Source organism: Neomegalonema perideroedes DSM 15528 (assembly GCF_000374145.1).
In the GTDB taxonomy this organism is placed as follows: domain Bacteria; phylum Pseudomonadota; class Alphaproteobacteria; order Rhodobacterales; family Rhodobacteraceae; genus Neomegalonema; species Neomegalonema perideroedes.
In genome coordinates, this window is record NZ_KB893662.1 from 1 (window position 1) to 113074 (window position 113074).

Annotated in this window: 101 protein-coding genes (1 of these 101 cut by a window edge); 62 read left to right on the plus strand and 39 right to left on the minus strand. The window is 67.4% G+C overall.

What is annotated here, in order from left to right:
• Positions 1-326 precede the first annotated feature (326 nt).
• From B161_RS18040 to cysN, 3 genes are read left to right on the plus strand one after another with little or no spacing between them, the layout of a single operon-like run.
• Positions 327-1148, plus strand: coding sequence for a 3'(2'),5'-bisphosphate nucleotidase CysQ family protein (locus B161_RS18040; RefSeq protein ID WP_018633883.1), 822 nt, complete (start codon positions 327-329; stop codon positions 1146-1148).
• Positions 1141-2043 carry a sulfate adenylyltransferase subunit CysD gene (gene cysD, locus B161_RS0113075; RefSeq protein WP_018633884.1) on the plus strand — a complete coding sequence of 301 codons (903 nt, stop codon included), beginning with the start codon at positions 1141-1143 and terminating at the stop codon, positions 2041-2043. The genes B161_RS18040 and cysD overlap by 8 nt, the downstream gene beginning before the upstream one ends.
• Positions 2043-3830, plus strand: a complete 1788-nt coding sequence (gene cysN, locus B161_RS0113080; RefSeq protein ID WP_018633885.1) for a sulfate adenylyltransferase subunit CysN — start codon at positions 2043-2045, stop codon at positions 3828-3830. The genes cysD and cysN overlap by 1 nt, the downstream gene beginning before the upstream one ends.
• A gap of 80 nt (positions 3831-3910) precedes the next feature.
• On the opposite strand, the gene B161_RS0113085 is transcribed toward cysN, so the two are convergent.
• From B161_RS0113085 to B161_RS18045, 6 genes are all read right to left on the minus strand, one after another.
• Positions 3911-4621: a c-type cytochrome gene (locus B161_RS0113085; RefSeq protein WP_018633886.1), complete on the minus strand. Its 711-nt coding sequence runs from the start codon at positions 4619-4621 to the stop codon at positions 3911-3913.
• Entirely contained in the window at positions 4611-5885 is a 1275-nt protein-coding gene (gene soxC / locus B161_RS0113090) for a sulfite dehydrogenase (protein ID WP_018633887.1), read from the minus strand. The genes B161_RS0113085 and soxC overlap by 11 nt, the downstream gene beginning before the upstream one ends.
• A 47-nt stretch (positions 5886-5932) precedes the next feature.
• The gene (locus B161_RS0113095; protein ID WP_157755648.1) at positions 5933-6334 is read right to left on the minus strand and encodes a phage holin family protein; all 402 of its coding nucleotides are present in this window, start codon (positions 6332-6334) and stop codon (positions 5933-5935) included.
• 11 nt (positions 6335-6345) lie between these two features.
• Complete coding sequence (locus tag B161_RS0113100) at positions 6346-6654, minus strand: DUF883 family protein (RefSeq protein ID WP_040790074.1); 309 nt, start codon at positions 6652-6654, stop codon at positions 6346-6348.
• A gap of 156 nt (positions 6655-6810) precedes the next feature.
• Positions 6811-7131 (minus strand): ArsR/SmtB family transcription factor, encoded by a 321-nt coding sequence (locus tag B161_RS0113105; protein WP_018633890.1) that lies wholly within the window; start codon positions 7129-7131, stop codon positions 6811-6813.
• Entirely contained in the window at positions 7128-8102 is a 975-nt protein-coding gene (locus B161_RS18045) for a cation diffusion facilitator family transporter (RefSeq protein ID WP_018633891.1), read from the minus strand. The genes B161_RS0113105 and B161_RS18045 overlap by 4 nt, the downstream gene beginning before the upstream one ends.
• 144 nt (positions 8103-8246) lie before the next feature.
• Between B161_RS18045 and B161_RS20215 the strand changes: the two genes are divergently transcribed.
• Positions 8247-8816 carry a methylated-DNA--[protein]-cysteine S-methyltransferase gene (locus tag B161_RS20215; RefSeq protein ID WP_018633892.1) on the plus strand — a complete coding sequence of 190 codons (570 nt, stop codon included), beginning with the start codon at positions 8247-8249 and terminating at the stop codon, positions 8814-8816.
• Here B161_RS20215 and B161_RS0113120 read toward each other — a convergent pair.
• The gene (locus B161_RS0113120) at positions 8795-9424 is read right to left on the minus strand and encodes a TetR/AcrR family transcriptional regulator (RefSeq protein ID WP_018633893.1); all 630 of its coding nucleotides are present in this window, start codon (positions 9422-9424) and stop codon (positions 8795-8797) included. The genes B161_RS20215 and B161_RS0113120 overlap by 22 nt on opposite strands.
• A 147-nt stretch (positions 9425-9571) precedes the next feature.
• On the opposite strand from B161_RS0113120, the gene B161_RS0113125 reads away from it, so the two are divergent.
• The 15 genes from B161_RS0113125 to B161_RS0113195 all read left to right on the plus strand — a co-directional run bounded on the left by B161_RS0113125 (position 9572) and on the right by B161_RS0113195 (position 28064).
• Positions 9572-10660, plus strand: coding sequence for an efflux RND transporter periplasmic adaptor subunit (locus B161_RS0113125; protein ID WP_018633894.1), 1089 nt, complete (start codon positions 9572-9574; stop codon positions 10658-10660).
• On the plus strand, positions 10657-11748 hold the full coding sequence (locus B161_RS0113130; protein ID WP_018633896.1) for an efflux RND transporter periplasmic adaptor subunit: 1092 nt from the start codon (positions 10657-10659) through the stop codon (positions 11746-11748). The genes B161_RS0113125 and B161_RS0113130 overlap by 4 nt, the downstream gene beginning before the upstream one ends.
• Positions 11745-14885, plus strand: coding sequence for an efflux RND transporter permease subunit (locus tag B161_RS0113135; RefSeq protein ID WP_018633897.1), 3141 nt, complete (start codon positions 11745-11747; stop codon positions 14883-14885). The genes B161_RS0113130 and B161_RS0113135 overlap by 4 nt, the downstream gene beginning before the upstream one ends.
• 204 nt (positions 14886-15089) lie before the next feature.
• On the plus strand, positions 15090-16388 hold the full coding sequence (locus B161_RS0113140) for an AAA family ATPase (protein WP_018633898.1): 1299 nt from the start codon (positions 15090-15092) through the stop codon (positions 16386-16388).
• Positions 16385-17560, plus strand: a complete 1176-nt coding sequence (locus tag B161_RS0113145; RefSeq protein WP_018633900.1) for a ParB/RepB/Spo0J family partition protein — start codon at positions 16385-16387, stop codon at positions 17558-17560. The genes B161_RS0113140 and B161_RS0113145 overlap by 4 nt, the downstream gene beginning before the upstream one ends.
• Before the next feature lie 241 nt (positions 17561-17801).
• Positions 17802-19394 (plus strand): ABC transporter substrate-binding protein, encoded by a 1593-nt coding sequence (locus tag B161_RS0113150; protein WP_018633901.1) that lies wholly within the window; start codon positions 17802-17804, stop codon positions 19392-19394.
• Positions 19391-20383 carry an ABC transporter permease gene (locus tag B161_RS0113155; RefSeq protein ID WP_018633902.1) on the plus strand — a complete coding sequence of 331 codons (993 nt, stop codon included), beginning with the start codon at positions 19391-19393 and terminating at the stop codon, positions 20381-20383. The genes B161_RS0113150 and B161_RS0113155 overlap by 4 nt, the downstream gene beginning before the upstream one ends.
• On the plus strand, positions 20373-21194 hold the full coding sequence (locus tag B161_RS0113160) for an ABC transporter permease (protein WP_051085770.1): 822 nt from the start codon (positions 20373-20375) through the stop codon (positions 21192-21194). The genes B161_RS0113155 and B161_RS0113160 overlap by 11 nt, the downstream gene beginning before the upstream one ends.
• Positions 21191-21970, plus strand: a complete 780-nt coding sequence (locus B161_RS0113165) for an ABC transporter ATP-binding protein (RefSeq protein ID WP_018633904.1) — start codon at positions 21191-21193, stop codon at positions 21968-21970. The genes B161_RS0113160 and B161_RS0113165 overlap by 4 nt, the downstream gene beginning before the upstream one ends.
• A complete protein-coding gene (locus tag B161_RS0113170; RefSeq protein WP_018633905.1) occupies positions 21967-22755 on the plus strand; it encodes an ABC transporter ATP-binding protein in 789 nt (262 codons plus the stop codon). Before B161_RS0113165 ends, B161_RS0113170 begins: the two co-directional genes overlap by 4 nt.
• Positions 22752-23834, plus strand: a complete 1083-nt coding sequence (locus B161_RS0113175; protein ID WP_018633906.1) for an aminotransferase class V-fold PLP-dependent enzyme — start codon at positions 22752-22754, stop codon at positions 23832-23834. Before B161_RS0113170 ends, B161_RS0113175 begins: the two co-directional genes overlap by 4 nt.
• Entirely contained in the window at positions 23831-24586 is a 756-nt protein-coding gene (locus B161_RS0113180; protein WP_018633907.1) for an HAD family hydrolase, read from the plus strand. Before B161_RS0113175 ends, B161_RS0113180 begins: the two co-directional genes overlap by 4 nt.
• A 62-nt stretch (positions 24587-24648) precedes the next feature.
• A complete protein-coding gene (gene solA, locus B161_RS18055) occupies positions 24649-25845 on the plus strand; it encodes an N-methyl-L-tryptophan oxidase (RefSeq protein WP_018633908.1) in 1197 nt (398 codons plus the stop codon).
• Positions 25846-25886: 41 nt separating this feature from the next.
• Positions 25887-27341, plus strand: a complete 1455-nt coding sequence (gene xylB / locus B161_RS0113190) for a xylulokinase (RefSeq protein WP_018633909.1) — start codon at positions 25887-25889, stop codon at positions 27339-27341.
• Between the two features lie 30 nt (positions 27342-27371).
• The gene (locus B161_RS0113195; protein WP_018633910.1) at positions 27372-28064 is read left to right on the plus strand and encodes a fumarylacetoacetate hydrolase family protein; all 693 of its coding nucleotides are present in this window, start codon (positions 27372-27374) and stop codon (positions 28062-28064) included.
• Here the strand turns inward: B161_RS0113195 and B161_RS0113200 are convergent.
• Positions 28054-28518, minus strand: coding sequence for an Lrp/AsnC family transcriptional regulator (locus tag B161_RS0113200; RefSeq protein WP_018633911.1), 465 nt, complete (start codon positions 28516-28518; stop codon positions 28054-28056). The genes B161_RS0113195 and B161_RS0113200 overlap by 11 nt on opposite strands.
• A 128-nt stretch (positions 28519-28646) precedes the next feature.
• Here B161_RS0113200 and putA point away from each other — a divergent pair, with 128 nt between their 5' ends.
• Positions 28647-32084 (plus strand): bifunctional proline dehydrogenase/L-glutamate gamma-semialdehyde dehydrogenase PutA, encoded by a 3438-nt coding sequence (gene putA, locus B161_RS0113205; protein WP_026310422.1) that lies wholly within the window; start codon positions 28647-28649, stop codon positions 32082-32084.
• Here the strand turns inward: putA and B161_RS18060 are convergent.
• Positions 32081-33055, minus strand: a complete 975-nt coding sequence (locus tag B161_RS18060) for a LysR family transcriptional regulator (RefSeq protein WP_018633913.1) — start codon at positions 33053-33055, stop codon at positions 32081-32083. The two genes, putA and B161_RS18060, sit on opposite strands and share 4 nt — an antisense overlap.
• 145 nt (positions 33056-33200) lie before the next feature.
• Between B161_RS18060 and chvE the strand changes: the two genes are divergently transcribed.
• The 11 genes from chvE (at position 33201) to B161_RS0113265 (ending at position 45444) form a co-directional block, all read left to right on the plus strand.
• The gene (chvE, locus tag B161_RS0113215) at positions 33201-34265 is read left to right on the plus strand and encodes a multiple monosaccharide ABC transporter substrate-binding protein (protein WP_018633914.1); all 1065 of its coding nucleotides are present in this window, start codon (positions 33201-33203) and stop codon (positions 34263-34265) included.
• A 201-nt stretch (positions 34266-34466) separates the two neighbouring features.
• Positions 34467-36008 (plus strand): multiple monosaccharide ABC transporter ATP-binding protein, encoded by a 1542-nt coding sequence (mmsA, locus tag B161_RS0113220; RefSeq protein ID WP_018633915.1) that lies wholly within the window; start codon positions 34467-34469, stop codon positions 36006-36008.
• Entirely contained in the window at positions 36005-37231 is a 1227-nt protein-coding gene (mmsB, locus tag B161_RS0113225; protein WP_018633916.1) for a multiple monosaccharide ABC transporter permease, read from the plus strand. The genes mmsA and mmsB overlap by 4 nt, the downstream gene beginning before the upstream one ends.
• A 4-nt stretch (positions 37232-37235) precedes the next feature.
• Entirely contained in the window at positions 37236-38201 is a 966-nt protein-coding gene (araD1, locus tag B161_RS0113230; RefSeq protein ID WP_018633917.1) for an AraD1 family protein, read from the plus strand.
• A 19-nt stretch (positions 38202-38220) separates the two neighbouring features.
• Positions 38221-40020 (plus strand): L-arabinonate dehydratase, encoded by a 1800-nt coding sequence (gene araD, locus B161_RS0113235; protein WP_018633918.1) that lies wholly within the window; start codon positions 38221-38223, stop codon positions 40018-40020.
• Positions 40021-40093: 73 nt separating this feature from the next.
• A complete protein-coding gene (locus B161_RS0113240) occupies positions 40094-40984 on the plus strand; it encodes a 2-dehydro-3-deoxygalactonokinase (protein ID WP_018633919.1) in 891 nt (296 codons plus the stop codon).
• Entirely contained in the window at positions 40981-41601 is a 621-nt protein-coding gene (locus tag B161_RS0113245; RefSeq protein WP_018633920.1) for a 2-dehydro-3-deoxy-6-phosphogalactonate aldolase, read from the plus strand. Before B161_RS0113240 ends, B161_RS0113245 begins: the two co-directional genes overlap by 4 nt.
• Positions 41598-42482 (plus strand): SMP-30/gluconolactonase/LRE family protein, encoded by an 885-nt coding sequence (locus B161_RS18065; RefSeq protein ID WP_018633921.1) that lies wholly within the window; start codon positions 41598-41600, stop codon positions 42480-42482. Before B161_RS0113245 ends, B161_RS18065 begins: the two co-directional genes overlap by 4 nt.
• Complete coding sequence (locus B161_RS0113255; RefSeq protein ID WP_018633922.1) at positions 42479-43408, plus strand: Gfo/Idh/MocA family protein; 930 nt, start codon at positions 42479-42481, stop codon at positions 43406-43408. Before B161_RS18065 ends, B161_RS0113255 begins: the two co-directional genes overlap by 4 nt.
• Entirely contained in the window at positions 43405-44439 is a 1035-nt protein-coding gene (locus tag B161_RS18070) for an aldose epimerase family protein (protein ID WP_018633923.1), read from the plus strand. The genes B161_RS0113255 and B161_RS18070 overlap by 4 nt, the downstream gene beginning before the upstream one ends.
• Before the next feature lie 102 nt (positions 44440-44541).
• Positions 44542-45444, plus strand: a complete 903-nt coding sequence (locus B161_RS0113265) for a bestrophin family protein (RefSeq protein ID WP_018633924.1) — start codon at positions 44542-44544, stop codon at positions 45442-45444.
• Positions 45445-45487: 43 nt separating this feature from the next.
• On the opposite strand, the gene B161_RS0113270 is transcribed toward B161_RS0113265, so the two are convergent.
• Both B161_RS0113270 and B161_RS0113275 read right to left on the minus strand, forming a co-directional pair.
• Complete coding sequence (locus B161_RS0113270; protein WP_018633925.1) at positions 45488-46450, minus strand: dihydrodipicolinate synthase family protein; 963 nt, start codon at positions 46448-46450, stop codon at positions 45488-45490.
• 120 nt (positions 46451-46570) lie between these two features.
• The gene (locus B161_RS0113275) at positions 46571-47275 is read right to left on the minus strand and encodes a GntR family transcriptional regulator (protein ID WP_018633926.1); all 705 of its coding nucleotides are present in this window, start codon (positions 47273-47275) and stop codon (positions 46571-46573) included.
• 230 nt (positions 47276-47505) lie between these two features.
• Here B161_RS0113275 and B161_RS0113280 point away from each other — a divergent pair, with 230 nt between their 5' ends.
• From B161_RS0113280 to B161_RS0113305, 6 genes are all read left to right on the plus strand, one after another.
• Positions 47506-48321, plus strand: a complete 816-nt coding sequence (locus tag B161_RS0113280) for an ABC transporter substrate-binding protein (RefSeq protein ID WP_018633927.1) — start codon at positions 47506-47508, stop codon at positions 48319-48321.
• A 66-nt stretch (positions 48322-48387) separates the two neighbouring features.
• Entirely contained in the window at positions 48388-49053 is a 666-nt protein-coding gene (locus tag B161_RS0113285) for an amino acid ABC transporter permease (RefSeq protein ID WP_018633928.1), read from the plus strand.
• Between the two features lie 10 nt (positions 49054-49063).
• Positions 49064-49738: an amino acid ABC transporter permease gene (locus B161_RS0113290; protein ID WP_018633929.1), complete on the plus strand. Its 675-nt coding sequence runs from the start codon at positions 49064-49066 to the stop codon at positions 49736-49738.
• Positions 49731-50453, plus strand: coding sequence for an amino acid ABC transporter ATP-binding protein (locus tag B161_RS0113295; RefSeq protein ID WP_018633930.1), 723 nt, complete (start codon positions 49731-49733; stop codon positions 50451-50453). Before B161_RS0113290 ends, B161_RS0113295 begins: the two co-directional genes overlap by 8 nt.
• A 10-nt stretch (positions 50454-50463) precedes the next feature.
• Positions 50464-51723 carry an NAD(P)/FAD-dependent oxidoreductase gene (locus tag B161_RS0113300; protein WP_018633931.1) on the plus strand — a complete coding sequence of 420 codons (1260 nt, stop codon included), beginning with the start codon at positions 50464-50466 and terminating at the stop codon, positions 51721-51723.
• A 4-nt stretch (positions 51724-51727) separates the two neighbouring features.
• Entirely contained in the window at positions 51728-52729 is a 1002-nt protein-coding gene (locus B161_RS0113305) for a 4-hydroxyproline epimerase (RefSeq protein WP_018633932.1), read from the plus strand.
• Positions 52730-52831: 102 nt separating this feature from the next.
• Here the strand turns inward: B161_RS0113305 and B161_RS0113310 are convergent, their stop codons facing one another.
• Positions 52832-53941, minus strand: coding sequence for a M24 family metallopeptidase (locus B161_RS0113310; protein ID WP_018633933.1), 1110 nt, complete (start codon positions 53939-53941; stop codon positions 52832-52834).
• A gap of 352 nt (positions 53942-54293) precedes the next feature.
• On the opposite strand from B161_RS0113310, the gene B161_RS0113315 reads away from it, so the two are divergent.
• The 5 genes from B161_RS0113315 to B161_RS0113335 all read left to right on the plus strand — a co-directional run bounded on the left by B161_RS0113315 (position 54294) and on the right by B161_RS0113335 (position 59553).
• Positions 54294-55889: an ABC transporter substrate-binding protein gene (locus B161_RS0113315; RefSeq protein WP_018633934.1), complete on the plus strand. Its 1596-nt coding sequence runs from the start codon at positions 54294-54296 to the stop codon at positions 55887-55889.
• A 69-nt stretch (positions 55890-55958) separates the two neighbouring features.
• Positions 55959-56966: an ABC transporter permease subunit gene (locus B161_RS0113320; protein ID WP_018633935.1), complete on the plus strand. Its 1008-nt coding sequence runs from the start codon at positions 55959-55961 to the stop codon at positions 56964-56966.
• A 10-nt stretch (positions 56967-56976) separates the two neighbouring features.
• Positions 56977-57867, plus strand: a complete 891-nt coding sequence (locus tag B161_RS0113325; RefSeq protein ID WP_018633936.1) for an ABC transporter permease subunit — start codon at positions 56977-56979, stop codon at positions 57865-57867.
• A gap of 4 nt (positions 57868-57871) precedes the next feature.
• Positions 57872-58708 carry an ABC transporter ATP-binding protein gene (locus tag B161_RS18075; protein ID WP_018633937.1) on the plus strand — a complete coding sequence of 279 codons (837 nt, stop codon included), beginning with the start codon at positions 57872-57874 and terminating at the stop codon, positions 58706-58708.
• Positions 58705-59553: an ABC transporter ATP-binding protein gene (locus B161_RS0113335; RefSeq protein ID WP_018633938.1), complete on the plus strand. Its 849-nt coding sequence runs from the start codon at positions 58705-58707 to the stop codon at positions 59551-59553. The genes B161_RS18075 and B161_RS0113335 overlap by 4 nt, the downstream gene beginning before the upstream one ends.
• Here the strand turns inward: B161_RS0113335 and B161_RS0113340 are convergent.
• The 7 genes from B161_RS0113340 to B161_RS0113375 form a co-directional block, all read right to left on the minus strand.
• Positions 59550-60125: an SCO family protein gene (locus tag B161_RS0113340; RefSeq protein WP_157755650.1), complete on the minus strand. Its 576-nt coding sequence runs from the start codon at positions 60123-60125 to the stop codon at positions 59550-59552. The two genes, B161_RS0113335 and B161_RS0113340, sit on opposite strands and share 4 nt — an antisense overlap.
• Before the next feature lie 2 nt (positions 60126-60127).
• Complete coding sequence (locus B161_RS0113345) at positions 60128-60733, minus strand: SCO family protein (RefSeq protein WP_240471624.1); 606 nt, start codon at positions 60731-60733, stop codon at positions 60128-60130.
• Positions 60726-61232: a copper chaperone PCu(A)C gene (locus tag B161_RS0113350; RefSeq protein ID WP_018633941.1), complete on the minus strand. Its 507-nt coding sequence runs from the start codon at positions 61230-61232 to the stop codon at positions 60726-60728. The genes B161_RS0113345 and B161_RS0113350 overlap by 8 nt, the downstream gene beginning before the upstream one ends.
• A 12-nt stretch (positions 61233-61244) precedes the next feature.
• Positions 61245-62837: a copper resistance CopC/CopD family protein gene (locus tag B161_RS18080; RefSeq protein WP_018633942.1), complete on the minus strand. Its 1593-nt coding sequence runs from the start codon at positions 62835-62837 to the stop codon at positions 61245-61247.
• Between the two features lie 61 nt (positions 62838-62898).
• Positions 62899-63420, minus strand: a complete 522-nt coding sequence (locus B161_RS0113360) for a YcnI family copper-binding membrane protein (protein WP_018633943.1) — start codon at positions 63418-63420, stop codon at positions 62899-62901.
• Positions 63421-64168: 748 nt separating this feature from the next.
• Positions 64169-64558 carry a hypothetical protein gene (locus tag B161_RS0113370; RefSeq protein ID WP_018633945.1) on the minus strand — a complete coding sequence of 130 codons (390 nt, stop codon included), beginning with the start codon at positions 64556-64558 and terminating at the stop codon, positions 64169-64171.
• A gap of 82 nt (positions 64559-64640) precedes the next feature.
• A complete protein-coding gene (locus tag B161_RS0113375; protein WP_018633946.1) occupies positions 64641-65678 on the minus strand; it encodes an Ldh family oxidoreductase in 1038 nt (345 codons plus the stop codon).
• A 158-nt stretch (positions 65679-65836) separates the two neighbouring features.
• Here B161_RS0113375 and B161_RS19460 point away from each other — a divergent pair, with 158 nt between their 5' ends.
• Complete coding sequence (locus B161_RS19460) at positions 65837-66856, plus strand: hypothetical protein (RefSeq protein ID WP_018633947.1); 1020 nt, start codon at positions 65837-65839, stop codon at positions 66854-66856.
• 8 nt (positions 66857-66864) lie between these two features.
• Here B161_RS19460 and B161_RS0113385 read toward each other — a convergent pair whose 3' ends face one another.
• The 10 genes from B161_RS0113385 to B161_RS0113430 form a co-directional block, all read right to left on the minus strand.
• A complete protein-coding gene (locus B161_RS0113385; protein WP_018633948.1) occupies positions 66865-68100 on the minus strand; it encodes a nucleotide sugar dehydrogenase in 1236 nt (411 codons plus the stop codon).
• 183 nt (positions 68101-68283) lie between these two features.
• Positions 68284-69030: a glucose 1-dehydrogenase gene (locus B161_RS0113390; protein ID WP_018633949.1), complete on the minus strand. Its 747-nt coding sequence runs from the start codon at positions 69028-69030 to the stop codon at positions 68284-68286.
• A 21-nt stretch (positions 69031-69051) separates the two neighbouring features.
• Positions 69052-70533, minus strand: coding sequence for an aldehyde dehydrogenase family protein (locus B161_RS0113395; RefSeq protein WP_018633950.1), 1482 nt, complete (start codon positions 70531-70533; stop codon positions 69052-69054).
• Positions 70534-70548: 15 nt separating this feature from the next.
• On the minus strand, positions 70549-71370 hold the full coding sequence (locus tag B161_RS0113400) for a creatininase family protein (RefSeq protein WP_018633951.1): 822 nt from the start codon (positions 71368-71370) through the stop codon (positions 70549-70551).
• A 10-nt stretch (positions 71371-71380) separates the two neighbouring features.
• On the minus strand, positions 71381-72772 hold the full coding sequence (locus B161_RS0113405) for an amidase (protein ID WP_018633952.1): 1392 nt from the start codon (positions 72770-72772) through the stop codon (positions 71381-71383).
• Positions 72769-73614: an ATP-binding cassette domain-containing protein gene (locus B161_RS0113410; RefSeq protein ID WP_018633953.1), complete on the minus strand. Its 846-nt coding sequence runs from the start codon at positions 73612-73614 to the stop codon at positions 72769-72771. The genes B161_RS0113405 and B161_RS0113410 overlap by 4 nt, the downstream gene beginning before the upstream one ends.
• A complete protein-coding gene (locus B161_RS0113415) occupies positions 73611-74621 on the minus strand; it encodes an ABC transporter ATP-binding protein (protein WP_018633954.1) in 1011 nt (336 codons plus the stop codon). Before B161_RS0113415 ends, B161_RS0113410 begins: the two co-directional genes overlap by 4 nt.
• Entirely contained in the window at positions 74618-75490 is an 873-nt protein-coding gene (locus B161_RS0113420) for an ABC transporter permease (protein ID WP_018633955.1), read from the minus strand. Before B161_RS0113420 ends, B161_RS0113415 begins: the two co-directional genes overlap by 4 nt.
• Positions 75487-76440, minus strand: a complete 954-nt coding sequence (locus B161_RS0113425) for an ABC transporter permease (RefSeq protein ID WP_018633956.1) — start codon at positions 76438-76440, stop codon at positions 75487-75489. Before B161_RS0113425 ends, B161_RS0113420 begins: the two co-directional genes overlap by 4 nt.
• Before the next feature lie 76 nt (positions 76441-76516).
• Complete coding sequence (locus tag B161_RS0113430; protein ID WP_018633957.1) at positions 76517-77995, minus strand: ABC transporter substrate-binding protein; 1479 nt, start codon at positions 77993-77995, stop codon at positions 76517-76519.
• Between the two features lie 471 nt (positions 77996-78466).
• Here B161_RS0113430 and B161_RS18085 point away from each other — a divergent pair, with 471 nt between their 5' ends.
• Together B161_RS18085 and B161_RS19005 are read left to right on the plus strand one after the other, a co-directional pair.
• On the plus strand, positions 78467-79645 hold the full coding sequence (locus tag B161_RS18085) for a CDP-glycerol glycerophosphotransferase family protein (protein WP_018633959.1): 1179 nt from the start codon (positions 78467-78469) through the stop codon (positions 79643-79645).
• Positions 79642-81414: a capsular polysaccharide export protein, LipB/KpsS family gene (locus B161_RS19005; protein ID WP_018633960.1), complete on the plus strand. Its 1773-nt coding sequence runs from the start codon at positions 79642-79644 to the stop codon at positions 81412-81414. The genes B161_RS18085 and B161_RS19005 overlap by 4 nt, the downstream gene beginning before the upstream one ends.
• Here the strand turns inward: B161_RS19005 and chrA are convergent.
• The 6 genes from chrA to B161_RS0113475 all read right to left on the minus strand — a co-directional run bounded on the left by chrA (position 81388) and on the right by B161_RS0113475 (position 88392).
• Positions 81388-82593 (minus strand): chromate efflux transporter, encoded by a 1206-nt coding sequence (gene chrA, locus B161_RS0113450; RefSeq protein ID WP_018633961.1) that lies wholly within the window; start codon positions 82591-82593, stop codon positions 81388-81390. The two genes, B161_RS19005 and chrA, sit on opposite strands and share 27 nt — an antisense overlap.
• A gap of 163 nt (positions 82594-82756) precedes the next feature.
• On the minus strand, positions 82757-83824 hold the full coding sequence (locus tag B161_RS0113455) for a DUF1513 domain-containing protein (RefSeq protein WP_018633962.1): 1068 nt from the start codon (positions 83822-83824) through the stop codon (positions 82757-82759).
• A 1-nt stretch (position 83825) separates the two neighbouring features.
• Positions 83826-84809: an imelysin family protein gene (locus B161_RS0113460; RefSeq protein ID WP_018633963.1), complete on the minus strand. Its 984-nt coding sequence runs from the start codon at positions 84807-84809 to the stop codon at positions 83826-83828.
• Between the two features lie 2 nt (positions 84810-84811).
• A complete protein-coding gene (locus B161_RS0113465) occupies positions 84812-86344 on the minus strand; it encodes a di-heme oxidoreductase family protein (protein ID WP_018633964.1) in 1533 nt (510 codons plus the stop codon).
• A gap of 106 nt (positions 86345-86450) precedes the next feature.
• Positions 86451-87722 carry an imelysin family protein gene (locus B161_RS0113470; protein ID WP_018633965.1) on the minus strand — a complete coding sequence of 424 codons (1272 nt, stop codon included), beginning with the start codon at positions 87720-87722 and terminating at the stop codon, positions 86451-86453.
• A gap of 202 nt (positions 87723-87924) precedes the next feature.
• A complete protein-coding gene (locus tag B161_RS0113475; RefSeq protein WP_018633966.1) occupies positions 87925-88392 on the minus strand; it encodes an Lrp/AsnC family transcriptional regulator in 468 nt (155 codons plus the stop codon).
• A gap of 146 nt (positions 88393-88538) precedes the next feature.
• Between B161_RS0113475 and alr the strand changes: the two genes are divergently transcribed.
• The gene (gene alr, locus B161_RS0113480) at positions 88539-89666 is read left to right on the plus strand and encodes an alanine racemase (protein ID WP_040790095.1); all 1128 of its coding nucleotides are present in this window, start codon (positions 88539-88541) and stop codon (positions 89664-89666) included.
• Positions 89667-89692: 26 nt separating this feature from the next.
• Positions 89693-90946 (plus strand): D-amino acid dehydrogenase, encoded by a 1254-nt coding sequence (locus B161_RS0113485; RefSeq protein WP_018633968.1) that lies wholly within the window; start codon positions 89693-89695, stop codon positions 90944-90946.
• Here the strand turns inward: B161_RS0113485 and B161_RS0113490 are convergent.
• The 4 genes from B161_RS0113490 to B161_RS18100 all read right to left on the minus strand — a co-directional run bounded on the left by B161_RS0113490 (position 90937) and on the right by B161_RS18100 (position 99985).
• Positions 90937-93537: a hypothetical protein gene (locus B161_RS0113490; RefSeq protein WP_018633969.1), complete on the minus strand. Its 2601-nt coding sequence runs from the start codon at positions 93535-93537 to the stop codon at positions 90937-90939. The two genes, B161_RS0113485 and B161_RS0113490, sit on opposite strands and share 10 nt — an antisense overlap.
• 162 nt (positions 93538-93699) lie before the next feature.
• Positions 93700-95040: a hypothetical protein gene (locus B161_RS0113495; RefSeq protein ID WP_018633970.1), complete on the minus strand. Its 1341-nt coding sequence runs from the start codon at positions 95038-95040 to the stop codon at positions 93700-93702.
• A gap of 485 nt (positions 95041-95525) precedes the next feature.
• Positions 95526-98792 (minus strand): efflux RND transporter permease subunit, encoded by a 3267-nt coding sequence (locus tag B161_RS18095; RefSeq protein WP_018633972.1) that lies wholly within the window; start codon positions 98790-98792, stop codon positions 95526-95528.
• Positions 98789-99985: an efflux RND transporter periplasmic adaptor subunit gene (locus tag B161_RS18100; RefSeq protein WP_018633973.1), complete on the minus strand. Its 1197-nt coding sequence runs from the start codon at positions 99983-99985 to the stop codon at positions 98789-98791. The genes B161_RS18095 and B161_RS18100 overlap by 4 nt, the downstream gene beginning before the upstream one ends.
• Positions 99986-100368: 383 nt before the next feature.
• Here B161_RS18100 and B161_RS0113515 point away from each other — a divergent pair, with 383 nt between their 5' ends.
• The 15 genes from B161_RS0113515 to gmd all read left to right on the plus strand — a co-directional run.
• The gene (locus tag B161_RS0113515; protein WP_018633974.1) at positions 100369-101121 is read left to right on the plus strand and encodes an ABC transporter permease; all 753 of its coding nucleotides are present in this window, start codon (positions 100369-100371) and stop codon (positions 101119-101121) included.
• 31 nt (positions 101122-101152) lie between these two features.
• Positions 101153-102169: an ABC transporter substrate-binding protein gene (locus B161_RS0113520; RefSeq protein WP_018633975.1), complete on the plus strand. Its 1017-nt coding sequence runs from the start codon at positions 101153-101155 to the stop codon at positions 102167-102169.
• A complete protein-coding gene (locus B161_RS0113525) occupies positions 102166-102975 on the plus strand; it encodes an ABC transporter ATP-binding protein (RefSeq protein WP_018633976.1) in 810 nt (269 codons plus the stop codon). The genes B161_RS0113520 and B161_RS0113525 overlap by 4 nt, the downstream gene beginning before the upstream one ends.
• A 244-nt stretch (positions 102976-103219) precedes the next feature.
• Positions 103220-104056 carry an urease accessory protein UreD gene (locus tag B161_RS0113530; RefSeq protein WP_018633977.1) on the plus strand — a complete coding sequence of 279 codons (837 nt, stop codon included), beginning with the start codon at positions 103220-103222 and terminating at the stop codon, positions 104054-104056.
• A gap of 3 nt (positions 104057-104059) precedes the next feature.
• On the plus strand, positions 104060-104362 hold the full coding sequence (locus tag B161_RS0113535; RefSeq protein ID WP_018633978.1) for an urease subunit gamma: 303 nt from the start codon (positions 104060-104062) through the stop codon (positions 104360-104362).
• Positions 104363-104376: 14 nt separating this feature from the next.
• On the plus strand, positions 104377-104967 hold the full coding sequence (locus B161_RS0113540) for a HupE/UreJ family protein (RefSeq protein WP_018633979.1): 591 nt from the start codon (positions 104377-104379) through the stop codon (positions 104965-104967).
• A gap of 1 nt (position 104968) precedes the next feature.
• Positions 104969-105274 carry an urease subunit beta gene (locus B161_RS0113545; protein ID WP_018633980.1) on the plus strand — a complete coding sequence of 102 codons (306 nt, stop codon included), beginning with the start codon at positions 104969-104971 and terminating at the stop codon, positions 105272-105274.
• Positions 105274-106986, plus strand: a complete 1713-nt coding sequence (gene ureC, locus B161_RS0113550; RefSeq protein WP_018633981.1) for an urease subunit alpha — start codon at positions 105274-105276, stop codon at positions 106984-106986. The genes B161_RS0113545 and ureC overlap by 1 nt, the downstream gene beginning before the upstream one ends.
• A 13-nt stretch (positions 106987-106999) precedes the next feature.
• Positions 107000-107485, plus strand: a complete 486-nt coding sequence (locus tag B161_RS0113555; protein WP_018633982.1) for an urease accessory protein UreE — start codon at positions 107000-107002, stop codon at positions 107483-107485.
• Positions 107466-108182 carry an urease accessory protein UreF gene (locus B161_RS0113560; protein ID WP_018633983.1) on the plus strand — a complete coding sequence of 239 codons (717 nt, stop codon included), beginning with the start codon at positions 107466-107468 and terminating at the stop codon, positions 108180-108182. Before B161_RS0113555 ends, B161_RS0113560 begins: the two co-directional genes overlap by 20 nt.
• Positions 108179-108817, plus strand: a complete 639-nt coding sequence (ureG, locus tag B161_RS0113565; RefSeq protein ID WP_018633984.1) for an urease accessory protein UreG — start codon at positions 108179-108181, stop codon at positions 108815-108817. The genes B161_RS0113560 and ureG overlap by 4 nt, the downstream gene beginning before the upstream one ends.
• A 93-nt stretch (positions 108818-108910) precedes the next feature.
• Positions 108911-110320 carry a nucleobase:cation symporter-2 family protein gene (locus B161_RS0113570; RefSeq protein WP_018633985.1) on the plus strand — a complete coding sequence of 470 codons (1410 nt, stop codon included), beginning with the start codon at positions 108911-108913 and terminating at the stop codon, positions 110318-110320.
• 23 nt (positions 110321-110343) lie between these two features.
• Positions 110344-111183 (plus strand): factor-independent urate hydroxylase, encoded by an 840-nt coding sequence (gene pucL, locus B161_RS0113575; protein ID WP_018633986.1) that lies wholly within the window; start codon positions 110344-110346, stop codon positions 111181-111183.
• 13 nt (positions 111184-111196) lie between these two features.
• Positions 111197-112087: a 2-oxo-4-hydroxy-4-carboxy-5-ureidoimidazoline decarboxylase gene (gene uraD / locus B161_RS20375; protein ID WP_018633987.1), complete on the plus strand. Its 891-nt coding sequence runs from the start codon at positions 111197-111199 to the stop codon at positions 112085-112087.
• 189 nt (positions 112088-112276) lie between these two features.
• Positions 112277-113074, plus strand: the 5' portion of a protein-coding gene (gene gmd / locus B161_RS0113585) for a GDP-mannose 4,6-dehydratase (protein ID WP_018633988.1). It continues 327 nt past the right edge of the window; the window shows 798 of its 1125 coding nt (coding positions 1-798); the start codon lies at positions 112277-112279; its stop codon lies beyond the right edge, outside the window.

The window sequence follows — 113074 nt, forward strand, 5'->3', positions numbered from 1 at the left end:
CTTCGGCACATTAGGAACGAACCCTCGGCACATTAGGAACGCGCGCTTTTCATAACGCCTTGGAATCTCGGAGCGAATCCGGGCTCAAAAATCCCTTAACTCTTTAACAGATTCATTAAATCTCTAACCCGGCCGCCGCCGAGTTATCCACAGCCCTGATTTCAGGCGATTCCAGAGCCGGTGAAGAAGGGACTCGAAGCGAAAGAGGATCAGGTCCAATCTCGCTCTTCGAATAACCATATGAGATTTCCATATACGGATTCCCTAGGAAAACCGCCGTCTTCATTCTATAGCCGAATATCGACGGCCCAGCTGAAAGCCAAGACATGTCCGCCACCCCGTCCGCCCTGACGCCGCCCGATCCCTTCGCCCTCGCGGCGCTGTCTCGGACTCTGGCTTTGGAGGCGGGCGAAGCGATCCTGAGGCTCCGGGGCTGCGCGACGAAAGCCAAAGCGGACGGCTCGCCCGTCACGGAGGCGGACCTCGCGGCCAACGCCATTTTGGAGGAAGGATTGAGGTCGGCCTATCCGAAGATCCCCATCGTCACCGAGGAGCGCGAGGCCGATCACGCCTCCGGCGCGCCCGCCGAGATCTTCTTTTTGCTCGATCCTCTGGACGGCACCAAGGATTACGCGCGCGGCGGCGAGGACTTCACCGTCAATCTCGCGCTGATCGTCCGGGGCGCGCCTTGGGCGGGCGTGGTCTACGCGCCCGCGCATGACCGGCTCTACCGCAGCCTGCCGGAGGGCGGCGCCGAGGAGGAGACGCCTTCCACGGGCCTCCGCCGCGCTCTGCGGGTCCGTCGCGGGCCGCAGGAGCCTCTGACGGCGGTCTTCAGCAAATCCCATGAGGAGGCGCGCACCCGCGCCTGGCTCGCCGAGCGTCCGGGGCTGAGGGTGGTTCAGATCGGCTCCTCGCTGAAATTCTGCCTCGTGGCTTCGGGCGAGGCTGACGTCTATCCGCGGCTCAGCCGCATCCGCGAATGGGACATCGCGGCGGGCGACGCCGTGCTGCGCGCCGCCGGCGGCGTCGCGCAGGATCTCGCGGGCGCGCCCCTGCTCTACGGCGCGCCGGGATTCGTCGCGCCGGAGTTCCTCGCCTTCGCGCCCTCTTATTCAGATTCAAGCCCTCAAGGTCGACATGCGTAAGCTCACCCATCTTCAGCGGCTGGAGGCCGAGAGCATCCACATCTTCCGCGAGGTGGTCGCGGAATGCGAAAACCCGGTGATGCTCTATTCCATCGGCAAGGACAGCTCGGTGCTTCTGCATCTGGCGCTCAAGGCTTTTTGGCCGGGTCCGCCGCCCTTCCCGCTGCTGCATGTGGACACGGGCTGGAAGTTCAGGGAGATGATCGCCTTCCGCGACCGCATGGCGCGCGAGCTGAATCTGAATCTCCTCGTGCATATGAATCCCGAGGGGCTGGCTCAGGGCGTGGGGCCTTTCACCCACGGCTCTTCGGTCCACACCGACGTCATGAAGACCCAAGGGCTCAAGCAGGCGCTCGACGCCTATGGCTTCGACGCGGCCTTCGGCGGCGCCCGCCGCGACGAGGAGAAGTCCCGCGCCAAGGAGCGCGTCTTCTCCTTCCGCAGCGCGCGGCATCAATGGGATCCCAAGAACCAGCGCCCCGAGCTCTGGAGCCTCTATAACGCGCGCAAGGCCAAGGGCGAGTCGATCCGGGTCTTTCCGCTCTCCAACTGGACCGAGCTGGACATCTGGCAATACATCCACCTTGAGGAGATCCCCATCGTGCCGCTCTATTACGCGGCCAAGCGCCCCGTGGTGGAGCGCGACGGGGCGCTGATCATGGTGGACGACGAGCGCATGCCTCTGCGGCCCGGCGAGGAGCCGGAGCTGCGTTCGGTGCGCTTTCGGACTCTCGGCTGCTATCCGCTGACCGGAGCGATCGAGTCCACGGCCTCCAGCCTGCCCGAAATTCTTCAGGAGATGCTGCTCTCGACCTCCTCCGAGCGTCAGGGCCGCGTGATCGACCGCGACTCCATCGGCTCCATGGAGCGTAAGAAGCAGGAGGGATATTTCTGATGGCCCCCAATGCGGATCTCATCTCGGCCGATCTCGGCGCCTATCTGAAGCTCCATGAGGAGAAGGATCTCCTGCGCTTCATCGCCTGCGGCTCGGTGGACGACGGCAAATCCACGCTGATCGGGCGGCTGCTCTATGAGAGCAAGGCGCTCTTCGAGGACCAGCTCAGCGCGCTGGAGACGGAATCGAAGAAATTCGGCACCCAAGGCGAGAATCTCGATTTCGCCCTTCTGGTGGACGGCCTCTCCGCCGAGCGCGAGCAGGGCATCACCATCGACGTGGCTTACCGCTTCTTCTCGACGGACCGGCGCAAATTCATCGTCGCCGACACCCCCGGCCATGAGCAATACACCCGCAACATGGCCACCGGCGCCTCGACGGCGGATCTGGCGATCCTGCTCATCGACGCCCGGCGCGGCGTGCTGCCTCAGACCCGCCGCCATAGCCTCATCGTCTCGATGCTCGGCGTGAAGCGGGTGGCTCTGGCGGTGAATAAGATGGACCTCGTGGACTGGTCCGAGGCCCGCTTCGAGGAGATCCGCAAGGAATACGCGGCCTTCGCCGCGGATTTGGGCTTCACGGAGATTCAGGCCATTCCGGTTTCGGCTCTGCGCGGCGATAACGTGATGATCCCGAGCTTGGCGGCGCCTTGGTACGACGGCCCGACGCTTTTGGGCTATCTGGAGGCGGTTCCGGTGGATTCCGACCTTCAGGCTCAACCCTTCCGCATGGCGGTTCAGCGCGTGGCGCGGCCCAATCTCGATTTCCGCGGCTTCTGCGGCCGCATCGCGGCGGGCGTGGCGCGTCCGGGCGACCGCGTGCGGGCCATGCCCTCGGGCGTGGAGAGCCGCATCAAGGAGATCGTGGTCTATCGCGATTCCCGCCCCGACGCGGTGGCCGGCGAATCCGTCACGCTGACGCTTGAGGATGAGATCGACGTCTCGCGCGGCGACGTGCTCTGCGCCGTCGGAGAGCCCGCCGAGGCCGCAGACCGCTTCTCCACGCGGCTGCTCTGGATGGCGCAGGAGCCGCTGCAGCCGGGCCGCGATTATCTGCTGAAGATCGGAACGCGCCTCGTCACGGCGAGCGTGGCCGCGCCGCGCTTCAAGATCGACGTCAACACGCAGGAGCGCCTTTCCGCCGAGCGGCTGGAGCTCAATGAGATCGGCCTTTGCGAGATCGCGCTGGATCGCCCCATCGCCTTCGAGCGCTATGGCGCGAGCCGCGAATTGGGCGGCTTCATCCTCATCGACCGCCTCACCAACGCCACCATCGCCATGGGGCTGATCGAAGAGCCTCTCAACCGGCTGTCGGCTCAGGCGGCGCGGCGCGTGGACCGCGCCGCGCGGGCCGAGATGAAGGGGCAGCGTCCGGCGGCGCTCTGGATCACCGGGCCTTCGGCGGAGCGCGGTTCGGAGCTGGCGCTGGCGCTGGAGCGCGGTCTGCTCGCCCGCGGACGCCACAGCATGGCTCTGGCGGAGGAGGATCTGCGCGGATCGGGCGAAGAAGGCTTCCGCGCCGCCGTGGAGGCGCTGAGGCTGATGGCCGACGCGGGGCTGATCGTGGTGGCGGCTCTGCCTGCGCCGCGCAAGGCGGAAAGGCTGCTGGCCCGCGACCGCATGGCGGAGGGCGAATTCGTCGAGATCTTCCTCGAAGGCCAGGAGACCGGCGCGGCCTATGAAGCCCCCGAAGCGCCGGAGATCCGGCTGAATCCCGCCGAAGTCTCGGCGGATCAGGCCGCCGCGCGGGTGCTCGCCTTTCTGGAGGCCCGGCGCATCATTCCTTGACGCCGGAAAAGACGTCGGGCGCCGCGTTCCTGAAATGCCGAAGGATTACGCGCCGGAATCCCGCGCAGGGGCTTCGAAGCTTATTCGAAGCCCCCTCCGCCATCCGGAGTCACGCCCACGGCGCGGGCGCGGCCGATGATTTTCGCCGCTCCGGGCAGACAATCGCTCATGCAGGGCTCAAGGCCCGGCGCATATTGCGGCTCGGACCAGCGATCGTCCTCGATGAAGCCCTCCGCGTTGGGCAAAGCGAAATCCGTGAAATTCTCGCGGCTGAGTTCGAAGCTTTCCTCCTCCACGAGATCGTTCAGATAGAGGATATAGGCCGTGATCGCGTAAGCCTCGTCGTCGGTCAGGCTGCGCGGCGCGTGAAAGGGCATGGCCCGGCGCGTGTAATCGAAGACCGTCGAGAGATGCGGCCAATAGGAGCCGATGGTCTTGAGCGGGTCGCGATGGGTCAAAGTCCCGCGTCCGCCCGCCAGAGCCGCCCAGCGGCCCGCGCCCTCGCCGAAATCGCCATGACAGGCCGCGCAGAGCCCGTCATAGAGCAGGCCGCCCTCCTCCGCCGTTCCGCGGCCCTCAGGGAGGCCTTGTCCGTCGGGGCGCACGTCGATGTCCCAGGCGGCGATCTCGGCCTCCGTGGCCGCCCGCCCGAGGCCGAGCGGCGCTTCTTCGGCCCAAGCCCCGCCCGCCGCGAGCCAGAGCGCCAGAGCGAAGCCGCCCGCCCTTTGTCTGGTCGCATTTTCGCGACGCGAATCCCTTCCGGCTTCGCTGGAAAATGCTCTACTCCACATCGACGTTCTCCAGCGCGCCGTCCGGGGCGAGCCGCCAGGTCTGGATCGCGTTGTTATGATAAATGGAGTTCACGCCCCGCGCCGCCTGAAGCTGTTGGCGCGTGGGCTGAATGCGGCCCGCCTCGTCCATGGCCCGCGACTGGATGAGCCATTCCGAGCCGTCCCAATCGACGTCGAGATAAAAGCGCCGCAGAGCGAAAGGCAGATCCGGCCCCGAGAACCGCGCCGGACGCCAGTTCCGCCCTCCGTCCAGCGAGACGTCGACGCGCGTCACCCGCCCCGCTCCCGACCAGGCGAGGCCGGAGACCACCAGCGGCCCCGTCCCATGACGCAGAGGCGCCTGAGGGCTCGGGTTCGTGACGACGGACTTCACCTCCATCTCGAAGGTCTGGCGGCGCGCCTCGCCGCTGGGCAGAAGCTCGGTGTAGCGCGAGGTTTCTTCGCGCTGGCCCCAAGGGGCGTCTCCGACTTCGATCCGCCTCAGCCATTTGATCCAGAGATTGCCCTCCCAGCCGGGAACCACCAGCCGCAGCGGATAGCCTTGTTCCGGCCGCAGAGCCTCGCCGTTCATCTTGAAGGCGACGAGGCAATCCTCCAGCGCCTTGATCAGAGGCAAAGAGCGCGACATGCCCGCTCCATCCGCCCCCTCGACCAGCAGCCATGAGGCGCCTTCGCGCAGGCCCGCCTCCATCAGCAGTCGCCGCAGCGGCACGCCGACATATTCCACGCAATGGAGCATCCCATGGGTGAACTGCACGCCGTCGAGCTGGGCGCCGCGCCATTCCATGCCGGTGTTGGCGGCGCATTCGAGGAAATAGACATGGCTTTCGCGCGGAAAGCGCAAAAGATCCCGCATCGTGAAGATCAAAGGCCGCTCGACCATGCCATGGAGCATCAGGCGATGGTCTTCAGGCTCGACCTCCGCGATTCCGGAATGATGGCGCTCGAAGCAAAGGCCGTTCGGCGTGACGATTCCGTCCAGCTCATGCAGCGGCGTGAAGCTCACCGAGGCGGCGGGATCGGCGGTGAGCCAAGGCACCGTGCGCCGGACCACATGCGCCTCCTGCGGCGCCGGGAGGCCGTAGGATCCGTCCTCCACGCCGGGGCCGAGGCTCGTGGACCAAGGCTGCGGCTCCAGAACGGCGGGATCGCCTTGGGAGGCTTCCTGAGCCCGCGCGGAGGAGGCGCCCCAAACGCCGCCCACCGCGAGGCCCTTCAAAAGCCTGCGGCGGGAGAGACGAAAGGATTTTCGCGGAAGGATCATCGCAGAATCATCGACGGCGCGGCCCGGAGCTGGCGGCTCTGAACGCCTCAGCGCCGCCGGGTCAGGATGTAGCCCGCCAAAGCCGCGAGGCCAAGCCCCTTCAGATTCGTCGCGCCGCGCCCGACGCTCGCCCCGATGAGGCTGACCTGAGTCAGAGCGTCGCGCTCCGCCTCGCGCATCCGCAAAAAATGCTCCCGGCGGGCGCGCTTCTTCGCCGAAGAGGCGAGCAGCATCAGGACGCCGCCCAAAACGGCCGAAATCCCGGCCACGGCCAAAGCCGCGAGCCAAGGCTCCCAGATCGTCAGCAGCGCGAAGAACAGCGACAGCAAAAGGAAGATCCCCGCGACGGCGAAGAAGACGCCCGCGAAGACCTTCAACCCGATATCCTGCGCGCGCCCCTTGAGCGAGGCGCCCGCCGCCGCGCCCAGAGAGCCGGCGGCGGAACGCATCAAGCCCAGCATCAGCGGCGCGACAACAGGCCGATGAACAGACCCACGCCGAGCGCGATGGCCACGGCCTGAAGCGGACGCTCCTCGACGCGGCGCTCAAGCTCGCTGCTGGCGTCGTCGAAGGCGTGGGCGCCGCGGTCGCGGATGTCATGGGCGCCGGCGCGGGCGCGGCGGTAAAGCTGGCGCGCGCGGTCGGAGCCTTCCTCCAGATATTCCTCGGCCTGCTCTTTCAGCTTGGCCTTGGCCGTCTTGAGTTCGGCCTTCAGGTCGGCGAGCTGCTTTTCGAGGTCTTCCTGAACGGTTTTCGGATCCGTCGCCATGATGAGTCCTCTCTGATTTTGACGAAGAAGGGCCGCCGCGAAGGGGGCCCGCGAATCTCTGAGCCTGCGCGCCTCCAAAGCGGGGGAAGGCGGCGCTCTCCGTTTCAGAGATAATCCTTTCGCGTGCGGCGCCAAGGCCGCCAAGATGAAAAAATCCTAAATTTCAGTCTGAGAACCCTCCTCATGGGGATGGGCGGCGTGGGCCAGCAATTCGTCGAGCATGCGCCGCACATGGGCGTCGGCGGCTTCGTACAGCACCTGCCGCGAGCGCCGGCGCCCCCGCGCCAGACCCGCCGCCCGCAAAAGCCGCAGGTGATGGCTGGTCAGCGAAGGCGAGGCTCCCGCCGCCTCCGCGATGGCGCCGACGGGCGCGGGGCCTTCGAGGCAAGCGAGCATCACCCGCAGCCGCGTCGGGTCGCCGAGCAGGCGGAACATCTCCGCCGCCCGCGCGAGCGCCTCCTCCTGCGGGGCGCTCATGATTTGGCGGCGAGGGCTTCGGCCTCCGCGACCTCGGCCTCAAGGGCGCAGACCTCCCCCGCCTCGCCCCAAAGGATCTCGACGGTGGCGTGGCCGACGGCGAAGCGTTGCGCGAGTTCGCGCTTGATCGCGCGGACCAGCTCCTGAGGATCGGTCCCGGCGGCGGGCTGAGCCTCCAGCGTGGCGGCGGTCTTGCCGGAGCTGAGGGACCAGACGTGCAGATGCTCCACCGCGGCCAGCCCCTCGACGTGGCTCAGGAGATAGGCGCGCACGGCGGCGGGCTGAGCCTCTTTGGGCGCGGCCTCCAGCAGGATCTCCAGCGTGTCGCGCAGCAGCCGCCAGGCCGCCACGAGGATCAGCGCCGAAAGCAGAGCCGAGAGGATCGGATCTATGGGCGTCCAGCCCGTGGCCCAGATCACGACCGCCGCGAGGATGGCCGCGACCGAGCCGAGCAGATCGCCCATCACATGCAGCGTCGCGCCCCGGATGTTGACGTGGGTGCGGTCGGCGCCCCGCAGAATGCGCAGCACGATCAGATTCACCGCCAGCCCGATCAGCGCCACGATCAGCATCGGCCCGGCGAGGATCTCGCCCGGCTGGCGCAGACGCTGCGCCGCCTCCCAGAGGATCCAGCCCGTCAGCCCGAAAAGCGCCAGAGCGTTGACGAAGCCGGTCAGCACCTCGAAGCGGGCGAAGCCGTAGGTGCGCAGAGCGTCGGGCGGGCGGCGCGCCAGACGAAAGGCGCCCCAGGCCAAAGCCAGAGCGCTGGCGTCGGTGAGCATATGTCCGGCGTCGGCGATGAGCGCCAGAGAGCCCGAAAGCCAGCCGCCGACCGCCTCGACCAGCATATAGCCGAAGGTCAGAGCGAAGGCGAAGAGCACGCGCCTTTCATTGCGGGCGGAGACGGCGGGCGCATGGCCGTGGCCGCCATGGTCATGGTCGTGGTCCTCCGTGTGGGCGTGGGGCGGCATTGGGGGCTCCTGAATCTATGAATATATGCACATGTGTTCATATGTTTTTAGGACCGTCAACCCGAATTCCTAAAGCGACCAGAACAAGGCTTGAACGACACCCGCTTTTCGCGTCATCTAACGGCCCCGAGCCGGAGCCGCCCCATGCCCTCGCCCATCGTCTCCTTCCCGACCCTGATCCTCTCGCGCCTCTCCGCGCCCGCCCCGCTCGATTCCTTCGAGATCGCGACGGTGGAGGGTCGTCTCGTGCGGCTGGATTTCGGCGCCCTGAACGCGCCCGCCCTCGCGGCGCGCTTCGGCTCCAAGCCGGATGTCCGCCATGAGCCGCCCCCCGCCCCTGTCGCCGAGGCCCTCGCGGCTTGGCTGGAGGGGGATTTCGCCCCGGCTCAGGCTCTGGAGGCCGATATGCGCGGCACGCCCTTTCAGCTGCGCGTCTGGGCGGCTCTGCGCGAGATCCCGCCCGGCGAGACCCGCAGCTATCTTCAGATCGCCGAGCGGATCGGCGCGCCCAAAAGCGTGAGGGCCGTCGGCGCGGCCAATGGGCGCAATCCGGTCAGCCTCGTGGTCCCCTGTCATCGGGTGATCGGGGCGGACGGCTCCATGACGGGCTATGGCGGCGGCCTGCCGCGCAAGATCTGGATGCTGGAGCATGAAGGCGCGCTGAAGCCCGCGCCGCAATCAGCGCCGGGAAGTCAGGGATCGCTGTTCGGCTGACCGCTCCGCGGCCTCGGGCGGATTCCGTCGAGGATCAGCTTTTTCGCCGCTTCGAGATGCGGTTGGGGCTCCGTCTCGCGGCGCCCGCCGAAGGCCCGCCGCCAGACCAGCAGCAACAAAGCCGGAGCGCAGAGCAATTCCGGAAAGGCGCGCAGAGGCGCGGCGGATTCGCTCGCGCCGGAGGCTTCTTGCAGCCGCGTCAGCAAAGGCCCGAGGCAGCGTTGGAAATTGGCGTCGGCGGCTTCGGGGAAGCGCCCGCCCTCGGCGATGAGCAGCAGCAGCATCCGCCCGACGCGCGAGTCGGCGGTGAGGTCGTAGAAATAATCCAGAGCCGCCTCCGCCAGAGCCGCTTCTTCTTTCGGCGCCTCCGCCAGAAAGACCGCGAGCCGCGCGCCCATCTCCTTGGAGAAGGCTTCGCTCATGGCGAGGAAGACCGCCTCTTTGGTGGGGAAATAGACGTAGATCGTGCCTTTGGTCACGCCTGCGCGGCGCGCCACGTCCTCCAGCCGCGCGGCGACGAAGCCCTTTTCAGAGAATTCTTCGAAGGCCGCCTCCAGAATCTCGCCGGGACGTTCGGCTTTGCGGCGGGCGCGCGGACGGGCCGTCATGGCGTCTCCCTGACTTTGGGTTTGAGATGCGGCGGGCAGCGGAATGCTGCGCATGCGAAGGAGTCGCGCCGACTTGGACGAAAATACTATTGACTGACTGGTGAGTCAATAATAACCTCCGCGCGCCCCTCTCCGAAAGGTTCCTCCGTGACGCAGCGTCCGCCTTCGCTTTCGCGCATCGCGTTTTGCGCGATTCTCGCGACGACCCTGAGCGGCTGTTTCGAGCAGCCCCCTCCTCCGCCCAAAATCCACGTCGCGGTCTCGGTGCAGACCGCGCGCTCAGACGACGTGGCCCAGACCGTGCGCATCGCCGGCGCCATGGAGGCGCGCAGCACCACCTCGCTCGGCTTCCGGGTGGGCGGACGGGTGGTCTCGCGCGCCGCCGACGTCGGCGACCGGGTGCGCGCCGGTCAGGAGCTGGCGCGGCTCGATCCGCAGATCCTCGACGCGGACGCGGCGTCGGCTCAGGCGGGATTGGCCGCCGCCGAAGCGCAGATCCGTCAGGCGACCGCCGATTTCGAGCGGCAGGACGCCCTGCTCGCCCGCGGCTTCACCACGCGGCGCGACCATGAGGCCGCTTTGGAGGCTCTGCGCCGCGCGCAGGCCTCGCGCGAGGCCCTGAGGGCGCAGCTCTCCATAGCCCGCGATCAGGCGGCCCAAACCATCCTCGTCGCGCCGGTCTCCGGTGTGATCTCGGATCGTCAGATCGAGGTGGGGCAAGTGCTCGCGGCGGCTCAGACGGCCTTCACCCTCGTCTCGGACGGCCCCATGGACGCCGTCTTCGACGCGCCGGAGGCGGCTTTGCGCATGGCGCTCATGGGGGCGCCGGTGAAGATCTCGCTTCTGGACGATCCGACCGTGACGGCGGAGGGCCGCATTCGTCAGGTCGCCCCCGGCGTGGACGCCAAAGGCGCCGTGCAGGTGAAGGTCGGCGTGGAGAAGCCGGCCGCCGCCATGAAGCCCGGCGCGCCGGTGGTGGGCGAAATGAATCTCGAGCCGCATCCTTTCGTGATCCTGCCTTCCTCGGCGCTCTATTCGGACGGCGGGCTTCCGGCGGTCTGGATCGCGGCGGGCGACTCCACCGTGACTTTGCGGCGCGTGGAGGTCGAGCGCTATGAAACCGGCCGCGTCGCCGTCCGGAGCGGAATCGCGCCGGGCGAGCGGGTGGTGACGGCGGGCGGGCAATTCCTGCGGTCCGGGCAGCAAGTCGAGATCATGTCTGGGGGCGGATCATGAAGCGGATTCTTCTGGCGCTCTGCGCGCTGGCTTTTCTCGCGGCCTGCGGCGAGAGCGAAAGCAAGGCTCCGCCGCCGGAGCCGCCGCCGCGTCCGGCGCTGACGCTGGTCGTTCAGCCCGAGGGGGCTTCTCTGGAGAAGTTCCCCGGCTCGATCGAGGCGCGTTCGCAGGCGGCCCTCGCCTTTCCGCTCATCGGGCGGATGACCGAGCGCCGCGTCGAGGTCGGGGATTCCGTGCGGCGCGGCCAGAGGCTCGCGGCGCTGGACCCCCTGCCCTATCGGCTGGCGGTGGAGGCGGCGCGCTCTTCTCTGGAGGGCGCGCGGGCGCATCTCGATCAGGCGCGGGGCGCGGAATCCCGCGCGGCGGCTCTGGTGCGGGGGCGCGTGGCGGCGCAGGCTTCGCTCGACGCCGCCCGCCTTGGGCGCGAGGCCGCCGAATCCTCGGTCTCGCAAGCCGCCGCGACCTTGGCCAAGGCTCAGGAGCAGCTGGATCAGAGCGTGCTCTTCGCGCAATCCGACGGAGTCGTCACCGCCGTGCAGGCCGATCCCGGCCAGACGGTGCAGGCCGGACAGGCGATCGTGACCGTCTCCGACCTGCGCCGCCTTGAGGCGGTGGTGGATCTGCCCGAGGAGGCGGCGCGGCGTCTGGCGGTCGGGGCGGCTTTCGAGATCCGGCTGCGCGCCGATCCCTCGGCGACGGCGCAGGCGAAGATCCGCGAGATCGCGCCTCAGGCCGATTCCGCCAGCCGGACCCGCCGCGCGCGTCTGGCTCTGGAGAACGCGCCGCCGGGCGCTTTCTGGTCGGGGGTGCTGATCGACGCTCTGCCGCAGGGAGCGGCGCATGCGGAGGCTCCGGGCTTCGCGCTGCCCCTCTCCGCGATTCAGGGACAGGGCGCGGGGACTCGGGTCTGGGTGGTGAATCCGGCGGATTCCACCGTCTCGCCGCGCGCGGTGCGGGTCGCGCCGCTGGACGACAAGCGCGCGCGCGTTCTGGAGGGGCTGACGGCGGGAGAGCGCGTTGTGGTCTCCGGCGTCCATAGTCTGGAGCCGGGCCGCAAGGTCCGCGTCGAAGAGGGAGCGCCGCGATGAGCGCGCAGCAGAAATTCAATCTGTCGGACTGGGCGCTGCATCATCGCGCTTTGGTCTGGTATTTCATGATCGTGGCGAGCCTCGCGGGGATTCTGGCCTATATGAATCTCGGCCGCGAGGAGGATCCGAGCTTCACCATCAAGACCATGCTGATTCAGGCCAACTGGCCCGGCGCCACGGTGGAGCAGACCCTCGAACAGGTGACGGAGCGCATCGAGCGCCGCCTTGAGGCCCTGCCCGAGCTGGATTTCAGCCGCAGCATGACCACCCCCGGCCAGACGGTGATCTTCGTCAATCTGAACGATTCCGTCAAAGGCCCACAGGTGCCGCAGGCCTTCGCGAAGCTCCGCAACTCCATCGGCGACATTCGCGGCCAATTGCCCGACGGCGTGGTCGGCCCCTTCTTCAACGACGATTTCGGCGACGTCTACGGCAATATCTACGCCTTCACCGCCGACGGGCTCGACTGGCGCCAGCTCCGCGACCATGTGGACGACGTGCGCGTGCAGCTGCTCGGGGTGCCCAACGTCGGCAAGATCGAGCTGATCGGCGCGCAGGACGAAGCGATCTATCTCGAATTCTCCACCCGGCGCATGGCGGCCTTAGGGCTGGATCAGAACCAGATCATCCAGAGCCTGCAGGCGCAGAACGCCGTGACTCCCTCCGGCGTGGTGGAGGCCGGTCCTCAGCGGGTGAGCATCCGCGTGTCGGGCGGCTTCGTCTCCGAGGATTCCCTGCGCGAGGTGAATCTGCGCGTCGGCGGGCGCTTCCTGCGGCTCGGCGACGTGGCGACCGTGACGCGGGGGCCCGTCGATCCCCCCTCCTCCGTCTTCCGCTTCGACGGCGAACCGGCCATCGGGCTCGGGGTGGGCATGAAGGCGGGCGCCAATCTTCTGGAGTTCGGCGAGGCCCTGCACGCCGAGATGGCGCGCATCGTCCAGAATCTGCCGCTCGGCGTGGAGGCCCATCTGGTGGCCGATCAGCCGGTGGTGGTCGAGGAGGCGGTGGGCGGCTTCCTGAAGGCGCTCTTCGAGGCGGTGGCCTTCGTGCTGCTGGTCAGTCTGGTCAGCCTCGGGCTGAGGGCGGGTCTGGTGGTGGCGATCTCGATTCCGCTGGTGCTGGGCGTCACCTTCCTGTCGATGCAATATCTCGACATCTCGCTTCAGCGCATTTCGCTGGGCGCGCTGATCATCGCGCTCGGCCTGCTGGTCGACGACGCCATGATCGCCGTGGAGATGATGGTGGCCCGGCTGGAGGCGGGCGACCCCCTGCCCGTCGCCGCGACCCATGTCTACGCCCATACCGCTTTCCCGATGCTCACCGGCACCTTGGCGACGGTGGCGGGCTTCATGCCCATCGGCCTCAACGACAGCATGTCGGGGGAATACACCCATTCGCTTTTCGTGGTGATCGCGGTGGCGCTGATCGTCTCCTGGGTGGTGGCGGTGCTCTTCGTGCCGCTGCTCGGCGTGACCATCCTGCCGAATAAGCTCAAGAAGCACGCCGAGCATAAAGGCTTCCTCGCCCGGATCTTCGGCGGCCTGCTGCGTCTGGCGATGCGCTTTCGCTGGCTGACCATCCTCACGACGATTCTGGCTTTCTGCGGCGCGGTCTTTCTGATGCGCTTCGTGGAGCAGGCCTTCTTCCCGGCCTCCGACCGGCCGGAGCTGATCGTGGACATGTCTTTGCCGCATGGCTCCTCCTTCGCGGCGACTCAGGCGCGGATGGATCAGCTGGAGAGCCATTTGAAGGGCGATCCCGACGTGGCCTCATGGAGCAGCTACGTCGGCCAGACGGCCATGCGCTTCGTGCTCTCCTTCGACGTTCTGCCCGCCACGCCCGCCTTCGGGCAATCGGTGATCATCGCCAAGGACGTGGAGGCGCGGGACCGGCTGCGCGCGCGGCTGCAGGCTCTGGCGCGCAAGGACTTCGTGGGCGTGGACATGCAGATCAAGCTGCTGCCCCTCGGCCCCCCCGCCGGACGCCCGGTGCAATATCGCCTGAGCGGCCCCGACATTCAGATTCTGCGCGGTCTGGCGCGGGATCTCGCCAACGTCGTCGAGAGCCATCCGCGCGTCTACGACGTCGGATTCGACTGGATGGAGGCCGCCCTCCGCCTGACCGTTCAGGTGGATCAGGAGAAGGCGCGCCAGCTGGGGATCTCCTCTCAGACGGTGGCGGGGATTCTGCAAGGCGTGGTCGGGGGCGTTCCCGTCACCCAGCTGCGCGACGACGTGTATGCGATCGACGTGATCTCCCGGGCGGAGGACGACGAACGCGGCTCTCTGGAGACCCTCCAGAACCTGCAGATCGCCACGGGAGACGGCGGCTCCATTCCGCTCTCCGCGGTGGCGAGCTTCTCCTACGGCCTTGAGCAGCCGGTGGTTTGGCGGCGCTCGCGCGTGCCGACCATCACGGTTCAGGGCGGCGTGCTCGATTCGACCCAGCCGACCACCATCGTGCAGGAGCTCACGCCGAAGATCGAAGCCTTCGCGGCCTCTCTGCCGACCGGCTACCGGATTTCGGTGGCGGGCCCCGTCGAGGAGAGCGCCAAGGCGCAAGGCCCCATCGCGGCGGTGGTGCCGCTGATGCTGCTGACCATGGCCACGGTGCTCATGATCCAGCTTCAGAGCTTCAGCCGCCTGTTCTTGGTCTTCTCCGTGGCGCCCTTGGCGGTGATCGGCGTGGCGCCTGCGCTGCTGATCACCAATTCGCCGATGGGCTTCGTGGCGATCCTCGGCATTCTGGCGCTGGCGGGCATCCTCATCCGCAATTCGGTGATCCTGATCATGCAGATCGAGGAGCTGCGCGCCCATGGAGACGATCCATGGACGGCGGTGATCGAAGCCACCGAGCACCGCATGCGCCCGATCATGCTGACCGCCGTGGCGGCGACTCTGGCGCTCTACCCCATCGCGCATCAGGGCTTCTGGGGTCCGATGGCCTATTCGATGATGGGCGGCATCATGGCGGGCACAATCCTGACGCTGCTGTTCCTGCCCGCGCTTTACGTGACCTGGTTCCGGATCCGGCCCCTCGCGCCGCCCCCTCCCCCGCCTCCGGCCGAGCCTCCGCCTGCGCCGCTTGCGGAGGAAGCCGCGTCCCCGGCGCCTCCGGCCCCGCTCGCGATCTCCTGAAGCCGCGCCGGAAAGCGAGGCGACGGCGGACCCCCCGGCCCATGGCCGGGGGGTCTTTGTCATCCCGGGGTCGGAGCGGCCTGAGGCGTCCCCGCGGGGACATGCCGGGCCCTGAGAAAAGAGCGTTGCCTTTTCACCCGAAACGCAAATAATCGCGAATCAGCGATTTGCGTTCCCCAGCCCTAGATTCCGAGGCCCGCCCCGATGTTCACCCATGAGGATTTGAGCCGTCTTCAGAGCCAATCGCTCAAGCTTCAGGGCTGGATTCGGCAGCAGACCTTCTCCCCGCAGATGGTCAAGACCCTGCGCCGCTTTTCGAGCTGGGAGCTTGGGGAGTTGATCCTCAAGGCGAATCCCTCGACCCTGCGGGGACGCATGATGGCCGATCCGAGCCTGCCCGCCGGGCTGGTGGAGGAGGAGGGCCGTCAGCGCTGGTACAGCCTCGAAGAGATCAACGAATTGCGCCGTCGGCTGAGGATCGGCAAGAAAACGCTGATGCCTCCCCGCCCCGCCGGAAAACGCGCTTTGCGGGCGGCGGTGGCGAATTTCAAAGGCGGCGCGGGGAAATCCACCGTGGCGCTGCATTTCGCCCACGCCGCCGCGCTCGACGGCTATCGGGTGCTGGCGGTGGATTTCGATCCTCAGGCGACGCTCTCCCACGCCATGGGCCTCACCGAGGTTTCGGAGGAGCATACGGTCTGGGGCGTCATGGCCCGCGACCTCATCCGCGAGACGGAGCGGCTCAACGCCGTGCCCACGGGCGCCGAGAGCGGCGCGGCTCTGCCGAAACGCCGCCTGCCCTCCTCTCTGATGGATCTTGGTCTCGGCGAATTGCGCACGCAAGACTTCATCCGGCCGACCTGCTGGCCGACCATCGACATGATCCCCTCCTGCGCCAATTCCGCCTTCGTGGAGTTCGCTTCGGCGCAATACCGGCATCTCAATCCGGAATGGTCCTTTTACGCCGCCGTCTCGCGCTATCTCGACAGCCTCGCGCCGGACGCCTACGACCTCGTGATCTTCGATTGTCCGCCCGCCATCGGCTATCAGTCGATGAACGCGGTCTTCGCCGCCGACATGCTCTATATCCCCTCGGGGCCGGGCTATTGGGAATATGATTCGACCACCTCCTTCATCGGGCAATTGGCGGAGGCGCTCGGCGATCTCGCCGCCGCGCCCGTCGTCCCCGCGGGGACGCCCCCGGTGAAGGAGTTCCTCGACGTCCGCTTTCTGCTCACCCGCTTTGAGGCGAACAACGATCTCCATCGCGCCATGGACGCCGCCTTCCGCAAAGTCTTCGGCGAGCGCGTGGCGGAGAACCAGATCGAGATGACCCGCGCCGTCGAGCAATCGGGGCGCTTCCTCTCGTCGATCTATGAAATCGACTATCGCAGCATGACGCGCGAGACATGGCGGCGCGCGCGCGCCTCCTTCGACCGGGCTTATGAGGAATTCCGCGGCTACGCGCTCGCCGCATGGGAGAAGCTGGAGGAATCGCCATGAGCCGCCGCCGCGTCTTCGACATAGATTTTCCCGAAGCTCCCCCGGAGCCCGCGCCGGAGCCCGCCGCCTCTGTCCCCGCGGGGACAAAGCCGCCGAAACCCTCCGCGAAGGCCCCCTCCCCGCCCGCCGCCAAACTCGGAGCGGGCGCGCGCGACGGGCGGCGCGGACCTATGGCCACCGCCATTCAGGAGAATTCCGAGGCTCTGCGCCAACGCCAAAGCACCGAGGCGCAGATCCGCGCCGAAAACGACCGTCTGGCGCATGAATTCGTCGGGCTGCGCCGGCTGGGGCTGGTGATCGAGCTTATCCCTCTGGAGCGGGTGAAGACGGCCAAGCTCACCCGCGACCGCGCGCCGAAGCGCGATTCTGAAATCGACGAATTGAAGGACAGCATCCGCGCGCTCGGGCTCTCCAATCCGATCCGGGTGGAGGCGGCGGGCGAGGATTACGAGCTGGTGCAGGGTCTGCGCCGCCTCACCGCCTTTCGCGAGCTTCTGGAGGAGACCGGCGACGCCGAAGCCTATGGCCGCATTCCCGCCGCTCTGACCCCGCAGGGCGAGACTCTGGAGGGGCTTTATCGGCGGATGGTCGATGAGAACCTCGTGCGGCGCGACATCTCCTTCGCCGAGATGGCGGCTCTGGCGCGGGCCTATCATGAGGATCCGCAGACCGGCGCCCGCAGCCTCGACGAAGCCATCGCCGCGCTCTTCGGCTCGGCGGGGCGCCAGAAGCGCGTCTACATCCGCAATTTCGCGCATTTGCTGGAGCGGGTGGGGGAGGGCCTTCGTCATCCCGAAGCCATGCCGCGCGCGCTCGGGCTCGCCACGCTCAAGCGGCTGGAGGCCGAGGAGGGCGGCGCCAAGGCGCTGCTCAGGACTCTGCGCGCCGCGCCGGATCGCGGCGAAGAGGAGGAGATGGGGCTGCTGCGGCTCTTCGCCGAAGGCGGGGCGGCGGCTCTGGGGCAGGCGCTTGAGGAGGAGGCCGGGCGGACTCCGGCGGCGCAGGTCGAAAAGCGCGAGGTGAATTTCATCTGGAAGGGCAGGGGGGTGCGGTGCGCCGCCGCGCGGGGTCGGCTGGAGCTGCGGATGGATCGCGATTTCGCCGCTCTCCCGCCGGAGAAGCTGGAGCGCGCGGCGCGGGCTTTCTTCAAGATCCTCGACGCCGAGGGGTGATCCGCCGCGGCGACGAATTCCCGGAGAGGCGTCCGGATCGGGCGTCAATCCGGAAAGCGGAAATCCTCATGCGGAAAAACTTGGGCTCAGGCGCTGAATCTCCGCAAGAAAGCCGTTCCCTCCGCCGAATCTTTGGCCGATAGTCGGCAGAAGCGGGCCCGTCGCTCTGCGGAGCGGATTCCGCCGCCTCGGGGCCGGAGAAGGCGGCATGCGAAGCCGTCGCCGAAGATGGAGGCCTTTCATGTCTTTCCTGATCTCCCGCCGCAGCCTGATCGGCGTCGCCGCGGGGCTGCTCGCCTCGACCGCTCTGCCGCGTTTGGCTCTGGCGGCGGGCGGACGGCTCGTCGTGGCCTCGGACAGCGAGCCGCGTCAGCTGAATCCGGCCATCGTGGCCTCGAACGGCGTCTTCTTCGTCGCCTCCAAGATCGTGGAGCCTCTGGCGGAGGCCTCTTATGAGGCGGGCGGGCTGCGGCCTTTGCTGGCGACCTCATGGGAGGGCTCGGAGGACGGCCTCAGCGTGACCTTCAAGCTCCGCGAGGGCGTGCTCTGGCATGACGGAAAGCCCTTCACCTCGGCGGACGTGGCCTTCTCGGCGCTGGAGGTCTGGAAGCCCTTGCAGAACATCGGGCGCAGCCTCTTCGCCAATCTCGAAGACGTCGAGACGCCGGACGACCACACGGCGGTCTTCCGCTTCTCCAAGCCGACGCCCTTGCAGCTCATCGCCAACGCCTTGCCGGTGGTCTCCTCGGTGCTGCCCAAGCATGTCTATGAGGGAACGGAGATCGCCGCCAATCCGGCCAACGCCGCCCTGATCGGCACGGGGCCTTTCCGCTGGGGCGAGCATAAGCCGGGCGAATATTACCTCCTCAGGCGCAATCCGGATTATTGGGCGCCGGAGCAGCCGAAGATTGAGGAACTGGTCTATCGCGTGCTGCCCGACCGGGCGGCGGCGGCCAATTCCCTCGAAGCCGGAGAGATCCAGCTCGCGGCCTTCTCGGCGGTGCCTCTGGCCGATCTGGAGCGCGTTTCGGAGGTTCCGGGGCTTCAGGTCGTGACCAAGGGCTATGAGGCGCTGACCTATCAGCTGACCGTCGAGATCAATCACCGCAATGCGCATCTGAAGAATCTGAAGGTGCGTCAGGCCGTCGCCCACGCCGTCGACAAGGCCTTCGTCCTCGACGCCATCTTCCTCGGCTACGCCGCCGAGGCCACCGGGCCGGTGCCCGCCAATGATCCGACCTTCTACACCCCGGAGGTCGAGCTTTATCCCTATGACGTCGAGAAGGCCAAGGCTCTGCTCGACGAAGCGGGCTATCCGGCGGGCGCCGACGGGACGCGCTTCAAGCTGCGGCTGCTGCCTGCGCCCTATTTCAACGAGACGCGGCAATTCGGCGATTATCTGCGTCAGGCTCTGGCGGCGGTGGGGATCGACGCGGCCATCGTCGCCAACGACAGCGCGGGGCATCAGAAGGCGGTTTATACGGATCACGAATTCGATCTCGCCATAGCTCCGACCGTCTTCCGGGCCGATCCGGCGATCTCCACCACCAATCTCGTGCGTTCGGGGATTCCCGCCGGAACGCCCTTCTCCAATCAGGGCGGCTATGAAAACCCGGAGCTGGACGCTCTGATCGACGAGGCGCTGATCACTCTCGACCCCGCGAAGCGCGTCGATCTTTATAAGCGTTTCCAGCATCTTGTGACGGAGGATCTGCCGCTGATCAATGTGGCGGACTGGTCCTTCACCTCGGTCGCCTCCGATCAATTGCGCGGTTTGGCGAATAATCCGCGCTGGGCGGTCTCCAATTGGGCCGATCTTGAGTTGGAGGCGTGAAGTCTCTGGCGGGCTTTCTGCTGCGGCGGCTGATCGGCGGCGTTCCGGCACTGCTGATCGTCGCCGTGGGCGTGTTTCTGCTGCTCGACCGCGCGGGCGGCGACGCGGTGGACGCCTATCTCGCCTCCGTCGGTGGGGGAGACGCGCAGATGGCCGCCGCTCTGCGGGCGGAATATGGGCTGGACCAATCCGCCTTTTCGCGCCTGACCTTCACGCTCGGGCGATTGGTTCAGGGAGATTTCGGCTGGTCCGTCGCGCTGAACCGGCCCATAGGTCCGGTGATCGCGGAGCGTCTGCCGAACACGCTTGGACTCATGGGCGCGGCGACGGGGATCTCTTTCCTGATCGGCTCGGCGCTGGGGCTGATCGCCGGGCGGAGGCCGGGCTCTTGGGCGGATCGGCTGTTGTCGGGCGGTTCGCTGCTGCTTTATTCCATTCCCAGTTTCTGGCTGGGTCTGGCGCTTTCGGTGGTCTTCGCGGTGCGGCTGCGCTGGTTTCCGGTTTCGGGGATCGAGACCATCGCCTCGGGCAAGACCGGCTTCGACCGCTTCGCCGACGTCGCCTGGCATTTGACCTTGCCCGTCGCGGCTTTGGGGATGATCTATCTGGCGCTCTTCCTGCGGGTCATGCGTTCGGGCATGGTCGAGGCTTGGGGACAGGATTACGCGCTCGCCGCCCGCGCCCGAGGCGTGTCGGAAAGGCGCGTCGCGCTGAACCACGCCGCCCGCAATGCGTTGGTTCCGCTGGTCACCATGCTCGGACTTCAGGCGGGGGCCATGCTCGGGGGATCGGTGGTGATCGAAAGCGTCTTCGGGATTCCGGGCTTCGGGCGCTTGGCGCAAGAGGCCGTCGCGGGGCGCGACGCGCCTTTGCTGCTGGCGGTGGTGCTGGTGTCGGCGCTTATGGTGACTCTCGCCAATCTGCTGACGGATCTCGCCTATGGGGCGCTCGATCCCCGCGTCAGGTCGGGGGGGCGCGATGCTGCGTGAGGTTTTGCGCCGCCCGGAGGCTTGGATCGGCGGCGGGCTTTTGCTGGCTTTGATCCTCGTGGCGGCCTGCGCGTCGCTGCTGGCGCCGGGCGATCCTCTGGCCATCGTCGGGCGGCCCTTGATCCGGCCTTTCGTCAGCGCCGAACTCCCTTTGGGCACGGATCGGCTCGGGCGCGATTTGCTGGCCGGGCTGATCCATGGCGCGCGGGCCTCGGTGGCGGTGGGGCTGGCGGCGGCGGGGGTGGCGATCCTGCTCGGGATGACGGTCGGTTCGGCGGCGGGATTCGCCGGAGGCCGGATCGACGAGGCGGTCATGCGCGTGGTGGAGGCTTTCCAGATCGTGCCGGGCTTCCTGCTGGCTCTGGCCTTCGTCTCGGCTTTGGGGCCTTCGCTCTGGACGGTGGTTCTGGCCATCGCCCTTGGGGCTTGGACGGGTCCGGCGCGCTTGGCCCGCTCGCGCGTGCTGAGTCTGCGCGAGGCGGATTTCGTCGCGGCGGCGCGGGTGATGGGCATGAGGTCGAGCGAGATCGCCTTGCGGCTGGTCATGCCCTTGGCTTTGCCGCCGGTGCTGGCCGTCTCGGCGACCATCGTCGCGGGGGCGGTGCTGACCGAGGCGGCCTTGTCCTTCCTCGGCCTCGGCGATCCCAACGCCGTCACTTGGGGCCGCATGATCGCCGAGGGCCGCAATCAATTGCGCTCGGCGGCTTATCTCTCGATGATTCCGGGGGCGGCTCTGGCTCTGACGGTGGTGGCGGTCTATCTGCTCGGCGAGGCCGTGACGGAGGTTCTCGCCAAAAGGAGGCGCGCATGACGGCGCCGCTTTTCCTCTGCCGGGGGCTGACCGCGACTTATCCAGAGGCGGGACGTCCGGCTCTGAAGGGCGTTTCGCTGGAGATGGCGCCGGGCGAGCGTCTGGCGCTGATCGGGGAATCGGGTTCGGGGAAATCCACGCTGGCGCGGATCCTGGCGGGGCTGCCGCCCGAGGGCGCGCGGGTCGAAGGCGAGATTCTGCGGCCGGGCGGAGAGCTGCGGCTTGGGCGCGACGTGGGTTATGTCTTTCAGGATCCGGGCGGGAGCCTCGATCCTCTGCTCTCCGTCGGCGGGCATTTCACCGAGACTCTGCGTAGCCATCTGCCTCTGAGCGGACAGGAGGCGCTCGACCGCGCCGCCGGGCTTTTGGCCAAGGTCCGGATTCCCGATCCTGAAGCGGCTTTGCGCTCTTATCCCCATCGCTTTTCGGGCGGACAGCGTCAGCGCATCGCCATAGCTCTGGCCATGGCGCCGGGGCCGCGTCTGCTCGTGGCCGATGAGGCGACTTCCGCGCTGGACGCTCTGGTTCAGGCGGAGATCGTCGCTTTGCTGCGGGGCCTCAGCGAGGGGGAGGGGCTGGCGCTGCTCTTCGTCACCCATGACATGGGCTTGGCCGCCGGGCTGGCCGACCGCATCGCGGTGCTGCATGAGGGGCGCCTCGTGGAGATCGGTCCGGCGCGGCGGGTGATCGAGACTCCGCAGGATCCCTATACGCGCCGTTTGCTGGCGGCTCATCTGGGTCTGGAAAGCCCGCGCCTCGTCGGAGAGGCTCCATGAGCCTGCTGGAGGTCGAGGGATTGAGCAAGCGTTACGCGCATTCTGACGCTCGGGGCGGCGCGAAGGCTCTGGACGGAGTTTCGCTCTCCATCGCGGCGGGGGAGACCCTCGGGCTGGTGGGGCCTTCGGGCTGCGGGAAATCCACTTTGGCGCGGGTTCTGCTGCGCCTGACCGAGCCGGAGGCGGGCGCGATCCGCTTCGAGGGCCGCGATTGGCTGGCGCTGAAGGGCGGCGCCCTGCGGCGGGCGCGCGGCGCGATGCAGATGGTGTTTCAGGATCCCTCGACGGCTTTTCACCCCCGCGCCACGGTCTTCGGCGCTTTGGCCGAGGCTCTGCGCCTGCATGAGATCGCCCCGCGCCGCGCATGGCCGGAGCAGGTCGCGGCGCGGCTGGAGCAGGTCGGGCTTGACGCGGATCTCGCGGCGCGGCCTCTGGCGGCGCTCTCCGGCGGGCAGCGTCAGCGCGTGGCCGTCGCCCGCGCCGTCGTCCCGAAGCCCCGGCTGATCGTGCTGGACGAAGCCGTCTCCGCCCTCGACGCCTCGGTGCGGGGGAGGGTGCTGGAGCTTCTGGCGCGGCTTCAGCGGGAGATGGGACTCGCTTATCTCTTCATCGGCCATGATCTGGCGGTGGTGCGGGCGATCTCGCACCGGATCGCGGTCATGGAGGCGGGGCGGATCGTCGAGACCGGCCCCGCCGAAGCCGTCATAAGGGCGCCGCAGAGCGATCTTCTGCGCCGCCTCATCGCCGCCTCGCCCCGGCTGCATCCTTGGGAGGACAAGCCATGAGTCCCTTCGTCTGGTCGCCTGCGCCGGATGCGCCGCCTTTCCCGGCCTCGGGATACGCCGCTCTCGCGGATTCTTTCGCCCGCATCCTGAATACGAAAAACGACGTCCTGCTGATTCAGGGCGAGGCCGTGGCGGCTCTGGAGGCCGCCGCCGTCTCTTTGGGCGCGCCGGGGCGGCGGGCGCTGAATCTCGTGACCTCGCTTTATGGGCGCTGGTTCGGCGCATGGCTGAGGCGGGCGGGCGTCGAGGCGGTCGACCTCGTCGCCGAGCCGGGAAAGCCCCTCGCGGCGGAGCAGGTCGAGGCGGCGCTGAAGCGCGGGCGCTTCGACATCCTCGCTGTGGTCCACGCCGAAAGCGCCTCCGGGATTCTGAACCCGCTGGAGGCGGTCGCGGCTCTGGCGAAAGCGCATGGGGCCTTGCTCGTCGTGGACGCCGTGGCCTCGGTCGGGGGGCATGAGCTGGATCTGACCGCCCTCGGCGCGGATCTCGTCGTGGTGGGGCCGCAAAAGGCGCTCGGCGGACAGGCGGGAGCCTCGGCGGTCGCGGTCTCGCCCGCCGCATGGACGAAGATCGCCCCTTCCGGCGAGGCGCCTTCGATCCTCTCGCTGGCCGATCAGCGCGCGCTTTGGCTGGAGCAGGGCAGGGGAGCCCTGCCCGGAACCCCCTCGGCGCTGGAGTTCCACGCCCTCGCCCAGAGCCTCGCGCGGGTCGAGGCGGAGGGGCTTGCGGCTCTTCAGGAGCGCCATCGCCGCGCGGCCGCCGCCGCCCGCGCCGGAGTTCTCGCGCTGACCGGGCGGGCGTGGGTTCCGCCTGCGCAAGCCTCCAACCTCGTGACGGCGGCGAGGCCGCCGGAAGGGATCTCCGCCGCCGCCTTGCTGGCCGCCGCGCCGCAGGGCCATGCTCTGACGGCGGGAGTCGGGCCGGGCGGCGAGCGTCTGATCCGGCTGAACCACACCGGGCCGCGCGCGCGGCTGGAGACGGTTCTCGGCGATCTCGCGGCCTTCGCCTCCGCCTTGCGGGCGCTCGGTCTTCCGGCGGATGCGGGCGCGGCTCTGGCGGCGGCTCTGGAGGCCCCATGAGCAAAGCCCCTCTTCCGCGTCCGGAGGCCGTCCTCTTCGACCTCGACGACACCCTGCTGACCGCCTATCGCCAGCCGGAGCGCACCTGGTCCGCGATCATCTCCGAACACGCCGAGGCCCTCGGCGAGCATGACGGGCGATGGGTCACGGCCGAGGTGTTGGCGCGCGTGCTGGATTTCCTCGCCCATGAGGAGGGCCGCAAGCTCTGGCGGTTGGAGGGCGACCTCACGCGGCGCAAGGTGGTGCGTTCGGCCTTCCACCGGTTGAATCTGGCGCGGCCTCAAGGCTCCGAGCCTCTGCATGGCGTGGACGCCGACCGCATCGCCGACCGTTTCGAAAGCTATCTTGAGGAGACCATCGCCCTCAAGCCGGAGGCTTTGGCCTTGCTCGACTGGCTGGCGGCTCAGGGGATCCGGCTCGGGCTGCTGACCAACGGCTCCGGCGCGCGGCAACGCGGCAAGCTCGCGCGCTTCGATCTGGCGCGGCGCTTCAAGGCGATCCGCATCGAGGAGGAGGCGGGATTCGGCAAGCCCGAACCCGCCGCCTATCTCTCGCTGCTGGCGCTGCTCGACGCGCCGCCGGAGGCCGCATGGATGATCGGCGACGATCCGGTCTGGGACGTGGCCGCCCCCGCGCGGCTCGGACTGACGGCGATCTTCTATTCCGAGGAGCCCAAGGCTCCGACTCCCTTCGGCGCGGCGGCGCGGGTCTCGGCGCTTGGAGAAATCCCGGCGTTGTTCTCCGCCGCCTGAAAGCCTGTGGACAGCCGCGCCGGGCCGCAGCAACATGGCGCCTCTTTCGGGAGGGGGGCGGCATGGGCGCGCAGAGACAGGAAGTCGTGGTGCTGGGCTTGGGCGCGATGGGCGCCGCGACCCTCCATCAGCTCGCCAGACGCGGCGTGAAGGCGCTCGGAATCGACCGCCGTCGCCCGCCGCATGTCTTCGGCTCGACTCATGGGGAGTCGCGGATCACCCGCCGGGCCATCGGCGAGGGCCTCGCCTATGTCCCGCTGGCGCTGCGCAGCCATGAGATCTGGCGCGAGATCGAAGCCGAAACCGGGGCGAAGCTGCTGCATGAAGTGGGATGCCTCACCATTTCGCGCGCCGAGGACGAGGTGGATCGTCCGGGGCGTCGCGGCTTCATCCGGCGCGCCCGCGCCGCCGCCGAAGCCTTCGGCCTCGATCATGAGATCCTGTCCGCCGACGACATCCGCCGCCGCTTTCCGCAATTCGCGCCGCAGGACGATGAAATCGGGCTTTACGAGCCCGGCGCGGGCTATGTCGATCCCGAAGCCTGCGTGGCGGCGCAACTGAAGCTGGCTCAGGCGGCGGGCGCGGAGATCCGGACGGATCTGCGCGTGACGGGGCTGGAGCGCGAAGCGGAGGGGCTCCTCCTGCGGACGGATCAGGGGGAGATCCGGGCGCGGCGGCTGATCCTCTCGGCGGGGGCGGGGGCGGGCGAATTGCTCGGGGCGCCCTACGACCGTCTGCTCAAACCGACGCGGCAGATGATGCATTGGTTCGCGCCGGACCCCGAATGGGAATCCCGCTGGGCGGCCGGACCCAGCTTCATCTGGCTTTACGGCTCGGACCCCGAAGATTTCTTTTACGGCTTTCCGGCGCGGGGCGGAGCGGTCAAGGCGGCGGACGAGCATTACGGCGCGGCGGTCGATCCCGATCAGGTGGACCGCGAGACGCCCGAATCCGCCTCTCTGGCGATGTTCGACCGCAGGCTCGCGCCGCGCCTGCGCGGGATCGGGCGGCGGCGCGTCAAGGCGGCGACCTGCCTCTACACCGCCGCGCCCGACAGCCGGTTCCTCATCGACCGCAGTCCGGAGAATCCGGATCTGCTGATCCTCTCGCCCTGCTCCGGCCATGGCTTCAAGCATTCCGCCGCCATCGGCGAGGCCGCGGCGGAGCTGATCGCCGAAGGCGCGAGCCGCCTCGACCTTTCCGAATTTTCGGCCGCCCATCTGCTGGCCAAGGCTGAAGAGGGGCCGGCCTCTCTCTGAGGCCCGCCCGCGCTGCAAGACACTCAAGGGAGACGAGACCTATGGCCTATCTGGGGTTGGATCTGGGCACTTCGGGCGTGAAGGCCCTGCTGATCGGAGAAGATCAGGACATCCTCGGCTCCGCTCATGCGCCGCTGACGGTCTCGCGGCCTCATTCGGGGTGGTCCGAACAAAATCCCGCCGATTGGATCTCCGCGACGGAGGCCGTCCTCGACGCGCTGCGGGCGGAGCAGGGGGCGGCGCTCTCCGGGCTGCGGGGGATCGGGCTTTCGGGCCATATGCACGGCGCGACGGTTCTGGACGCTCAAGACCGCCCTTTGCGCCCCTGCGTCCTCTGGAACGACGTGCGCAGCCATGTCGAGGCGGCGGAGCTGGACGCCGATCCGCGCTTTCGGGCGCTGACCGGCAACATCGTCTTTCCGGGCTTCACCGCGCCCAAGCTGCTCTGGATCAAGCGCCATGAGCCGGAGATCTTCGCCAAGATCCGCCGCGTGCTGCTGCCGAAGGATTATCTGCGGCTCTGGCTGACCGGCGAAGCCGTCTCCGAGATGTCGGACGCTTCGGGCACCTCATGGCTGGACGTCGGGGGGCGGCGCTGGTCGCCGGAGCTTCTGGCCGCCGCGGATCTCGGCGAGGATCAAATGCCCCGGCTGGTCGAGGGCTCGGAGGTCTCCGGGCGGCTGAGGCCGGATCTCGCGGCGCGCTGGGGCCTGCCCTCGGGCGTGGTGGTGGCGGGCGGGGCGGGCGACAACGCCGCTTCGGCCTGCGGCGTGGGGGCGGCCCGCCCCGGCGCGGCCTTCGCTTCGCTGGGGACGTCCGGCGTGCTCTTCGCCTCGACGGCGGGATTCGCGCCCAATCCGGCGAGCGCCGTCCACGCCTTTTGCCACGCCCTGCCGGGGATCTGGCATCAGATGGGGGTGATCCTCTCGGCCGCCGACGCCCTGAACTGGTTCGGGCGCGTCATGGGCCGCGAGGGCGCGGATCTCGTCGCGGCGCTCGGCGAGACGCCGCGCGCGCCTTCGGGCGTCGCCTTCCTGCCCTATCTCTCGGGCGAGCGCACGCCGCATAACGACGCCGCCGCGCGCGGCGCCTTCGTCGGACTCGGGCATGAGGCGGGCGCCGAGGCTCTGACGCAAGCCCTGCTGGAGGGCGTGGCCTTCGCCTTCCGCGATAATCTGGCGGCGCTGGAGGCGGCGGGGACGCGGCTGGAGCGCGTGACGGCGGTGGGCGGAGGCTCGCGCGCGCGGCTCTGGCTGAAGATCCTCGCGACGGCGCTGAATCTGCCGGTGGACCTCCCCGCCGACGGAGATTTCGGCGCGGCCTTCGGCGCGGCGCGTCTGGGACTCATCGCGGCGGAGGGGGCCGATCCTCTGGCGGTCTGCGCGCCGCCCGCCATCCGCGAGAGCTTCGAGCCGGATCCCGCCCTGCGCGGCGCCTATGACGAGGCTTACGCCCGCTGGCGGAGGATCTATCCGGCGCTGAAGGGCGTCCTTTGATCCGCCGATTTCTCACATAAGGAACGCTCCATGGCCGAGGCCTTCGTCATTCCGCCGCCCCCGACCCCCTCGCTCGCCGTCGAGGGCGAGAGGGCGCGGTTTCCGGTCGGGCGCATCTTCTGCATTGGGCGCAATTACGCCGACCACGCCCGCGAGATGGGCCATGATCCCGACCGCGAGCCGCCTTTCTTCTTCATGAAGCCGGTCTCCGCCTTGGCGACGGAGGGCGTCTTCCGCCTGCCGAAAGGCGCGCAGGAGGTTCATCACGAGGTCGAATTGGTCGTGGCTCTGAAGTCGGGCGGCGCGGAGATCGCGCCGGAGGAGGCTTTGGCCCATGTCTACGGCTATGGCGTCGGGCTGGACATGACCCGCCGCGATCTTCAGGCCGTCGCCAAGAAGCTCGGCCGCCCTTGGGAGACGGCCAAAGGCTTCGACGGCTCGGCGCCTTGCGGGGCCTTGGCTCCGGCGGCGCGGATCGGCCATCCGGCCAAGGGCGGGATTTCGCTCTCGGTCAACGGCGAGATCCGCCAGAAGGGCGATCTCGGCGAGATGATTTGGGGCGTGGCGGATCTCCTCGCGGCGATTTCGCGCTCCATGGCTTTGCGGCCGGGCGACCTCATTCTGACCGGCACTCCGGCGGGAGTGGGCGCCGTCCGGCCCGGCGACAGGCTGGAGGCGCGCATCGAAGGCGTCGGGGCGCTGGACGTCGAGGTCACAGGGTGAAGGCGCTTTGCTCCACGATGGTCTCCATCGCGACATAGCTCGAAGTCGCGTGGAGATGGGGCAGGGCGGAGAGCTTTTCGCCCATGATGCGGCGATAATCCGCCATGTCGCGCGCCCGGATCTTCAGGAGATAGTCGAAGCCTCCGGCGATCATATGGCATTCCTCGACCTCCGGAATGGCCCGCGCCGCCGCGTTGAACTGCTTCAGCGCGGTCTCGCGGGTGTCCGAGAGCCGCGCCTCGACATAGACCACATGGGTCAGCCCCAGCCGGATCGGCGAGAGGATCGCCCGATAGCCCGTGATGAGTCCGGCCTCCTCCATCTGCTTCACGCGCAGCGCCACGGGGGTTTTCGTGAGGCCCACCCGCCGCGCCAATTCGCTGACGGGAATTCGGGCGTTGCGCTGCAATTCCAGCAGGATGCGGCGGTCGGCGGCGTCGAGTTCGAAGGTCACGCCTGAATCTCCCCTGATTTTTGCTCTATTCGCCTAGGATAACGCGCAAGATCAGGCGCATCGACCATTCAGAATCCGCTATTCCTGACCTCTGCGCTTCCTCCGTCGAGGATTTGGAGATCGTCGCCATGGTCGAGTCCCCTTCGCTGTTTTCTCCCGCCGCCAAATTCGCAAATGAAAGCGCCGTGCTTGAGCGCCTGCTCGCCGAGGCGGCTATTCCTGAGAGCCTGCGGGCCGCCGCCTCGCTTCGGGCCGCGGATCTCGTGCGCCGCATCCGCGCCGAGGCCGCCCCTTCGCTGATGGAGAATTTCCTCGCGGAATACGGGCTCTCGACCCGCGAGGGCGTGGCGCTGATGTGCCTCGCGGAGGCCATGCTGCGCGTGCCGGATTCCGAGACCATCGACGCCTTGATCGAGGATAAGATCGCGCCCTCCGATTGGAGCAAGCATCTGGGTTCGGCGGCTTCGCCTCTGGTCAACGCCTCGACCTGGGCGCTCATGCTGACGGGCCGGGTGCTGGACGACGATCAGCCGGGCCTCGTGGGCCTGCTGCGCGGCGCAGTGAAGCGCCTCGGCGAGCCGGTGATCCGTCTGGCGGTGAGCCGGGCCATGAAGGAGATGGGCCGTCAATTCGTCCTCGGCGAGACCATCGAAAAGGCCATGTCCCGCGCTAAGGAGCGCGAGGCTCAGGGCTTCACCTATAGCTACGACATGCTCGGCGAGGCGGCTTTGACCTCCGCCGACGCGGCGCGCTACGCCAAATCCTATCAGCAGGCCATCGCCGCTTTGGCGGGCGCCTGCGTCAAAGGCTCGGTGGAGGCCAATCCGGGGATTTCGGTGAAGCTTTCCGCTCTGCATCCGCGTTACGAGGCGGCTCAGGAGGCGCGGGCTCTGGCCGAGCTGGTTCCGGTGGTGCGGCGTCTGGCGCTTCAGGCGCGCGCGGCGAATATGGGCTTCAACATCGACGCCGAAGAGCAGGACCGTCTGGTCCTCTCGCTGAAGGTGATCGAGGCGGTCCTCTCCAATCCGGAATTCGCGGGCTGGGACGGCTTCGGCGTGGTGGTTCAAGCCTATGGCAAGCGGGCGGGGCTGGTCCTCGATTGGCTGAACGCTCTGGCGGTTCGGTTGGACCGGCGGATCATGGTGCGTCTGGTGAAAGGCGCCTATTGGGATTCCGAGATGAAGCGGGCGCAGGTCGAGGGCCTGCCGGATTTCACGCTCTTCACCTCCAAGACCGCCACCGACGTCAGTTATCTGACGCTGGCGAAGAAGCTCTTCGGCTACGCCGACCGGATTTATCCGCAATTCGCCACTCATAACGCCCAGACCGCCGCCGCCGTGCTGGAATTGGCCGAGGGTCGCCGCTTCGAATTCCAGCGCCTGCACGGCATGGGCGAGCGCCTCCACGACATCCTCCTGAAGGAGACGGGCGGCCGCTGCCGCATCTATGCTCCGGTGGGGGCGCATCGCGATTTGCTGGCCTATCTGGTGCGGCGCCTGCTGGAGAACGGCGCCAATTCCTCCTTCGTGCATCAGATCGTGGATGAAGAGGTTTCGCCGGAGACCATCGCCGCCGATCCCATCGCGGCTTTGGCTCAGGCCAAGGCTCCGGCGAATCTGAAGCGCCCGGAAGCGCTCTTCGGCGCCGGGCGGCGCAATGCGCGCGGCTTCGATCTGACCGACGCGGAGACTCTCGCCCGGATCGAGGAAGCCCGCGCGGCGGAGATCCCCGCAGCCGGGCCGCTCCTCGCTCAGGAGGCCGCGCCTGAAGGCGAGGCGCATCCGATCCTTAATCCCGCCACGGGCGCGCCGGTCGCGCTCCTGCGGGAGGCGGGCGAAGGCGAAGCGGAGGCGGCTTTAGCGGCGGCGTGTCCATGGGCGGCCCCCGTGGCGGAGCGCGCGGCGGTTCTGCGTCGGGCCGCCGATCTCTATGAAGCGGATTTCGGCGCTTTTTTCGCGGTTCTGGCGCGCGAGGCGGGCAAGACCTTGCCCGATTGCGTCGGCGAACTCCGAGAAGCCGTGGATTTCCTCCGCTATTACGCCGCCGAAGCCGAAAAGCTTCCCCTCCATGCGGAGCCTCTGGGCGTCTTCGCGGCGATTTCGCCATGGAATTTCCCTTTGGCGATCTTCACCGGGCAGATCGCGGCGGCTCTGGCGACGGGCAACGGCGTGCTCGCCAAACCCGCCGAGCAAACGCCTCTTGTGGCGGCTATGGCGGTTCGGCTTCTGCATGAGGCGGGAGTCCCGCGCGCCGCCTTGCAGCTTCTGCCCGGCCCCGGCGAGACGGTCGGCGCGGCCCTGACCTCCGATCCGCGAGTCTCGGGCGTGGTCTTCACCGGCTCCACCGAGACGGCCTTGCGCATCCGCCGGAGCATGGCGGAGCGTTTGTCTCCTTCAGCCCCGCTGATCGCCGAGACGGGCGGTCTGAACGCGATGATCGTGGATTCCACCGCCCTTCCCGAGCAGGCGGCGCGCGACGTGGTCGCTTCGGCCTTCCGCTCGGCGGGACAACGCTGCTCGGCTCTGCGCTGCCTTTATCTTCAGGAGGAGATCGCGCCCCATCTCATCGAGATGATCAAAGGCGTGATGGACGAGCAGAATCTCGGCGATCCTTGGGCGCTCTCCACCGACATTGGTCCGGCCATCGACGCCGAGGCGCGGGACTCCATCGAGGCTTACGTCGCCGCAGCCGAGGCGCAAGGCCGTCTGATCCATCGCCTGTCCAAACCTGCGGAGGGGAGCTTCGTCGCTCCGGCGATGATCCGCGTTTCAGGGATCGACGATCTGGAGCGCGAGGTCTTCGGCCCGGTGCTGCATGTGGCCACGTGGAGGGCGGGCGATCTGGAGAAGATCGCGGCGGCGATCAACGCGCGCGGTTATGGCCTGACCTTCGGCCTGCATACGCGCATCGATTCCCGGGTTCAGGAGATGGCCGACCGGATTCAGGCGGGAAACCTCTATGTGAACCGCAATCAGATCGGGGCGGTGGTGGGCAGCCAGCCCTTCGGCGGCGAGGGCCTGTCCGGCACCGGACCCAAGGCGGGCGGGCCGCTGTATCTGGCGCGCTTCCTCAAGCCCGCGCCCGCTCCCTCCGGCGAGGCTTGGACGCGCGCGGCCGATCTCGCGGCGCTGAAGCGCCGCCTCGCCGAAAAGGGCGCCGATCTCCCGAAGATCGAGAGCCGCGCCATGCCCGGCCCCACCGGCGAGACCAATCGCCTGACGCTCTTCGCGCGCGAGCCGGTTCTTTGCCTCGGCCCCGGAGAAGCGGCCATGCGGGCGCAGATTCAGGCCGTCGAAGCTTTGGGCGGCCTTGCGGTCGGCGCGGAGGGAAGCCTTGCGCCGGAGGCTCTGGCGAGCCTCGAAGGCTTCAGCGGCGTCCTCTGGTGGGGCGGGGAGGCCGAAGCCCGCAGCCTCGCGCAGGCTCTGGCGGCGCGTCGGGGGCCGATCCTGCCGCTGATCGGCGCGCGGCCGGATCTCGCCCATGTCGCGCATGAGCGTCATCTCTGCGTCGACGTGACCGCCGCAGGCGGAGACGCCGCCTTGCTGGCGGGCGGGGAGGGCGCCTAGCCTTCGCGGCTCTGGGGCCCGGCGGTTTTGCGGATCGAATCGCGCACCCGGAGGAACAGAGCCTCGGCGGCGCGCGAGATCTCGCGGTCTTTGGCGCGGAGGATCAGATAGGGCTCCACGATCAGAGAGCGATTCAACGGCAGCCGTCGGAATCCCGCCGAGACCGGCGGCTCCAGCATGAGATCCGTCACCTCCTGCGACATGGGCGCGACGGCGTCTGAATCGCGCAGCAGCGCCACGATCATCAGCAAAGAGGAGGTGGTCGCCACGTCGGGGGGCGAGGAGAGGGCTTCGTCATGGAAGGCCGCCTCGATCACCCGGCGGATCGGCGCGCCCTGATCCTGAAGCACCCAAGGCAGCCCGTGCAGATCGCGCATCGAGACCGGCCCGCGCCCGAGCAGCGGATGGCCGTCGCGCACCATGAGCCGCACCACCTCCTCGCGGGCGGATTCGATCTCGAAGCCCCGGTCGTCGAAGCCGGGCGGCAGGCGCGCGAGGGCGAAATCCAGCTCGCCGCGCTCCAGCATGCCCACGAGCGCCGCCGAAGGCGCCACCTCGACCGAGACGTCCACCCCCGGAGCCTCGCCCTTCAGCCCCTGAATGGCGGGCGCCAGATGCCGCAAAGCCGGACCCGTCACGGCGCCCACCCGCGCCGCGCCGCCGCGCCCTGCGGTCAGATCGGCGAATTCCTCGGCGAGCAAAGCCTGCTCCTGAAGGATGCTCCGCGCGCGCCGCGCCACCAGAGCCCCGGCGGGAGTCGGCTCCATGCCCTTGGGCTTGCGCAGGAAAAGCCGCAGGCCGAGCCGCGCCTCGATCTCGGCCAGACTCCGCGAGGCGGCGGGCTGAGTCAGGCCGCAGGCGGCGGCGGCGCGCTGCAATTGGCCATGGGCCGCGATCTCCGTCACGAGCCGGGTTTGCGTCGGGCGCATGTCGCGCAGGAATTCGAGCGCCTTCATCTTGGTTTCGATCATATCATTTCAGCTATGCGGATTCTCCATATTGATATTTGAATGATATGTCTTGCGCAGCTAGAAAAAAGCAAAGCCCCCGATGTTCCTTTTCGGGAACGGATCGGGGCGGACAAAAGCGGGGAAACCCCGCTTCAGGGAGGATGATATGAAGTTTCTGAAATTGGCGAGCGCGCTCGCCATGGGCCTCGCCGTCTTCGCGCCGCAGGCTTGGGCGCAGGACAAGGGCCTGGTCGGCATCTCCATGCCTACGAAATCCTCCGCGCGCTGGATCGCCGACGGCGAGAACATGGTGCGCCAGTTCGAGGCCGCGGGCTATCGCACCGATCTGCAATACGCCGAAGACGACATCCCCAATCAGCTCGCCCAGATCGAGAACATGGTGACCAAGGGCGTGAACGCGCTGGTCATCGCCTCCATCGACGGCACCACCCTCTCCAACGCTCTGGAGAACGCTTCGGCGGCGGGCGTGCGGGTCATCGCCTACGACCGCCTCATCCGCGACAGCGGGAACGTCGATTATTACGCCACCTTCGATAATTTCAAAGTCGGCGTGATTCAGGCCGAATCCCTCGTGGAGGGGCTGAAGACCCGCTTCCCCGACGTGAAGCCCTGGCATGTCGAGTTGTTCGGCGGCTCGCCGGACGACAACAACGCCTATTTCTTCTATAACGGCGCCATGTCGGTGCTTCAGCCGCTGATCGACTCCGGCGAGGTCTCCGTGGCTTCGGGACAGGTCGGCATGGACAAGGTCGGCACCCTGCGCTGGGACGGCGCCGTGGCTCAGGCCCGCATGGACAACCTGCTCTCGGCCAATTACACCGACAAGGCGATTCAGGGCGTGCTCTCGCCTTACGACGGCATCTCCATCGGCGTGCTCTCCTCGCTGAAGGGCGTGGGCTACGGCTCGGGCGACGCGCTCATGCCCATCGTGACGGGTCAGGACGCCGAAGTCCCCTCGATCAAGTCGATCCTCGCGGGCGAGCAATATTCCACCGTCTTCAAGGACACCCGCGAGCTGGCCGGAGTCGCGGTCAAGATGGTCGACGCCGTGCTGCAGGGCTCCGAGCCCGAGATCAACGACACCGAGACCTATGACAACGGCGTCAAGACGATCCCCTCTTATCTGCTGGAGCCGGTCGAGGTGGACGCCTCCAATTACGAGAAGATCCTCGTCGAGGGCGGATATTACACCGCCGACCAGCTGAAGTGATCCGGCCCGGCCGCCCGGCTTTCGGGCGGCCTCTCCTCCTCCGGACGGCGGGTCCGGAGCCGGCTCCCGCGCGGAGCGCGCAGACGCCTGCGACCTCTCCGCAGAGGGAGGAGCGGCGCCGCGCCCCTCCGCGCCGGGCCGCAAGCGCGCCGGAGCCTCCGGCGGGACGAGACCGCAGGACGGGATCCCATGAACGCCCCTATGACCGCTTTGCTCGAGATGCGCGACATCACCAAGGAATTTCCGGGCGTCAAGGCTCTGGACCGGGTGAATCTGGTCGTGGCGAAAGGCGAGATCCACGCCGTCTGCGGCGAGAACGGCGCCGGGAAATCCACGCTGATGAAGGTGCTTTCGGGCGTCTATCCGGCGGGGAGCTATCAGGGCGAAATCCATTACGACGGCGCTCTGGCCGAATTCCGCAATCTCGCCGAAAGCGAGGCGCGCGGGGTGGTGATCATCCATCAGGAACTGGCGCTGATTCCTCAGCTCTCCATCGCCGAGAACATCTTCCTCGGCAACGAGCGCGCTGCGGGCGGCGTGATCGACTGGAGCGAGACCTATCGGCGGACCGAGGAGCTTCTGGCCAAGGTCGGGCTCCGCGACGCGCCGGGCGTGCTGGTCGAGACTCTGGGCGTGGGCAAGCAGCAGCTGGTGGAGATCGCCAAGGCGCTTTCTAAGGACGTGCGGCTGCTGATCCTCGACGAGCCGACCGCCGCGCTTCAGGAGACCGACTCGCGCAAGCTGCTCGATCTGATGCTGGAGCTGAAGGCGCAGGGCGTCACCTGCATCATCATCAGCCATAAGCTCAACGAGGTGCGTCAGGTCGCCGACACGGTGACCGTCATCCGCGACGGCGCGACCGTCTCGCGGATCGACGCCCGCGAGGGCCTGAGCGAAGACCGCATCGTGCGCGACATGGTGGGGCGCGACATGTCGCATCGCTATCCCGAGCGAACCCCCAAGCTCGGCGACAAAGTTCTGGAGGTGACGGGCTGGAGGGTCTGGCATCCGGAGCAGGCCGAACGTCAGGTCATCCGCGATATTTCCTTTCACGTCCGCGCGGGCGAGGTGCTGGGGATCGCCGGGCTGATGGGCTCGGGCCGGACGGAGCTGGCCATGTCGCTCTTCGGGCGCAGCTGGGGACGGAACGTCTCGGGCGAGGTCCGGATGCGCGGGCGTCCGGTGGACGTCTCCAGCGCGCCCAAGGCCATCGCGGCGGGGCTGGCCTACGTCACCGAGGACCGCAAGCATCTCGGCCTGATCCTCGACGAGAGCCTGCGCTTCAACAACACCCTCGCCAATCTCCGGGGCGTCTCCAAGGGCGGCGTGCTCAACGAGGCCGAGGAGACCCGCGTGGCCGAAGGCTATCGCAAGGCCATGGCCACCCGCACCCCGAGCGTGATGCAGAAAGTGGGCAATCTCTCGGGCGGGAACCAGCAGAAGGTGGTTCTGGCCAAATGGCTCTTCACCGAGCCGGAGGTGCTGATCCTCGACGAGCCCACGCGGGGCATCGACGTCGGGGCGAAATATGAGATCTACACGATCATCAACCAGCTGGCCGCGCAGGGCAAGGCGGTGGTGATGATCTCCTCGGAGATGCCGGAGCTGCTGGGCATGTGCGACCGCATCCACGTCATGAACGAGGGCGCCTTCGTGGGCGAGCTCTCCGCCGCCGAGGCCAGTCAGGAACGCATCATGTCGCTCATCGTCGCCCAACCTCAGGAACAGGGAGTCGCCGGATGACCGTCGCGGAGACCGCGCCCAAAGCTGGCGAACTCAAAGCCTATCTCAAAACCCATATGCGCGAATACGGGCTTCTCTTCGCCCTGATCGCGATCATGGTCTTCTTCCAGATCGTCACCTCCGGCACGCTGATGCGTCCGGTGAACATCACGAACCTCTTCCTCCAGAACAGCTACATCATCATCATGGCGCTCGGGATGCTGATCGTCATCGTCTCCGGCAACATAGATTTGTCGGTGGGCTCGGTGATGGGCTTCGTGGGAGCCTTCGCGGCGGTGATGATCGTCAAGATGGGCGCGCCGATCTGGCTGACCATCGCGGCCTCTCTGCTGATGGGGGCGGCCATCGGGGCGGCTCAGGGCTATTGGATCGCCTATTGGAAGATTCCCTCCTTCATCGTGACACTGGCGGGGATGCTGGTCTTTCGCGGCGCCTCGCTCTGGCTGCTGGAGGGGCAGTCCGTGGGGCCCTTCCCGCCGGAGTTTCAGCGGCTTTCGACGGGCTTCGTGCCGGATCTCTTTCCCCGGAGCGTCACCGAGCCCATCGGCGCCTTGTTCGGCCAGCGCAATCTGAATCTGCTCTGCATGGGCGTCGGAGTCCTCGCCTCGGCGGCGATCCTCTGGAGCGGCCTGAGGCGCCGCGCGCGCGACGCCGCTTATGGCGTGGCGGGCGAGCCTGCGAGCTTCTTCTGGCTGCGCAACGCCGTGGCCATCGGGGCGCTGCTCTTTCTCACCTTCAAGCTGGCGACTTTCCGGGGCTTTCCCAACGTGCTGGTGAGCATGGCCCTGCTGACGCTGCTTTACGCCTTCGTCACCCAGAACACGGTGATCGGACGCCGGGTCTACGCGCTCGGCGGCAATGAGAAGGCGGCGAAGCTCTCCGGCATTAAAACCGAGCGCCTGACCTTCCTCGCCTTCGTCAATATGGGGGTTCTGGCGGCTCTGGCGGGCCTGATCTTCGCGGCGCGGCTCAACACCGCCACGCCCAAGGCCGGATTCGGCATCGAGCTGGACGTGATCGCGGCGGTCTTCATCGGCGGCGCCGCCATGGCGGGCGGCGCGGGCAAGGTGGTCGGGGCGGTGATCGGCGCCTTCATCATGGGCGTGATGAACAACGGCATGTCGATCATGGGCATCGGCATCGATTATCAGCAGATGATCAAGGGGCTGGTGCTGCTCGCCGCCGTGATCTTCGACGTCTACAACAAGCGCAGGCAGGGCTGAAGACATGCACCTGAGCCAACTGAAATCCGGAGGCGTGATCTGTCGTCTCGGCGCGGAGGCGCGGCTTCTGCCCGGCCTGAAGAGCGTCTACGAACTCGCCGGACTCGCCGTGGCGGCGGGGGCGAGGCTCGCGGATCTGCTGCCCGAGGGCGGCGAGCCTGTGGACCTCGCCGCTCTGGCGGCGGCGGATCGGCTCGACGTTCCTCTGCGCCATCCCGAGCCCGCGCGGATGCATCTCTGCGGCACGGGGCTGACGCATCTCGGCTCGGCCGCGACGCGGGACTCCATGCACGCCAAGCCGGAGGCCCAGCTCACCGACTCGATGAAGATGTTCCGCATGGGCCTCGAAGGCGGCAAGCCGGAGGCGGGGAGCCCCGGCGTCCAGCCGGAATGGTTCTACAAAGGGCCGGGCTCCGAGGCCGTGGCGCCGGGCGATCCGCTGATCTCGCCGGGCTTCGCGCTGGACGGCGGCGAGGAGCCGGAGATCGCGGGCTTCTACCTCATCGGCCCCGACGGGACGCCCAATCGCGTCGGCTTCGCTCTGGCGAATGAATTCTCGGATCATGCGACCGAGAAGATCAATTATCTGTACCTCGCGCATTCGAAGCTGCGTCCGGCCTCCTTCGGGCCTGAGCTGCTGGTGGGGGATCTGCCGCGCCACATCGAGGGGCGTTCGCGCATCCTGCGCGACGGCGCGGCGATCTTCGATCAGCCTTTCCTCTCGGGCGAGGACAACATGTCCCACAGCATCGCCAATCTGGAGCATCACCACTTCAAATACGCGCCCTTCCGGCGTCCGGGAGATCTGCATGTCCATATGTTCGGCACGGCCACGCTGAGCTTCGCCGCCGGGATCGCGCCGCGTTCGGGCGACGTCTTCGAGATCTCTTCTCCCGCCTTCGGCCTGCCTTTGCGCAATCCTCTTCAGACGGCGCCCGACGCGGGCTTCGTCGCCACGCGCGTCTTGTGATCTCAGGAGACGACCCTCCATGTCCGCCCCAGAATCCGCCCCAGCAGCACCCGCCCCGAAGCCGACCCCCGGCGCCAAAGCCTTCGCTCCCGCCCCCTGGCCGCGCAAGCTCAGGTCTCAGCATTGGTATGGCGGGAACTCCCGCGACACGATTTATCATCGCGGCTGGCTGAAGAACCAAGGCTGGCCCCATGACCTCTTCGACGGGCGCCCGATCATCGGGATTCTCAACACATGGTCGGATCTGGCGCCCTGCAACGGCCATTTGCGCGAGCTCGCCGAGAAGGTGAAGGCGGGCGTCTGGGAGGCGGGCGGCTTTCCGGTCGAGGTTCCGGTCTTCTCGGCCTCTGAAAACACCTTCCGCCCGACGGCGATGATGTATCGCAATCTGGCGGCTCTGGCGGTGGAGGAGACCATCCGCGCCCAGCCCATCGACGGCTGCGTGCTGATGGTCGGCTGCGACAAGACCACGCCGAGCCTGCTCATGGCGGCCGCGAGCTGCGACGTGCCTTCCATCGTGGTGACCGGCGGGCCGATGCTCAACGGCTATTTCCGCGGCGAGCGGGTGGGCTCGGGGACGCATCTCTGGAAATTCTCCGAGGCGGTGAAGGCCGGAGAGATGACCCAAGAGGAGTTTCTCGAAGCCGAAGCCTCCATGTCGCGCTCGACGGGCAGCTGCAACACCATGGGCACGGCCAGCACCATGGCCAGCATGGCCGAGTCGCTCGGCATGGCCTTGTCGGGCAACGCCGCCATCCCCGCCGTCGACAGCCGACGCCGGGTCATGGCGCAGCTGACGGGGCGGCGGATCGTGCAGATGGTCAAGGACGACCTCAAGCCCTCCGACGTCATGACGAAGGAGGCTTTCGAGAACGCCATCCGGACCAACGGCGCCATCGGCGGCTCGACCAATGCGGTGATCCATCTTCTGGCCATGGCGGGCCGGGTGGGCGTCGATCTGACTCTCGACGATTGGGACCGCTGCGGACGCGGCGTCTCGACCATCGTGAATCTGATGCCCTCCGGGAAATATCTCATGGAGGAGTTCTTTTATGCGGGCGGCCTGCCGGTGGTGCTGAAGCGCCTCGGCGAGGCGGGGCTTCTGCATAAGGAGGCTCTGACCGTCTCCGGGAAATCCATCTGGGAGGAGGTCAAGGACGTCCGCAACTGGAACGAGGAGGTGATCCTCCCCGCCGACAAGCCTTTGACCCCTCAAGGCGGCATCGCGGTGCTGAAGGGCAATCTCGCGCCGAATGGAGCGGTTCTGAAGCCTTCGGCGGCCTCGCCGCACCTGATGGTCCATCGCGGGCGGGCCGTGGTCTTCGAGGACATCGACGACTACAAGGCGAAGATCAATGATCCGGATCTCGACATCGACGAGACCTGCGTGATGGTCATGAAGAATTGCGGGCCGAAGGGCTATCCGGGCATGGCCGAGGTCGGCAATATGGGCCTGCCGCCCAAGCTGCTGAAGAAGGGGATCACGGATATGGTCCGCATCTCCGACGCCCGCATGTCCGGCACGGCTTACGGAACCGTGGTGCTGCACGTCTCGCCGGAGGCGGCGGCGGGCGGACCTCTGGCCGCGGTGCGTGACGGCGACTTCATCGAGCTCGACGTGCCGAACCGCCGCCTGCATCTCGACGTCTCCGAAGCGGAGCTGGCCGCGCGGCTCGAAGCTTGGCGCCCGCATCACGATCAGGCCGAAAGCGGCTACGCTTGGCTGCATCAAACCCATGTCCAGGGCGCCGACACCGGCGCCGACCTCGATTTCCTCAAAGGCCGCCGCGGAAACGCCGTGGGCAAAGACAGCCATTGAGGAGCTTCGGCGCGTCCCGCATCCTCCCCCTCCGGCGGGGCGCGCCGAAACCAAAAGGAGCCGAGAAGCCGTCATGAACGTTTCTCCCGAATGGATCGCGGTGGACTGGGGCTCTTCGAATCTGCGCGCCTTCGCGATGCGCGGCGGAGAGCCGCTTGCGGAATCCGCCTCCGGCGAAGGGGCCTCCGGTCTGGCGCGCGAGGATTTCGAACCGGCGCTTCTGCGGGTCATCGGGCCTTGGCTGACCGAAGGGCGCGTCACGCCCGTGCTCGCCTGCGGGATGGTCGGGGCGCGCCATGGCTGGATCGAAGCGCCTTATCGCGCCGTTCCCTGCGCGCCCGTCGCGCCGGGCGAGACCATCCTCGCGCCGACGCAAGACCCTCGCCTCTCCCTGCGGATTACGCCGGGCCTCAGTCAAGCCTCTCCCGCCGACGTCATGCGCGGCGAAGAGACTCAGATCGCGGGGTTCCTCGCGGGCGAGCCCGCCTTCGCAGGCGCCTTGATCCTCCCCGGCACCCATTCCAAACAGGCGCGGATCGCGGACGGAAAGGTCTTGAGCTTCTCCACCTGGATGACCGGCGAGCTTTTCGCGTTGCTCTCGCAAGGCTCGGTCTTGCGCCATTCGCTCCAGAGCGGGGAGGGCGAGGATCTCGCCGCCTTCGTCGAGGGCGTGGGGATCGGCGCCGAGGGGCGCGCGCTGCGCGGCCTCTTCGCTCTGCGGGCCGAGGGGCTGTTGGAGGGCTTGCCTGCGCAGGCCGCGCGGTCGAGATTATCGGGGATGCTGATCGGCGCGGAGCTGGCCGGATTCGATCCGGGCGGAGATTGCGTCGTGATCGGCGCGGGCGGATTGGCGCGGGCCTATCTGGCGGCTTTGCGGTCGCTCGGACTCGCGGCGCGGGCCTGCGACGGCGCGGAGCTGGCGCGGCGCGGCCTCGCCTTGATTCAGGAAGGGAAGAACCTGTGAGCCGGAAGATCATCGCCATTCTGCGCGGCCTGCGCCCCGAGGAGGCCGTCCCTTGTGCGGAGGTTCTGGTGAAGGCGGGGATCTCCGTGATGGAGGTGCCGCTGAACTCGCCGCAGCCTTTCGACTCGATCTCGCGCATGGCGAAGGCCTTCGCGGGAGATCCGGACGTCGGGATCGGCGCGGGCACCGTCCTGACGCCCGATGAGGTCGGACGGGTCGCGGCGGCGGGCGGGCGGCTGATCGTCTCGCCCAATTGCGACCCCGAGGTGATCGCCGCCACGCGGGCTTTGGGGCTGGCTTCATGGCCGGGCTTCTTCACCCCCACCGAGGCTTTCACAGCGCTGAAGGCCGGAGCGACGGGGCTGAAGCTTTTTCCCGGCTTCATGGCGGGGCCGGAGGGTCTGAAGGCTCTGCGGGCCGTCTTGCCGCCGGGGACTCAGGTCTACGCCGTGGGCGGGGCGGGGGCGGAGAATTTCGGCCTCTGGCTCAAAGCGGGCGCGGACGGCTTCGGCATAGGCACGGCGCTTTATCAGCCGGGCTTCTCCCTCGCCGAAATCGCGGAGCGGGCGGCGCGTCTGGTCGCGGCCTATGACGCCGCGCAGGAGGCCAAGGCGTGACTTTGTTCGATTCCCGCATCTGCGCGCTCGGCGAAGGGACGCTCTGGCATCCTGAGCGGCGAGAATTATTCTGGTTCGACGTGACCGGGCGGCGTCTGCTCTCGCGCGCGCCGGAGAGCGGCGCGACCCGCGAAGTCGCCTTGCCGGAAATCTGCTCCGCCGCCGCATGGATCGACCGCAAGCGGCTGCTGATCGCTTCGGAGACGGGGCTTTCGGTCTTCGATCTGGAGTCCGGGCGCTTCGTCCGGCGTCTGGCCGATCTGGAGGCGGAGAATCCCGCCACCCGCTCCAACGACGGGCGGGCCGATCCTTGGGGCGGCTTCTGGATCGGGACCATGGGCAAATCCGCCGAGCCGGGCGAGGGCGCGCTTTACCGCTATTTCGCGGGTGAGCTGCGGCGGCTTTACGCCAATCTCTCTATTCCGAACGCGGTTTGCTTCGCGCCGGATCGGCTTCTGGGCTATTTCGCCGATACGGAGCGGGGCTTGCTCTTCCGCGTGGCGCTGGACGCCCAAGGCTGGCCCGCCGCCGAGCCGGAGATCTTCGTGGATTTTTCGCGCCATGGCCTCTGGCCGGACGGCGCCGTGACCATGGCCGACGGCTCTTTGCGCGTGGCGCTCTGGGGCGCGGGGGCGGTGGTCGCGGTCTCGCCGCAAGGCGGGATCGGCGCGCGGCTGAGCTTCCCGGCGCTCCATACGACTTGTCCGGCCTCCGGCGGGCCGGATTATCGGACGCTGTTCTGCTCCTCGGCGACGCAAGGGCTCTCGCCCGCGCAGATCGCGGAGGCGCCTTTGTCGGGCGCGCTCTTCGCGGCGGAGGATTCCGTCCCCGGCAAGCCCGAACCCGCCTTTCGTCTCGACCTTTGCGGAGATCCCCGATGACCGATCCTCTTGCGCTCGGCCTTGTGGGCCTCGGCGTGATCGCGCGCAATCAGCATGTCCCTTCTCTGGCCGCGACGCCCTCTTTGCGGCTGGCCGCCGTGGCCAGCCGCAACGCCGCGCTTGAGGGAACGCCGAGCCATCGCGATCTCGCGGCCATGCTGGCGGCCCATCCCGAGATCAGGGCGGTCTCGCTCTGCACCCCGCCGCAGGGACGTTTCGAACAGGCTTGGGCGGCGCTTCAGGCCGGGCGCCACGTCATGCTGGAGAAGCCTCCCGGCGCCAGCCTCAGCGAAGTGCGGAGCCTCGCGGCTTTGGCGCAGGCCAAGGGTCTGACGCTCTTCGCCTCCTGGCATTCCCGCGCGGCGGCGGCGGTGGAGGCGGCGCGGGATCTGCTCTCCGGCGCCGAGATCCGGCGCGTGGAGATCATCTGGAAAGAGGACGTGCGTCATTGGCATCCGGGTCAGGAATGGATCTGGAATCCGGGCGGCCTCGGAGTCTTCGATCCGGGGATCAACGCGCTTTCGGTTCTGACCCGCATTCTGCCGCAGCCGGTCCATATGCGGGCCGCGCTGCTGGAGGTTCCCGCCAATAAGCAGGCGCCCATCGCCGCGCGGGTCTCCATGAGCGCGGCCTCCGGCGCGCCGGTCGAGGCGGAATTCGACTGGCGTCAGACCGGGCCGCAGACTTGGGACGTCCGCGTCGAGAGCGACGGCCCGGAGATCCTCCTCCGCGAGGGCGGCGCCCGTCTTTTCGTGGGGGGCGCCGAGAAGATCGCCGCCGCCGATGAGGAATATCGCCGCCTCTACGCGCGCTTCGCCGAGCTGATCGCGGCGGGGGAGTCGGATGTGGATCTGACGCCGCTGGAGCTGGTCGCCGACGCCTTCTTGCTGGGCGAGCGCCGCCTCGTCGAGGAGTTCCAGACATGATCGAAGATTTCGGCCGGACGCCCGAAGGCGCCTCCGTCGAGCGGATCACCCTTGAGGCGGGCGCGGCGCGGGCGCGGATTCTGACCTATGGCGCGACGCTCCAGAGTCTTGAGGTTCCGGACCGGGGCGGCGATCTCGACGACGTGGCGCTGGGCCATGACGATCTCGCGGGCTATCTGAATCACCGGAGCTTCTTCGGCTCCACCGTCGGGCGGGTGGCCAACCGCATCGCCGGAGGCCGCTTCACGCTCGACGGGCGCGAATTCCGCCTCGCGCGGAACGAGGGCGACAACACGCTTCATGGCGGCCCCGAGGGCTTCGACCGCCGGCTCTGGCGGATCGAGGCGGCGGAGGAGGGCTTCGTCCGGCTGGCGCTGACCTCTCCGGATGGGGATCAGGGCTTTCCGGGCGAATTGCGCCTGCGCGTGACCTACAGCTTCGCCCAAGAAGGCGAGGCGGCGGTTCTGACCATCCTGCAGGAAGCCGAGGCCGAGGCTCCGACGCCGGTCGCGCTGACCAATCACAGCTTTTTCGCTCTGGCGGGGGCGCGGGGTCTGGAGAGCCGTCCGCAATCGGCTCTGACCTATCGTTTCAAGGCGGCGGCCTCGCGCTATCTGCCGGTGGACGCCGCGCGGATTCCCTCTTTTCCGGCGCCGGTCGCCGGAACCCCCTTCGATTTCCGCGACGGGACTCAGCCTCTGACCGGCCTCGCGGGCGGCTATGACCATTGTTTATGTCTGGATCAGGGGCGGGCGGAGCTTGTCGATCCGGTCACGGGCCGCCGCATGGAGCTTCTGACCGATCAGCCGGGGCTTCAGCTTTACACCGGGAATTTCCTGAAAGGCGCGGTGGTCGGGAAGGGCGGACGGGCCTACGTCAAACATGACGCCCTTTGTCTGGAGCCGCAGATTTGGCCCAATGCGGTCAACATGCCGCCGGAATGGGGCGCGGGCTCGGCGATCCTCCGCCCCGGCGCGCGTTACGCCGCCCGCATCGAATTGCGCTTCTCCACAGAGGCGGCCGGAGTCTGAAAGCGCGCGTCATGGCGGCGCAGGCGGGCGCAAACGGCTGGACGCCGGGGGGCGCTCTGGGCAGATTAGGCGGGATTTCGCCTCCGGTCCGGTCCTCCCCGCATGATCATCCGCAAACGCCCCGGCGCGCTGACGCTGTTTTTCGTGCTGAAGGGCTCCATCATTCCGCGCATCTGGCCGCAATTATTCGGCGTGGGGCTGCTTTCGGCGCTGGTGGTGGCGGCGCATCGCTATGCGCCGGACTGGGCGCCGGGCGTGGATCCCGCGCCTTTCGCGCTGATCGGCGTGGCCCTGTCGGTCTTCATGAGCTTCAAGAACAACTCCAGCTATGACCGCTGGTGGGAGGCCCGCAAGCTCTGGGGTCAGATCATCCATACGGCGCGCGATCTCGCCCGCCAGACTCTCCCGCTGGATTCCAGCCCGGATCATGCCTCGCCGGAGCGCCGCGAGATCCTGCTCGCCGTGATCGGCTTCGCCGAGGCGGCGGTCCGGCGGCAACGCGGCGAGTCCCTCGGCGAGGATCATGCGCCGGGCGCGGGGCTCGGCCTGATCAATCCCGCCGACGCCTTTCTGATGCGCATCGCGCGCCGGATCGGGGAGCTTCTCCGCGCGGGACGGCTGGAGCCGGTCGAGGCTCTGACGCTGAATGAAAGCCTCGTGCGGCTGAATCAGGCGCTGGTGGGCTGCGAGCGTCTGGCGAACACGCCTTTGCCTTTCCCCTATGCGCTGCTGCTGCATCGCACGGCTTATCTTTTCTGCTTCATGCTGCCTTTCGGGCTGGCCGACAGCCTCGGCTGGGGCACGCCTCTGGCGACCATGCTGGCGGCCTACGCCTTCTTCGGCCTCGACGCCGTGGGCGAGGAGCTGGAGGAGCCTTTCGGATTGGATCCGAATGATCTGCCCATCTCGGCCTACGCCAAGATCATCGAGATCAACCTCCGCGCCGCCATGGGCGAGACGGATCTGCCGCCCGCGCCGACGCCGAAGGATTACGTGCTGACCTGAAGCCCGCCCCGACCGGAAAGCCCGGTCGAGGCTTAAGGCCGTCTCAGACCCGATATTTCTGCACGGCGCCGGGGAGCTTGCTCCATTCGGCGTACCAAGCCTTGAACTGATCGTATTGCGCTTTGGCCCAAGCGCGCTGGCTCGGGGAAAGCTCGTCGGTGGCGTTGAAGTGGAGCTTATATTCCGCCTCGCCGTCCAGCTCGAGCATGTATTTATAATAGAGGACCAGCTCCGTCTCTTCGTCCCAGGTGGAGAGGACTTCCAGAGCCTCGCCCAATTCGCGGGCGCGGGCGCGGGCCTCGACGTCGCCCGTCGCGGCGGCCTTGGCCAGCGCCACGAAATGCAGGATCTGCTTGGGCAAGGCGTTGCCGATGCCGGTGATGGTGCCGGTCGCGCCCGCCTTGACGTAGCCGTGATAGACGCCCGTATCCACGCCCGCCATCAGCACCACGTCCGGATTTCCGCTGGCGATATGCTCGGCGGCGTAGGTCATGGCGGCGGCGCCGCCGAACTCCTTGAAGCCCACGAGATTCGGATGATCGGCGCGCAGGGCGAAGAAGAGATCCGCTTTGGTCTCAAAGCCGTAATGCGGGCTGTTGTAGATCACCGCCGGGAGATCCGGCGCCGCGGCGAGGATCGCCTTGAAGTGATGGCGCTGGGCCGTCGGAGATTTGCCGCGCGAGAGCACCCGGGGAATGACCATCAGCCCCGCCGCCCCGACTTTCTGCGCATGAGCCGCCAGCGCCACGGCTGAGGCGCTGTTCACCGCGCCCGTGCCGACGATCACCTTAAGACCGGCCTTCACCAGCCGCTCGACGCCCTCCATGCGCTGGGCGTCGGTCAGCAGAGGCCAATCGCCCATCGAGCCGCAATAGACCACCGCCGACATGCCGTCGGCGATCAGCTGCTTGGCCTTGCGGACGAGCGCGTCGAAATCCGGGGTGCGGTCGGCCTTGCAAGGGGTCATCAGGGCGGGAATGACTCCGGTGAAGATCTCCGTATTCATCAGCTTCCTCCGATTTTAATCAGCCGCGCCGCCGCAGAGGGGTTTCATGGGGGCCGGTCTTCGTCGCTTTCCGGCATGATATGCCGTGAATTTTATTTGTCGACAAAAAATAGACAAGGCTCACAAAGCCAGATCCTGCCGGTGGTCGCGGGCGAAGAGCTGCTGAATCTGACGCACGATCTGATCCGCATGGGCGCGGGCGAGGCGGTCGCAAAGCTCGACGTCGCGGGCTTCGATGGCGGCGATGATCGCTTCATGCTCCTCGACGTATTCCTGCGGCAGACGATCCTCGAAGGATTGGTAATAGAGGCGCAGCAGCCTGCGGCCGTCGTCCAGAATCCGCAGCGAGATGTTGAGGAAATAGGGATTGCGCGCCGCCTCGGCGATGGCGGCGTGAAACTCGCGATTGGTCGAGATCATCGCCAGAGCGTCCTGAGCCGCCACCGCCGCCGCGAATTGCGCCTGATGGGCGCGGATGATCTGGAGATCCTCCGGGCGGCGGGCCCGCGCCGCCAGCCGCGTCGTGACGCGATACATCAGCGTGATCGCGTCGAAGAAATGATGTAGATTCAGAAAATCGATGTTCGAGACCATGGTCGAGCGATTGGGCAGAGTCTCGACCAGCCCTTCGCTCGCCAGCCGCACCAGAGCCTCGCGGATGGGCGTGCGCGACATGCCGAAGCGCTCCGCCAACTGCACTTCGTCGATGGGGCTGCCGGGGAGAAGCGCCAGATCCAGAATATCGTCGCGCAGAAGGTCGTAGACCATCTTGACGCCGGAGCCGCGCTTGCGTTCTGGGGCGGCGTCGATCGCGGCTTCGGACATCTGGACGCTCTCCTGCTGAAATGGATCCGTATCTTGTCGACAAATAAAATAATTTCTTGAGCCATGGCTTTCAACTTCTTTCGCGCGGACCGCCTCCGGCGAAGGGTTCCGGCGCGGCGGCGCGCGAATGGATATTGCTTGTATATTCTTTGTGTTTTTACTTTGATTTTTGCTGCGCGTATTGAGAAGACTCAGAACAACAAGAATCAGACGACCAAGGGAGAAACCTCATGAAGACCCCTCTTTTCGCTTTCGGACTCGCCGTCGGCGTCGCTTTCGCGGGCGCGGCTCAGGCCGATAAGCTGGACGACGTCATCTCCTCCGGAACCTTGCGCTGCGCGGTGGTGCTGGACTTCCCGCCCATGGGCTCGCGCGACGCCGACAACAAGCCCATCGGCTTCGACGTCGATTATTGCGAGGATCTCGCCAAGGCTCTCGGCGTGAAGGCCGAGGTGGTCGAGACCACCTTCCCCGAGCGCATTCCGGCGCTGATGTCGGGCCGGGTGGACGTGGCCGTGGCCTCGACCTCCGACACGCTGGAGCGCGCCAAGACCGTCGGCTTCTCCATTCCCTATTACGCCTTCGAGAACGCCGTGGTCGCGGGCTCGCGGGCCGAGGGCGTTGCGAGCTTCGAGGATCTGAAGGGCAAGACCGTCGGCGCCACCGCGGGCACCTATGAAGCTATCTGGCTGGAGGAGCGCGTGAAGGAATGGGGTTCGGGAACCTTCCGCCCCTATCAGAATCAAGCGGACGTCTTCCTCGCGCTGTCTCAGGGCCAGCTCGACGCCACCGTCTCGACCGTCGAGGTCGCGGAGGCCAATGTGAAAAGCGGGAAATTCGCCGGAATCCGCATCGTGGACAAGGCGCCCATGGTGCCCGATTACGTCGCGCTGATCACGCTGCGCGAAGAATACGGCATGATCAATTATCTGAATCTCTTCGTGAATCAGCAGGTGCGCACCGGCCGGTACGTCGAGCTTTACAAGAAATGGGTCAGCGAGACCGGCGAGCCCGCCAACCTGACGATCAACGGCGTCTATCGCTGAACCTGATCGCCCGGCGCGGAGGAGCTTCCTCCGCGCCGTCTTGTCGCTCCGACAGTCGAGGCGGTCATGTTCAATTATAATTTCAGGTGGAATCAGGCGCTGAATTCTCTGCCCCGGATGCTGGAGGGGGCGCTCGTCACCATGGAGATCGCTTTGCTCTCCATGGCCATCGGCGTTTCGGTGGCGATCCTGCTGACGCTGTGCAGGCTGTCCGGCAATCGGATCCTCTCGGCCATCGCGACGACCTGGGTCGAGATCGCGCGCAACACGCCCGCGCTGTTTCAGATCTATATGGCGCATTTCGGCCTTGGCGGCTTTGGGATCCATCTCTCGCCTTATGTGTCGCTGCTGATCGGCATCGCCTTCAACAACGCGGGCTATCTCGCCGAGAATTTCCGCGGCGCGCTCAAGGCCATTCCTGAGACCCAGACCCGCGCTGGACGCTCGCTCGGTCTGAGCCAGCTTCAAGCCTTCCGCCACATCATCCTGCCGCAGATGCTGCGCATCGCCTTTCTGCCGATGACCAATCAGATGGTCTGGGCCATCCTCATGACCTCGCTCGGCGCGGTGGTGGCGATGAACACCGATCTTTACGGCGTCACGAGCGATCTCAACGCCCGCACCTTCCGCACCTTCGAGCTTTTCGCCATCGCCGCCGTGATCTTCTATGTGATCACCAAGGCGATCACCCTCTCGGCCCGCCTGATCGCGGCCCGACTCTTCCGCTATTGAGGGGGCCGCCATGTTCGACACCGCTTTGACGATGAACGATCTGATCTTTCTGGCCAAAGGGGCGGGAATCACTTTGATCGTGACGGCGATCGCCGTGTTCTTCGGCACGATCCTCGGGGTGATCTTCGGCGTCTTCCGCTTTCAGGTCGGGCCGATCTGGGCCGCGCCGCTGACCTTCGTCCTCGACGTCTTCCGCTCCATTCCGCTGCTGATCCAACTGGTGCTCGCCAACGCCTTCGTGACGACGGTGCTCGGCTGGCGCGTGACGGGCTTCAGTTGGAACGTCACGGGCTTCGTGGTGGCCTGCGGCGTGCTCTCGCTCTATACGGCGGCCTATTGCTCCGAGATCGTGCGCGGCGGCGTAGAGGCCGTTCCGCCCAATCTGCGCCGCGCGGCGCGCTCGCTGGGCCTGAGCTGGGGGCAGGAGATGACCAGCGTCACGGCGCCCATGGCGGTTCGGGTGGCTTTGCCTTCGTGGATCGGGCTTTCGCTCGGCGTGATGAAGGATTCCTCGCTGGTCTTCATCATCGGCGTGGTCGAGCTTCTCCGCTCCACGCAGGTCCTCATCACGCGGCTTCAGGAGCCCTTGTTCCTGCTGATGGTCTGCGGGGCCTTCTACTTCCTCATCTCCTTCCCCATCGCCCGTTTCGGCGGTTATCTCGAAAGGCGCTGGACCTATGATTGAGATTGAAAACGTCCGCAAATCCTTCGGCGCGCTGGAGGTGCTCAAGGGCATCGACCTGACCGTGGCCAAAGGCGAGGTGCTGACGGTGATCGGCGGCTCCGGCTCGGGGAAATCGACGCTGCTGACCTGCATCAATGGTCTGGAGCCGATCAACTCCGGCCGCATCAAGGTCGACGGAACCGAGGTCCACGCCAAATCCACCGACCTTAATAAGCTGCGTCAGAAGATCGGCATCGTCTTTCAGCAATGGAACGCCTTCCCGCATCTGACCGTGCTGGAGAACGTCATGCTGGCGCCGCGCAAGGCTCTGGGCATGACTAAGGCTCAGGCGGAGGAGGTCGCGGTGAAGCAGCTGACCCATGTCGGGCTCGCGGAGAAGCTGAGCGTCTATCCGACCCGCATGTCGGGCGGACAGCAGCAGCGCATGGCCATCGCCCGGGCCTTGGCCATGAGCCCCACCTATATGCTCTTCGACGAGGTGACTTCCGCGCTGGATCCCATGCTGGTCGGCGAGGTGCTGGATACTTTGCGTCTGCTGGCCTCGGAGGGCATGACCATGATCTGCGTGACGCATGAGATGAAATTCGCCCGCGAGGTCTCGGATCGGGTGGCCTTCTTCCATCAGGGCGTCATGGCCGAGATCGCGCCGCCGGATCGCTTATTTGGAGCGCCGCAGCATCTTGAAACGCAAAAATTCCTCGCCGCGACGCATTGAGGGGATCCGCATGTCAGCTTCGCCGGATGCGCCGCCCTTGCAGATGATCGTGATCGGCGCGGGAGTCGTCGGGCTTTCGGCGGCCCTCGCCTTGCAGGAACGGGGATTGAGCGTCCTCGTCCTCGACCGCGAGGGCCCCGCCGCCGGGGCCTCGGCGGGCAACGCCGGGGCTTTCGCCTTCACCGATATTTTGCCGCTGGCCTCGCCGGGCATTCTGAAGAAGGCGCCGAAATGGCTGCTGGATCCGTTGGGGCCGCTCAGCGTGCCCCCGGGCTACGCCTTGCAGATCGCGCCTTGGATGTTTCGGTTCTGGCGCGCCTGCTCGCCCGCTCAGGTGGCGGCTTCGACCGTCGCGCAGACGGCGCTGATGGATCTCTCCAAAGCCGAGCTTGAGCCCTTCCTCGCCAGAGCGGGCGCTTTGGGGATGCTGCGCAAGGACGGCAATCTTCAGGTTTATGAGTCTCAGGCCGAATTCGACGCCGGCTTAGAGGGCTGGAAGGCGCGGGCGGATCACGGGATCGAATTCCGCCATATGCGCCCTGAGGAGATGGCGGAGATTCAACCCGGCCTCAACCCGCGCTTCACCCATGGCACCTTCACGCCGGGCTGGTTCTCCATCGCGGATCCGAAGCTTTACGTCCTCGCTTTGGCGGAGCGCTTCCGGGCGCAGGGCGGCGCGATCAAAATCGCCGAAGCCCTCGCGCTGAAGCCTCTGGAGGAAGGCGTGGAGATCGCCCTTTCCGGCGGCGAGGCCCTCCGCGCGGAGCGGGTCGTGCTGGCGGCGGGGGCTCATGCGCATCTTTTGGCGCAGAGCCTCGGCGAGCGCATCCCGCTGGAGACCGAACGCGGCTATAACACCACCTTGCCCTCCGACGCCTTTGATCTGCGCAGACAAATCACCTTCGGCGGACATGGCTTCGTCATCACGCGGCTTTCGACGGGAATCCGGGTCGGCGGGGCGGTGGAGCTGGGCGGGCTGAAGCGGCCTCCGAACTTCAAACGCTCCGAGGCCATGCTGCGCAAGGCCCGCGACTTCCTGCCCGGCCTGAAAACCGAAGGCGGGACGCAATGGATGGGTTTTCGCCCTTCTTTGCCTGACAGCCTCCCCGCCATCGGCTTTTCAAAGGCCGCGCCGCGCGTGATCCACGCCTTCGGCCATGGCCACCTCGGTTTGACGCAATCGGCGGGCACGGCGCGTCTGGTCGCGGATCTGGCGACCGGAGCGGCGCCCGCCCTCGACCTGACTCCCTTCTCCCCCCAGAGGTTCTGAACCCATGGCGACCCATACTTTCTCCTGCATCGACGGGCATACCTGCGGCAATCCGGTGCGGCTGGTCTCGGGCGGCGGCCCGCGTCTGGAGGGCGCGGACATGATGGAGAAACGCGCCCATTTCCTGCGCGAATTCGACTGGATCCGCACCGGCCTGATGTTCGAGCCGCGCGGCCATGACATGATGTCGGGATCCATCCTCTATCCCCCGACGCGCCCCGATTGCGACGTGGCGGTGCTCTTCATCGAGACCTCGGGCTGTCTGCCCATGTGCGGCCACGGGACTATCGGCACCATCACCATGGGGATCGAGAACGGCCTGATCCAGCCGCGCGCGCCGGGGCGTCTGGCCATCGACGCCCCCGCCGGAAAGGTCGAAATCGCCTATCGTCAGGAAGGGCGCTACGTCGAGGAGGTGCGGTTGACCAATGTGCCGGGCTTCCTTTACGCCGAGGGCCTGACCGCCGAAGTCGAGGGCTTGGGCGAAATCGCGGTCGATGTGGCTTATGGCGGGAATTTCTACGCCATCGTCGAGCCGCAGAAGAATTTCCGCGACATGGCCGACTTCACCGCCGGAGAATTGATCGGCTTTTCGCCCAAACTCCGCAAGGCGCTGAACGACAAATATGAATTCGTCCATCCGGGCGATCCGCGGATCAAGGGGCTGACGCATATTCTCTGGACCGGCGCCCCCGTGACGCAAGGCGCCCATGCCCGCAATGCGGTCTTCTACGGCGATAAGGCCATCGACCGCTCGCCCTGCGGCACCGGGACTTCGGCGCGCATGGCGCAGCTCGCCGCCAAGGGCAAGCTCAAGCCCGGCGATGAGTTCCACCACGAATCCATCATCGGATCGATCTTCAAGGGCCGCGTCGAGGCCGCGACGGAGGTCGCCGGAAAGCCCGCGATCATCCCTTCCATCGCCGGATGGGCGCGGATGACCGGCTATAACACCATCTTCATCGACGACCGCGATCCCTTCGCGCATGGCTTCGTGGTGAAGTGAAGCCCGTTTTGGGTCGCGCAATTCATCCGAAAACCGGTCTCCACTTTTCGGATTGCGCTCACGGCCCCCGCCGATCCGCTCGGCGGGGGCTTTCGTTCTCCCTCAGATCACGGTCAATTCGCGGGGGAAGCTGGTCAGAGACCGCGCGCCCTCTTCGGTGACGACCAGATCATCCTCGATCCGCACGCCGATCTCGCCTTCGCGATAAAGCCCCGGCTCCAGCGTGAAGACCACGCCCGGCTCCATGGCCTGAAGATTGCCGATCATCACCTGCGGCGCCTCATGGACCTCCATGCCGAGGCCATGGCCGGTCTTATGCACCACCAGATCCGCGAAGCCCGCCGCGCGCATGACTTCGGTCACGCGGCGGTCGTAATCATCCATGGTCACGCCGGGGGCGGCGATCTCATGGCCGAGGGCGTTGGCCGCCCGCACGGCCTCGTAGATGTCGCGATGGCGCTGGCTGACCGAGCCCACGAAGAAGGTGCGGGTGATGTCGGCGTTATAGCCGCCCCAGACCGCGCCGAAATCCACGAGCAAAGCCCCGCCCTTCTCCAGCTTGCGCTCGGCGCTGACGACGCCATGGCAATCGGCGGCGGCGGCTCCGGCCAGAATGATCGGCTCGAAGGCGAGATCGGCGGCGCCGCGCTCCAGCATCTCCGCGACGAGGCGGCGCCGGACCTCGGCTTCGGTCATGCCCGCGCCCGTCTGGGCGAGGGTGGCCGCCAGCGCGCTTTCGCTGATCTCGATGGCGCGGCTCAGAGCGGCGATCTCGGCGGCGTCCTTATGCAGACGCATGAAGGAGAGCGCGGCGTGGCCGTCGACCACCTCGGCCTTGGGGAAGGCTTTGCGCAGCGCCAGAGCCTCGAAGAAGCGCATGCGCTGCCCCTCGACGCCGATGCGTCGCGCCGAGAGCTTGGCCGCCACCTCGACGAAGGCCGCGTCATAGCCGTCGGCGTCCTGCCAATAGACGGTTTCGACGTCCGGCGCATCCATGCTCCAGCGGCTTTTCTCCAGAAAGGGGATCACCGCATGGCGCGCGCCGTCGCGCGCGACGAAGAGCGCCGTCGGACGCTCCATCACGCCGAAGCGCACGCCGGTCAGGAACTGGAAATTCGGCCCCGGAATGAAGGCCGCCGCGTCGAGGCCCTCGCGATCCATGGCTGCGAAGAGGCGGGCCGTCCGGCCGGCGGAGAGGGCGGAAGGAAGCATGAGGTTCTCCTGAAGGAGCGGATTGGGGCGCGCGATCTTCCCTGAACTCCCGGCGGCCTAGCGGGGAAGCCGGAGCGTTCTTTTCGCGTTCCGGATTGCGGGTAGCGGAAGATATTCCTTGAATACTCTATGTATTTGGCTCAAATTTCAAGAACTGAGGCGAGATGGAGGCCCGACCCCATCAGCCCAAAAAGCGCCGGGCCTTCAGCCTCCCACTTGGAGGAGGAAGCGGCCGGCCGAAAAAACTTTGGGAGGCGTAGGACGCGCCTGAACGCTGATCGACCGAACCGGTCGGGCCTTTGGTCCGGCCTCGCAGATCTTTTACGGCAGATCTTTTACGAAGGACGATTCCATGAAACGGATGAAGGCGCTTCTGGCCGCCACTGCGATTCTGATCGCGGGCTCCGCCGCCGCTCAGGCGAAGACTCTGGTTTTCTGCAGCGAGGGTTCGCCCGAGGGCTTCGACCCCGCGCCTTGGACCGCCGGGACCACCCTCGACGCCTCCGCGCGCCCGGTTTATAATCGGCTGATCGAATTCGTGGCGGGCAGCACCGACGTCGCGCCGGGTCTGGCCGAAAGCTGGGAGACGGCGGAGGACGGCCTCTCGATCACCTTCAAGCTGCGGCCGGGCGTGAAGTTCCAGACGACGCCTTGGTTCACGCCCACCCGCGAATTCAACGCGGACGACGTGGTCTTCTCCTTCAAGCGTCAGCTGGATAAGGAAGGCCCCTGGTTCGAATATACGCCGGGCATCTCCTATTATTACTTCGACTCGACCGGCATGGCCTCGGGGATCAAGGACATCGTGCGGGTGGACGACCTCACCGTGCGCTTCGATCTGACCCGCCCCGACGTGACTTTGCTCTCCAGCTTCCCGATGGGCTTCGCCTCGATCCTCTCCAAGGAATACGCCGATCAGCTGGAGGCCGCCGGAACGAAAGAGCGGCTGAACACTCAGCCGGTCGGCACTGGCCCCTTCACCTTCGTGAATTATCAGCAAGACGCCGTGATCCGCTATGAGGCCTTCGCCGATTATTGGGAAGGCAAGCAGCCGCTGGATCAGCTGATTTTCGCCGTCACCACGGATCCGGGCGTGCGTCAGCAGAAGCTGCTCGCGGGCGAATGCGACGTCGTTCCCTATCCCAATCCCGCCGACGTCCAGAATCTGAAGGATAATCCGAATCTGAAGGTGATGCAGCAGGAAGGCTTCAATATCGGCTTCCTCGCCTATAACACCCAGCAGGCGCCTTTCGACCGTCCTGAAGTGCGTCGCGCGCTGAACATGGCCATCGACAAACAGGCGATCATCGAAGCGGTGTTTCAGGGAACCGGCGTGGCGGCGGTCAATCCTCTGCCCCCGACCTCTTGGGGCTATAACGAGGCTCTGACCGACGACCCCTATGATCCCGCCGCCGCGAAGGCCGCGCTGGAGGCCGCCGGAGTCTCGGGTCTGAAGATGAAGATCTGGGCCATGCCGGTGCAGCGCCCCTATAACCCCAACGCCCGCCGCATGGCCGAGCTGCTTCAGGCCGATTTCGCCGCCGTCGGCGTCGAGGTCGAGATCGTGTCGATGGAATGGGGCGAATATCTCAGCCAGAGCTCTCGGGTGGACCGCGACGGCGCGGTGCTGCTCGGCTGGACCGGCGACAACGCCGACCCGGACAACTTCCTCGGCGTTCTGCTCGGCTGCGAGGGCGTGGGCTCCAACAACCGCGCTCAATGGTGCCATCAGCCCTATGAGGATCTGATCCAGAAGGCCAAGATCACGACGGATCCGGCCGAACGCAAGCGGCTCTATGATGAGGCGCAGGCGATCTTCAAGCAAGAGGCGCCTTGGGCGACCATCGCGCATTCCATCGTGACCTTGCCGATGCGCTCGAACGTGACCGGCTTCGTGCAGGATCCTCTGGGGCTGCACAGCTTCCAGGGCGTCGACAAGGCCGAGTGATCGCAGACTGCTGATGCAGGAGGCGGGTCGTCTGAAGGCGGCCCGCCCTCATCTGGAATTGGGGTCTCGATGCTGCTGTTCATTCTCCGGCGCCTGCTGCTGCTCATTCCGACCTTTCTCGGGATCACGCTGCTCGCCTTTTTGTTCATCCGCATGCTGCCGGGGGATCCGGTGCTTCTGCTGGCGGGCGAACGCGGCCTTTCGCCGGAGCGTCATGCGGCGCTTCTCGCGCAATTCGGGTTCGATCAACCGATGTGGCGGCAATACGTCGATTACATCGCGGGATTGTTCCGGGGCGATTTCGGCATCTCCTTCTCGACCAAGCGTCCGGTGCTTGAGGAGTTCATGGCCCGCTTCCCGGCGACTCTGGAGCTGGCCTTCTGCGCCATTCTTCTGGCGAGCGTCCTCGGGATCGCCGCGGGAGTCCTCGCGGCGGTGCGGCGCGGAAGCTGGATCGACCAGCTGACGATGGGAATCGCGCTGGTCGGCTATTCCATGCCGATCTTCTGGTGGGCTTTGCTGCTGATCATCGCCTTCTCCTCGACGCTGGGTTGGACGCCGGTCTCGGGGCGCATGGGGCTGGCCTATTATTTCCCCGACGTGACGGGATTCATGCTCATAGACAGTTGGTTGTCCGGGCGTCCGGGGGCCTTCAAATCGGCGGTCATGCATCTCATTCTCCCGACCATCGTGCTGGCGACGATTCCTCTGGCGGTGATCGCGCGTCAGACCCGCTCGGCCATGCTGGAGGTGCTCGGAGAGGTCTATATGATGACCGCGCGCTCCAAGGGGCTTTCGCCTTTGCGGGTGGTCGGGCTGCATGCGCTGCGCAACGCCATGATTCCAGTGGTCACGACCATCGGGCTTCAGGTCTCGGTGCTGATGGGCGGCGCGATCCTGACCGAATCCATCTTCTCATGGCCGGGGATCGGCAAATGGATGATCGATTCCATCTCCCGCCGCGATTATCAGGTCGTGCAGGGCGGGCTTTTGCTGATCGCTCTGGTGGTGATGCTGGTGAATTTGACCGTCGATCTGCTTTATGGGCTGGTCAATCCCCGCGTCCGGCGTCAATGAGGAGGCGCGCATGACCGAATCCGCCGCTTCTCCGCCGCCGGTCTCTCCGCTTCTGGAGAACTGGCGCTATTTCGCGCGCAGCCGGGGCGCGGTCCTCGGGCTGACGATCTTTCTGGCGATGGTCCTCATGGCGCTTCTGGCGCCGCTGATCGCGCCCCATGAGCCGAACCTCCAATATCGCGACGCCCTGCTGACTCCGCCCGCATGGACGGAGAAAGGCCGCGCGACTTTCCTGCTCGGCACCGACGCCGTCGGCCGCGACATCCTTTCGCGGATTCTGCACGGCGCGCGCTATTCTCTGGGGATCGGTCTGGTGGTGGTGAGCATCGCCCTGACCTCCGGCGTGGTGATCGGGCTGGCGGCGGGCTATGTCGGCGGCAAGCTCGACGCGCTGATCATGCGGCTGATGGACATCCTGCTGGCCTTTCCCTCGCTTTTGCTGGCGCTGGTGCTGGTGGCGATCCTCGGGCCGGGGCTGTTCAACGCGATGCTCGCCATCGCGGTGGTTCTGCAGCCCCATTTCGCGCGCCTGACCCGCGCCGCCGTCCTCGCCGAGAAGAACCGCGAATATGTGGTCGCGGCCCGCGTCGCCGGGGCGGGACATCTGCGGTTGATGTTCCGGACCATCCTGCCCAATTGCCTCGGCCCGCTCATCGTTCAGGCGACGCTCTCCTTTTCTCATGCGATCCTCGACGCCGCGGCTCTGGGCTTCCTCGGGATGGGCGCGCAGCCGCCGACGCCGGAATGGGGCGCCATGCTCGCCGAAGCGCGGGAGTTCATCACCTCCGCTTGGTGGGTGGTGACCATGCCGGGCCTTGCGATTCTGATCACGGTGATCTCGATCAATCTGATCGGCGACGGGCTGCGCGACACGCTCGACCCGAAACTCAAGCGGAGCTGACCCCATGGCGCTTCTGGAGATCCGCAATCTTTCGGTGTCCTTTGAAACCACGGCGGGCCGTTTCTTCGCCGTGCAGGGCCTCGACGTCTCCGTCGACGAGGGGGAGGTGCTGGCGGTGGTGGGCGAATCCGGTTCGGGAAAATCGGTGGCCATGCTGGCGGTGATGGGCCTTTTGCCCGACACGGCGACCGTCTCCGCCGACGCCATGCGCTTCGAGGGCCGCGACCTGCTGGGCATGACCCCGCGCCAGCGCCGGGCGCTCTCGGGGCGCGACATGGCGATGATCTTTCAGGAGCCGGTGGCGAGCCTGAATCCCTGCTTCACCGTGGGGTTTCAGATCGTCGAGACGCTGAAGCGCCATACGAAGCTTTCGGGCTCCGCCCGCCGCGCCCGCGCTCTGGAGCTGCTGACCGCCGTGGGCATCCCCGAGCCGGAACGGCGCTACGCCTCCTATCCGCATCAGATGTCGGGCGGGCAATGCCAGAGGGCGATGATCGCCATCGCCATGGCCTGCTCGCCCAAGCTGCTCATCGCCGACGAGCCGACCACCGCGCTGGACGTGACGATCCAGAAACAGATTCTCGATCTTCTGCTGAATCTCCAGACGGAGAGCGGCATGGCCCTCGTCCTCATCACCCATGACATGGGCGTGGTGGCGGAGACGGCGGACCGGGTGATCGTGCAATATCAGGGGCGGAAGATGGAGGAGGCCGACGCGCTCACGCTCTTTGAGGCGCCGCGCCATCCCTACACCCGCGCCCTGCTCTCGGCTCTGCCGGAGAACGCCGTGGGCGGACGCTTGCCGACCGTGGCCGTCGGGGATTGGGGAGTCCGGACATGAGCGCGCCCATGAGCCCCCCTGTGCTGGAGACCCGCGCCGTCACGCGGGATTATGAAACCGGCGGCTTCCCGAGGCCCCGCAAGACGATCCGCGCTTTGAAGGGCGTGGATCTTCAGGTGAGGCGCGGCCGGACTCTGGCGGTGGTCGGGGAATCGGGCTGCGGGAAATCCACGCTGGCGCGGATCATCACCCTGATCGACGCCCCCAGCTCGGGCGAAGTGCTGATCGACGGCCAGCCTGTGGATCTCCGCGCGGGGCTGAGCCGCGAGATGCGCCGCAAGGTGCGGATCGTCTTTCAAAATCCCTATGGCTCGCTGAATCCGCGCCAGAAGATCGGCGACGTGCTGGAGGAGCCGCTCCTCCTCTCGACCAGCCTTTCGGCCCCCGAACGGCGCGAGAAGGCGTTGGCGATGCTGGCGCGCGTGGGGCTGAAGCCCGAGCACGCCAATCGCTATCCGCATATGTTCTCCGGCGGACAGCGCCAGCGCGTCGCCATCGCCCGGGCGCTGATGGTCAATCCGGATCTGCTGGTGCTGGACGAACCGGTCTCCGCTCTGGATCTGTCGGTGCAGGCCCAGATTCTGAACCTCCTTCAGGATCTTCAGGAGGAGTTCGGCCTCACCTACGTCTTCATCAGCCATGATCTTTCAGTCGTGCGCCATGTCGCCGACGAGGTGATGGTGATGCGTCTGGGCGAGGTGGTGGAATATCGCTCCCGCGACGAGATATTCGCCGCGCCGGAGCATCCTTATACGCGGACGCTCTTCGCCGCGACGCCGAAAATCGATCTTGAGCGCATCCGCGCGCGGTTGGCGGCCAAGGCGTCCCGCGCGCGGGGAGCTTAGAGGGCCTTCAGCTTTGCGGCCGCCTCCTCCGCCGGAGTCTGCCAGGGGATGGTTCCGACGAAGCGGCCTTCTTTGGAGAACATCAGGATCGAAGAGCTGTGATCCATGGCGTAATCTCCGTTGGCGTCCGTCGGGCCTTTGCTGGCGAAGACGCGAAAGGACCGCAAAGCCGTTTCGATCTCCGGGCGGGGGCCGGTCACGCCTTGGGCGCCGGGCAGCCAGCCGACATAGGCCTTCAGCACCTCCGGCGTGTCGCGCTCGGGATCGACGGTGATGAAGAAGGTGCGGATCTCCTTCCCGGTCGCCTCCTGCCAGTCGGAGATGTCGGCGAGGGTGGTCGGGCAGACGTCGGGGCAATGGGTGAAGCCGAAGAAGACCAGAGAAGGCGCGCCGATCAGATCGGCCTCGGTGAAGGGGCGGCCCTCATGGGTCGTGAGCCGATAGGCGCCGCGCCCGAGTTCGTCGGCGGAGAGGAGCTGGCCCTTAGGCGCCGCGAACCAGACCCAGACCACGGCGGCGAGAGCCAGAACCCAGAGCCCGATGGTCAATGTGCGGAAAAGCGGATTGCGCATCTTCACCCTCCCACGATCCGGCGCAGGCCCTCGGCGGCCTTCTCGGAATCCGTTTGATAGCTGAAGATCCGATTATAGCGCCCTTCCTTGTCGAAGAGCATCACATAGGCGCTGTGGTCCATGGTGTAGTCTCCTCCTCCGAGGGGCCTGCGCGAGGCGATGATCTTGAAATCCCCGAGCGCCTCGGCCACCGCCTCCGGGCTTCCGCCGACGCCCAGAGCGCCGGGCAGCCAGCTCACGTAATCGGCGAGGGCTTCGAGGCTGTCGCGTTCGGGATCCACGGTGATGAAGAAGGTGCGGATCTTCACGCCCGCGATCTCCTGCCAATCGGCGATGTCGGCGAGGGTGGTCGGGCAGACGTCCGGGCAATGGGTGAAGCCGAAGAACACCAGAGAGGGCTCGCCGCGCAGAGTCTCCCGCGTGAAGGGCTCGCCCGCGGTGGTCGTCAGCCGATAATCGCCCTGTCCGATCTCGTCGGCCAGAGAAGGCGGGCGCGGCGCGCCTCCTCCGGCGACGAAGAACCAGGAGACGGCCAGACCCGCCGCCAGCACGAAGCCCCAAAGCGCGAGCCTCAGGCCGCGCAGAGCCGTCCCGCCGGATTTAGTCATGGCCATGGCCTCCTTCATGCGCCGGGGCGGCGGCGGCCGGATGGCTGCGGGCGTTGATGGCGAGGATGTCGAAGGAGACGGGGATTTCGCCCGCCTTTTCGAAGGTCAGAGTCAGATCCAGAGTCTCCCCTTCGACGAGCGGGGCGGTCAGGCCCTCGATCATGATGTGATAGCCGCCCGGCTTGAGGGAGACGGTTTCTCCGGCGGGGATGGGCAGGCCCTCCGGCAGGGGGCGCATGGACATCACGCCATCCGCATGCGCCATTTCATGGATCGCGGCGAAGGCGCCCACGGGCGACGTCACCGCCAGCAGCCGGTCGTCCTCCGGGCCGGAGTTGACGATGGTCAGATAGGCGCCGCCCACCGGAGCCCGCGGCAGGGTCGCGCGGATGAAGGCGCCGGAGGTCTCCAGCGCGGCGGGAGCATGCGCATGGCCGGCCTCCTGCGCGAAGGCGGGCGCGGCGAGGAGGAGGGTCAGGGACAAGAACAAGGTTTTCATCAGGGTCTTCCTTCAGGGAATGGCGATTTCGCCCGCGATGCGGACGCGTTTGAAGCGGGTGAGGCGGATCTCCAGATCCAGCGCCCAAACTCCGCGATGCGGCAGAAGCAGCTTTTCAACCCTCCAGACGCCGTCTTCGCCGCGCAGGGCGGTCCATGTCCGGCGGTTGAGTCCATGGCCCTCATGCGCGAGGCCCAGCGTGACGGCCATGGGCTCGCTGGGGAGCATCTCGCCGTCATAGGGGAGGATCTCGACGCGGATCCGGCCGGGGCCTCCGGGCGTGAAGGTCACGTCCGCCATGGCCTCGCCGGTGCCGAAATGCGTCGTGACGGCGGGCGCGGGGGCCGCCGCCAAATCCGCCAGAGCGCGCGGCGGAGGCGTGAAGCGCCAGCCCGCCGCCAGAGCCAGCACGAGCAGCACGAGGCCCGTCTCCATGCGGATCGAGCGTCCGAGGCGGGCGGCGGCCTGAGCCTCGCCCGCGAGGGCGGGTTTCGTCAGCGCGAGGCGGTTATAGGCCGCCAGAGCGAAGACCAGCGCCAGAAGCGCCAGCTTCGCCGCGAGGATCGATCCGTAAGGCGAGGGCCAGAGCGCCGGATTCGGACCAAGCTGGATCGCCGCGAGGCCGAAGCCCGTTCCGCCCAAAAGAACCACGGCCCAAGGAATCGCGCGCGAGAAGCGCCTGAGCGCCGCCGCGCCGTCCGCCCGCTTCATCCAGAGCGCCAGCGGAATCAAGGCGCCGAGCCAGAAGGTCAGAGCCAGAGCATGGCCCGCCACCAGAGGCCGGGTCAAAGCCTGAGGCGCGGCGGCGGCGGCATGTCCGCTGGCGGCGAATCCGAGGGCCAGAAGCCCCGCCGCGAGCCATCCGGCGGCGGGCCGACGCGCTCCGGCGAGGGCGACGGCTCCGGCGAGGATCGCCAGCGCGACGGTCGGGCCGAAGCTGGTGGACCAGCCCGCCGCCCAAGGCGCGGGGCTCGCCAAAGCGGAGAGGTCCAAGCCGAGAGCGTCCAGACCATGCAGCCCGAGGAAAGCCGCCGAAGCCGCCATGCCGAGCGGAATCAGCAGGCGGATCGGGGCCTCGGCTTCGGGCGGAAGCCCCGCGAAGGCGCGGAACAAGGCTCCGCCGATTCCGAGCGTCAGGCCGATCAGCATAAGCGCCCGCGCCGCCCAGATCGCGCCGCGCAGGATCGGGCCGCTTTGGACGGCCTCCCGCACGCCTGAGGCCGCTCCCGTAACCTCGCCCACCGAGAAGAGCAAAGCGCCCGCGATGGGATGGCCGTCCTCGGAGACCACGCGCCAGTTCAGAATCTGCGTGCCGCTCCGCTCCTGAGGGAAGGGAATCCGCAGCTCCAAGCCGCCTGAAGCCTCGGCGGTCAGATCGAGCGCCGCGCCCTCGGGGCCGATCAGACGCAGAGACAGCGGGCGCACCGGCTCGTTGAAGGTCAGAGTCAGATGAGCGGGGGGCGTTCGCAAAAGCGCCTCATCCGCGGGCGAGGTCGCGAGCAGCATGGCGTGGGCCTGAGCGGCGGCGGGCGCAAGGGCGCAGGCCAGCAGCAGAAGCCCGCTGAAAAGCCGTCGTCGCAGGGCCGAAAGAACAGCAGAGCGCATGAAGGAGCCTCCGGTCTGGGTGGAGGGCGGCTTGCGCCGCCCTCCGGGGATCGGAGCCGGCTCAATGCGCCGAGGCGGCGGCGGGAGTCAGCTTCACGCCCGGCGCCGGGGAGCCCTCGCCGCCGTCCGTGTCGATCCACGCCTCTTCGCCGTTCGCGCATTCCTGCACCACCGGGAAATAGACGGTCGCGCCCGCTTCGAGCTCCGTGGCGAAGGCGCCCCGGAAGACGAATTCGCCATACCATTCGTCCGGCAAATTCCCGCCCGACCAAACGATCTCCCGGACGCCCTCCGTCAGCTGAGCCTCGCGATGGGTCACGGGGGCGTCATAGGCGCCGTTCACGGTCTCCAGAGACCAGCCCGCCAGAGGCATGGGCTTCACATTGACGAAGCCCTGAGGAATCTGGACGCGCAGCGTCTGGGTGGCCTCATGGCCGCAGCCATGGGGCACGCGCACCACCGCGCGATAAGTCGAGCCGGCGGCGGCTTCGCTCTGCTCAAGGGTCACATGGGCCATGGCCGGAGCGGCGACGGCGGCCAAAAGGGAGAAGGCGAAGGCGGATTTCACGCAATTGCGGATCATGTTGACGTCTCTCTATGGAATGGACAGGAAATTCGGGAGATCGCGCCCGGAGAGGCGGCGCGCGCGCTCGTTTCCTCCCGCGAGGCCGGAGGCGCGGCGCGGGCTTTGAGAGAGACGGAAGCTCCCGGATCGGAATCGGGAGCGGATCGGGGCGAAGGCCCGTGACGTCAGGCGGCGCGGCCAGCGCATGGGCGAAGGCCTGAGCCGGGCAGAAGATCGGCGAAGCGCCGTCCTCCACCGGCGTTCCGTCGGGCAGACAGAGCGTCCAGTCCGAGAGGCCGCGCACTCCGGCGAGGCGCAGCTCGCCCCCCAGCCGCGAAACCTGATGCAAAGGCGCGAGCAGAACCAAAAGCCAGAGCGCCAGCAGCGCCAAAGCGCGGCCGACATCCCGGCGCAGGGCGCGCGCTTCCGCCGCGCGGCTCATCTGAGCGCTCCGGAGGGGGCGGGATTGGGAAGGGATCTCCGCATAGGGCTGGAATCCTGACCTGCGCGTCTTTGAGGGGGAAGATGCAAGGGGCGAGCCGCGCCCGAACTCAGGGGCGGCTTTGTCGGAGGATTTGGGAGGGCCTGCGGAGAAGCTCGCGGAGCGGGATCCCGCCTTCGTCAGGGAAGGAAGCGGGCGGATCGACCGGGGCGCCTGTGAAGGGCGCGGCTCTGGCGGCGAAGCTGAAAAGCGGGCGTCGAAAGGAGGACGCCGAAAAATCGCGCGGAGCGGCTGCTCAGCCGGAGCGCGGCGTGGGCGCAGGCCTCAGGAGAAGGCGGGAGGCGCGCGCGGTTGGGCGAGGGCGTAAGGCGGGCGGGCGTTGGGCGGGCGCGCTCTGATTTGATCCCAAACCAGATGCGCGGCTGGAAGGAGCTCCGCCTTCGCCGTCTCGGCCGAGCCGGGGAGGAGTCCGGCTTTGCCGATTCCCTGCAAAGGACAGAGGACCGTCGCCTGATCCTGATCGCTGGTCCCGGAGTCGGTCGGATTGCAGAGGCTCCAGACCGCCGCGGGCTCATAGCCGCGCGCCGCCAGATCCCGCATGAGGCTGGAGGTCTGATGCAAGGGCGCGAGCAGAACCAACAGCCAGACCGCCAGAACGGCGAGCGCCGATCCGACTTCTCTGATGGTTGAGACATGGCCGCGCCGAGATCGCATCTTTCCCCCTTGCGGCGAGGATAGCCGCTTCAGAAGGCTTTGAGAAGATCGGGGCGCGCTCAGGGCGTTTCGCCGCAGCGGGTCAATCCACCGCCGCCAGCCCGAGCGCGCGCATGCGCTCCAGCCGGGCGGCCTCCTGCGCGGAGAGGCGCAGGCCCCCCGCCGCGAGGGTCTTCGCCCGCGCCGTGAAGCGCCGCTGAGAAGGCAGGCGCGCGCCTTGCCCGAGGATGGCGTCGAAGAGGATCTCCGCCCGGTCGAAGGGATTTCCGGGACGCCCCGCCGCGAAGCGCTCCGGATCAAAGGCGAGGATCAATTCGCCATGCTGCGGCGCGAGGCTCGTCGCGCCCAGATGCTCCAGAGCCTCGGCGCTGGTGCGGTCGCCGATCATCGTTCCGGCCAGCAATTCGATCATGGTCGCCAAAGCCGAGCCCTTATGGCCGCCGAAAGGCAGCATGGCGCCCGCCAGAGCCTGCTCAGGATCCGTGGTGGGCGCGCCCTCCGCGTCCAGAGCCCAGCCCTCGGGCAGAGTCTCGCCCGCCCGGCGGCGCAATTCGATCTCGCCGCGCGCCGCCGCCGAAGTGGCGAAGTCGAAGACATAGGGCGGGGCCTCGCGGCGGGGCCAGCCGAAGGCCAGAGGATTGGTTCCCAGAAGCGGGCTGATTCCTCCGGTCGGGGCGACCACGGCGTAGCTCGGGCACAGCGCCAGAGCCGCAAGGCCCATGTCGGTCAGAACCTCCACCTCCGGCCAGAGCGCGGAAAAATGCGTGCAGTCGTTGACGACCAGAGCCGCCAGACCCAGCTTCCGCGCGCGCTCCGCCAGAACCGGAGCGCCCAGCTCGAAAGCCGGGCCGGAGAAGCCGCCCTTCGCCGCCACGCGCAGCACCGCCGATCCGTCGTCCGAAAGGCTCGGCTCGGCGCGGGGATCGACTTTGCCCGCCTTGATGGTGCGCAGGCAGCCTTCGAGCCGATAGACCCCATGCGAGGCGCAGCCGTCTCTTTCGCCCGCCACGATGGTGCGCGCGACGGCGCCCGCCGCCTGAGGGCTCGCGCCCGCCTTGCGGAGGATCTCTTCGACCAGCGCCTGAAGCGCCTCCAGAGGCATGACGGCTTCCGCGTTCATGGGAGACTTCCTTTCCGGTCGCGCCGGGCGGCGCATGGACGGAGCCCGAAGGCTCCTTCAGTCTCCCCTATGTCCAATCCGCGCCGCCTTGTCGAGTTTCGCGCTTGCCGAAGCTCCGCCGCGCCGCCGAGAATGAGCCGGGAAGAGGGAGATGAGCCATGATCGCCTGTGAGGCCTTTTCGCAAGGCAAGCTGCTCGCGCGGCCGGAGGCCAATGAAGACGCCTTTCTGATCGTTCCCGGCCGGGGCTATGTCGTGATCGACGGCGTCTCCGACCGCACGGGCGCGCGGATCGGCGGCGCGGCGACGGGGCTTTTCGTCGCTCAGGCCGTGCGGAGGGCCTTCCTGCGGTTCTTCGCGGAGGATTCAGGCGGGCCAAGTTCGGCGGGCGGCTGGTTCGCGGGAGCCGAGGATTTGGTCCGCCGCCTCTCCGAAGAGGTGGAGGCCGCATACGCCGCCGCAGGCGTCGCGGAGGCGGTCGCGGCGGATGCGCGTCTGCGGGGCGGCTGCGCCTTCGCGGCGGCGTTGCAGGTCGGGGAGCGGCTGGAGTTCGTCGCGCTGGGAGATTGCGGCGCGCGGGTCGACGGCGGGGAGGCGCTGCTCTTTCCCAAGCCTCTGGATTCCGTCACGGCCCTGCTGCGCCGCGAGGCTTGGCGCTGGTTCGAAGCGCGGGGCCTCAAGCCCGAAGCCTGCGACGCCCTCGCCCGGCGCATGGTTCACGGCGGCCTCGCGCATCAGGAGGCGGGGTCTCCGACCTCTGATCCGGATCTGCTGGCCCATGTCTCGGCGAGGCTTTGGGCGAAGCGCGCGCGGCTCTGGCCGCAGATTCCAGATACGGAGTTCGCGGAGCTGATCGCCGGAGGAATCGCCCATGGACAAGACCGCTTCCTCAATCAGGCGGGGCGGGTTCTCGGCTATGGCGCGCTGAACGGCGCTCCGGTTCCCGGGCGCTTCATCGAGGCGCGCAGTTGGGCTCTGGCGGAGATCGGGACGCTGGAGCTGTTCACCGACGGATATTTCGCCCTCGGCGAAGGCTTCGGTCTCGCGGCTTGGGAGGCGGCCGCGCGGCGCGTCGAAGCGGAGGATCCGCATAGGCTCGGCGCCTACGCCAGCACGAAAGGCTCGACCCCGGAAGGCCCGGCCGACGACCGGACCTATCTGGGTTTGCGTTTGCGCTGAGAGGCGTCTCAGCCCGCCCGGTGGAAGGCGATCACCGGACGCGCGGCTTCTTCGGCCTCGATCTGGGCGAAGGCCCTGTGCGGCACCAGCACCACCCGAAGCTCCGCCGCCTCGCCCTCGGCCTGCTCGACGAAGCGCAGGCCCTGAGCCTCCAGCGGGGCGCGGTCCTGAGCTTCGAGATGGGGCTCGACGCAGACCACCCGGCCCGGATGCGCCCGCGTCAGATGGAGAGCGATCTCCAGAGCGGGGCTTTCGCGCAGATCGCCGATGTCGGGCTTATAGGCGAGGCCGAAACAGGCGATGCGCGCTCCCGTCGGCGCCGAGGCGATGGTCTCCTCGATGCGGTCGATGGTCCAGCGGGTCTTGTCGAGGTTCACCCGCCGCGCCGAAGCCATGAGCGGCGTCAGCTCCGGCCAGGCCTTGATGATGAACCAAGGGTCCACCGCGATGCAATGGCCGCCCACGCCCACGCCGGGCTGAAGGATCTTCACCCGCGGATGATGGTTCGCCAGACGGATCACCTCCCAGGGATCGACTCCCGCCCGAGCGCAGACCATCGATAATTCATTGGCGAAGGCGATGTTCACATCCCGGAAGGCGTTCTCGGTGAGTTTGCACATCTCCGCCGCGCGGGCGGTGGTCTGATGGATCTCGCCTTTGCAGAAGCGCCCGTAGAGCGCCGCGCCGCGCCGCGCGCCCTCGGCGTCGAGCCCGCCCATGACGCGGTCGTTTTCGGTCAATTCGCGCATCATGGCGCCGGGAATGATCCGTTCGGGGCAATAGCAGAAAGAAGGCCCGGAGACGCTTCCGAAAAGCTCGGGCCGCATCTCGCGCAGGATGTCGCGGGCCCATTCGGTGGTCCCCACCGGCGAGGTGGATTCGATGATGAAGGTCGAATCCGCCGCGGCATAGGGGGCCATGGCGCGGCAGGCCGCCTCGACATAGCTCATATCCGGGGCGTGGCCCTCGGCGACGGGCGTCGGCACGGCCACGATGAAATGCGCGGCGGCGACCGGCGCGAGGCTCACGCTCAGCGCGCCGGACTCGACCACGGCCCGCAGGCGGTCGGGGAGGCCGGGCTCGTCGAAAGGCGCCTCGCCTTTGCTCAAGGTGGCGATGCGGCGGGCGTTCAGATCATAGCCATGGACCCGCAAGCCCTGTTCGGCCATCACCACCGCCAGAGGCAGGCCGATATAGCCCATGCCCGCGATGCAGACGTCCGGAGATTTTTGCGCGGCGCTCATGACGAAAGCCCCTTGCGCGGATGCGAAGAGGAGAGGCTCGCAGGAAGGTCGTGAATTCGGGACATGGCGGACGCCGATCTCTCTGAACGGTTGAGAATCGCGCGGCTCCGGCGCGGCGCCGCCTTGGAAACATGCCGCCCCCGCGTTTAAATTCCCTCAAGATTTCAGAGAGGCTCCGCCCCTTCAGATGCAGCGCCCTCCGTCCACGTTCAGCGCCACGCCGGTGATCATGCTCGCCTCCTGCGAACAGAGGAAGGCGGCGGCGGCGCCCATGTCCTGCGGCGTGGAGAAGCGCCCGATGGGGATGCTCGCCAGAAACTTCGCCCGGATCTCCGGCGTGTCCTCGCCCATGAAGGTCTTGAGGAGGGGCGTCTCGCCCGCCACGGGATTCAGCGCGTTGACCCGCACCCCGAAGGGCGCCAGCTCCACGGCCATGGCCTGCGTGGCCGAGATCATCCAGCCCTTCGAGGCGTTATACCATGTGAGGTTCGGGCGCGGGCTGACGCCGCCCGTCGAGGCGATGTTGAGGATCGCGCCGGAGCCCTGAGCCTTGAAGACCGGAACCGCCGCCCGCGCGCTGAGGTAAACCGCCCGCACGTTCACGGCCATGATGCGGTCGAATTCGGCCTCTTCGAGGCTCTCCATGGGGCGGGGCGCATGGCCGATCCCGGCGTTGTTCACGAGGATGCTCAGCCCGCCGAAGCGCGCTTGCGCCAGAGCGACGGCCTCAAGGAAGCCGCGGGCCTGCGTCACGTCGGCTTCGAGAGGGGCGGCGGCCTCGCCCAGAGATTCCGCCACGGCGCGCAGCTTCGGCCCGTCGCGGTCCATGAGGACCACCCGCGCCCCCTCCTCGACGAATTTCCGGGCGATCCCTTCGCCGAATCCCGAAGCCCCGCCGGTCACGAGGGCGATTTCGCCTTTCAGCCGCATGACGTCTCCTTAAGCTTCCGGTCAGTCGAGCCGGATGACGACGCTTTTCGTATTCAGATATTCGTAAAGATGGTCCACGCCGCCCTCGCGCCCGAAGCCGCTCATCTTATAGCCGCCGAAGGGCAAAGCGGGGTCTATGGCGTGATAGGTGTTGACCCAGACCGAGCCCGCCTTGATCCGGGCGGCCAACCGGTGCGCCGTCGAGAGGTCGCGCGTGAAGATCCCCGCCGCGAGGCCGTAAGGCGTGGCGTTGGCGCGGGCGACGACTTCTTCGAGATCGTCGAAGGGCATGGCCGAGATCACCGGGCCGAAAATCTCTTCGCGGGCGATGGTCATCTCGTCGGCGACTCCGGCGAAGACGGTCGGCTGGATGAAGTTCCCCGCCGCGAGGCCGCCCTCCGAGAGCCGCCCGCCGCCCGCCTCCAGACGCGCGCCCTCGGCGCGGCCCTTGTCGAGATAACCGAGGACCCGCTCCATCTGGCGCCGCGAGATCAGAGGCCCGATTTCGGTTTCGGGGTCGATTCCCCGACCCACGCGCAGGCCCTCGGCGAATTTCGCCAGCCGCCCGACGAATTCGTCATGGATTTCGCGCGCCACGAAAAGCCGCGAGCCCGCGATGCAGATTTGTCCGGAATTGCCGAAGACCGCCATGGCCGCCACCGGAACGGCGCGCTCCAGATCGGCGTCCGCGCAGAGGATCACCGGCGATTTGCCGCCCAGCTCCAGAGAGACCCGCTTCAGATTCCCCGCCGAGGCCCGCAAGATGCTCTGACCCGTGGCGGTGGAGCCCGTGAAGACCACCTTATCCACGTCGGGATGTTCGGCCAGAGGCGCGCCCGCCGCCTGTCCCGTCCCGGTGACGACGTTGACCACGCCTTCGGGGACTCCCGCCTCGGCCATGATCTCGGCGAGCAGAAGGGGCGTCAGAGGCGCCTCTTCGGAGGGCTTCAGCACCACCGCGCAGCCCGTCGCCAGAGCCGGGCCGATCTTCCAGATCGTCGAGGCCGTCGGGCCGTTCCACGGGATGATCGCGCCCACCACCCCGACGGGCTCTTTGCGGGTGAAGGCGAAATGCTCGCCGACCGGGAGGGAGTCTGAAATGGTCTCGCCATGCAGAGCCGTGGCCATGCCCGCGTAAAAGCGCAGAGTCCCGAGCGCGCGATGGCGGTTCGCCCGGCTGCGGGTGATCGGCATGCCCATGTCCAGCGTGTCGGAGAGGGCGATCTCCTCCCAGCGCTGTTCGAAAAGCTCCGCGACCTTCAGCAAAAGCGCCTGACGCGCGGCGGGCTTGAAGCGGCTCCACGGGCCTTCGAGCGCCTTGCGGGCGGCCTTCACGGCGCGGTCGACGTCGGCGGCGGACCCGGCGGGGACGGTGGCCAGAAGCTCGCCGGTGGCGGGGTTGCGGGTCTCGAAGACTTCGCCCGAAAGGGCGTCGACCCATGCGCCGCCGATGAACATCTGGCGATGGGAGCCGTCGAGAGGGCGGAGAAGGGAGGAGGACATGATTTCACCCATGATTTATTCGACGCGGCCGCTGGCGGAGTCTTGTCCGCGTCCGGGCCGCCAAATGGGGTCCGGGCGCGTCCAGAGCGCGGGATCGCGGATCGCCGCCGCGAGGGCCTGCGCCTGAATCTCCAGAAAACGTTCGCCTTTTTCGGGGCTGGCCGTCCGGGGATCGCCCCAGGTCCCGGTGACCGGGGCGCGCTCGGAAAAAGAATAGAAGCGCGAGAAGCCCGCCGGGGCATGGACCGCCGGAGGCGCCTGACGCATGGCCTCCTCAAGCTGATCCTCCCGCACGAGATCCGGCGCGACGGCCATCATCACCGAGGTCTCGCCTTCGCAGGCGTGTTTAGGGCCTTTGTCGGAGTCGAAGATCGCCGCGAGTTTCTCCGGCTCCAGAAACCAAGGCGTGGTCGCGACGATGGGGAGGTCATAGGCCGGAGCCAGCTCCCGCACGATCACCGCCAGAGGATCGACGTTGCCGCCATGGCCGTTGACGATCAGCAGCCGCGCGAAGCCCAAAGCCTTCAGCGAACGCGCGACGCCCTCCAGCATGGCGGCGTAGGCTTTGAAATCCACGCTGATCGTGCCGCCGAAGGGGAGATGATGCTCGCTCATGCCGAGCCAGAGCCCCGGCAGCACCGCGACGGGAATCTCCTCCGCGACCAGCCGCGCCGCCCGGATCGCCGCCGCGCTCGCGCTGGCGGCGTCGGTGATCACCGGCAGATGCGGGCCGTGCTGCTCCAGAGAGCCCACGGGCAGAATCGCCAGAGCTCCGGGCCGGGCCGCGAGCTCGCGCAACTGCGGGGCGGTCAGGCGCGCCCATTCGACTTCGGTCATGATCGCTCCTTCAGGCGAGAACGGGCCAAGGCTTTTGCGTCGGGCGCAGCTCTTCGAACAAGCGCGCCAGACGCAGAACGCCGAGATCGTCCAGACGGCGCCCCGTGATCTGCAAGCCGATGGGCAGGCCGTTTTCCGCGTAGCCGCAATTCAGCGAGAGCGAAGGCTGCGCCGAAAGATTGAAGGCCACCGTATAGGCGATATGCTCGAAAGGCTTTTGCGGGTCGTCGATGGGCGAGGCGGAGGCGGCGGCGTAGGGAAGATTAGGCGCCGTGGGCGAAATCACGAAGTCGAAGGCCTCCGTGGCCTTGAGGGCGGCCTCTCGGATGGCCTCCGTCTGCTCGAAGCCTGCATAAACCTCTTCGCCGCTCAGGTCCTGCGCCGTCTCGACCCAAGCCATGATGTAAGGCAGGATCTTCGCGCGGCCCTCCTCCGGCAGACGCTTCACGGCGGCCCATGAGCGCGAGCGCCAGAATTTATCCAGCCCGTCGATCATGGGGCGCGTCAGGAAGGGGCCGAGAGGCTCCACCTGCGCGCCAGCATCTGCGAAGAGCCGCGCCGCCGCCGCGACCGCCGCCCGAACCTCCGGATCTAAAGGCAGCCCAAAGCCCGGCTCCATCCAGAGGCCGATCCGCAGGGTTTTGGGATTCAGCCCCTCCAGATCCGTCCATGGGAGATCCGCGAAGGGCAGGCTGAGGGAATCGCGGGAATCCGGCCGCGCGAGGACCGACATATAAAGCGCGGCGTCGGCCACCGTTCGGGTCATGGGTCCGGCCACGCGGCCGATGAAGGGGGAATCCACGGGAATCCGTCCGAAGGAGGGCTTCAGCCCGACCAGCCCGCACCAGCCCGCGGGCAGACGGATCGAGCCGCCGAGATCCGTCCCGACATGCAAAGGCCCATAGCCCGCCGCCGCCGCCGCCGCCGCGCCCGCGCTGGAGCCGCCCGGATTCAGCCGCAGATCCCAAGGATTGCGCGCCAGTTCATGAAAGCTCGACAGCCCCGAAGAGAGCATCCCGAGATCCGGCATGGTGGTTTTCGCGAAGATCACGGCTCCGGATTCGCGGGTGCGGGCGGCGGGGGGCGCGTCTTCGGCGGCGGGGATCAGCGGGACGGCCGCGCAGCCGAGCGGCGTCGGGAGGCCCTTGGTGGGGATGTTTTCCTTGAGGGTCGTCGGGATTCCGTCGATGGGGCCTGCGGGCTCGCCTTTCGACCAACGCGCCTCCGAAGCTTTGGCCGCGGCGCGGGCGCTTTGCGGATCATAGGCCCAGAGCGCCTTGAGCTGCGGCTCCGAGGCCTCGACCCGCTTCAGAACCGCCTCCAAAGCCTCGACGGGCGAGAGCTTGCGGCTCCGATAGGCCGCGATAAGCTCCACGGCGGAGAGATCGGCGGGATTGGTCATGCGGGAGCCTCCTGAGCTGCGCGGGCGCGGCGTCGGCGTCCGGAGAAGGGTTTAGGCGCGGAGCCGATCAGACGGCGCGTATAGGCGTGGCGCGGATGGGCGAAGACCTCTTGGGTGGGGCCTTCCTCGACGATCTTTCCCGCCTGCATCACCGCCACCCGATCCGTGATCGCGCGCACCACGCCGAGATCATGGCTGATGAAGAGATAGGACAATCCAAGACGTTCCTGCAAATCCATCATGAGATTCAGCGCCTGCGCCTGAATCGAGACGTCCAGCGCCGAAACCGGCTCGTCCGCCACGATCAGCGCCGGACGGGTGATCAGCGCCCGGGCTATGGCGATTCTCTGGCGCTGGCCGCCGGAGAATTCATGCGGATAGCGTCCGGCGGCGGCGGAGGGCAGGCCCACGGCCTCCAGAGCTTCGAGAATGCGGCTTTCGCGCTCGGCGCGGCTGGTCTCGGGCTGAAGGCTGGCGAGGGGCTCCAGCAGAATGCGGCGCACGTCGTGGCGCGGGTCCAGCGAGCCGTAGGGATCCTGAAACACCGCCTGAAACTTCACGCGGGCGCGGCGCAGCCCGGCGCGGCTCAAAGCGTAGATGTCTTCTCCGTCGATGAGGACCTGGCCTTCCTGCGGGCGCTCCAGACCCATGACGCAGCGCGCGAGGGTGGATTTCCCGCAGCCCGATTCCCCCACGATTCCGAGGCTGCTTCCGGCGGGCAAAGTCAGGCTGACGCCCTGCACGGCGCGCAGAACCGGCCTCGGGGCGAAGAGCGAGGGGCGGGGGAGGGGATATTCCCGCACGAGGTCGCGGACCTCCAGCAAGGGGGCGGCGGTCCTCATGGCGCGAGCCCCCCCGCGCGGGGATGCAGACAGGCGGCCAGATGCGGCCAGCGCGCGCCGCCCGAATCCAACGGGGCCAGCCGGGGCGAGATCCTCAGACAATCGGGCTGAACGAAGCCGCAGCGCTCGGCGAAGACGCAATGAGCGGGCCTGCGGGCGGGATCGGGGACCATGCCCGGAATCGCCTTGAGCCGGGGACGCGGCCCGCCCGGCGCGCGGCGCAGATCCAGCCCATAGGGCGAGGCCGCGAAGAGCCCCTGAGAATAGGGATGCGCCATGCGGGCGAAGACCTCCTCCGTGGCGCCGGTCTCGACGATGCGGCCCGCATACATCACCGCGATGCGGTCGGCGGTCTCCGAGACCACGCCGAGATCATGGGTGATGAGCAAAAGCGCCGCGCCGGTCTCCTCGACGATCTCGTCGAGCAGATCGAGGATCTGCGCCTGAACCGTCACGTCGAGGGCGGTGGTGGGCTCGTCGGCGATGAGCAGATCCGGTCCGCAGGCCGCCGCCATGGCGATCATCACGCGCTGGCGCTGTCCGCCGGAGAGCTGATGCGGATAAAGCCCGAGGTCGAAGCGCGGGCCGGGCAGCCCCACCCGATCCAGCAGACGCCGCGCGACCGCTTCGGCTTCGGCGCGGCTTTCGCCCAGATGCAGACGCCGCCCCTCGGCGATCTGCGCGCCGATGCTCATGACGGGGTTCAGCGCGGTCATGGGCTCCTGAAAGATCATGGCGATGCGGCGGCCTCGCAGACGGCGCATCCGCTCTTCGGGCAGGGCGGGCAGGTCGTCGCCTGCGAAGCGGAGTCCGCCGCTCACCCGCATCTGCTCGGGCAGCAGCCCCATGATCGCCAGAGCGGTCAGAGATTTTCCGCTGCCCGATTCTCCGACCAGCCCCAGACGCTCGCCGCGCTCCAGAACCAGCGAGAGGCCGGACAAAAGCTCCACGCCGCCGGTCCCGAGCGCCACGGTCAGGCCGTCCAATTCGAGGAGGGGAGCGCTCATCTCTGGCGCCTCACGCGGGGGTCGAGCAGATCGCGCAGCCCGTCGCCGAGCAGATTCAGCCCCAGAACCGTGATGGTGATCGCAAGGCCGGGAAAAATCGCCAGATGCGCCGCGCTATAGATATAGGTCTGGGAATCGCTGAGCATCTTGCCCCAACTCGCCTGAGGCGGCTGCGCCCCAAGCCCGACATAGGAAAGGCCCGCCTCCGCCACCACGGCCAAGGCGAATTGGATCGTCGCCTGAACGATCAGCACATGATTGACGTTGGGCAGGATATGCCGCCAGGTGATCGCCGCGTCTCCGAGCCCCGCGCAGCGCGCCGCCAGCACGTAATCGCGCTTCCAGAGCCCCATGGCCGCGCCGCGCGTCACGCGGGCGAAGACGGGGATGTTGAAGATCCCGATGGCGATCATGGCGTTGACGGCGGAAGGCCCGAAGATCGCCGTGACGATCACCGCCGTCAGCAGAGCCGGAAAGGCGAAGGCCAGATCCGTCAGCCGCATGACGAAGCCGTCGATCCAGCCGCCCCGCGCCGCCGCCAGAGCCCCCAGCGGAACGCCGATCCCGATCCCGACCGCCACCGCCGTCAGCGCCACCTCAAGAGAATTGCGGGCTCCGGCCATGATCATCGAAAAGACGTCGCGGCCGAAATGATCGGTGCCGAACCAATGGGCGAGGCTCGGGCCTTGCAGTTTGTCGCGGATGCGCAGGGCGTTGGGCGGATAGGGCGTCCAGAACTCCGAGACGACCGCCATCCCAATCGCCAGCAGCAGCACGAAAAGCCCGATGGTCAGATTGCGGCTCCTGAAGATCGCCCGCAGCAGGCCGCGCCCTCTCTGCGGGGCGGAAATCTCCTCCTCAAGGGTCATCGGCCGCCCCCCGCCGCGAGGCGCGGATCCAGCCAGCCATAAGCCAGATCGACGAGGAAATTCACGAAGATCACGCAGGCCGCCAGAAGCGTCACGAGGGATTGCACCGTCACGAGGTCGCGCTGCGCGATGGATTGGAAGATCAGCCGCCCCACCCCCGGCAGATTGAACACGTTTTCAATGATGATCGTCCCCGCCAGCAGAAAGGAGAACTGCATGCCGACGATGGTCGCCACCGGAATCAAGGCGTTGGGCGTGGCGTGCCGCCAGAGCGCCGCCCGCGAGGTCAGGCCCTTGGCGCGGGCGGTGCGGATGAAATCCTCGCCGAGGGCCTCGATCACCGCCGAGCGCGTCACGCGGGCGAGGATCGCCGCCAGAGGCAAGCCCAGAGCCAGAGCGGGCAGGATCAGCGAGCGCAGGCCCCTCCAGAGCCCGTCCTCCCATCCGGCGAATCCCGAGGCGGGCAGCCAGCGCAGATGCAGCGCGAAGAAGAGGATCAGCAGCAGCCCGAGCCAGAAATTCGGAATGGCGACTCCGATCTGCGCCGCGCCCATGCTGAGGAAATCGCCGGGCTTTCCCCGCCGCGAGGCCGCATAGACTCCCACCGGCAAGGCCACGCCGACCGAGATCGCCATGGAGAGCAGCGCCAGCGGCAAAGTCACCATGATCCGCGGCGCCAGCAATTGGCTGATGGGGGTGGAATAGGTGTGGCTCACGCCGAAATCGCCGAAGGGGAAGCCGCCGATCCAGTCGAGATAGCGCGTCCAGAGCGGCTGATCGAGGCCGAGCTTGGTCCGCAGGGCGGCGAGGGTCTCCGGCTGGGCGTTCACCCCGAGCATCACCGCCGCCGGATCTCCGGGCAGAATCTGCATCAGCAGAAAGACGATCAGCGAGGCCGCCAGCGTCGTCAGAAGCAGCGCGAAGAGGCGCCCCAGCACATAGCTCGTCATGCGGGATTCCTTCTGCGCCGCCTTGCGAGGGAGGCCGAAGCGCCGGGAGTTCGGCCCCGGCGCTTCGGGGGGATGCTTACTCGGCCCAATGGACCTTGGTCAGGTCGTTGACGGGCAGAGGCAGATTGCGCCAGACGCCTTGCAGATTCTTATTCCACACGCTGATCTTCGGCAGAGCGTAGAGATAGACGTTAGGCTCGTCCTCGGCGAGTTTGCGCTGAAGCTCGCCCAGAAGCTCCAGACGGGCCTCGTCGTCCACGGTTCCGGCGTATTTCTGATAAAGCTCTTTATATTCAGGGCTAACATAGTTGTAATAATAGAAGTCGCGGGCGTAGACGTCGAGGTCGCGGGCTTCGGTGTGGGCGATGATCGTCGCGTCGTAATCGGTGCGCGCGAAGACCTGATCCAGCCATTGCGCGAACTCCATCGGCACGAGCTCGACCTGAAGCCCCACCTCGGCGAGATAGGCGGCGATCACCTCTCCGCCCCGGCGGGCGTAGGCGGGCGGCGGCAGCACGATGCTGAAGCGCGTTCCGGGCTTCACCCCGGCCTCGTCGAGCAGCGCGCGGGCCTTGTCCGGATCGTAAGGATAGGTTTCGCTGAGATCCACATAGCCCGGCTCCGCGGGAGTCTGATGCGCGCCGATGGGCAGGCCGTAGCCCGAGGCGACGGCTTCGACGAAGCTCGGGCGGTCGATGGCGTGGGCGAGGGCCCGCCGCACCCGGACGTCGCTGAAGGGCGCGCGGGCGTTGTTCAGAGACATCATGACCTTGCCGGTCGTCGAACCGACCTCGACATGGAGATTCGGATCCGCCCGCAGCCGGTCGAGAAGCTCGGCGGCCTCGAATTGCCCGAAATAATCCACTTCGCCGGAGAGGACCGCCGCCGCCGCCGCCGAAGGATCGCTGATGAATTTAAAGGTCACGGCGGAAAGCCGCGCGGGCTCGCCCCAATATTCGGGATTGCGCTCCAGCTCCACGCGGTCGCCCTGCACCCAGCGCTTGAAGCGGAAGGGGCCGGTGCCGACGGGATTGGTCTTATTGGTCTCTGCGGAGGCGGGCGAGATCATCACCGCGTCGCCCCAGCCCATGCCGAAGAGGAAATTCGGCGCGACCCGCTTCAGCTTGACCACCGCCGTCAGAGGATCGGGGCATTCGGTGCTTTCGATGGGCTCGAAGAGGCCCTTTTGGGCGTTGACCGATTCCGGCGCCACGGCGCGCTCATAGGAGAACTTCACCACCGAGCAGTCGAAGGGGGCGCCGTCATGGAACTTCACGCCTTCGCGCAGCTTGAACGTGTAAGCCAGATCCTCCGGCGACCACGCCCAGCTCTCCGCGAGGGCGGGCCGCACCGATCCGTCCTCGGCGACGCGCACCAGACCCTCATAGAGGTTGGCGTAGGTCACCCGGCGGATGGCCGAGGCCGCGTTGGCGGTGGGGTCGAGCCCCGGAGGCTCCAGCACTTCGCCCGCGGTCAGCGTGTCCTTGGCGAAGGCGCCTCCCGCCGAGGCGAGCAGAATCGCGCCCGCAAGAGAGGATGCGAAGATCCGCTGCATGTTTAAGATCCTCCTGATGGGAAAACGGCGTCCGTTCATGAGCGCGGGAGCGCCGGACGGCGAAGGCGGGCGGGCGCGGCGCGCAGATCCTCCCCACGCGCCGAGGCGGCGGGAAATCGACGCGGCTGCATGAGCGTCTCGGCGAACATCTGCGCGGCCCTCCCCCAAGCGCCCTGAGGCGCGCTGCGCGAAGCCTCTCGAAGAAGGGGGCCTTCCGGGCTCCTCTCCTTCCTGCGGCTTTCTCCGCGTCGCGCCGATGAGGATATAGCTTCGCAGGGCTTCGCGCCAAGGAGTCTCTGCGCTGCGGGGCGGTTAAAGCGTGATCGGACGATGTCCTGATTTGACGAAAGGGGCCGGATTGTGAAAGATATGTGAATGCGCCATGCGACCTATAGCGCGCCGGAACGGACATGCTCTCTCTAAACGTGTTCACCTTCAGGCGGCGAATCCTTGCAGATGAGAGGATCTTCGTTGCGTCAGTCTCGGATCGCTTTCGTCGGATGGAACCCGTTTCAGCTCAATCACGCCGCTCCTTTCATCCGGGCGATTCCCGGCGCCGTCTTTCTGCTGGAGAAGCGCAAGGACTACGTCGAGCGTTTCCAGTCCGGGGCTCTGGAGGATCCGACGCTTCCGGTCCTCGTCCATCCCGCCGAGGAGATGGAGAAGCTGGACGGCGCCTTCGACATGATCGTCTGCCAGACGCCCTTCACCGGCGTCGAGCGCTTCGCCAAAACGACCCTCGTCAGCCTGCAATACGGCTACGCCAAGGAGCCCCATAATTACGGTCCCTGGCGCAGCCTGGCCGATCTGGCTCTGACCTATGGCGATTACGCCTGCGAAAAGATCTCCTATTTCTCGCCCGCCGTGGCGGTGGGGCATCCGCGCCGCGACGATTGGGAGAATCCTCTCTGGCGGGCCGCCGCCCGCGCGCGCCGCGCCGAGGCCGCGGACGGGCGCAAGACGATCCTTTACGCGCCGACCTGGGGCGAGCTCTCCAGCGCGCCGGAGTTTCTGCCGGTCATGGCGCGGCTGGCCGAAGATCACCGGCTCATCGTCAAGATGCACCACAACACCGACTTCACCGAGGAGGCGCGTCGGCTGGGGCTCATGGAGCTTCAGGCGCGCGGCGCGACGCTGCTCGGCGCGAGCGACGATCTCTTCGAGGCGCTCGCCGCGGCGGACGTCTTCGTCTCCGACTTCAGCGGCGCGATCTTCGACGCCGTCCTCGCGCGCAAGCCCGTGGTGCTGGTCGGAGATCCGGCGAAGGCGGCGTTGGGCCGCAAGCTCGACGCCTATAGTCTGGAATATGCGCGCAGAGCCGAATTAGGCGTGGTCGTCGCCCGGCCGGAGGATCTGGAGGCGGGAATCCGCATGGCCGCGGAGCGGAGCGAAGAGGTCGTCGCGCAGGTTTCGGCCTTGCGCGCGCGCCTCTTTCTGGATCGGCCCGGCGCGGGGGAGCGCGCGGCCGAAGCGCTCCGCGCCTTGGCTGAAGGCGCCTGGCGCCCCTCGCAGCAGCAACTCTACATGCGGCGCGACATTCAGGAGCTTCTGCGCGCCCGGACGGATCTGCGCGCGATGAAGAAAGCGGCCTCTCCGTCCTGGCGCTTCTGGCGGAGCTCCCGGAAAAGCGAGGCCCAAGCCCTGAGATGAGCGGCGGCCTCTCCTCAGCGCGGCGGTCGGAGCGGCCTCTCGCTTGGGAGGGCGCGCGGCTGACCGCCTCAGGCTTGCTCCGCGGCGGGAGGCCGGAGGCCGCGCGGCGCTTTCTGCGGCCTTTGTTTCGGATCGCCCGTCCGCCCGCTTCTCTGCATCTGCTCATGGCGGAGGCCTGCCGTCGTCTGGGCGAGGAGGAGGAGGGCTTCCGCTGGCTGACGCGGGCGCAGCGCCATTTTCCGCAGGACGCGCGCGTCCTCGCGAAGCTCGCCGATCTTCGCCGCAAGGACGCGCGCCCCCTCGAAGCCCTCGCCTGCCTTCAGGCGCTGAAGGCGGCTCATCCGGCGGCGGGGGCTCTGAAGATCATGGCCTTCGCCGCCGTTCTCGGCTGGGAGGAGGATCTGGCGGCGGCTCTGACGGAGGTCGAAGCCCTCTCCGACGCGGAGATTCTCGCGGAGATCGGGCAGATCGACCGCGCCTCCGGACGCTTCGCCGCTTTGGCTCCGCGCTTCGGGGCTTTGCGGGCGCGGGCCTATCGGCGGCTGTCGGAGGTCGGCGGCGTCGAGCAGGCTTTGGCCGGGCGCTGGCTGGAGGCGGCGGAGGGCTTCGCCCGCTCCGGCGCGAACCGGGCGGCGCGGGCGCGGCTCGATCTTCTGCGCGACCGGCTCGGCCCGCTGGCCGGAGCCCTCAGGCTGGCGCATCTGAACGAGGACGCGGAGCCTCTGACGGCTGTTCATCAGGGCGCGCCTCTGCCTCTGGAGGCGGCGGAGGCCGCCGGACTGATCCCGGTGGAGTTCTTCATTCCGCGCGCCTTCTTCGCCGATTCCCGCGAGGAGAAGCCGCCTTATGAAGCGATCCGGCGCTTTTTCCGGCTGCTCGCCGAGGATCTGGCCGCGCGGCCGGAGGTCTGCCTCGTCTTCCGGCATCAATTCGGCTGGCGTCACGCCCTGCGGCGGACCTCCGGCCGGGGGATCGGCTATCACACCTCCGGAGCGCCGGATCCGCTCTGGCGGCATGTGCAGGAATCGACCCTCGCGGGGCGCTGCTCGGCGGATCGGGCGGGCTTCGCGGGCTTCTCCTCCATCGCCTCCGACTTCTCCGTGATCGAGGCCGCGGCGGTCGACGTCGCTCCGGCGCGGATCGAGGCGAATTTTCAGGAGATGCGCCGCGAATTCGTCGAGGGGCGGCGCTCGAAATATCCGCAGAAAGGCCCGGATTTCGCGCCGGAGGGGCCTTATGTCTTCGTGCCTTTGCAAGTCCAGACCGACGTCGTGGCGGCTCTGGGGCATGTCTCCGGGCTGGAGCATCTGCGCGGGGTGGTCGCGGCGCATCGGGGGAGCGGGCTGCGGGTGGTGGTCAAGCGCCATCCCTATTGCGAAAGCCTGAGCCTCTGGCGGGCTTTGCGCGAGCTTTCGGCCTCCGGCGAGATCCTCCTGACCGAAGCCCCGATCCACGGGCTGATCGCCGGATGCGAGGCGGTGCATACGGTGAATTCCGGCGTGGGTCTGGAGGCGCTGCTCCATCTGAAGCCCGTCTGGACGGCGGGCGCCTGCGATTACGCCGCTGCGGCGGCGGGAGTCTTCCGCAGCTTCGCCGAGATCGCGGCCCATCGCCCGGCTCCGCCCGGCGCGGGGCTCGCGCCGGGGCAAGAGGCGCGGATCAAGCGCTTCCTCTGGTTCTATAACCGCTTTTACGCCCTCCCGGCGGATGAGCGCGGCGCGGCGGCGCTGGTCGCGGATCTCTTAGAGGCTCCCCGACAGCGCCCCTAAGCCCGCGAGGAGAAGGACGACCGCCCATGACGGCGCCTTCCAGACCATGAGCGACAGGAATCCGCCCAGCGCCAAGGCGAAATCTTGCGGCGAGAGCACGGCGCTCGTCCAGACGGGATCGTAAAGCGCCGCGCCGAGCACGCCCACCACGGCGGCGTTGGCGCCCGAAAGCGCGCGTCGGGCGGCGGGATGGGCGCGCAGCCTCTCCCAGAAAGGCGAAACGCCGTAGACCAGCAGCAGGCCCGGCGCGAAGATCGCGATTAAGGCGATGGAGGCGCCGAGGATTCCATTCGGGGGCGGTTGGGTCAGGGCCCCGAGATAAGCGGCGAAGGCGAAGAGCGGCCCCGGAACGGCCTGCGCCATCCCATAGCCCGCAAGGAAGGATTCCTCATCCGTCCATCCCCGCGCCACGGTCTCGGCCTCCAGCAGCGGCAAGACGACATGTCCGCCGCCGAAGACCAGAGATCCGGCGCGATAAAAGCCGTCGAACAGCGCGATTCCCTGATGTCCCGCCGCCGCGCCCGTCATCTGCGGGGCGAGCAGCAGCAGGACGAACGAACCCAAAGCCCAAAGCCCCCGGCTTCGGGAGGCCGGGAAGCTCAAGCCCCCTCCGGCAGGCGCCGCCTCGCCGCGCGGCAAGAGGAGTCCGGCCAGCGCGCCGCAAAGAATCGCGCCGACTTGGGCGAAAGGTCCGCCGAGGAAGCTCACGATCCCGACCGCCGCCAAAGCGATTCCGGCGCGCGGAGAATCCGGCGTCAGGCTCTGGGCCATGCCCCAGACGGCTTGCGCCACCACCGCCACGGCGACCAGCTTCAGGCCGTGCAAGGCTCCTGCGGCGACGGGGCCGGAGAAAGAAGCCGCGCCCGCCGCGCAGGCGAAGAGGATCAGGGCCGAGGGCAGGGTGAAGCCGAGCCAAGCCGCCAATCCTCCGCGCAGGCCGCCCGTCCGCGAGACGCCGAGCGAAAATCCGACCTGACTGGAGGTCGGGCCGGGCAGGAACTGGCAGAGCGCCACAAGATCGGCGTAAGCCCCTTCGTCCAGCCAACGGCGCCTCGCGACGAATTCGGCGCGGAAATAAGCCAGATGCGCGACAGGTCCGCCGAAAGAGGTCAGGCCGAGCCGCAGGAAGATCAGGAAAACCTCAGCCGCAGAGCCGGATTTCACAGGCGCTTGAGTCATCGCATCCCCTCCGAGCCGCCCAGAGCCTTTGCATTGGTCGCATTCTCACGACGCGAAGCCGAAGCGGCTTCGCTGGACAATGCGCCAGCGGCGGCGATTCGCGGTCGAGGGCCTATCTCAAGTTTCGCGTCGTTTCGACGTCATGAGCCGGAAATCGCCGGGCTCAGGCCGCCGCGGAGATCAGATGATTGTCCCAAGCCACTTCATGCCGCGCGATCGGCTCCATGGCCTCTGCGGAGATCCGCCAGAGCCCGCCCGATCCGTCCGAGGCGACGAAGCCCTCCTCCAGCGCCGCCAGACCGCAGACGTCGGCGCGGCGATGGGTCGCCAGAGGCGCGCCGCTCCGGTCGAAGATCATGACCGCTCCGCCGCGCGGCGAGGAGATGGCGATCCGCTCGCCCTGAGCCGCCACGGAGCCCGCATAGCCCTTCATGGCGAAGAGATCCTCCGGCGCGGCCTCGCAGAGAAGCGGCGCCTCGCCCGGCCGCCAAAGCCCCAGCAGCGGAGCCGGATCGGCGGCGTCTCCCTGCCATTGCATCGCGAAGGCGACGCCCGCGTCTTCGTCGATGAGCGCCAGATGGCGGATGGAGTTTTGATGAAGCTCCTCGTCCAGCTCCATGAGGTCGAGGATCTCGCCTTCTGCGGAGAGCAGGGCGAGATTCGGCTTCATGCTCTCCAGATTCAGCATGGTCCGATCCGTGGGATCGGTCTGGATGCCGCCGTTGGCGACCACGATCCGCCCATCCGCGAGGCGCTTCAGGTCGTGAGGTCCGATCCCGCCCGAATCCCATTCGCCGATCCGGCGCCAGCTTTCGGCGTCCCAGAGGCCGATCCGCCCCGCCGAGCCCTCCGCCACCACTTCGGAGGTCATGAGCAGGCGCCCGTCGGCGGAGAAGGCGCCATGTCCGTTGAACTGCCGACCCTCGGGCGGCGTCAGGCGGCTGAGGACTTCGCCCGTGAAACAATCGAGGACCAGCGCGAAGACCCCCGGACGCCGCGCGAAGGCCACGGCCTCGGGGCGGATCGGATGGGCCGCCGCCGCATGGCCGCGCGCCGGAAGCGGGATTTCAAACCGGCTGACGCCCCCGGCGCTGAGGCCGTGCAGCACATAAGCGCCGTCGGGCTTCATCCCGGCGGTCAGCCAAGCCGGAGCGCCCACGTCCGCCCATCCGAGCCTCGGCGCCGCGCCCAGACTCGCCAGCCCGACCAGAAATCCGCGCCTCGTGGTCATGTCAGTCTCCGTCCTGCGAGTTGAATCCGGCGGTCACGCCCAAGGTGGGCGGCATTTCGTCCAGAGCCGTCCGGCGGATCTGGCGGACCAGCTTTTGCAGCTCCTCGATCTTCGGGCGCTCCTCCGGAGAGGCGACTCCGGCGAAGGTCGGATCCTCCAGAGCCTCGGCGGCTTCGATGGCCCGGTCGAAGGCGGCGGCGCTGCGGGCGGCGGTTCCGTCGAGCGTGACCGCCATTTCGCGCAGAGCCTTCAGCGCGAGGATCAGATTCCGCGCGGAGCGCTCTGAAGCCCGCGCCTCGGCGCGTTCGGGGCGGGGGCGGTCCTTCGTCCCGAGGGGGCGGCCTAATCTTTGATCCGCCTGAAACTCCACCCCCGCCATGAGCTGCGTGAAGAGCGCCTGAACCGCCTCGCTCTGCGCCAGATAGCGCGCATTGCCCGGCTCTCCCGCCGTGAGGAGGTTCTGCGCGAAGCCTTCCGGCCCCTCCCAGCCCGCGACCAGCTCCTCGGCCATGCGCGCGAGATCCCGCGTCGTGGCGCGGATGAGCGGGCAGGAATCGGCCTCCTCCGGCAGGACGGAGGGATAGATCAGCCGCTCCAGCCCCGCGAGCCCGCGCGCCGCCACGGATTGCTCGGCGAAGGCTTCGGGCTCCAGAGCGGCGGCGTCTCCGGTCAGCAAGGCGCGCTGCGCTTTGGCGCCGAGCCCCTTCGGATCGGGCCAGAAGAGAATCGCGAGGGCGCGGCCTTTCTCCTCCGAGGGGCCGAGATGGAGATGCGCCGCCTGCATCCAGGCGTCCCATGCCGCGTTGAAGGGCGGACGCAGAGCCTCGGGCGCGCAGGTCTTCTCCGCCTCCGCCGCGAGGGACTCGGCGGCGGCCGCGAAGCCCTCATAGGCGGGCAGGATATGGCGGTCGATCACCGCCCCGACATCCGCGAAGGCCGGAGCGGGAAGCCCCGCCAGCAAGAGAAAGGCGAGAACTCGGCGCATGGCTAAAGGCTTTCCAGAAAAGCGATGAGGGCTTCGCGGTCGGGCGTGGGCAGAGCGACGACGGCGTCGCGTTGAGTCTGAGCCTCGCCGCCATGCCAGAGGATCGCCTCCAGCAGGCTGCGGGCGCGGCCGTCATGCAGGAAATAACTATGGCCGGAGACCTGCTTCGTCAGCCCGATTCCCCAAAGCGGCGCCGTGCGCCACTCGCGCCCCGAGGCGCGGCCTTCCGGGCGGTCGTCGGCGAGGCCCTCGCCCATGTCGTGGAGCAGCAGATCCGTATAGGGCCAGATGAGCTGAAAGCTCTGCTCCGGCTGATCCTTCAGGCGATGGGTGACGAATTTCGGGTTATGGCAGCCCGAACAATTCAGGCCGTAGAAGATTTCTTTTCCGCGCAGAACCTGCGGATCCTCGACATTTCGCCGTTGGGGAACCGCCAGATTGCGGGCGTAGAAGGTCACGAGATCAAGGCTCGGGCCGTCCACCTCCAGCCCCTCGCGGACCTCCGGCTCTTGGCCATGGGGCGCGGCGCGGCATGCGGCCTGAGCCTCCGAACATTCGCCCCATGGATCGGGAAACAGCGGCGTCGAAAGCCCCATGTCGCCGGAGAAGGCCGAAGCCGATTGCTCGCGCACGGTGGCGATCCCCGCCTTATGGCCGAAGCGCCCGAGCATGGGCTTGCCGAACTCAGCCGAGGGAACGATGGAGGCGCGCCCGGAGATTCCGTCGCCGTCGGCGTCCTCCGGATCGGCCAGAGCGAGAATGTCTTCCGCCGGAATCGCCTCCAGAAGCCCGAGTCCGATCATCTGCGGCGCCACGCGCGGCGACAGCTGAAGCTCAGCATGAGGCGGGCCATAACCCGGACCGCCGAAGGCGTAGGTCGGCTTGCGCAGCGAAACCACGGCCCCATCCGCGAGGGTCACGGGGATCTCCGCATAAGAAATCTCCATGCGGCCCTCAGGCGCGAGGCCGGAGGCGGCGAAATCCTGCAATTGATGGCCATAAGTCGGATCCGGCGAGGTCGCCAGCCATTCCTTGATCTCCATGGGCGTCGGGCCGCCGGGGATCGAGAGCCGCAAAAACATCGAAACCGCCGAATCCTCGGGGCTCTCGGGCGGATGGCCGCGCCCGTCCTTGAGGTGGCAATCCTGACAGCCCCGCGCGTTATAGAGCGGCCCGAGGCCGTCCGAGGCCCTGGTCGAGGAGGGGGCGGCCACCCAAGTCTTGCGAAACAAGGCGTTGCCGAGTTTGAAATCCATCTCGCGGGCGAAGGGCGTATTCGCCGAGGAGAGCGAAAAGGCGTCCGCGTTCTCGCGGGCGCGCACGGTCGCGGCGCCGCCCTGCATGGCCTCGAAGGGCTCGGCTTTAGAGAAATCCGTCGTCGGGGCCTGAATGGCCTCGATCCGCGCCCGCTCCGCAGGCGTGCGGGGGACGACGGGAAGATGCGGATCCCCCAGCCCCTCCGCGGCGGCCCAACCCCCTGCGAGGCCCGAGGCGAGAAGGAGGGCGGCCGCCTTCCTTCTCCGTGGTTTCGTCATGGCGGCTTCGCCTCCTCGGTCCCTTCGCCTCTGGGTCCCGGGGCGCCTCTCGGCGCCTCGCCTCTGGGTTCCGGGACGCCTTTCAGCGCCCCGGAGCCTTCTCCGCTTACTGGAAGACGGCGTTGGGATTGTCGAGGCTGTCGGAGCCCTCGAATTCGACCTTGGTCAGGCCGAGGACGTTCATCGCGCGCTCGATGGAGGCGGTCTGCGTCACGAGGGCGTCGACGGCGCCCATGATGAGCGCCTCGCCTTCGGCGGCGCCCGGCGCGAGCATCTGATCATAGGCCATTTCTCCGGAATCGGCCTTGGCCTTGAGCGCCGCGAGCTTCTCCACGCTCGCGTCAAGCTCGGTTTTGAGCTGCGCGTCCACGGCCGGGTCCGCCGCCGCGACCAGCTCGGAGAGCGAGGGGCCGGAGAGAACTGAGCCGTCCACGCGGGCGTAGCTGCCGAGATAGACGTTCCGGATGCCGAGGCCGTCGTAATAATGGCTGTTATGGGTGTTGTCCGAGAAGCAGTCATGCTCCTCCTCGGGGTCGTGGAGCATCAGGCCGAGCTTCATGCGCTCGCCCGCCTGCTCGCCGTAGGAGAGCGAGCCCATGCCGGTCAGCATGGCGGTCAGGCCCGCCTGAGGATCGGCGGTCACGGCCTTGCGGGCCTCGCCGTCCTCGGCCCATTGCGCCACGATATATTCCAGATCCGAAACGAGCAGATCCGTCGCGGCGGTCAGATAGGCGGCGCGGCGATCGCAATTCCCATTGGTGCAGGCTTCGCCCTGAGCGTAATCGGTCCAAGGGCGATCCCCAGCCCCGGCCTCGACGCCGTTCAGATCCTGACCCCAGAGCAGGAATTCGACGGCGTGATAGCCCGAGGCCACGTTGGCCTCGATGCCGTCGGCCTCATGCAGGGTCTCGCCGATGAGTTCGGGCGTGATCTCGGCCGCGTCGATCTCGGTCCCGGCGATGGAGAATTGCGGATGGGCGATCACGTTCAGCGTATAAAGCGGGTTCTCCTCGCTCTCGCCGTAAGAGGCGTCGACATAGTCGATCAGGCCCTCGTCGAGCGGCCAGGCGTTCACCTTGCCCTCCCAGTCGTCGACGATGGGATTGCCGAAGCGATAGGCCTCCGACTGCTGATAGGGAACGCGCGAGGCCAGCCAGGCCGTCCGGGCGGCGGCGAGCGTCTCGGCGGAGGGCGAGGCGGTCAGAGCCCCCACCGCTTCGCGCAGGCTCTGCGCCGTGGAGAGGCTGTCGGCATAGACCGCCTCGGCGATGTCGGCGTAGGTCTCGACCACCGCCGCAGGCTCGGCCGCCAGCGCGGGGGCGGTCAGAGAGGAGCAGGCGAAAAGCGCGCTGAGAAGGCGAATGGGTTTCACGGTCAAGATCTCCGGGTTCTTGCAAGGTCAGGCCGCCGTCATGGCGTGAGGGCTGTCCTTGGCGTCCGATCCGCGAACCGGAGGACGTTCGGAGGGGCTGTCGCGTCAGAGGCTTGATAAGCGACCATAGCGCTCAGGATTTAGAGCGCAATCTGAAAAGTCTAAAAGAATATTCAGCAGGCCCGCGCGTCCGGCCGAACAACAAGGGTCAATTCCGACGGGTCCGAGTCCGAGTCGCGAGGGCGTTGCGGATGGCGAAGCTTGAGTGAATCCGCGAAACCCCCGGCATGGCGGCGAGGATCTCGGTGTGGATGCGCTCGAAATCCGCGGCGTTGGGGGCCTCCACTTTGAGGAAATAATCCGCCGATCCGGTCATGAGATAGCATTCCCGGATCTCGGGATGGCGGCGCGCGGCGGCCTCGAAGCGCGAGAGGTGGTCCTCCGTCTGACGCTCCAGCGTGATCTCGACCATCACGGTCATGGGCGCCTCCGGCCCGGAGAGGTTCACGAGGGCGGCGTAGCCCCGGATCACGCCGCTTTCCTCCAGCCGCCGCACCCGGCGCAGGCAGGCCGAAGCCGAGAGCCCCACCTGAGCCGCGAGATCGGCGTTGCTCATGCGGGCGTCGAGGCGCAACAGGCGCAGAATCTCGCGGTCTCTGGCGTCGAGGGCGATCATGCTGAATCTTGCGTCCTATCCTCAAGGTTTGCGGAAATCGGCGCGAATTCGCAGAATTCAGCGCAGTTCGAGACGAAATTGCGCGATTCTTGCGCTAAGCTCAAGATCAGTTCCGATGTCGCAAGCGGGTCGAGGCCGGTGTGATCATGTCGCAAGACTCCTTTCAAAATCCCGCCCGCGAAACCGCAGGCGGCCTTCTGCGGATCGACCTCGGCGCCTTGGCGCGCAATTGGCGCGCGGTGAAGGCCCGAGCCTCCGAAGGCGCGCGCGTGGGGGCGGTGGTCAAGGCCGAGGCCTATGGGCTGGGCGCCGCGCCGGTCTCCGCCGCGCTTTACGGCGCCGGATGCCGGGATTTCTTCGTCGCCCATCTGATCGAGGCTCAGCGCCTGCGGCCTTCTCTGCCCGCCGAGGCCCGTCTGATTCTGCTGAACGGCTTCGCGCCGGGCGGCGCGGCGGCTTGTTTCGAGGCGGGGACGATTCCGGCGCTGAATTCTCTGGAGCAGGTCGCGGAATGGTCGGCGCAGGCGCGCGGGCGCGGCCGGGAGCTGGAGGCTTTTCTCCAGCTGGACACGGGCATGTCGCGGCTTGGGCTCTCTCCCGCCGAAGCGGAGATTCTCACGCGGGAGCCGGAGCGCCTGACGGGAATCCGCCTGCTCTACGTCATGAGCCATCTCGCTTGCGCGGATGAGCCGGAGAATCCGCAGAACGCCTTTCAACTCGCCGAGATGAAGCGTCTTGCGGCGTTGTTTCCGCATCTGCCGATCTCCTTCGCCAATTCCGGCGGGGTGCTGCTCGGGCCGGATTGGCACGGCGCGCTTTTGCGTCCGGGTCTGGCGCTCTACGGCGGGCGCACGACGCGGGATCGTGAGATTCCCGTGGAGCCCGTCGTGCGGCTGGATCTGCGCGTGATTCAGCTCCGCAGCGTGCGGGCGGGCGCGAAGGTGGGTTACGGCGGCGTCTTCACGGCGCCGGGCGAGACGCGGCTGGCGGTGCTCTCCGCCGGATACGCCGACGGCCTGCCGCGCAGTCTGGAAGGGCGCGGCGCGGTCTGGTTCGGCGGGACGCGCCTGCCTCTGGCGGGGCGCGTCTCCATGGACAGCATGATCGTCGACGTCACGGCTCTGCCGCCCGGAGCGCTGAAGCCGGGCGATCTCGTGGAGATGATCGGCCCCAATCAGAGTCTGGAGGCGGTCGCGGCGGCCGCCGGAACCATTAACTATGAAATCCTCACCGGCCTTGGCGGCCGGCTCCATCGGGATTACGCTTCGGACTGAAGCGGATTAGAGCGTCAGGTGAGCTTATGAAGGTCGTGATTTTGGGCGCCGGAGTCATCGGCGTCGCGACGGCTTGGCATCTGGCCAAGGCCGGACATGAAGTGACGGTTCTGGAGCGTCAGGAGGGTCCGGCGCTGGAGACCAGCTTCGCCAACGCCGGCGAGATCTCTCCGGGCTATTCCTCGCCCTGGGCGGCGCCGGGCGTGCCGGTCAAGGCGATGAAATGGCTGTTCATGAAACATGCGCCGCTGATCATCCGGCCTTCGGCGGTTCCCGGCGCGGCCTCATGGATGCTCGCCATGCTGCGCGAATGCACCGCGGGGCGCTACGCCGTGAATAAAGAGCGCATGGTGCGTCTGGCGGAATATAGCCGCGATCAGCTCGTGGCGTTGCGCGAAGAGACCGGCATCAGCTACGACCACCGCACGCAAGGCACTTTGCAGGTCTTCCGCACGCAAAAGCAGTTCGACGGGATCGGCAAGGACGTCGAGGTGCTGAAGGCGGGCGGCGTGCCCTTCGAGATCCTCGACCGGGCGGGCTGCGTCGCCGCCGAGCCGGGCTTGGCCTTTTCTCAGGATCAGATCGTCGGCGGGCTGCGTCTGCCGCATGACGAGACCGGAGACTGCTTCCTCTTCACCAACGCCCTGAGCAAGCTCTGCGAGGCGAAAGGCGTGGTCTTCCGCTACGGCGTGAAGATCGAGGGGCTGAAGCAGGCGGGCGGGCGCGTCTCCGCCGTGACGACCGATCAGGGCGACGTCTCCGGCGAGGTCTTCGTGGCGGCTTTGGGCAGCTATACGCCCGCTCTGCTGAAGCCTTTGGGGCTCAAGGCGCCGATCTATCCGCTGAAGGGCTATTCGATCACCATCCCCATCAAGGAGGAGGCGCGGGCGCCGGTCTCCACGGTGCTGGACGAAACCTATAAGGTGGCGGTGACGCGCTTAGGCTCGCGGATCCGGGTGGGCGGCATGGCCGAGATCGCGGGCTTCAGCCATGATCTGCCGCCCGCGCGCCGCGCCACGCTGGAGCTGACGGTGGAGAGCCTCTTCGGCGGCGCCGGAGACCAGACCCAAGCCAAATTCTGGACGGGCCTGCGTCCCATGACTCCCGACAGCACGCCGATCCTCGGCCCGACGCGCCTGCCGAACCTCTATCTCAATTCGGGCCACGGGACTCTCGGCTGGACCATGGCCTGCGGATCGGGGCGGGCTCTGGCCGATCTGATCTCCGGCCGCAAGCCGGAGATCGAAACGGCGGATCTCGGCCTCTCGCGCTACGCCTGAGGCGGGGTCCCGGCCGTGTTCATGCGGGCGAGCAGCTTGCCGACGTCCGTATTGAACTGGTCGAAATTCCCGATCCGCGACTGGTAATGCTCGCGCAGGCCGGGGACGTCGCGCACGAAGACCTGATCGAAGCTGGTCAGGCTATTGTCGCCGTCCAGCGCGCGCTGCACATAGGAATCGAAAGCCTGATTGCGCGCCGCCGGATCGCCCGGCAGCTTGGACACCGTATGGCCCCAAAGGATGAGGTCGGCCATTTCATTGCGGTTGAAGCCGTAATTCTGGGCCAGAGCGTCATAAGCGTCGAGCTTCACGCCGGGATTCTTGAAGTCGAAGGTCTGCCGCACGTCCTGCATCAGATTCTGGCTCGGCGAGGCCAGATTCGGCTTGAAGGCCGATTGCGCCGCGAGGAAGGGGCATTTCCCCGGATCTCCGCCCGGCTTGGGGCCATGGGGCGCCGTCACCCCGTTGAGCGTCGGGGCGCCCAAGGGCGCGCCCTGTGGCGAGCCCGCTCCCGAGGCGCCTGAAACCCCAACAGGCGCGGGATTGGCGGCGGCCTGAGTCTGCTGATTGGCGGCCACGCTCCGCAAAGCCGAGCCGTTCAGCGCGCCGTCGTCCCTGAGGTCCATCTGACCCCATTTCTTGACGTATTCGACGTTGCGGCGGAAATCGTCGTTGCCGCTGCCCACCGGATTGAGCAAGGTGCGCATGGTCACGTCGCCGTCGACCTTGCCGTCGAGCACGTCATGGCCGAAGAGCCTCAAGCCGACATTGCCGAATTCGGTCGGCTTGCCGGAGGAATCCACGAGCGGCAGATTATCGGGCAGGGCGTTGTCGAACATCCCCGGCAGACGGCGGGGGTCGTTCAGCTCCAGATCGGCGTAAGGCCCCTGCCGCAGATAGGCGTAGGGCGCGTTGACGGGCAGAGCGTCGCGGATGCGCTTGACGCTCCCTTCCATGCCGATCTCCTTCAGCATGTTCTTGGCGCTGAGGGATTCGTCCCATTCCTCGCCCACGGCGCGGATGTTGTTGGCGAGAACCTCGTTGTGCGGCGCCTCCTCCATCACGCGGTCGAAGACGGAGCGTCCGTCGGCGCCGGGCCGCCGCAGAGGCGCGAAGGCCTCGCGGAAGAAGTCCACGCCGTCGCGCTCCTTGGGGAATTGCTGGGCGCTGGCGATGGTCAGAGCCGTTCCGGCGCCGCTGGAGAGCGCGCCTTTCACCAGAGCCGCCGCCGTGCCGTCTCCGCCGGGGGCGGCGCGCACGCCCTCCAGAAAGCCGCCGACGGCCGAGCCGCCGTTTTGCGAAAAGATCTGATCGAAGGCCGTGGCCGCGAGCTTGCTGGTTCCCTCCTGACCGAAGATTCCGCCCAGCGCCGCCACGCCCGGCCCCGCCAGCAGCGAAATCGCCGAAGTCGCGCCCGTGGAGGCCAGACGGCCGAGCGGGCCGCCGTCTCCGGGCTCGTTGCGATAGGCGCGGGTGTGGGAGGTGGTCCCGGAATATTCCGGCCCGGTGGGGGCCGAGCTGTTGGCCGGAGACAAGCCCCCGCGCGTGACCGGCGCCGTGGAGGCGGCGTCTTTTCCGGCCTCGGCGCGTTTGGCGAGGCTGGGATCGCCCATGATGTCGGCGGCGTGCTCGGGGAAGGCGCGCGCATAGGCGTTGGCGCGGTCGGCGCCGGGGGCGTAGACCTTGTTCATATTATTGGCGTCGAGGCCGAAACGGTAATCCAGCGTGTCGGCGACCTTGGTCGCCACGCCGGATCCGTCCTCCTGATCGAGGATGTCGTAGTAATATTCCGAATACCATTTGGCGGCGTCCTCGCGCGAGAGGGCGCTTTTGCCCACGCTGGCGAGGAATTCGCGGCCCGCCGGATGGGCGTCCCAAGTGTCGACCACGAGTTGCTTATAGAACTCCGGCCCGGTTCCGCCGTCGGTGCGGTTCTTGAGATTGCCGAGGAAGGCCGTGGAATAGAGATTCATCCCGGCGTTTTCAGACAGCAACCCGTCGAGGACGCCCTTCCAGCCCTGTCCGCCGAGCTTCATCTCCTCCAGAGCCGGATAGGCCAGCGCCGCGCCGCCCTTCTCGGAGGAGATCGCGTTGAGCCCCTGGCCCACCATATTGGAGACGTTCTTCTCGCCGATCAGCGCGCCGCCCAAGCCGACTCCGACCCCGAGCCCCGTCATGCCGAGGCGCAGCGCGCCCCCGACGATGGGGCTGGAGAGCAAAGTGGCGGTCATGTCGGTGAGGGGCTTTTGCAACCCGAAGAAGTTCAGCGTGTTCCCGATCATGCCCGTGACGCCGCCGACGAGCCCCGTGGCCGCCCCCGCCAGAGCCGAAAGCCCGGTGGGTTTGGCGTCGCCGGGGGCGGCGATGGCGTCGAGGCGGCCGCCGAGAATCGAGGCGCGGGAATCCGCGGCCTGACTCTGGGGGAGAGGCCGGTGCGGCGCGGGAATCCCGGCGCGGGTTTTGGCCTCCGCCTCCTCGGATCTCGGCGCGGGAGGCGCGGAAGGGGTTTGATAACTGAAGCTGGGGGCGACGAAAGGTCCGCTGGGAACGCCGCCTTGATACGCCGAGCCGCCAGAGACGCCGGAGGCCATGATTTTGGCTCCCTGATTTGAATGGACGGAAAACGGAAAAGGCGACGCGCCCGTCGGCGCGCCGGGTTCTTGCATGAACCGCTCAGGAAGGGCGGCGGCTCCGGAGCGGCGATGCGAATTCCGCGCCGCTCCGGAGCCGGGCCTCCTGAAGCCGGAGCCGGATCAGGCCGCGCCGTATTCGCTCGACGAGGGGCGACCCCAAGTGTCGAGATAGCTCTGGCCGAAATGTCCGGTCCCCGCAGGCACGTCGGCGGTCTGGAACTGGTGGTGGTGGCTATGGTCGTTGCTGTTATGCGGCGAGCCGAAGATCATCCGCGGCAGATGCGAGCCGAAGGCGTGGCGGGTGTGGTCGCCGGGCAGGAAGACGTCGTAGACGTTCATCGCGTCGCCGAGGGCGCGTCCGTAGCGGGCGTCCATGGCCCCCTGATCCAGACCCAGCACCGGCGCCAGACGGCGGGCGATGCCGCTCACCGCGAGGTTGACCGGGGCTGAGAAGACGGTCCAGGTCGGGTCCATCGGATCCGCCGAGCCGCCGTTGAGCCAGTCATAGGCCGATTCGCCCGCCGCGCCGCGCGCGAGGCTGCGGGCCGCGTCGGCGGCGTAGCTGATGAACGGGATGTTCATGTCGGAGACGACCTTCAGGCCCCGGTTGATCCCGTTGGACAGCGCGTCGATCCCCAGAGTCTGCTCGGGCGGGGTGAAGACCTGCTCGCCGCGCAGACCCGAAGCCACGCCTTGCCCGAAGGCGTCGCCGCGGGCGGCGTAGGCGTCGGCGCGAGGGCCGAAGTTATAAATGGCGTTGCGCTTGATCTGGTCGTTGTTCATCACGCGCTGGCCGAAGGCCACGTTGAGGATCGGCGAGAAGGTCGAGCCGACGAGCAGGTCGTTGTTGCCGAGAATCGGGACTTCGGCGATGCCCTTGCCGATCACGTCGCCCGCCGCGCCGATGGTGCCGCCGAGCAGAGAGCCGATGATGTTGCCCGAGGCCTGCTGTCCGCCGCGGCTGCCCTGATAGCTGCGGACGTTGCCGCCCGCGACGGCGGCGTCCACGGCCATGTCGCGGGTGGAGTTGGTGGTGCCGCCGAAGGCCCAGCCGATATAGGGCAGGCCGGACATGGCCTCACGGCTGGCGTAGGGATCCACATATTGCGCGCCCGCGCCGACGCCGCCTTGCGCGCCCGAAGGGGCCTGCGCCCAGCGGGCCGCGGCCCAAGGCGAGAGATTGGCCGTCGAGGAGCCGCTGCTCCATGAGGTCGAGCCGCCGCCATGTCCGGCGTGTCCCGCCGATCCGCTCTGAGCGCCCGCATTGGCCCAGCGCGCGGCGCTCCACGGGCTGAGGCCGGCCGTCGAGGAGCCGCTGCTCCAGGAGGCGGAGCTTCCGCCATGCCCGGCGTGTCCGCCCGAAGCGGCTTGCGCTCCGGCGTTCGCCCAGCGCGCGGCGGCCCATGGGGTCGATCCCGCGCTTGTCGGTCGATAAGACGACCCGCTCACCATCGTATTCATGTTTCGTCTTCCCCTGAAGCCGCGCTCAGGGCGCAGCGGCGTGGCTTCGCTCTCCGAAATCCCGGCGCCGAGGCGGAGCCTCTCCCGCCCTCCGAGCGGAGAGGGCGGACAGGACGCCGCCCGGCCCATGGGCCGCCGCGTCCCGCGCCTGGAGACCTTCGGGCGCGCGCAAAAGCCCACGCATGATTCTGGCGCATATTGTCCTTAGGTCCGGCGCCTATGTTACATGAAAATTGACCCTAAAGACAAGATTTCGTTTCAAAATGGATCATACGGCTTATTCTGCGCGCGCAAATTCCAAAGGATGAAAAACGCCGGAACGCCAAAGAACCAAGGAGTCCCCGAGGGGTTCATCCTTAAAGAAATCTAGAAAAGTCAATGTAAAGAAAGCTCGCGCCTTCGGAGAGGCCGAAAAAGGAAGAGGCCGCCCTTCGGCGGGCGGCCTCTTGAAATTTTGTTTCAAATAGGGATATGGACGGGATCCGTTAAGCCGGAGCCCCCTCCGCCTCCGCAGGCGGTTTCGAGACGGGCTGCGGGGCGGGATCCGTCAGGGGATCCGTCAGGGGATCCGGGCGCGCCTTCTCCGCCGCGACCACCGCCGAGGGGGTCGGCTGACGCGGCGGCTCATGCGGCGCGCCGCCCGAGAGCCGCCGCACCAGCACATAGAGGAAGGGCACGAAGAAGATCCCGAGCAGGGTGGCCGCGATCATGCCGCCGAGCACGCCGACGCCGATGGCTTTTTGCGCGCCCGATCCCGCGCCGGTGGCGACGGCCAGCGGCGTCACGCCCAGCGAGAAGGCGAGCGAGGTCATGACGATCGGCCTCAGACGCAGGCGCGCCGCCTCCAGCACGCTGGCGATCACGCTCATGCCCCGGTCGTTGAGGTCTTTGGCGAACTCCACGATGAGGATGGCGTTTTTCGCCGCGAGGCCCATGGTGGTCAGCAGGCCCACCTTGAAATAGACGTCGTTGGACTGGCCGAAGAAATTGGCCGCCGCCACCGCGCCCAGAATGCCCAGCGGCACCGCGAAGATCACCGAGAAGGGGATGGCCCAGCTCTCGTAAAGCGCCGCGAGGCAGAGGAAGACCACCAGCAGCGAAATCGCGTAGAGGATCACCTCCTGCGAGCCCGCGAGGCGCTCCTGATAGGAGAGGCCCGACCATGAGGCCGCATAACCGCCCTCCATCTCCGAGACGAGGCGCTCCATGGCGATCATGGCGTCGCCCGAGCTGACGCCCTCCGCCGCCGCGCCCTGCATCGAGACCGCCGCCGTGCCGTTGAACCGCGCGAGCGAGGGCGGCCCTTGGGTCCAAGAGGTCGTGGCGATGGCCGAGAGCGGCGCCATCTCGCCCGAGGAGTTGCGGACATGCCAGCGCCCGATGTCCTCCGGCTGCATGCGGAAAGGCGCGTCGCCCTGCACATAGACGCGCTTGCTCTCGCCGTTGAGGAGGAAGTCGTTCACATAGCTGCCCGCGAAGGCCACGCTGAGCACCGAATTGGCGTTGGAGGGCGTGACGCCCATGGCGCCGGCCTTCTCCTGATCGATCTCGACGTGCAGCTGGTTGTCCGGGGCGCGGGTGGCGCCGCGGATGTTGGAGATGCTCGGATCCGCGTTGGAGATGGCCGTGAGCTGGTTGCTGGCGGCGTTCAGCGCCGCGCGGCCCTGTCCGCTGGCGTCCTCCAGATACATGTTGAAGCCCGAGGAGGAGCCCATGCCCTGAATCGCGGGAGGCGCCAGCACGAAGACCTCGGCGTCGCGGATCTGACGGAACCGCGCGCCCGCCCGCGCCGCCACCGCCGCCGCCGACAGCGAGGGATCGCTCCGCTCCGAGAAGTCGCGCAGCCGCACGAAGCCCATGGCCACGTTCTCGCCCGAGCCGCCGAAGCTGAAGCCGACGTTGAAGAAGCCGCTTTCGACCGCCGCCGCCTCCTCGTTCAGATAATAATCGAGGATGAGGTCGACCACGGCCTGCGTGCGGGCCGCGTTGGCGCCGGGCGGCAAGGAGATCTGGGTCATCAGAACGCCCTGATCCTCCGCCGGAACGAAGGAGCTCGGCAGTTTGGCGAAGAGGTGATAGGCGCCGTAGGAGAGGATGGAGAAGACCAGAATCATGCGCAGAGGCCGCACGACCAGCCGCCGCACCGTCCCGACGTAGCCGCGGGTCAGAGCGTTGAATCCGCGGTCGAACCACCCCATCCAGCGCTTGAGCCCCGTCCCGTGCGAGGGCCGCAGCAGCATCGCGCAGAGGGCGGGCGTCAGCACGATGGCCACCAGCACCGACAGCGCCATGGCCGTGACGATGGTCACCGAGAATTGCCGGTAGATCACGCCCACCGAGCCCGCGAAGAAGGCCATGGGCAAAAACACCGCCGACAGCACCAGACCCACGCCCACCAGGGCGCCGGTGATCTCGCCCATGGATTTCTCGGTGGCGGCGCGGGCGTCGAGCCCCTCGTCATGCATGATGCGCTCGACGTTCTCGACCACCACGATGGCGTCGTCGACGAGCAGGCCGATGGCCAGCACCATGGCGAACATGGTCAGCATGTTGATCGAATAGCCGAGCAGGCTCAGCACGCCGAAGGTGCCGAGCAGAACCACCGGCACCGCGATCATGGGGATCAGCGTCGCGCGGAGGTTCTGAAGGAAGATCAGCAGCACCACGAAGACCAGCACGATGGCTTCGAGCAGGGTGTGCATCACCTTTTCGATGGCCAGCTCGACGAAGGGGGTGGTCTCGAAGGAATAGACGATCTTCACGCCGGTCGGCAGGGAATCCTGCATGCCGTCGAGCAGCGCGTGGATCGCCTCCGAGGTGGCGACGGCGTTGGCGCCGTTGGCCAGCTGCACGCCGAAGCCCGTGGCGGGCAGATTGTTGTAAGTGGAGTTGCGGCCGTAGCTCTCCAGACCGATCTCCACCCGCGCCACGTCGCCCAGACGCACGAGGGCGCCGTTGGGGGCGGTCTTGAGGATGATCCGCTGGAATTGCTCCACGGTGGTCATCTGGCTCTGGGCGGTGATGGCGGCGGTGATCTGCTGTCCGGCGGTGGTCGGCGAGGAGCCGATGGCGCCCGCCGAGACCTGCGCGTTCTGCGCGCTGACGGCGGCGGTCACGTCGGAGGGCATGAGCTGGAACTGCTCCAGCTTGGCGGGGTCCAGCCAGATGCGCATGGCGTAGCTGCCGCCGAAGACCTGAATCGAGCCGACGCCCTCGATGCGCTCGACGCGGTCGGTGATGCGGCTCGACATGATGTCGGCCAGCTCGTTGGAGCTGTAGCGCCCGTCCGTCGAGACGAGGTTGCCCACCATGAAGATGCCCGCCGTCGAGCGGTTCACCCGCACGCCGAGCCGCTGCACGCTGTCGGGCAGCCGGGAGAGGACGCGCGAAACGCTGTTCTGCACCTGAACCTGAGCCAGATCGCGGTCGACGGAGTTGTCGAAGGTCAGAGAGACCGAGGAGGAGCCGCTGCTGGAGCTGCTTTCCATGTAGATCAGGCCCTCAAGTCCCGTCATGGCGCTTTCCAGCACGGTGGTGACGGAGTTCTCGACCGCTTCGGCGGTGGCGCCGGCATAGGTGGCGTTGACGCGGATGGTGGTCGGGGCGATGTCGGGATATTGCGAGATCGAGAGGCTGATCAGGCCCGCCGCGCCGCCGAGCATGGTGGCGATGGCGAGGACGACGGCGAAGATCGGCCGCGCGATGAAGAAGCTCGCGATGGCGTTGCGCCGGAAGCTTTGGGGTCCGCTCATCGGCGCAGCTCCTGCGCGACGACGCCGTTTTCATCCACCGAGCCCTCAAGGCCGCGCACCGTCGAGCCGGGCGAAATCTTCTGGAAGCCGTCGAGCACCAGCCTGTCGCCCTCCTTCAGCCCGTCCATGACGACCCAGGCGTTGCCCCGGGCGCCGTTGAGGGTCAGCTTGCGGCTTTCGATCTTGTTCTGAGCGTCGATGACGTAGGCGATGGGCTCGCCGGTGGAGTTGCGCAGCACGGTCCTCTGCGGCGCGAGCACCGCCGAACTGGATCCCAGCTCCACCGAGGCCCGCAGATACATGCCCGGCAGCAGCAGCCCGTCCGGATTGGAGACCGTGGCGCGCAGAGTCAGGGCGCTGGTGCTTTCGCTCACCACCATGTCGGTGAGCGAGATGCGGCCTTCCGGCGCATAGGGGGTGCCGGTCTCCAGCGTGAAGCGGACTTTGGGCTCGGCGGAGGCGCCGCCGATCTGGCCCGCCTGAATCTCTTCGCGCAGCCGCAGGATGTTCGCGCTGGTGTCGGCGAGATCCACGTAAACCGGGTCGAGCTGGCGGATCGTCGCCAGAGCCGTGGCCTGATTGGCGGTCACGAGGTCGCCCACGTTCACGGCGGCCTTGCCGATCCGCCCCGAGATGGGCGCGCGGATCGTGCCGTAATCCACGGTGACGCGGGCGCTGCGCACCCCCGCCTGAGCGCTCTCGACGTCGGCCTGAGCGGCGCGGAGGGCGGTGGTGGCCGTGTCCATATTGGCTTTGCTGAGGAATCCGCGGCTATAGAGGCTGGCCGAGCGGTCATAGGCCGCCTGAGCCGCCGCCAGAGAGGCCTGCGCCTTGACCAGCGCGGTCTGAGCGGTTTCGGCGGCGATCTGCGGGCGCGGGGCCTCCAGCTGGAAGAGCGGATCCCCCGCCTTGACCTGCGAGCCCTCTTTGAAGAGCATCCGCCGGATCACGCCCTCCGCCTGAGGCCGCACGTCCGCGACGGCCGAGGGCGCGACGCGTCCGGGCAGATCCACGGAGCGCGGCACCTGCTCGGCGCGCACGATCATATAAGCCGCTTCGGGCGGCGCCCCGGCCATGCCGCCCCCCGGACCCCCGGGAGGCGGGGCGGCCGAGGCGGCGGTCTTGTCTTCGCAGGCGGCGAGACCAAGGGCCACGCAAAGCGCGGCCGCGAGGCGCAGCGGATGGGAACCCATGGGCGTCGACTTTCTTCTGCGCGCAAGGCGAAACGCGCCGCGGAGATGCGCGGCGCTGGGATTTTTACGAAACATGGCGCCTTGTCCGGCGACGCGCATCTTCACATTGGCGTCAACATCCGGAAGAAGGCCGCATTTCCGACATAGGGCTGGGATCCTCGCCGGGATCCCGCAAGCCTTCCTCCCCCAAACGGATTAGTTTCCTTCCGGAAGGGCTTCGCCCCATTCTGAAGGCGGGGTCGGAAGCGCGACGGCTTCAGGACGCGCGAAGATCGCGAAGATAAAGATCGGCCCAAGGCCGGCGGGGGAGGAAAGATGAAGGTCGGCCCGGCGGAGCCGAGGAGGGATCGGCGTCTCCGCGCGGTCCGGCGGAGGGGAGGGCCATGGGGTCGCCTCTGACCGTTCCGCTCATGCGTTTAGGAGTTCTGGGGGGCTTGCTGGCCTTCTGGGCCTGGGCCGCCCGCGCCGCGCCGCGGGGGATCGTCCCCACGCCTGCGGCGACCTGGGAGGCGGCGGGGCGGCTTTGGGAATCCGGGCGGCTGGCTCAGGCCCTCGGCGAGAGTCTGGCCGTCTATGGCGCAGGCCTCGGTCTGGCCGCCGTGGCCGGGATCGCGGTCGGGGTGCTGATGGGCGCCTTCCGGCCTCTGGGCCGGGCGCTGGACGTCTTCGTCTACGCGCTGGCGGCGACGCCGCGCGTGGCCTTCATTCCGCTGATCGTCCTGCTGCTCGGACTCGGCGTCGAGGCGAAGGTCTTCATCGTCTTTCTGGGCGCGGTGATGCCGGTGATCCTCAACGCCTATGTCGGAGTCCAGAACGCCGACCCCGAATTGATCGAAATGGCGCGCTCGACCGGCGCGGGCCGCTGGCGGATCTTCGCGCATGTGGTCTTGCCGGGCGCGACGCCCTTCCTCGTGGTGGGGCTGAGGCTGGCGGCGACCATCGGTCTGATCAACACCGTGGTGGCCGAGCTCTATACGGCGGCGCAGGGTCTGGGCGGACTTCTGGCGCTTTACGGAAACAGCTTCCGCATGGCCGAATATTTCGTGATCCTGCTGACGCTCGCCCTGATCGGGGTGGTCGTCACGGAGATCTTGCGGCTGGCGGAGAAACATCTGAGCCGCTGGCGCGGCGAATGAAGACGATGATGCAAGCCAAGGGAGAGACGCCATGTTCCGAGTCCTGACGGCGGCCGCGACGGCCTTTCTGGCTTTGGCGCCGGGGGGCGCGCCCGCCGCGGCCGAGCCCTTCCGTCTGATCGTCACCCATCTGGAGACGCCTCTGGTGCCCAATTCCGTGCTCGATCTGGCCTTGCAGGAGGGCTATTTCGAGCGGGCGGGCGTGGAGGTGGAGTTGATCCGCGTGCAGCAGACTCCTTCGGCTCTGGCGGCTCTGCGCTCGGGTTCGGGCGAGATGGCCAATGTCGGAACCGACGCCCTGCTTCAGCTCGTCGCCCAAGGGGCCGAGCTCAAGGCGGTGGATTCGCCGAATAAGTCTCTGCCTTTCCTGATCGCCGCCCGCTCGGAGATCGCGAGCCTCGCCGATCTGGCGGGCAAGAGCTTCGGCGTCGGGCGGCTGGGGAGTCTGGACCATGGCCAGAGTCTGAAGGTGCTGGCCGCCGCCGGTCTGGATCCCGAGGCCTTGCAGGTGGTCCCCATCGGCCAGCCCAACGTCCGGGCGCAGGCTCTGCTGGCGGGGGCCATCGACGCCACCACCATGTCCATCGGCGTGCTGACCTCTCTGCCCGACCGCACGGGGATTCATGTGCTGGTCGATCAGGACGCCTATTACGCGGCGGCTCCGGTGGTCTCCAAGCTCAACGTGACGCGCGCCGACGTGCTGCGCGACCGCGCGGCGGAGGTCGCGGCGGTGGCGGAGGCCCTGATCCTCGCCTCGCGGGATTACGCCGCCGATCCTGCGGCTTGGGTCGCGGCGATGGAGAAGGCCCGCCCCGACGTCGCGCGCGCCGATCTGGAGGCTTTGGCTCTGGCCTACGCCGGAAGCTGGAGCGTGAACGGCGGCCTGTCGGCGGAGGAGCTGCGTTATAGCTCCGACTGGTATTATGAGAGCGAGGATTTCGCCGCGACTCCTAAATTAGAGATCGGGGATTGGGTCGATTTCTCCGTTTTGGACGGAGTTCTGGCGCGTCTGGGCGTGGTCGAGGGCATGGACGCGCCCACGCGATGAACCTCGTTTCTCCGGCCTCCTCCTCGCCTTTGCTGCGCTTCGACCGCGCGTCGAAGACTTACGGCGGGCGTCCGGCGCTCGCGGAGATTTCTCTGGAGATCGCGGCGGAGGAGTTCGTGGTCTTTCTCGGGCCTTCGGGCTGCGGCAAGACCACGTTGCTCTCTCTGGCGGCGGGGCTGATCGCGCCGAGCTCGGGACGGGTGGAGCTGGCGGGCGCCCCGCCGGTTCCCGGACGACGCTCGGCGATGGTGTTTCAGTCCTTCCGGCTGCTCGCCTGGAAGACGGCGCGCGAGAACGTCGCCTTCGCTCTGCCGCATCTGCCCGCCGCCGAGCGCCGCGCCCGGGCGGATCGTTATCTTGAGCTGGTCGGTCTGACCCGCGCGGCGGAATCCTATCCGCGGGCTCTGTCGGGGGGGATGAAGCAGCGTCTGGCTTTAGCGCGGGCTCTGGCGGCGGAGCCCGAGGTTCTGCTGATGGACGAGCCCTTCGCCAGCCTCGACGCTCAGGCGCGGGAGCTGATGCAGCAGGAGGTTCTGCGCCTGACCGAACGGCGGCCCATGACCGTGCTCTTCGTCACCCATAGCGTGGACGAGGCGCTGTTTCTCGCCGACCGGATCATCTTGCTTTCGCCGCGCCCCGGACGGGTGGCGGAGGAGATCCGGCTTCCCTTCGCGCGTCCGCGCTGGGCGGAGGATCCGCGCGCCCATCCTGAGCACGCCGCTTTGCGGGCGCATCTCTGGGAGCGGCTGCGCGAGATGGTGCTGAAGGACCCGCAATCGGATTTTTACGGGCGGGACGCGACCTGAACCGCAGCGGGCGGCTTTCCGCGATGCGGCGAAATTTTACGCATTTGCGAGATGATTGCTGAAAAAAGCGCCATGTCTTGGCGAGAATTTAACCTCCTCCTCCCGGAGGATTTCGCACATATCCGCATAAGCATTTGATGTTCTGAGAAGAAAACCCAAAAAAGCCTTATGGCATATGATTTGCTGCATCCTCCCGAGGTTAACCTTTCGGAGGATCCCGCATGCGCTGCTCGCCGAGCCCTCCATGATCGTCGCCCACCCCGAGGCTCCGGCGCGGCCCGCGCCTCAGCGGGCGGAGGGCGTCTTGCGGCTGGCTCTGAAGCAGGAGGCGGGCCGCACGCGGCCTGATCGCGTCTATCAGGAGGGCTGCGCCAAGGTCCGGCTGGTGCAAGGCCCCCTCGGCGCGACCGAAGCGGAGCCCATCCTCATCAATTCCTCGGGCGGGCTGACCGGCGGAGACCGCTTCTCCGTCGAGATTGAACTCGGCCCCGGCGCCGAAGCCATGGCGAGCACCCAAGCTTGCGAACGCATTTATCGCGCCTCCGCCGGAGAGGTCGAGATCCGCAATCGCCTGAGGCTCGGGCCGGGGGCGCGTCTGGACTGGCTGCCTCAGGAGACGATCCTCTTCGACGGCGCGGCGCTCTCGCGCAGCCTTGAGGCGGATCTGGCGCCGGATTCGGAATTCCTCGCGGTGGAGGCGATCCTCTTCGGACGCAAGGCCATGGGCGAGAGCCTGACCCACGCGACCTTGCGCGACCGCTGGCGGATCCGTCAGGGCGGGGCGCTGCTCCACGCCGAGGATCTGCGGCTCGAAGGCCCCGTCTCGGAGATCCTCGCGCGCGCCTCCATGCTGAAGGGCGGGGCGGCTCTGGCGACCATTCTGCATGTGGGGCGGCGGGCGGAGAGCCTGCTTGAGCCCTTGCGCGGGATCCTCGGCGCTCAGGGCGGCGCGAGCTTCTGGCGCGGGCGGCTTCTGGCGCGGCTGACGGCCCCGGACGGCCTCGCTTTGCGGCGGCGTCTGGAGCCCGCTTTGACTCTTTTGCGGGGCGGCCGGCCCCTCTCGCGACTCTGGCGGATGTGACTCATGAACCTGACTCCCCGTGAAAAGGACAAGCTTCTGATCTCCATGGCGGCGATGGTCGCCCGGCGGCGTCTGGAGCGCGGCGTGAAGCTGAATCATCCGGAATCCGTGGCTTTGATCGTGGATTACGTCGTGGAGGGCGCGCGGGACGGGCGTTCGGTGGCGGATCTCATGGAGGCGGGCGCGCATGTGGTCTCGCGCGGACAGGTCATGGAGGGCGTCGCCGAGATGATCCACGACGTTCAGGTCGAGGCCACTTTCCCCGACGGCGTGAAGCTCGTCACCATCCACGAACCCATCCGCTGACCAAAGGGCCTCCCATGAAGCGTCTCCTTCTCCTCAGCCTCGCCTTGCTGCCGATGGCCCCGCTTCCGGCGGCGGCGCATCTCAATCCGGCCGAACACGGCTCCTTCGCGGCGGGCTTCTCGCATCCTTTCTTCGGGCCGGACCATATCTTCGCCATGGTCGCGGTGGGGCTCTGGGCGGCGCTGCTCGGCGGACGCGCGCTTTGGGCGGTTCCGGCGAGCTTCGTCGGGGCGATGCTGATCGGCTTCGCGGCGGCTCTGGGCGGGATTCCTCTGCCCTTCGTCGAGCCCGCCATTCTCGCCTCGGTGGTCGCCGTCGGACTTCTGGCGCTGACGGCGGTTCGGGCGCCGGTTCCGGTCGCGGCCCTGATCGTCGGCGCCTTCGCGCTCTTCCACGGCCATGCGCATGGCGGCGAGCTCGGCGAGGCGGGCGCCGGGAGCTTCGCGCTCGGCTTCGCTCTGGCGACGGCGCTGCTGCATGGCGCGGGGGTCGCTTTCGGTCTGGGCTTCGCGCGATTCCTCGGTTCTGAGTTCGGACGTGGCGCGATCCGGGCGGCGGGCGGCCTGACGGCCCTCGCGGGGCTCTGGCTGGCGGTGGGAGGCTGAGATGATCCCCGGAGAAATCCTCCCTGCGGAAGGCGAGATCCTGCTCAACGCGGGCGCCGAGGCGATCACGCTGGTGGTGGCCAATCGCGGCGACAGGCCGGTTCAGGTCGGCTCGCATTACCATTTCTTCGAGGTCAACGAGGCCCTCGACTTCGACCGCGCGGCGGCTCGGGGGATGCGCCTCGACATCCCCGCCGGAACGGCGCTGCGTTTCGAGCCCGGACAGGAGCGCGAGGCGCGTCTGATCCCCTTCGGCGGCGCGCGCGAAGTCTGGGGCTTTCAGCAGAAGATCATGGGGAGGCTCTGATGTCTTACGCCCTTCCTCGCGCCTCCTACGCCCGGCTTTACGGCCCGACGATCGGCGACCGCGTCCGCCTCGCCGACACTGAGCTGATCATCGAGGTGGAGAAGGATCTCACCACCTATGGCGAGGAAGTGAAATTCGGCGGCGGCAAGGTCATCCGCGACGGCATGGGCCAGAGCCAGTTGTCGCGCCTCGAAGGCGCGGCGGATACGGTGATCGTCAACGCCCTGATCCTCGATCATTGGGGAATCGTCAAAGCCGACGTCGGGCTGAAGGACGGGCGCATCCTCGCCATAGGCAAGGCGGGGAATCCCGACGTGCAGTCGGGCGTGGACATCGTGATCGGCCCCGGCACCGAGATCATCGCCGGAGAGGGCCGCATCCTCACCGCCGGAAGCGTCGACGCCCATGTGCATTTCATCTGCCCGCAGCAGATCGACGAGGCTCTGGCCTCCGGCGTGACGACTCTGATCGGCGGCGGCACCGGCCCGGCCCATGGCACCCTCGCGACCACCTGCACGCCGGGGCCTTGGCATCTGGCGCGGATGATCCAGTCCTTCGACGCCTTTCCGATCAACCTCGGCCTCGCAGGCAAAGGCAACGCCTCGCGTCCGGCGGCTCTGGTGGAGATGATCGAGGGCGGCGCCTGCGCGCTGAAGCTCCATGAGGATTGGGGCTCGACCCCCGCAGCCATAGATAATTGCCTCAGCACCGCCGACGCCCATGACGTCCAGGTCATGATCCACACCGACACGCTGAATGAAAGCGGCTTCGTCGAGGCGACTTTGGCGGCGATCAAGGGCCGCACCATCCACGCCTTCCACACAGAGGGCGCGGGAGGCGGCCATGCGCCGGACATCATCAAGATCTGCGGGGAATCCAACGTCCTCCCCTCCTCGACCAATCCGACGCGGCCCTATACGCGCAATACTCTGGCCGAACATCTCGACATGCTGATGGTCTGCCATCACCTCAGCCCGAGCATCCCTGAGGACGTGGCCTTCGCCGAAAGCCGCATCCGCAAGGAGACCATCGCCGCCGAGGACATCCTGCATGACATCGGCGCCTTCTCGATCATCTCCTCGGATAGTCAGGCCATGGGCCGCGTCGGCGAGGTGCTGATCCGCACTTGGCAGACGGCCCATAAGATGAAGACCCAGCGCGGGCCTCTGCCGGAGGATTCCAGCCGCAACGATAATTTCCGCGCCAAACGCTATATTGCGAAAACCACCATCAATCCGGCCATAGCTCAGGGGATCTCCCATGAGGTGGGTTCGGTGGAGCCCGGCAAGCGGGCGGATCTGGTCTTGTGGAGTCCGGCCTTCTTCGGCGTGAAGCCCGAAATGGTGCTGGTGGGCGGAAGCATCGCCGTGGCGCCGATGGGCGATCCCAACGCCTCCATTCCGACGCCTCAGCCCATGCATTACCGCCCGATGTTCGGAAGCTTCGGAAGGGCCGCCGCCCTCTCCTCCCTGACCTTCGTGTCTCAGGCGGCGATGGATCTCGGCCTTCAGGAGAAGCTCGGCGTGGTCAAGCCCATGGCCGCCGTGCGGAGCACGCGGGGCGGGATCTCCAAGGCTTCGATGATCCACAACGCCGCCACGCCTCATGTGGAGGTCGATCCCGAAACCTATGAAGTCCGCGCCGACGGCGAGCTGCTCACTTGCGAGCCCGCCGAAATCCTGCCGATGGCGCAACGCTATTTTCTGTTTTGAAGGTTGGCCGATCATGACTCTCGCCGCTCCTTTCGCCCTTTCGCCGCCTCGGGCCACGGGGCTTTTGCGCGCCGCCGAGGTTTTGGGCGAGGCGCCGGGCCGTCTGGAAGGCGATCTGGTCCTCTCCCATGAGGAGCGCCATTTGCGCCGCCGCCTGCTGCGGCTCTCCGACGGGACGGAGGTTCTGGCGGATCTCCCCGAGCCCGCGCGGCTGGAGGAGGGCGACCGCCTCCTGCTGGAGGACGGGCGCCGGGTTCGGGTGCGGGCGGCCTCTGAACTGCTTTATGTCGTGACGGCGGGGCGGGGGGCCCCGTTGACCGAATTGGCGTGGCATTTGGGCAATCGCCATTTCGCGGCGCAGATCGAGGCCAAGCGCCTCGTCATTCCGCGCGATCCGGTGATCAAGGCCATGCTTGAGGGCCTTGGCGCGCAGGTTGCTCCGGCGGTCGAGCCCTTTCGTCCGGTGCAAGGCGCCTATCATGGCCATGCGCATGGATGATCTCGGCGCCGGAGGGGGGGGCGGCCTCGCGCGGGAGAGGGTCGGCGGCGCGGAGCTTCTGCGTCTGCTGACCTGGCTTTCGCCGAGCTTTCCCGTCGGCGCCTTCGCCTATAGCCACGGGCTGGAGCAGGCGATTCACGAGGGCCTCATCCATGACCGCGAGTCCCTGCGGCTCTGGTTGGAGGATCTGATCTCCCTCGGCTCGGGCTGGAACGACGCGGTTTTGCTGGCGGAAGCTTGGCGCGCCGCCCGCGTCAAGGATTCCGCCGCTCTGCGCGATCTCGCCGAACTCGCCGAGGCTCTGGCGGGCGGCCGCGAACGCCATATGGAGACCATGCTCCAAGGCGAGGCCTTTTTGCGCGCCGCCGCCCCATGGACGGGCGTCGCGGAGCCTGCCCCTCTGGCCTATCCTCTGGCTTTGGGCGAGACGGCGGCGCGGGCGGGCCTGCCTCTGGAGGCGGTTCTGACCGCCTATCTGCACGGCTTCGCGGCCAATCTCCTGCAAGGCGCGGTGCGGCTGATTCCACTCGGGCAAAGCGACGCCTTGGCGATCCTCGCCGCTCTGGAGGCGCCTTTGCTGGCGGCCTCGGCGCGCGCCCTTCGCTCCAGCCTTGAGGATCTCGGCTCCTCGACCTTCCTCTCCGATCTCATAGCCCTGCGCCATGAGACGCTCTATTCGCGGGTGTTTCGCTCATGACTTCCTCCCACGGCCCTTTGCGCGTCGGAATCGGCGGCCCGGTCGGCGCCGGCAAGACCACCCTCACGGAGATGCTCTGCAAGGCCATGCGCGACGATTATTCCGTGGCGGTGGTCACCAACGACATCTTCACGAAAGAGGACGCCCTGATCCTCAATCGCGCGCAGGCCCTGCCGGAGGAGCGCATCCTCGGCGTGGAGACCGGCGGCTGCCCCCATACGGCCATCCGCGAGGACGCTTCGATCAACCTCGCCGCCATCGCCGAGATGCGCCGCCGCTTCCCCGATCTGGACGTGATCTTCATCGAATCCGGGGGCGATAATCTCGCGGCGACCTTCTCGCCGGATCTCGCCGACATCACGCTCTACGTCGTCGACGTGGCGGGGGGCGAGAAGATCCCGCGCAAGGGCGGCCCGGGGATCACGCGGTCGGATTTGCTGATTGTCAATAAGACGGATCTGGCGCCCTATGTGGGGGCGGATCTCGACGTGATGCGCCGGGACGCCGCGGCTCAGCGGGGGGAGCGGCCTTTCGTCTTCACCGACATGCGCCGCCGGATCGGCCTCGGCGAGATCGTCGCTTTTCTGGAGCGCGCCGGAGGTCTGCGCCGCCGCGCCGCCGAGGCTTCGGCCTGAAAATCCCGCCGGGGCGGTCCTCGTCCTGCTCGTCCTCTGAAAGGAGCCCTTTCGCGAATTCTCATCGTCATATCCTGAATCAGGAGCGCGCCCATGCCCTCGAGTCCATCCTCCGCCGTCCATCCCGTAGACGAACGCCTTCCCCTCGCGAGGCTCGCGCCTCTGGCCTTGCAGCATGTTCTGGTGATGTATGCGGGCGCGGTGGCCGTGCCCCTGATCGTGGGGCGGGCGCTGAATCTCTCGCCTGAGGATGTGGCCTTCCTCATCAGCGCCGATCTCTTCGCCTGCGGAATCGCGACGCTGATTCAGAGCTGGGGGATTCCCGGCGTCGGCGTTCGGCTTCCGGTGATGATGGGCGTGACCTTCGCTTCGCTTGGGCCGATGCTCTCCATGGCGACCGCGCCGGAGGTGGGGATTCTGGGGATTTTCGGCTCGGTGATCGCGGCGGGAATCTTCGGGACTCTGGTCGCGCCTTTCGTCTCGCGGCTTTTGCCGCTTTTCCCGCCGGTGGTGACGGGCACGATCATCCTCGTGATCGGCATTTCGCTGATGCGGGTGGGCGTGAACTGGGCGGGCGGCGGCCAGCCGAGCTTTCCGCGCATGGTCGAAGGCGTGAGCGTGCAATTCCCGAATCCGAATTACGGCCAGCTTTCGGGCCTCGCCATAGCCGCCTTCGTGCTGCTGACGATCCTCGCCTTGCTGAAATGGACGGACGGCTTCCTGCGCAATGTGGCGGTTCTGCTGGGGATCGTGGCGGGCTGCCTGCTGGCGGCCTTCATGGGGATCATGCATTTCGACAAGGTGGGCGCGGCTCCGTGGTTCGGGCTGGTGCTGCCTTTCCATTTCGGAACGCCGCAATTTCATCTCGTGCCCATCGTCACCATGTGCGTGGTGATGATCGTGGTGATGATCGAGTCCTTGGGCATGTTTCTCGCCATCGGCGAGATCACGGAGCGCAGGCTCTCCCGCGACGACCTGACCAAGGGCCTGCGCGCCGACGGCGTCGGCACTTTGATCGGCGGGATCTTCAACACCTTCCCTTACACCTCCTTTTCGCAGAACGTCGGGCTGGTGGGCGTGACGGGGGTGCGTTCGCGCTGGGTGACGGTGGCGGGCGGCGTGATCCTCGTGGCGCTGGGGCTTTTGCCGAAGATGGCGGCTTTGGCGGAATCGGTGCCGCAGGTGGTCTTGGGCGGCGCGGGGATCGTGATGTTCGGCATGGTGGCGGCGACGGGAATCCGCATTCTCTCCAGCGTGGATTTCCGCACCAACGCCAATAATCTCTTCATCGTGGCGATTGCGGTGGGCTTCGGCATGATCCCGCTGGTGGCGCCGACTCTCTTCAAGAACATGCCCCATGACTTGCACCCTTTGCTGGAGTCTGGAATTCTGCTGGCGGCCATCGTGGCGGTTTTGCTGAACGTCTTCTTCAACGGCGTCCAGAGCGCCGAGCAGGCGCGCGCCGAAGCCGCCTCCGCGGCGGCGGCGGCCGAACACGTCTGAGCTTTCAAGAGGGGGAGAAGAACATGCCTTTGATCAGCAACGTCTACGGCAAGGGCCGCGTGCGCGTGCTGCGCCTGTTCAAGGACGGCGACCGGCAGGAGGTCCGCGAGCTCACGGTTCAGCCCATGCTGACCGGCGATTTCTCCGCCGCCTTCACCGACGCCGATAATTCGAAGGTGGTCTCGACGGACACCGTCAAGAACGTGGTCAACATCGTGGCCCGCGAGTCGCTGAACCTCGGCAACGAGGAATTCGCCCTCGCGGTGGCGCGGCGCTTCCTCGACAAATATCCGCAGGTCGAGACGGCGACCGTCACGGCCTATGAGACGAAATGGCTGCGCCATGAGGTCGGCGGCAAGCCGCATCCGCACAGCTTCACGCTCGACGGCAACGGACGCCCCTTCGCCGAGGCCAAAGCCGCCCGCGACGGATCCTCCTCCGTGACCTCCGGCGTGAGCGACTACACCTTCATGAAATCCACGCAATCAGGCTGGTCGGGCTATACGAAGGATCCCTACACCACCATCAAAGAGACCGACGACCGCATTTGCGCCACCGCCATGGAGGCCCGCTGGACCTGGCGCAAGACGCCCGCCAGCTATGAGGCGGCCAACGCCAGGATCCTCGAAGCCATGCTGGAGGTCTTCGCGACCACCTATAGCGCCAGCGTTCAGGACAGCCTTTATCGCATGAGCGAGGCGGCTTTGGCGGCGGTCCCCGAGCTTGAGCAGGTTTCGGCGGCCTGCCCGAACAAGCATTATCTCCTCGTGAATCTGGCGCCTTTCGATCTGGACAACCCGAACGCCGTCTTCACGCCCACCGACGAGCCGCATGGCCAGATCGAATGCGTCGTCGGACGCTGAGCAGGAGAGCCCCATGACCGCCGCGCCCGTTTCTCTGGAGAGGCTGAATCAAGCCTCCCTCGCGGAATTCGTTTCGGTTCTCGGAGCGATTTTCGAGCATGCGCCTTGGGCCGCCGAGGCCGCCGCCGCGCAAAGGCCCTTCGCCACGGTGGCGGATCTGCATGCGGCCATGCTGGCCGCCGTGGAGGCCCGTCCTCAGGCGGAGCGAATCGCTTTTCTGCGGGGACATCCGGATTTGGCGGGCAAGGCGGCGCGGGCGGGCGAGATGGCGCCCGCCTCCGTCTCCGAACAGGCGGGCTTGGGTCTGGATCGGCTCTCGGATGCGGAATACGACCGCTTCCAGAGCCTCAACGCCGCCTACGCCGGGAAATTCGGCTTTCCCTTCATCGTCTGCGTCCGGCGCCAGACCCGCGACGCCATTCTGGATTCCTACGCCCCCCGCCTCGCCAACGACGCGGAGGCCGAACTCTCCCGCGCCATGGCGGAGATCGGCCATATCACGCGCCTGCGGCTGGTCGAGGCGGTGGAGGGGCCGGGCGCCCCCAAGACCGCCGGACGGCTCTCGACCCATGTGCTGGACACGGCTCATGGCGCTCCGGCGGCGGGCGTGCGGATCGAGCTCTTCGAGCGGGGCGCCAGCGCGGCTGCGAAGCTTCTGGAGGCCGTCACCAACGCCGACGGCCGCACCGACGCGCCTTTGATCTCGGGGCGCCCCCTGCGGGCGGGACGCTATGAGCTGGTCTTCCATGTCGGAGATTATTTCCGCGCCAAAGGGCTCGCCTTGCCGGAGTTCCCCTTCATGGACGTGGTGTCGATCCGCTTCGGGATCAGCGAGCCCGAAGGGCATTATCATGTGCCGCTTGTGGCGACGCCCTGGAGTTCGGCCACCTATCGCGGAAGCTGAACGCCTGCTCTCTCTGCTCGCCCGTCGCGGGTTCGTCCGACGGCGGAGAAAAGAGAATGACCTGAATCCTCAAGGATTATTCGGCGGCCATGTCGAGTTGATGACAGTCGCTTCACAAGGCCGAGACGCTCTTTCCTCCTTCCTGAGAATCTTATATGGGTTGCTCTGTTGAGGCGTAGGAAGGTCGACATGACGAAAAAAGCTTTGATTACGGGCGTCACCGGGCAGGATGGATCCTATCTGGCGGAGTTTTTGCTGGAGAAGGGCTATGAAGTCCACGGCATCAAGCGCCGCTCCTCCACCTTCAACACGCAGCGCGTCGATCATATTTTTCAGGATCTGCATAAGGAGGGCGGTCCGCAATTCCGCCTCCATTACGGCGACCTGACCGACAGCTCCAACCTCACGCGCATTCTGGAGGAGGTGCGCCCGGACGAGGTCTACAACCTCGGCGCCCAGAGCCACGTCGCCGTGAGCTTCGAGGCCCCCGAATACACCGCCGACGTGGACGCCATCGGCGCGCTCCGTCTGCTGGAGGCGATCCGCTTCCTTGGTCTGGAGAAGAAGACCCGCTTTTATCAGGCTTCGACCTCGGAGCTTTACGGCCTCGTGCAGGAGATTCCCCAGCGCGAGACCACGCCCTTCTATCCCCGCAGCCCCTATGCGGTGGCCAAGCTCTACGCCTATTGGATTACGGTGAACTACCGCGAATCCTACGGCCTCTACGCCTGCAACGGCGTGCTCTTCAACCATGAGAGCCCCCGCCGCGGCGAGACCTTCGTGACCCGCAAGATCACGCGCGGCCTCAGCAACATAGCGCAGGGTCTGGAATCGACGCTCTATATGGGCAATCTCGATTCCCTGCGCGACTGGGGCCACGCCAAAGATTACGTCCGCATGCAGTGGATGATGCTCCAGCAGGATAATCCTGAGGATTTCGTCATCGCGACGGGCGTTCAGCATTCGGTGCGCGACTTCATCCGCTGG

Excerpts from the sequence above, each read along its gene's own strand:
- B161_RS0113535 (WP_018633978.1), top strand. The coding sequence starts at position 104,060 with ATGAACCTGACTCCCCGTGAAAAGGACAAGCTTCTGATCTCCATGGCG.
- B161_RS18060 (WP_018633913.1), bottom strand. The coding sequence starts at position 33,055 with ATGATCGAAACCAAGATGAAGGCGCTCGAATTCCTGCGCGACATGCGC.
- B161_RS0113350 (WP_018633941.1), bottom strand. The coding sequence starts at position 61,232 with ATGAAAACCTTGTTCTTGTCCCTGACCCTCCTCCTCGCCGCGCCCGCC.
- B161_RS18095 (WP_018633972.1), bottom strand. The coding sequence starts at position 98,792 with ATGAGCGGACCCCAAAGCTTCCGGCGCAACGCCATCGCGAGCTTCTTC.
- B161_RS0113570 (WP_018633985.1), top strand. The coding sequence starts at position 108,911 with ATGCCCTCGAGTCCATCCTCCGCCGTCCATCCCGTAGACGAACGCCTT.
- B161_RS0113165 (WP_018633904.1), top strand. The coding sequence starts at position 21,191 with ATGACGGCGCCGCTTTTCCTCTGCCGGGGGCTGACCGCGACTTATCCA.
- B161_RS0113270 (WP_018633925.1), bottom strand. The coding sequence starts at position 46,450 with ATGAATACGGAGATCTTCACCGGAGTCATTCCCGCCCTGATGACCCCT.
- B161_RS18080 (WP_018633942.1), bottom strand. The coding sequence starts at position 62,837 with ATGCGCTCTGCTGTTCTTTCGGCCCTGCGACGACGGCTTTTCAGCGGG.
- B161_RS0113375 (WP_018633946.1), bottom strand. The coding sequence starts at position 65,678 with ATGAACGCGGAAGCCGTCATGCCTCTGGAGGCGCTTCAGGCGCTGGTC.
- B161_RS0113280 (WP_018633927.1), top strand. The coding sequence starts at position 47,506 with ATGAAGACCCCTCTTTTCGCTTTCGGACTCGCCGTCGGCGTCGCTTTC.
- B161_RS0113335 (WP_018633938.1), top strand. The coding sequence starts at position 58,705 with ATGAGCGCGCCCATGAGCCCCCCTGTGCTGGAGACCCGCGCCGTCACG.
- B161_RS0113285 (WP_018633928.1), top strand. The coding sequence starts at position 48,388 with ATGTTCAATTATAATTTCAGGTGGAATCAGGCGCTGAATTCTCTGCCC.
- B161_RS19005 (WP_018633960.1), top strand. The coding sequence starts at position 79,642 with ATGAGCGGCGGCCTCTCCTCAGCGCGGCGGTCGGAGCGGCCTCTCGCT.
- pucL (WP_018633986.1), top strand. The coding sequence starts at position 110,344 with ATGCCTTTGATCAGCAACGTCTACGGCAAGGGCCGCGTGCGCGTGCTG.
- B161_RS18040 (WP_018633883.1), top strand. The coding sequence starts at position 327 with ATGTCCGCCACCCCGTCCGCCCTGACGCCGCCCGATCCCTTCGCCCTC.
- B161_RS18045 (WP_018633891.1), bottom strand. The coding sequence starts at position 8,102 with ATGCCGCCCCACGCCCACACGGAGGACCACGACCATGACCATGGCGGC.
- B161_RS0113410 (WP_018633953.1), bottom strand. The coding sequence starts at position 73,614 with ATGAGGACCGCCGCCCCCTTGCTGGAGGTCCGCGACCTCGTGCGGGAA.
- B161_RS0113135 (WP_018633897.1), top strand. The coding sequence starts at position 11,745 with ATGAGCGCGCAGCAGAAATTCAATCTGTCGGACTGGGCGCTGCATCAT.
- B161_RS0113305 (WP_018633932.1), top strand. The coding sequence starts at position 51,728 with ATGGCGACCCATACTTTCTCCTGCATCGACGGGCATACCTGCGGCAAT.
- B161_RS0113240 (WP_018633919.1), top strand. The coding sequence starts at position 40,094 with ATGAACGTTTCTCCCGAATGGATCGCGGTGGACTGGGGCTCTTCGAAT.
- putA (WP_026310422.1), top strand. The coding sequence starts at position 28,647 with ATGGTCGAGTCCCCTTCGCTGTTTTCTCCCGCCGCCAAATTCGCAAAT.
- B161_RS0113540 (WP_018633979.1), top strand. The coding sequence starts at position 104,377 with ATGAAGCGTCTCCTTCTCCTCAGCCTCGCCTTGCTGCCGATGGCCCCG.
- B161_RS0113295 (WP_018633930.1), top strand. The coding sequence starts at position 49,731 with ATGATTGAGATTGAAAACGTCCGCAAATCCTTCGGCGCGCTGGAGGTG.
- B161_RS0113460 (WP_018633963.1), bottom strand. The coding sequence starts at position 84,809 with ATGCGCCGAGTTCTCGCCTTTCTCTTGCTGGCGGGGCTTCCCGCTCCG.
- araD (WP_018633918.1), top strand. The coding sequence starts at position 38,221 with ATGTCCGCCCCAGAATCCGCCCCAGCAGCACCCGCCCCGAAGCCGACC.
- B161_RS0113160 (WP_051085770.1), top strand. The coding sequence starts at position 20,373 with ATGCTGCGTGAGGTTTTGCGCCGCCCGGAGGCTTGGATCGGCGGCGGG.
- B161_RS0113475 (WP_018633966.1), bottom strand. The coding sequence starts at position 88,392 with ATGATCGCCCTCGACGCCAGAGACCGCGAGATTCTGCGCCTGTTGCGC.
- B161_RS0113455 (WP_018633962.1), bottom strand. The coding sequence starts at position 83,824 with ATGACCACGAGGCGCGGATTTCTGGTCGGGCTGGCGAGTCTGGGCGCG.
- xylB (WP_018633909.1), top strand. The coding sequence starts at position 25,887 with ATGGCCTATCTGGGGTTGGATCTGGGCACTTCGGGCGTGAAGGCCCTG.
- B161_RS0113100 (WP_040790074.1), bottom strand. The coding sequence starts at position 6,654 with ATGGCGACGGATCCGAAAACCGTTCAGGAAGACCTCGAAAAGCAGCTC.
- B161_RS0113395 (WP_018633950.1), bottom strand. The coding sequence starts at position 70,533 with ATGTCCTCCTCCCTTCTCCGCCCTCTCGACGGCTCCCATCGCCAGATG.
- uraD (WP_018633987.1), top strand. The coding sequence starts at position 111,197 with ATGACCGCCGCGCCCGTTTCTCTGGAGAGGCTGAATCAAGCCTCCCTC.
- B161_RS0113255 (WP_018633922.1), top strand. The coding sequence starts at position 42,479 with ATGACCGATCCTCTTGCGCTCGGCCTTGTGGGCCTCGGCGTGATCGCG.
- mmsB (WP_018633916.1), top strand. The coding sequence starts at position 36,005 with ATGACCGTCGCGGAGACCGCGCCCAAAGCTGGCGAACTCAAAGCCTAT.
- B161_RS0113315 (WP_018633934.1), top strand. The coding sequence starts at position 54,294 with ATGAAACGGATGAAGGCGCTTCTGGCCGCCACTGCGATTCTGATCGCG.
- B161_RS0113430 (WP_018633957.1), bottom strand. The coding sequence starts at position 77,995 with ATGCAGCGGATCTTCGCATCCTCTCTTGCGGGCGCGATTCTGCTCGCC.
- B161_RS0113425 (WP_018633956.1), bottom strand. The coding sequence starts at position 76,440 with ATGACGAGCTATGTGCTGGGGCGCCTCTTCGCGCTGCTTCTGACGACG.
- B161_RS0113150 (WP_018633901.1), top strand. The coding sequence starts at position 17,802 with ATGTCTTTCCTGATCTCCCGCCGCAGCCTGATCGGCGTCGCCGCGGGG.
- B161_RS0113095 (WP_157755648.1), bottom strand. The coding sequence starts at position 6,334 with ATGCGTTCCGCCGCCGGCTCTCTGGGCGCGGCGGCGGGCGCCTCGCTC.
- ureG (WP_018633984.1), top strand. The coding sequence starts at position 108,179 with ATGACTTCCTCCCACGGCCCTTTGCGCGTCGGAATCGGCGGCCCGGTC.
- B161_RS0113490 (WP_018633969.1), bottom strand. The coding sequence starts at position 93,537 with ATGGCCTCCGGCGTCTCTGGCGGCTCGGCGTATCAAGGCGGCGTTCCC.
- B161_RS0113310 (WP_018633933.1), bottom strand. The coding sequence starts at position 53,941 with ATGCTTCCTTCCGCCCTCTCCGCCGGCCGGACGGCCCGCCTCTTCGCA.
- soxC (WP_018633887.1), bottom strand. The coding sequence starts at position 5,885 with ATGATCCTTCCGCGAAAATCCTTTCGTCTCTCCCGCCGCAGGCTTTTG.
- B161_RS0113265 (WP_018633924.1), top strand. The coding sequence starts at position 44,542 with ATGATCATCCGCAAACGCCCCGGCGCGCTGACGCTGTTTTTCGTGCTG.
- B161_RS0113325 (WP_018633936.1), top strand. The coding sequence starts at position 56,977 with ATGACCGAATCCGCCGCTTCTCCGCCGCCGGTCTCTCCGCTTCTGGAG.
- B161_RS0113385 (WP_018633948.1), bottom strand. The coding sequence starts at position 68,100 with ATGAGCGCCGCGCAAAAATCTCCGGACGTCTGCATCGCGGGCATGGGC.
- chrA (WP_018633961.1), bottom strand. The coding sequence starts at position 82,593 with ATGACTCAAGCGCCTGTGAAATCCGGCTCTGCGGCTGAGGTTTTCCTG.
- B161_RS20215 (WP_018633892.1), top strand. The coding sequence starts at position 8,247 with ATGCCCTCGCCCATCGTCTCCTTCCCGACCCTGATCCTCTCGCGCCTC.
- B161_RS0113145 (WP_018633900.1), top strand. The coding sequence starts at position 16,385 with ATGAGCCGCCGCCGCGTCTTCGACATAGATTTTCCCGAAGCTCCCCCG.
- solA (WP_018633908.1), top strand. The coding sequence starts at position 24,649 with ATGGGCGCGCAGAGACAGGAAGTCGTGGTGCTGGGCTTGGGCGCGATG.
- B161_RS0113360 (WP_018633943.1), bottom strand. The coding sequence starts at position 63,420 with ATGATCCGCAATTGCGTGAAATCCGCCTTCGCCTTCTCCCTTTTGGCC.
- B161_RS0113275 (WP_018633926.1), bottom strand. The coding sequence starts at position 47,275 with ATGTCCGAAGCCGCGATCGACGCCGCCCCAGAACGCAAGCGCGGCTCC.
- alr (WP_040790095.1), top strand. The coding sequence starts at position 88,539 with ATGTCGCAAGACTCCTTTCAAAATCCCGCCCGCGAAACCGCAGGCGGC.
- B161_RS0113195 (WP_018633910.1), top strand. The coding sequence starts at position 27,372 with ATGGCCGAGGCCTTCGTCATTCCGCCGCCCCCGACCCCCTCGCTCGCC.
- B161_RS0113560 (WP_018633983.1), top strand. The coding sequence starts at position 107,466 with ATGGCCATGCGCATGGATGATCTCGGCGCCGGAGGGGGGGGCGGCCTC.
- B161_RS0113495 (WP_018633970.1), bottom strand. The coding sequence starts at position 95,040 with ATGAATACGATGGTGAGCGGGTCGTCTTATCGACCGACAAGCGCGGGA.
- araD1 (WP_018633917.1), top strand. The coding sequence starts at position 37,236 with ATGCACCTGAGCCAACTGAAATCCGGAGGCGTGATCTGTCGTCTCGGC.
- B161_RS0113320 (WP_018633935.1), top strand. The coding sequence starts at position 55,959 with ATGCTGCTGTTCATTCTCCGGCGCCTGCTGCTGCTCATTCCGACCTTT.
- B161_RS0113085 (WP_018633886.1), bottom strand. The coding sequence starts at position 4,621 with ATGTGGAGTAGAGCATTTTCCAGCGAAGCCGGAAGGGATTCGCGTCGC.
- B161_RS0113345 (WP_240471624.1), bottom strand. The coding sequence starts at position 60,733 with ATGACTAAATCCGGCGGGACGGCTCTGCGCGGCCTGAGGCTCGCGCTT.
- B161_RS0113415 (WP_018633954.1), bottom strand. The coding sequence starts at position 74,621 with ATGAGCGCTCCCCTCCTCGAATTGGACGGCCTGACCGTGGCGCTCGGG.
- cysD (WP_018633884.1), top strand. The coding sequence starts at position 1,141 with ATGCGTAAGCTCACCCATCTTCAGCGGCTGGAGGCCGAGAGCATCCAC.
- B161_RS0113485 (WP_018633968.1), top strand. The coding sequence starts at position 89,693 with ATGAAGGTCGTGATTTTGGGCGCCGGAGTCATCGGCGTCGCGACGGCT.
- B161_RS0113555 (WP_018633982.1), top strand. The coding sequence starts at position 107,000 with ATGACTCTCGCCGCTCCTTTCGCCCTTTCGCCGCCTCGGGCCACGGGG.
- B161_RS0113290 (WP_018633929.1), top strand. The coding sequence starts at position 49,064 with ATGTTCGACACCGCTTTGACGATGAACGATCTGATCTTTCTGGCCAAA.
- B161_RS0113465 (WP_018633964.1), bottom strand. The coding sequence starts at position 86,344 with ATGACGAAACCACGGAGAAGGAAGGCGGCCGCCCTCCTTCTCGCCTCG.
- B161_RS0113545 (WP_018633980.1), top strand. The coding sequence starts at position 104,969 with ATGATCCCCGGAGAAATCCTCCCTGCGGAAGGCGAGATCCTGCTCAAC.
- B161_RS18075 (WP_018633937.1), top strand. The coding sequence starts at position 57,872 with ATGGCGCTTCTGGAGATCCGCAATCTTTCGGTGTCCTTTGAAACCACG.
- B161_RS0113530 (WP_018633977.1), top strand. The coding sequence starts at position 103,220 with ATGATCGTCGCCCACCCCGAGGCTCCGGCGCGGCCCGCGCCTCAGCGG.
- B161_RS0113370 (WP_018633945.1), bottom strand. The coding sequence starts at position 64,558 with ATGCGATCTCGGCGCGGCCATGTCTCAACCATCAGAGAAGTCGGATCG.
- cysN (WP_018633885.1), top strand. The coding sequence starts at position 2,043 with ATGGCCCCCAATGCGGATCTCATCTCGGCCGATCTCGGCGCCTATCTG.
- B161_RS18070 (WP_018633923.1), top strand. The coding sequence starts at position 43,405 with ATGATCGAAGATTTCGGCCGGACGCCCGAAGGCGCCTCCGTCGAGCGG.
- B161_RS0113515 (WP_018633974.1), top strand. The coding sequence starts at position 100,369 with ATGGGGTCGCCTCTGACCGTTCCGCTCATGCGTTTAGGAGTTCTGGGG.
- ureC (WP_018633981.1), top strand. The coding sequence starts at position 105,274 with ATGTCTTACGCCCTTCCTCGCGCCTCCTACGCCCGGCTTTACGGCCCG.
- B161_RS0113525 (WP_018633976.1), top strand. The coding sequence starts at position 102,166 with ATGAACCTCGTTTCTCCGGCCTCCTCCTCGCCTTTGCTGCGCTTCGAC.
- B161_RS18100 (WP_018633973.1), bottom strand. The coding sequence starts at position 99,985 with ATGGGTTCCCATCCGCTGCGCCTCGCGGCCGCGCTTTGCGTGGCCCTT.
- B161_RS0113520 (WP_018633975.1), top strand. The coding sequence starts at position 101,153 with ATGTTCCGAGTCCTGACGGCGGCCGCGACGGCCTTTCTGGCTTTGGCG.
- B161_RS0113300 (WP_018633931.1), top strand. The coding sequence starts at position 50,464 with ATGTCAGCTTCGCCGGATGCGCCGCCCTTGCAGATGATCGTGATCGGC.
- B161_RS0113105 (WP_018633890.1), bottom strand. The coding sequence starts at position 7,131 with ATGAGCGCCCCGCAGGAGGAGGCGCTCGCGCGGGCGGCGGAGATGTTC.
- B161_RS0113175 (WP_018633906.1), top strand. The coding sequence starts at position 22,752 with ATGAGTCCCTTCGTCTGGTCGCCTGCGCCGGATGCGCCGCCTTTCCCG.
- B161_RS0113140 (WP_018633898.1), top strand. The coding sequence starts at position 15,090 with ATGTTCACCCATGAGGATTTGAGCCGTCTTCAGAGCCAATCGCTCAAG.
- B161_RS0113420 (WP_018633955.1), bottom strand. The coding sequence starts at position 75,490 with ATGACCCTTGAGGAGGAGATTTCCGCCCCGCAGAGAGGGCGCGGCCTG.
- mmsA (WP_018633915.1), top strand. The coding sequence starts at position 34,467 with ATGACCGCTTTGCTCGAGATGCGCGACATCACCAAGGAATTTCCGGGC.
- B161_RS0113390 (WP_018633949.1), bottom strand. The coding sequence starts at position 69,030 with ATGCGGCTGAAAGGCGAAATCGCCCTCGTGACCGGCGGGGCTTCGGGA.
- B161_RS0113180 (WP_018633907.1), top strand. The coding sequence starts at position 23,831 with ATGAGCAAAGCCCCTCTTCCGCGTCCGGAGGCCGTCCTCTTCGACCTC.
- B161_RS0113120 (WP_018633893.1), bottom strand. The coding sequence starts at position 9,424 with ATGACGGCCCGTCCGCGCGCCCGCCGCAAAGCCGAACGTCCCGGCGAG.
- B161_RS0113405 (WP_018633952.1), bottom strand. The coding sequence starts at position 72,772 with ATGACCAATCCCGCCGATCTCTCCGCCGTGGAGCTTATCGCGGCCTAT.
- B161_RS0113170 (WP_018633905.1), top strand. The coding sequence starts at position 21,967 with ATGAGCCTGCTGGAGGTCGAGGGATTGAGCAAGCGTTACGCGCATTCT.
- B161_RS0113400 (WP_018633951.1), bottom strand. The coding sequence starts at position 71,370 with ATGACCGAAGTCGAATGGGCGCGCCTGACCGCCCCGCAGTTGCGCGAG.
- B161_RS0113130 (WP_018633896.1), top strand. The coding sequence starts at position 10,657 with ATGAAGCGGATTCTTCTGGCGCTCTGCGCGCTGGCTTTTCTCGCGGCC.
- B161_RS0113340 (WP_157755650.1), bottom strand. The coding sequence starts at position 60,125 with ATGCGCAATCCGCTTTTCCGCACATTGACCATCGGGCTCTGGGTTCTG.
- B161_RS19460 (WP_018633947.1), top strand. The coding sequence starts at position 65,837 with ATGATCGCCTGTGAGGCCTTTTCGCAAGGCAAGCTGCTCGCGCGGCCG.
- chvE (WP_018633914.1), top strand. The coding sequence starts at position 33,201 with ATGAAGTTTCTGAAATTGGCGAGCGCGCTCGCCATGGGCCTCGCCGTC.